This window comes from Veillonella denticariosi JCM 15641 (assembly GCF_002959855.1).
GTDB lineage: Bacteria > Bacillota > Negativicutes > Veillonellales > Veillonellaceae > Veillonella > Veillonella denticariosi.
The window spans coordinates 2501-97096 of sequence record NZ_PPDB01000004.1 but is presented as its reverse complement, the minus strand read 5'-3'; the positions used below and the strand labels follow the sequence as shown (position 1 = coordinate 97096).

Annotated in this window: 82 protein-coding genes, 2 rRNA genes and 1 riboswitch; of the genes, 4 read left to right on the top strand and 80 right to left on the bottom strand. The window is 43.9% G+C overall.

Translation table 11 applies throughout. The features are described from left to right. Positions 1-17: 17 nt before the first annotated feature. From lepB to VEHSUH05_RS05240, 50 genes are all read right to left on the bottom strand, one after another. Positions 18-602: a signal peptidase I gene (gene lepB / locus VEHSUH05_RS05485; RefSeq protein ID WP_038116981.1), complete on the bottom strand. Its 585-nt coding sequence runs from the start codon at positions 600-602 to the stop codon at positions 18-20. An 11-nt stretch (positions 603-613) separates the two neighbouring features. After that, on the bottom strand, positions 614-1483 hold the full coding sequence (locus VEHSUH05_RS05480; protein WP_038116983.1) for a YitT family protein: 870 nt from the start codon (positions 1481-1483) through the stop codon (positions 614-616). After that, entirely contained in the window at positions 1476-2000 is a 525-nt protein-coding gene (locus tag VEHSUH05_RS05475) for a RuvC family protein (protein WP_105090974.1), read from the bottom strand. Before VEHSUH05_RS05475 ends, VEHSUH05_RS05480 begins: the two co-directional genes overlap by 8 nt. Before the next feature lie 155 nt (positions 2001-2155). Next, positions 2156-3364, bottom strand: a complete 1209-nt coding sequence (locus VEHSUH05_RS05470) for a DUF3084 domain-containing protein (RefSeq protein WP_038116989.1) — start codon at positions 3362-3364, stop codon at positions 2156-2158. Positions 3365-3496: 132 nt separating this feature from the next. Beyond that, positions 3497-4588 (bottom strand): LptF/LptG family permease, encoded by a 1092-nt coding sequence (locus VEHSUH05_RS05465; RefSeq protein WP_105090973.1) that lies wholly within the window; start codon positions 4586-4588, stop codon positions 3497-3499. Between the two features lie 9 nt (positions 4589-4597). Next, on the bottom strand, positions 4598-5317 hold the full coding sequence (gene lptB / locus VEHSUH05_RS05460) for an LPS export ABC transporter ATP-binding protein (RefSeq protein WP_038116993.1): 720 nt from the start codon (positions 5315-5317) through the stop codon (positions 4598-4600). A gap of 9 nt (positions 5318-5326) precedes the next feature. Then, positions 5327-6046, bottom strand: coding sequence for an LptA/OstA family protein (locus VEHSUH05_RS05455; protein WP_170007100.1), 720 nt, complete (start codon positions 6044-6046; stop codon positions 5327-5329). 15 nt (positions 6047-6061) lie between these two features. Next, positions 6062-6598, bottom strand: a complete 537-nt coding sequence (lptC, locus tag VEHSUH05_RS05450; protein ID WP_105090971.1) for an LPS export ABC transporter periplasmic protein LptC — start codon at positions 6596-6598, stop codon at positions 6062-6064. After that, complete coding sequence (locus tag VEHSUH05_RS05445; RefSeq protein ID WP_038116999.1) at positions 6588-7517, bottom strand: lysophospholipid acyltransferase family protein; 930 nt, start codon at positions 7515-7517, stop codon at positions 6588-6590. Before VEHSUH05_RS05445 ends, lptC begins: the two co-directional genes overlap by 11 nt. A 14-nt stretch (positions 7518-7531) precedes the next feature. Next, the gene (locus VEHSUH05_RS05440; protein ID WP_054674718.1) at positions 7532-8053 is read right to left on the bottom strand and encodes a KdsC family phosphatase; all 522 of its coding nucleotides are present in this window, start codon (positions 8051-8053) and stop codon (positions 7532-7534) included. A gap of 2 nt (positions 8054-8055) precedes the next feature. Then, positions 8056-9027: a KpsF/GutQ family sugar-phosphate isomerase gene (locus VEHSUH05_RS05435; RefSeq protein WP_038117003.1), complete on the bottom strand. Its 972-nt coding sequence runs from the start codon at positions 9025-9027 to the stop codon at positions 8056-8058. 11 nt (positions 9028-9038) lie between these two features. Then, positions 9039-9857, bottom strand: coding sequence for a 3-deoxy-8-phosphooctulonate synthase (gene kdsA / locus VEHSUH05_RS05430; protein ID WP_038117004.1), 819 nt, complete (start codon positions 9855-9857; stop codon positions 9039-9041). Next, a complete protein-coding gene (kdsB, locus tag VEHSUH05_RS05425; protein WP_054674713.1) occupies positions 9858-10589 on the bottom strand; it encodes a 3-deoxy-manno-octulosonate cytidylyltransferase in 732 nt (243 codons plus the stop codon). A 44-nt stretch (positions 10590-10633) separates the two neighbouring features. After that, a complete protein-coding gene (gene lpxK / locus VEHSUH05_RS05420) occupies positions 10634-11746 on the bottom strand; it encodes a tetraacyldisaccharide 4'-kinase (RefSeq protein WP_105090970.1) in 1113 nt (370 codons plus the stop codon). Positions 11747-11764: 18 nt separating this feature from the next. Beyond that, positions 11765-13069, bottom strand: a complete 1305-nt coding sequence (locus VEHSUH05_RS05415; protein WP_105090969.1) for a 3-deoxy-D-manno-octulosonic acid transferase — start codon at positions 13067-13069, stop codon at positions 11765-11767. A 2-nt stretch (positions 13070-13071) separates the two neighbouring features. Next, entirely contained in the window at positions 13072-14802 is a 1731-nt protein-coding gene (gene msbA / locus VEHSUH05_RS05410; protein ID WP_105090968.1) for a lipid A export permease/ATP-binding protein MsbA, read from the bottom strand. After that, positions 14795-15937 carry a lipid-A-disaccharide synthase gene (gene lpxB / locus VEHSUH05_RS05405; protein ID WP_054674707.1) on the bottom strand — a complete coding sequence of 381 codons (1143 nt, stop codon included), beginning with the start codon at positions 15935-15937 and terminating at the stop codon, positions 14795-14797. Before lpxB ends, msbA begins: the two co-directional genes overlap by 8 nt. After that, a complete protein-coding gene (locus tag VEHSUH05_RS05400) occupies positions 15934-16773 on the bottom strand; it encodes an LpxI family protein (protein WP_105090967.1) in 840 nt (279 codons plus the stop codon). The genes lpxB and VEHSUH05_RS05400 overlap by 4 nt, the downstream gene beginning before the upstream one ends. Before the next feature lie 199 nt (positions 16774-16972). After that, positions 16973-17785 (bottom strand): acyl-ACP--UDP-N-acetylglucosamine O-acyltransferase, encoded by an 813-nt coding sequence (gene lpxA, locus VEHSUH05_RS05395; RefSeq protein WP_084214635.1) that lies wholly within the window; start codon positions 17783-17785, stop codon positions 16973-16975. A gap of 20 nt (positions 17786-17805) precedes the next feature. Next, the gene (gene fabZ / locus VEHSUH05_RS05390) at positions 17806-18231 is read right to left on the bottom strand and encodes a 3-hydroxyacyl-ACP dehydratase FabZ (RefSeq protein WP_038117023.1); all 426 of its coding nucleotides are present in this window, start codon (positions 18229-18231) and stop codon (positions 17806-17808) included. Further along, entirely contained in the window at positions 18228-19067 is an 840-nt protein-coding gene (gene lpxC, locus VEHSUH05_RS05385) for a UDP-3-O-acyl-N-acetylglucosamine deacetylase (protein WP_038117025.1), read from the bottom strand. Before lpxC ends, fabZ begins: the two co-directional genes overlap by 4 nt. A 90-nt stretch (positions 19068-19157) precedes the next feature. After that, complete coding sequence (locus VEHSUH05_RS05380; RefSeq protein WP_105090966.1) at positions 19158-20060, bottom strand: lysophospholipid acyltransferase family protein; 903 nt, start codon at positions 20058-20060, stop codon at positions 19158-19160. A gap of 6 nt (positions 20061-20066) precedes the next feature. Beyond that, entirely contained in the window at positions 20067-21098 is a 1032-nt protein-coding gene (gene lpxD / locus VEHSUH05_RS05375; protein WP_105090965.1) for a UDP-3-O-(3-hydroxymyristoyl)glucosamine N-acyltransferase, read from the bottom strand. 28 nt (positions 21099-21126) lie between these two features. Beyond that, positions 21127-21669, bottom strand: coding sequence for an OmpH/Skp family outer membrane protein (locus VEHSUH05_RS05370; protein WP_038117031.1), 543 nt, complete (start codon positions 21667-21669; stop codon positions 21127-21129). A 10-nt stretch (positions 21670-21679) separates the two neighbouring features. Next, the gene (locus VEHSUH05_RS05365; RefSeq protein WP_054674701.1) at positions 21680-22651 is read right to left on the bottom strand and encodes a hypothetical protein; all 972 of its coding nucleotides are present in this window, start codon (positions 22649-22651) and stop codon (positions 21680-21682) included. Positions 22652-22679: 28 nt separating this feature from the next. Further along, positions 22680-23168, bottom strand: a complete 489-nt coding sequence (locus VEHSUH05_RS05360; RefSeq protein WP_038117036.1) for an OmpH/Skp family outer membrane protein — start codon at positions 23166-23168, stop codon at positions 22680-22682. 106 nt (positions 23169-23274) lie between these two features. Beyond that, complete coding sequence (locus VEHSUH05_RS05355; protein WP_038117038.1) at positions 23275-25449, bottom strand: BamA/TamA family outer membrane protein; 2175 nt, start codon at positions 25447-25449, stop codon at positions 23275-23277. Between the two features lie 180 nt (positions 25450-25629). Beyond that, a complete protein-coding gene (locus tag VEHSUH05_RS05350; protein ID WP_105090964.1) occupies positions 25630-29922 on the bottom strand; it encodes a translocation/assembly module TamB domain-containing protein in 4293 nt (1430 codons plus the stop codon). Between the two features lie 227 nt (positions 29923-30149). Then, a complete protein-coding gene (locus VEHSUH05_RS05345; protein WP_038117042.1) occupies positions 30150-31610 on the bottom strand; it encodes a TolC family protein in 1461 nt (486 codons plus the stop codon). Positions 31611-31633: 23 nt separating this feature from the next. Next, a complete protein-coding gene (locus VEHSUH05_RS05340; RefSeq protein ID WP_105090963.1) occupies positions 31634-32893 on the bottom strand; it encodes an MlaD family protein in 1260 nt (419 codons plus the stop codon). 2 nt (positions 32894-32895) lie between these two features. Then, positions 32896-33651: an ABC transporter ATP-binding protein gene (locus VEHSUH05_RS05335; RefSeq protein WP_105090962.1), complete on the bottom strand. Its 756-nt coding sequence runs from the start codon at positions 33649-33651 to the stop codon at positions 32896-32898. A gap of 20 nt (positions 33652-33671) precedes the next feature. Beyond that, entirely contained in the window at positions 33672-34433 is a 762-nt protein-coding gene (locus VEHSUH05_RS05330; RefSeq protein WP_038117047.1) for an MlaE family ABC transporter permease, read from the bottom strand. A 33-nt stretch (positions 34434-34466) separates the two neighbouring features. Continuing rightward, entirely contained in the window at positions 34467-36503 is a 2037-nt protein-coding gene (locus tag VEHSUH05_RS05325; protein WP_105090961.1) for a SpoIVB peptidase S55 domain-containing protein, read from the bottom strand. Between the two features lie 13 nt (positions 36504-36516). Then, positions 36517-36801: a biotin/lipoyl-containing protein gene (locus VEHSUH05_RS05320; RefSeq protein WP_038117052.1), complete on the bottom strand. Its 285-nt coding sequence runs from the start codon at positions 36799-36801 to the stop codon at positions 36517-36519. Between the two features lie 87 nt (positions 36802-36888). Beyond that, positions 36889-38232 (bottom strand): phosphodiester glycosidase family protein, encoded by a 1344-nt coding sequence (locus VEHSUH05_RS05315; protein ID WP_105090960.1) that lies wholly within the window; start codon positions 38230-38232, stop codon positions 36889-36891. Between the two features lie 197 nt (positions 38233-38429). Next, on the bottom strand, positions 38430-39815 hold the full coding sequence (mreB, locus tag VEHSUH05_RS05310; RefSeq protein WP_038117145.1) for a rod shape-determining protein: 1386 nt from the start codon (positions 39813-39815) through the stop codon (positions 38430-38432). Then, positions 39796-41061, bottom strand: coding sequence for a UDP-N-acetylglucosamine 1-carboxyvinyltransferase (gene murA / locus VEHSUH05_RS05305; protein WP_105090959.1), 1266 nt, complete (start codon positions 41059-41061; stop codon positions 39796-39798). The genes mreB and murA overlap by 20 nt, the downstream gene beginning before the upstream one ends. Positions 41062-41297: 236 nt before the next feature. Beyond that, the gene (gene glpX, locus VEHSUH05_RS05300; protein ID WP_038117056.1) at positions 41298-42260 is read right to left on the bottom strand and encodes a class II fructose-bisphosphatase; all 963 of its coding nucleotides are present in this window, start codon (positions 42258-42260) and stop codon (positions 41298-41300) included. A 67-nt stretch (positions 42261-42327) separates the two neighbouring features. Next, entirely contained in the window at positions 42328-42969 is a 642-nt protein-coding gene (fsa, locus tag VEHSUH05_RS05295) for a fructose-6-phosphate aldolase (RefSeq protein WP_054674696.1), read from the bottom strand. A 12-nt stretch (positions 42970-42981) separates the two neighbouring features. Next, on the bottom strand, positions 42982-44262 hold the full coding sequence (serS, locus tag VEHSUH05_RS05290) for a serine--tRNA ligase (protein WP_105090958.1): 1281 nt from the start codon (positions 44260-44262) through the stop codon (positions 42982-42984). Between the two features lie 150 nt (positions 44263-44412). Next, positions 44413-45366 (bottom strand): cation diffusion facilitator family transporter, encoded by a 954-nt coding sequence (locus VEHSUH05_RS05285; RefSeq protein ID WP_038117062.1) that lies wholly within the window; start codon positions 45364-45366, stop codon positions 44413-44415. 150 nt (positions 45367-45516) lie between these two features. Further along, positions 45517-46806 carry a guanine deaminase gene (guaD, locus tag VEHSUH05_RS05280; RefSeq protein ID WP_105090957.1) on the bottom strand — a complete coding sequence of 430 codons (1290 nt, stop codon included), beginning with the start codon at positions 46804-46806 and terminating at the stop codon, positions 45517-45519. 129 nt (positions 46807-46935) lie between these two features. Beyond that, a complete protein-coding gene (locus tag VEHSUH05_RS05275) occupies positions 46936-48279 on the bottom strand; it encodes an NCS2 family permease (RefSeq protein ID WP_051435763.1) in 1344 nt (447 codons plus the stop codon). A 52-nt stretch (positions 48280-48331) separates the two neighbouring features. Further along, positions 48332-48430: riboswitch (purine riboswitch) on the bottom strand. A 175-nt stretch (positions 48431-48605) separates the two neighbouring features. Next, on the bottom strand, positions 48606-49925 hold the full coding sequence (gene potE / locus VEHSUH05_RS05270) for a putrescine-ornithine antiporter (protein ID WP_038117065.1): 1320 nt from the start codon (positions 49923-49925) through the stop codon (positions 48606-48608). A gap of 62 nt (positions 49926-49987) precedes the next feature. After that, a complete protein-coding gene (speF, locus tag VEHSUH05_RS05265; protein WP_038117066.1) occupies positions 49988-52162 on the bottom strand; it encodes an ornithine decarboxylase SpeF in 2175 nt (724 codons plus the stop codon). A gap of 556 nt (positions 52163-52718) precedes the next feature. Then, complete coding sequence (gene lysS, locus VEHSUH05_RS05260; protein ID WP_105090956.1) at positions 52719-54227, bottom strand: lysine--tRNA ligase; 1509 nt, start codon at positions 54225-54227, stop codon at positions 52719-52721. A 29-nt stretch (positions 54228-54256) separates the two neighbouring features. Then, positions 54257-54730 (bottom strand): transcription elongation factor GreA, encoded by a 474-nt coding sequence (gene greA, locus VEHSUH05_RS05255; protein WP_054674755.1) that lies wholly within the window; start codon positions 54728-54730, stop codon positions 54257-54259. A gap of 114 nt (positions 54731-54844) precedes the next feature. Then, positions 54845-55840 carry a tRNA dihydrouridine synthase DusB gene (gene dusB, locus VEHSUH05_RS05250; RefSeq protein WP_105090955.1) on the bottom strand — a complete coding sequence of 332 codons (996 nt, stop codon included), beginning with the start codon at positions 55838-55840 and terminating at the stop codon, positions 54845-54847. Between the two features lie 87 nt (positions 55841-55927). Next, entirely contained in the window at positions 55928-56695 is a 768-nt protein-coding gene (locus VEHSUH05_RS05245; RefSeq protein ID WP_105090954.1) for a type III pantothenate kinase, read from the bottom strand. Positions 56696-56705: 10 nt separating this feature from the next. Beyond that, positions 56706-57680 (bottom strand): biotin--[acetyl-CoA-carboxylase] ligase, encoded by a 975-nt coding sequence (locus tag VEHSUH05_RS05240; protein ID WP_038117076.1) that lies wholly within the window; start codon positions 57678-57680, stop codon positions 56706-56708. A gap of 216 nt (positions 57681-57896) precedes the next feature. Between VEHSUH05_RS05240 and VEHSUH05_RS05235 the strand changes: the two genes are divergently transcribed. Then, positions 57897-59240, top strand: coding sequence for a threonine/serine exporter family protein (locus VEHSUH05_RS05235; RefSeq protein ID WP_105090953.1), 1344 nt, complete (start codon positions 57897-57899; stop codon positions 59238-59240). Positions 59241-59403: 163 nt separating this feature from the next. Here VEHSUH05_RS05235 and ftsH read toward each other — a convergent pair whose 3' ends face one another. The 6 genes from ftsH to VEHSUH05_RS05205 form a co-directional block, all read right to left on the bottom strand. Further along, complete coding sequence (ftsH, locus tag VEHSUH05_RS05230; protein WP_038117080.1) at positions 59404-61362, bottom strand: ATP-dependent zinc metalloprotease FtsH; 1959 nt, start codon at positions 61360-61362, stop codon at positions 59404-59406. An 88-nt stretch (positions 61363-61450) separates the two neighbouring features. Further along, positions 61451-61996, bottom strand: coding sequence for a hypoxanthine phosphoribosyltransferase (gene hpt / locus VEHSUH05_RS05225; RefSeq protein WP_038117083.1), 546 nt, complete (start codon positions 61994-61996; stop codon positions 61451-61453). 22 nt (positions 61997-62018) lie between these two features. Further along, entirely contained in the window at positions 62019-63017 is a 999-nt protein-coding gene (gene tilS / locus VEHSUH05_RS05220; protein ID WP_105090952.1) for a tRNA lysidine(34) synthetase TilS, read from the bottom strand. Beyond that, the gene (locus VEHSUH05_RS05215; RefSeq protein ID WP_105090951.1) at positions 62986-63882 is read right to left on the bottom strand and encodes a Ppx/GppA phosphatase family protein; all 897 of its coding nucleotides are present in this window, start codon (positions 63880-63882) and stop codon (positions 62986-62988) included. The genes tilS and VEHSUH05_RS05215 overlap by 32 nt, the downstream gene beginning before the upstream one ends. A gap of 65 nt (positions 63883-63947) precedes the next feature. Beyond that, positions 63948-64346, bottom strand: a complete 399-nt coding sequence (locus VEHSUH05_RS05210; RefSeq protein WP_054674760.1) for a S1 RNA-binding domain-containing protein — start codon at positions 64344-64346, stop codon at positions 63948-63950. Positions 64347-64421: 75 nt separating this feature from the next. Next, the gene (locus tag VEHSUH05_RS05205; protein WP_038117092.1) at positions 64422-64754 is read right to left on the bottom strand and encodes an FtsB family cell division protein; all 333 of its coding nucleotides are present in this window, start codon (positions 64752-64754) and stop codon (positions 64422-64424) included. A gap of 318 nt (positions 64755-65072) precedes the next feature. Here VEHSUH05_RS05205 and VEHSUH05_RS05200 point away from each other — a divergent pair, with 318 nt between their 5' ends. Continuing rightward, entirely contained in the window at positions 65073-66020 is a 948-nt protein-coding gene (locus VEHSUH05_RS05200; protein ID WP_105090950.1) for an L-lactate dehydrogenase, read from the top strand. A gap of 195 nt (positions 66021-66215) precedes the next feature. On the opposite strand, the gene VEHSUH05_RS05195 is transcribed toward VEHSUH05_RS05200, so the two are convergent. The 15 genes from VEHSUH05_RS05195 to VEHSUH05_RS05125 form a co-directional block, all read right to left on the bottom strand. After that, the gene (locus VEHSUH05_RS05195) at positions 66216-66455 is read right to left on the bottom strand and encodes a GlsB/YeaQ/YmgE family stress response membrane protein (protein WP_038117095.1); all 240 of its coding nucleotides are present in this window, start codon (positions 66453-66455) and stop codon (positions 66216-66218) included. A gap of 12 nt (positions 66456-66467) precedes the next feature. Then, positions 66468-67277: a hypothetical protein gene (locus tag VEHSUH05_RS05190; RefSeq protein ID WP_038117097.1), complete on the bottom strand. Its 810-nt coding sequence runs from the start codon at positions 67275-67277 to the stop codon at positions 66468-66470. Between the two features lie 57 nt (positions 67278-67334). After that, on the bottom strand, positions 67335-67802 hold the full coding sequence (folK, locus tag VEHSUH05_RS05185; protein WP_105090949.1) for a 2-amino-4-hydroxy-6-hydroxymethyldihydropteridine diphosphokinase: 468 nt from the start codon (positions 67800-67802) through the stop codon (positions 67335-67337). Then, complete coding sequence (gene folB, locus VEHSUH05_RS05180; protein ID WP_038117103.1) at positions 67802-68164, bottom strand: dihydroneopterin aldolase; 363 nt, start codon at positions 68162-68164, stop codon at positions 67802-67804. Before folB ends, folK begins: the two co-directional genes overlap by 1 nt. Position 68165: 1 nt before the next feature. Continuing rightward, positions 68166-68999 (bottom strand): dihydropteroate synthase, encoded by an 834-nt coding sequence (gene folP, locus VEHSUH05_RS05175; RefSeq protein ID WP_105090948.1) that lies wholly within the window; start codon positions 68997-68999, stop codon positions 68166-68168. Continuing rightward, positions 68992-69561, bottom strand: coding sequence for a GTP cyclohydrolase I (gene folE, locus VEHSUH05_RS05170; RefSeq protein WP_095065464.1), 570 nt, complete (start codon positions 69559-69561; stop codon positions 68992-68994). Before folE ends, folP begins: the two co-directional genes overlap by 8 nt. A gap of 8 nt (positions 69562-69569) precedes the next feature. After that, positions 69570-71126 carry an ABC-F family ATP-binding cassette domain-containing protein gene (locus VEHSUH05_RS05165; RefSeq protein WP_105090947.1) on the bottom strand — a complete coding sequence of 519 codons (1557 nt, stop codon included), beginning with the start codon at positions 71124-71126 and terminating at the stop codon, positions 69570-69572. 93 nt (positions 71127-71219) lie between these two features. Further along, a complete protein-coding gene (locus tag VEHSUH05_RS05160; protein ID WP_105090946.1) occupies positions 71220-72365 on the bottom strand; it encodes an amidohydrolase in 1146 nt (381 codons plus the stop codon). A gap of 15 nt (positions 72366-72380) precedes the next feature. Then, positions 72381-73319 carry a S66 peptidase family protein gene (locus VEHSUH05_RS05155; protein ID WP_105090945.1) on the bottom strand — a complete coding sequence of 313 codons (939 nt, stop codon included), beginning with the start codon at positions 73317-73319 and terminating at the stop codon, positions 72381-72383. A gap of 94 nt (positions 73320-73413) precedes the next feature. Further along, positions 73414-75015: a peptide ABC transporter substrate-binding protein gene (locus tag VEHSUH05_RS05150; protein ID WP_105090944.1), complete on the bottom strand. Its 1602-nt coding sequence runs from the start codon at positions 75013-75015 to the stop codon at positions 73414-73416. Continuing rightward, positions 75012-75830 carry a serine hydrolase gene (locus VEHSUH05_RS05145; protein WP_105090943.1) on the bottom strand — a complete coding sequence of 273 codons (819 nt, stop codon included), beginning with the start codon at positions 75828-75830 and terminating at the stop codon, positions 75012-75014. Before VEHSUH05_RS05145 ends, VEHSUH05_RS05150 begins: the two co-directional genes overlap by 4 nt. 13 nt (positions 75831-75843) lie before the next feature. Beyond that, complete coding sequence (locus VEHSUH05_RS05140) at positions 75844-76791, bottom strand: ABC transporter ATP-binding protein (RefSeq protein WP_105090942.1); 948 nt, start codon at positions 76789-76791, stop codon at positions 75844-75846. After that, positions 76791-77771: an ABC transporter ATP-binding protein gene (locus VEHSUH05_RS05135; protein ID WP_105090941.1), complete on the bottom strand. Its 981-nt coding sequence runs from the start codon at positions 77769-77771 to the stop codon at positions 76791-76793. The genes VEHSUH05_RS05140 and VEHSUH05_RS05135 overlap by 1 nt, the downstream gene beginning before the upstream one ends. Further along, positions 77771-78670, bottom strand: a complete 900-nt coding sequence (locus tag VEHSUH05_RS05130) for an ABC transporter permease (protein WP_038117124.1) — start codon at positions 78668-78670, stop codon at positions 77771-77773. Before VEHSUH05_RS05130 ends, VEHSUH05_RS05135 begins: the two co-directional genes overlap by 1 nt. Then, complete coding sequence (locus tag VEHSUH05_RS05125) at positions 78663-79595, bottom strand: ABC transporter permease (RefSeq protein ID WP_105090940.1); 933 nt, start codon at positions 79593-79595, stop codon at positions 78663-78665. The genes VEHSUH05_RS05130 and VEHSUH05_RS05125 overlap by 8 nt, the downstream gene beginning before the upstream one ends. Positions 79596-79729: 134 nt before the next feature. On the opposite strand from VEHSUH05_RS05125, the gene VEHSUH05_RS05120 reads away from it, so the two are divergent. Both VEHSUH05_RS05120 and VEHSUH05_RS05115 read left to right on the top strand, forming a co-directional pair. Beyond that, positions 79730-80563, top strand: coding sequence for a pyridoxamine kinase (locus VEHSUH05_RS05120; protein WP_054674768.1), 834 nt, complete (start codon positions 79730-79732; stop codon positions 80561-80563). Positions 80564-80587: 24 nt separating this feature from the next. Then, positions 80588-81178 (top strand): DUF805 domain-containing protein, encoded by a 591-nt coding sequence (locus VEHSUH05_RS05115; RefSeq protein ID WP_105090939.1) that lies wholly within the window; start codon positions 80588-80590, stop codon positions 81176-81178. A gap of 250 nt (positions 81179-81428) precedes the next feature. On the opposite strand, the gene VEHSUH05_RS05110 is transcribed toward VEHSUH05_RS05115, so the two are convergent. From VEHSUH05_RS05110 to VEHSUH05_RS05070, 9 genes are all read right to left on the bottom strand, one after another. Beyond that, positions 81429-82598, bottom strand: coding sequence for a hypothetical protein (locus VEHSUH05_RS05110; RefSeq protein ID WP_038117130.1), 1170 nt, complete (start codon positions 82596-82598; stop codon positions 81429-81431). A gap of 89 nt (positions 82599-82687) precedes the next feature. After that, positions 82688-86332, bottom strand: a complete 3645-nt coding sequence (cydD, locus tag VEHSUH05_RS05105) for a thiol reductant ABC exporter subunit CydD (protein ID WP_105090938.1) — start codon at positions 86330-86332, stop codon at positions 82688-82690. Between the two features lie 168 nt (positions 86333-86500). Beyond that, positions 86501-87520 carry a cytochrome d ubiquinol oxidase subunit II gene (gene cydB, locus VEHSUH05_RS05100; protein ID WP_105090937.1) on the bottom strand — a complete coding sequence of 340 codons (1020 nt, stop codon included), beginning with the start codon at positions 87518-87520 and terminating at the stop codon, positions 86501-86503. Next, positions 87511-88899: a cytochrome ubiquinol oxidase subunit I gene (locus VEHSUH05_RS05095; RefSeq protein ID WP_105090936.1), complete on the bottom strand. Its 1389-nt coding sequence runs from the start codon at positions 88897-88899 to the stop codon at positions 87511-87513. The genes cydB and VEHSUH05_RS05095 overlap by 10 nt, the downstream gene beginning before the upstream one ends. Positions 88900-88965: 66 nt before the next feature. After that, positions 88966-89418 carry an RrF2 family transcriptional regulator gene (locus VEHSUH05_RS05090; protein WP_105090935.1) on the bottom strand — a complete coding sequence of 151 codons (453 nt, stop codon included), beginning with the start codon at positions 89416-89418 and terminating at the stop codon, positions 88966-88968. Positions 89419-89528: 110 nt separating this feature from the next. Then, a complete protein-coding gene (locus VEHSUH05_RS05085) occupies positions 89529-90023 on the bottom strand; it encodes a MogA/MoaB family molybdenum cofactor biosynthesis protein (RefSeq protein WP_105090934.1) in 495 nt (164 codons plus the stop codon). Between the two features lie 8 nt (positions 90024-90031). Further along, positions 90032-90892, bottom strand: a complete 861-nt coding sequence (locus VEHSUH05_RS05080) for a polysaccharide deacetylase family protein (protein WP_105090933.1) — start codon at positions 90890-90892, stop codon at positions 90032-90034. A 390-nt stretch (positions 90893-91282) separates the two neighbouring features. After that, positions 91283-91399 (bottom strand): 5S ribosomal RNA (rrf, locus tag VEHSUH05_RS05075). 215 nt (positions 91400-91614) lie between these two features. Further along, a 23S ribosomal RNA gene (locus tag VEHSUH05_RS05070) occupies positions 91615-94549 on the bottom strand. Between the last annotated feature and the right edge of the window lie 47 nt (positions 94550-94596).

Genomic DNA, 94596 nt, shown 5'->3' with positions numbered 1-94596 from the left:
ATATTGTATTATATTATTTAAATTGCATAGGATACGAATCCTAACACATGGTCTATCGGTACAGGGCCGATAAAGCGGCTGTCGCTGGAGTGATTGCGATTATCCCCCATAACAAACACATGCCCTTCCGGTACAGTCACCGGAGTGGAACGCGTATAGTTTATATTATGTTCCTTAATATAAGGTTCCTGCAATTCCTGTCCATTACGCCACACATGACCATCCTTAAATTCCAACACATCGCCGGGACGGCCGATAACACGCTTTACCCATACATCATTAGTCTGAGCAGACTTGCTGAACACGGACGCGTAATTCATCAACGGTTCTTTCACATCATCCACCCATGTGCGTTCCCGATTGACACGACTGTCGATGATAACGATTTGACCGTAATCCGGCATTTCATTCATAATATGATGCCATTTTGTAACGATCAGATATTGTCCATTATGTAATGTATCCTCCATCGATTCGCCTGATACGCGGGTAGGCTGAATCAAAAAGATATGAATGACCATGGCAATAACAAGTGCCAATGCGATGGCGTATATCCAGTCTAAAATTTCTTTTACAATTGTTGTTCCTACTTTATTACTCATAAGGGCCCCCTTTAATGACCACCTGTGTTAAATCGTCCACCAAATACATCGTGCACATCCTGAATCGTAATGAATGCGGTTGGATCAACCTCATATACGGTATCCTTAAGACGTGTAATCTCGAGTCGTGTCACCACGGAATATAATACATGCTTAGGTTGCTTTAAGTAGCCCCCTTCACCATACATAATAGTAACACCTCTATTGAGATTCTCATTCAAAGCATCCGCAATATTTTCAGAATTTGCCGCATCTGTAATAATCATAACGCCTTTAGACTCTTCAAGGCCCGTAATCGTTATATCAATCATCTTATAGGCGATAAAATAAGCTATAAGAGAATACATCGCGCTGTTCCAGCTATATACAAAGCCTGCAGCCCCCAGAATGATAAGGTTCATAGCCATGACGATTTCCCCGACGGAGAATGTGGACCGCTTATCAAAGATAATCGCCACGATTTCTGAACCGTCCAATGAACCGCCGTTTCGAATAATAAGCCCTACCCCGATACCGAGGATAATCCCCCCGAATATGGCCCCCAAAAAAGGATCCGTCGTAACAGGCTCAAAATCATGGGCAAAATTTGAAAATATAGCCATCCACACAATGGAAAACAATGTGGAGAACGTAAAGGTTTTACCGATAACCCGATACCCTATATATAAAAACGGCAAGTTGATGAGGACTACGAAAATACTGAACGAGATTCCCGACAACTCAGATGCCATCAATGAAATACCGACTACGCCACCGTCGATGATGTTATTCGGTACCAAGAATAAATCAAGGCCTACCGTATAGATAAGAGCCCCTAATATCATCATCAGGCAACGCATAATCAAATGTGTCCAGCTGCGCGCTGTCATATCGTTACTCATGCTTATCTCCTTTTCCGTACAACTGCTCCATCGCATGCAAACGTTTTTCTTGCAGCTCGCCCGAATCAATATCATCCTCTTTTGCGGCCAGAGCACTTTGAATTAATTGTTTCGTATAACGCAATGCGATTACATAAGCCGTTAAATCATCCACCGGCTCCGGAGGAAATTGCATGGTTGTAGGTAAAATCTTTCTCCACCCCTTCGGCGGATTATACTGCCAATATAATTTACGGGCCTCCTCCGTACTGCGAGACTCGTCAATGAGACTTGTAGTAATCCTGTGATTGCGTCCAATCTGCTGTAATGATGGATATAAATATTTATGATTGGTTCCGTTACCGCATACAATATGATTAACACCGTAATAGATTGTCAAAATTCGTTCTATATCATTATTGAAAGTTTTACTGGCAATGATATCGCGATATACCAAGGCCCCCGTCGGCGTTACAATAGCAACCCCGGTCTTTTCATTACCCGGATCCACTGCCAGAATATAAGTATTATCAGTCATGTTAATGTCCTCACTAACGAATACAATAGTTATATTTTAACATAAAAAGAAGGCCTTATGTGAAAAAATCATATAAGACCTTCCCGATTTTATTCCATGAAGCACGGTACGCTTCCCACGAATTATGATGTCGATATAACTCTAATGTTTATCACTTATTGCATTCTGGATTTTCTATCGATATCCGGCATTTGTGTTATTCGTAATTTAATATGTACCGGACCGGAGGAGTACGTATCTCCATCGACATAAGCCTCTACATGAACTTTGCCATGCATCATACCGATACGACGTATAGCCGCAAATAAATCATCCCCCGGTATCGTACCGATATCACCGGTCAAGGAATCCGGAATAACACCCTTTGCCTTCGCATTTTCGTTGACCTGTTTCAAGAATTGCAACATAGCCGACTGGGCATTACTACCGCCATCCATCACGGTAGAATGAATAACTTCACCATTTTTAAAGATAAATTGTTGTGGATATACCTGGATGGTAGCCACCGCAGGTTCACCGGCGATGATATTTCCCGCCGCCACAACTTGTACCACCATCGGCGTCTTGGCACCGATTAATTTCTGTGTAGCGATTTCCACATTTTGGCGATCCACATATACTACATATTGACCAGTATCGGTTATACCTAACCGGCGCATAACCAGTTGATTGGTATCGTCAATAATATTTTTGATAGCATTATGACTATCTTCTTCACTTAATCCGGGACGAACCACGGCTTGTGCCAACAGTTGATCTACTTGGAATAAAATCGTCCCTTCACGGAGATGAATGATGCCATTCTGCAATTGTTCCTGCGTATTCTGCAGTTCTGCAATATGGGCTTCCATCTTGGCACGCGTCGCTTCCAAATCGGCCAACTTCTGAGAAACCTGTGCATAGGAGGACTGCAACGTAGCCAGTTCAGCCTCTGTAGCATCCTTTGCGGCCTGAGCACTTTCCAGTTCAGCCCGAGTCGTCTCTACTTCACGTCGAATCTGTTCTATTTCATTCATGCGCTCCTGCAGTTCCTGCTTATTCTGCTCCAATAAAGCCTTCCCTCGGATGAGTTCCTGCGTCTTAGCCGCCACTTCTTCATTGAGCTGCTTCATATCCGAGCGCAATTTATCCATCCCGAAAAGAGCTGTTCGTACACTTTGAGATGTAAATGTTAGGACCCCTACGGTTGCAGCTGCAACAAGCAAGCCGGTCACAATCGTAACGATAATAGATGTATGTTTAGGTCGTAAACCAAAGAGGGACATACGACGTTTACCTATTTTCGTGCCTAACTTATCACCCATATAGGCGATAATCCCGCCCATCAAGGCGATAATAATCAAAATTTTAAGCCCTACCAGCACATCGCAGCCCTCCTTTCATTCCATTACCAAGCATTATATTAATCTATTTATAACTTATATTTATATTCATAGTATACCGTCACTAAGTAATAACTGTAAATATCCCTTTACGTCATTACCTAGATGACGTCGTCACTTGGATACGCGCCAATTCAAATACAAGCCCGCAATAATCCCCAATGTATCCGGAATTAATGCGGCGAGCACCGTCGGCAACGCACCGCCTTTTCCCAGCGCACCGGCGAACGTCATGACACCATAGTAGATGAAAATAATCAAGATACTGATCCCAAAGCCGATCGATGAACTGGATCTCTGTTTCTGTAATCCCAACGGAGCCCCTACCAAGGCAAATACGAAACTTGCCAACGGAATGGTAAAACGTTGATACATTTCCATTTCCAATTTATTGGCATTTGTATACGCCACCTTATAGGCACTGATTTGATGACGCAATTCCTTAATCGTCAACTCTTCAGGTTTACGTTGATCTTGTTGGATATCCTTCGGGGCAGACTTAATCGGTAGCGATTGCTCCTTAAAGCGCATGGTCCGCTCCACACCGTTACCGGCGGAAATATCATAAATGATACCGTTATGCATTACCCAGTACTGTCCATTCCAAACGGCGGAATCCGCATTTTCCACCTGCTGCAATTTACCGCCTTCGCCGAATTGTTGCACAGTAATCATGCTCAACTCTTTCGTCTCGCTATTGTAATGCTTTGCATACATCAACGTACCCAAGTCATCACCATTCATCGTCTTCAATACGATATGATCCTGGGTTTGAGGCGATGCATTTTTCATGATTTCTTCGCGCACAATACTCTGATACATATGATTTGTACGAGGGACAACAAACTCGTTAAACGCTACGGCTCCGATGGATATGATGAGCGCGATGATATACACGGGCATGGCCAACCGTAAAAAGCTGAGACCACCGGCCCGCATCACGACGATTTCACTGGTACTGCTCAAGCGACTGAACGTCATGAGCGATGCCAACAGTACAGACATAGGGAATGTTAAGATGACAATACTCGGCAATGCCAGTATGAATGCTTTCATAACCAGCAATAAAGGCGCCCCGTATTCGGTAATGTATTGAGCAATCCGAAATAATGTGCCCGTACCTATAAATATACTGGTAAAGGCGAAAACGCCAAATAGAAAAGGACCTACAAAGGCTTTCAAAATATATTTGTCTAATAATCGCATGGTCCCCTCCTATAGTTTAAAGTTATCCCCCAAATAATGTTCTCGCGCAATCGGATTATTCGCGATCTCATCAGGGGTTCCTTCCAAGAGGATTTTACCACTACTCAAGATATACGCCTTGTCAACGATTCCCAATGTTTCCCGCACATTATGGTCCGTAATCAAAATGCCGATACCTCGATTTTTAACATGTAATATGATTTGCTGTATGTCCGCCACCGCAATCGGGTCAACCCCGGCAAACGGTTCATCAAGCAAAATGAAGTTCGGCTCCAAGGCTAAGCAACGTGCGATTTCAACACGACGTCTCTCACCGCCGGACAACTGCATCCCCATACGGTCGCGCACATGCTCGATATGAAATTCCTCAATGAGCGATTCCACGATGGATTCAATTTCATCAGCGGATTTTGATGTAGTCTGCAGCATGGCACGAATATTGTCCTCAACGGACATAGAACGAAATATGGAAGCCTCCTGCGGCAGATATCCGATTCCCTCAGAGGCCCGCTTATACATGGGAATATTCGTAATGTCTTTTCCATCTACGGTAATGACACCAGAACTAGGTCGTTCTATCCCCACAATCATGTAAAATGATGTGGTTTTCCCTGCCCCGTTAGGACCTAAGAGGCCTACAACCTGCCCCTTATCAACGCGCAGACTCACCCCATCCACGACATTGCGACCGCTAAAGGTTTTGACTAAGTTTTTGGTTTCTATATACATATACGATCCTTACTGATTTGGAACAATGACTAATGTGCTACGGCCCCCTAATGTTTCTGCGGAATCATCAGCAAGGCGAATCTTAAGCTCCGGTGCATTCAGCACATTGCCGTTTTGTACGGCATGCGCAGAGCCGGATAACAACACAACCCCGTCATTTTGATTTGGCGTTTGTGTATACGTAGCACGGTCAGCCGAACCAGATACATTACGTTCCGGATTAGCAAAGGTTACATTACCTTTGGCAACGGCTCTGATCTCCTTCAACCAGCCTTCAACCTGATCGCCGGTCAAGGTCGTTCCTTCCGCAATCAATCGTGCATTTCCGGATACTAAACCATACTCTGTATCAGTATTATATTCAACGGAATTACCAAAGATTTGGCGATCTGCCCGTTGTAAATGCACATCACCCATAGCGGTGAATTTATTATTGTTAAAGCTATGAACGGATTGAGCCGACATAGACATATCGGTACCGATCATGGATACGCCGCCGTCAAGATTAGCCTCTTGTGTCTTTGTATTATACCAGCCGTTTGCACCGGTCATGGTTTTATCAAGTTGGGTAATCACGACATTCCCCTTCGCATCCGCACGACCTGTAGTACCATCATATGATAATGTATCCGCACTGATGGTCAACGGATCATTGGCCGCCCATGCCGTAATGGATGCGGTTATGAGTGCAGCCAATACGGCCATACCAATCTGTTTCTTCTTATTCATCATATTTCCTCACTATTACTTCTTTGTTAATTTCGCATTACCTATGGCTTTGATCTGTTGTAGCGACATATTTCCTTCCAGCTTATCGCCCACTAATGTCACGTCATTACTGGTATAGGTGAAAGCCGACTGAGATGTAAGCTGTTTTGTTTTATTATCAAAATGTAAAGCCTCTGTTTTAAAGGTTGCCCCTTCCGTATTTGTTGCAGTTACCCCCTGATCGATATCAAGAGAATTTCTGTCTCCTGTCAGGACCGCATGAGGGGCCGTAATTGTTGTGGTTACATCATTCTGATAAAATTGCCCCTTTAGATTTGTCAAAACGATAGCTTTCGTTCGCGGGTCATATTCAATTTTTTCTGCCGATAAAGCCCACACCAATTTACCGTCCTTTTCCTCCTGCAAATCTGCACCTTGGAAATTAACTAGTTGTCCGGCACCTGTCTGAGTCGTTGTGGATTCGCCGGAATCTTTCATGATATATACGATAAGCCCTACCAGGACAAATACTACAGCGACCACAATAGCAATTAACTTTTTATTATTTTTCATGTGCCCTCTCCCGAATAGCCATTTTCTTATCGTAATCGACAATTTCGTTCATCTTGGTCATCCAACGATGTTGAAACCAGAGCCATTCATCCGGATGTTGACGAATAAAGTCCTCGGTTACACGAACACATTCCTCTGTCAGGCGATACATATCCACTTCTTCATCACCGGTATCCACATAGTGCAATGCAGGTAGAATATGAACGATATGCCCACCTTCAGGTTTACGAGATGTAAAAATCGGCACCACCGGAGAACCGAATTTTTTTGCAAATGTAGTCGGTCCCATCACGGCCGAAGATTCCTGTCCTAAAAACGGAACAGGTAAACCATGTATATATCCATCTTGGTCAGCAAGGAAACCAAGCAGTTTTTTCTTCTTTAAAGCCTTTGCAGCCAATACGATTTCGTTACCGCCGCTGGCAAACACATCAAGCCCCACCATCTCGCGATATTCATTCATCAGACGTGTAAATTGAGCATTCGGCTGTTTTTTTACAATCGTCGTAGATGGGTATCCGTGTGCCGCCATAGCAGCCCCCATCCATTCCCAGTTGCCTACATGACCGGTGAGAACGATGACACCTTTATCCTCCGCGATGGCCGACTCCAGATGTTCGATACCGCGCAGTTCAATGTGTTTATTAATAAAAGACTTTGTTAAATTCGGCATATACAGGACTTCCATGACGCTGCGGCCCAAATTTTTAAACAAGCGATTAATGAGCTCTTCAGCCTGCTGGTCATTCATATTCATGCCTATCTTTATATTTTTAATGCCTCTAAGCTTTTGCTTCTTCGCTATAAGGCCATATATAGGGCCTAAACTAGCACCTATGAGCAAAATGAGTTTATATGGCAGTCGACATACAAGCCAACTAATAGCTTTAACTAAATGGTATTGCCATTCATTGTTCATTCTGCTCACCTCCTTTATTGTCCATAAGCATGTGCCTCCCGAGCATAGTCTGCTATGACAGAGTCCCATAAGCCTTGATTCTTCAAAATATATTCCACGGCTTCCCGCACGGCACCATGACCGCCCGCAGCGTGAGAAATAAATTTAGCTATATCCTTTACCTCGGGTACCGCATTTTGAGGTGCCATCGGTAAACCTACGATCTGTAGCGCTCCTAAATCATTAAGGTCATCACCCATATAAGCGATATTTTCCGCATCGATGCCATGTTCCGTACAAAGGGTACGCAATGCCTCAGTTTTATTTGCATGGCCCATGATTAATGCGTCAAAATGAAGCTCTTTGGCACGACGTTCAACCATCGGTGATCTACGAGCCGTAATGATAGCCAATTTAATACCGGCCTTATGGGCCGCCGTGAGACCTAAACCGTCCTTTACGGAAAAGCTCTTCATTTCTTCACCGCCGGATGTATAGATCAACGAGCCGTCGGATAAAACACCGTCTACATCAAGTACAATCCATCGAATATCCATTATTATACAATGCCTCTACGCAACAAATCCGTAATATGAACAATGCCGAGACATTTATTATCCGCATCTACTACCGGTAACACCGTAATAGGTCGAGGTTGATTCTTTTCCATTAAATGAAGCGCCTCGGCGGCTAATTTATCCTTTGTAATCGTGCGAGGCATCGTCGTCATCATGTCTTCCACCGGCCACTCGAGGAAATTACTGCCCGAGTCAAGGCCACGACGTACATCGCCATCTGTAACGAGACCGATGAGATATCCTTCTTCATCCACGATATTTGTAGCGCCTAAGCCCTTTTCAGTCATTACAAATAATGCATCTCGAACAGAAGCGCCTTTATGAACAATCGGATTGTCCGCACCGCCATGCATAATGTTCTCCACGGTCAACAATAGTTTACGACCTAAAGAACCGCCCGGATGGAATATGGCGAAGTTTTCCGGTGTAAAATGATGACGTTCCAATAAGCACACGGCCAGTGCATCGCCTAAAGCAAGTGCCACCGTCGTACTCGTGGTAGGTGCCAACCCTAACGGACACGCTTCACGTTCCACTTCAGCCAATAAAACTATATCGGAATTCTTAGCTAATGTGGAGTTCGGATTGCCTACTACACAGATCAGCTTGGCACCAATGCGACGTAAGGACGGTAAAATACTGATAATTTCACCTGTTTCCCCGCTATTGGAAAAGGCCAATACTACGTCATCCTCAGTAATCATGCCGAGGTCTCCATGCACGCCTTCGCCGGGATGCATAAAGAGAGCCGGAGTCCCTGTACTCGCCAAGGTGGCCGCTATTTTGCGTCCTATGTGACCGGATTTTCCCATCCCGGTACACACAACACGCCCCTTACAAGCCAAAATCATATTTACAGCATTAACAAAATTATGATCCAAACGAGAACTCAGTTGTTCAATAGCACGAGCCTCTTCGTGAAGTACCTGTGCCGCCTGTTCTAAAATAGTCACCAATACCGCCCCTAACCTTTAACGATTTTATCAATAGCTACTAAATCGCGAAGCAATGCTTCAAATTGGTCTAAATACAACATATTAGGTCCATCGGACAATGCTTCCTCAGGATTATCATGTACTTCAAAGAAAAGCCCGTCCACACCGCTAGCTACGGCAGCACGTGCCAAGTTAGGCACAAATTCACGATTACCGCTGGATTTAGTACCCGCACCGCCCGGCAACTGAACACTATGCGTTGCATCAAAGATTACAGGATAGCCAAACGAACGCATGATTGGAAACGAACGCATATCTACAACGAGATTATTATACCCAAAGCTGAATCCCCGTTCCGTCAGCATTAGATTTTCGTTTCCTGTTTCTTTCATCTTATTAAGGACATTCTCCATATCCTTAGGAGCCATAAACTGCCCTTTTTTTACATTCACGCATTTACCCGTTTTTGCCGCACCATATACGAGATCCGTCTGGCGGCACAGGAATGCAGGAATTTGCAAAATATCCAATACCTCAGCAGCCGGTTCGATCTGCTCAATAGAGTGGATATCACTGACTACAGGTACGTTGAGTTCTTTTTTTATAGAAGCCAATATCTTGAGGCCTTCCTCCAAACCGGGGCCGCGGAAGGAATTAAAACTGGAGCGGTTAGCCTTATCAAAGGAAGCCTTAAATATGTAAGGAACACCTACGCGCTCACAAATTTCTTTAGCCCGTTTACCGATGGCCAACGTGCGATCATAATCCTCAATCACACAAGGTCCGGCAAGGACAAATAACCCTTTGCCTCCCCCGACGGTAATATGATTAATTTGAACTGTTTTCATTTATCTCTCCTCTTGCGCGTAAATGGCATTTACGCGAGCCAAGTCTTCCGGTGTGTCTACACCGATAAATCGCTTATCCGTAAGGATAACGCGAATAGTATATCCATTTTCAAGAGCCCGTAATTGCTCCAGCGATTCGGTCTGTTCCGCCGCTGTCGGCTCCATATTAGCGTAATTTAACAGAAAGTCTCTGCGATATGCATAAATGCCGATATGTTTAAGCGGTGCTTTCACAAAATCCTGTCGAGGATATGGGATCAGGGATCTGGAAAAGTACATCGCATCATTTCGGTTATTAAGAACGACCTTTACCGCGGACGGCTCATCATATTCCTCCTCTAAAAGAGGCGTTGCAACGGTGGCCATCTGCAAATTCGGATCATCCTCAAAAAGTCGCGCCAAATCATCGATGAGCGTGAAATCAATCATCGGTTCATCACCTTGTACATTGATTATCACATCTAAATCAGTATATTGAGCCGCTACCTCCGCAAGACGATCTGTTCCCGTCGGATGATTCGGATTTGTCATCATTACGGTACCGCCAAAACCTTGTACGGTGTTGAATACCCGTTCATCATCGGTAGCCACAATAGTATACATTATTTTTGTCGCTTGTGACACGCGTTCATAAACCCTTTGAATCATCGGTTTACCGGCAATATCAGCCAAAGGTTTACCAGGCAATCGTGTAGACCCGTAACGGGCCGGAATTATACATCCGAATTGCACAATAAGCCCTCCTTTTTGTCATTTATACATCTTATTATTATACACTAAATCTCTAAATTTTCTATGAATTCCTGTTTTCCGGCCACAAATTCAATGCCGATAGATAGCACCAGAATCGGTATTTTCAAATCTTCAATTGCATGCAACTGACTTAACTTCACCGCATCCTTTTCCGTAATGCAGATCATGTCCGCCTGATGTGCAAATGCCTGTTTCCAAATCTCCACTACATCGTCATTGGTAAACTCATGATGATCCCCAAACGCCAACGTATGAACTACATTATAGCCCACATCGACCAAGGTTCGGGTAAAAGACCGCGGATTTCCGATGCCGCTGACAGCCATAATCCTCTTTTCTTTGTAAGTTCCCACGGGAGACTCTTTTGCACCGACGGCCCATTCATCTAAAGTATATAAGGCCTGCGGTTTGTGGGTCGTTTCATAAATCGGTGTCTGTGGCAGCATTTGAGCCAACCGTTTCCGTATGCTCGATACGATTCCCGGTGCCACCTGATCAACCTTCGTGAGGACAATGATATCGGCCCGCTGTAACCCGCTTAACGGTTCACGTAGTAAACCTCGCGGCAGTACATGCTCATAACCGAACGGATTGGATGCATCGACAAGGACAATATCGATGTCTCGATCCAGCCCCCTATGCTGAAAGCCGTCATCCATAACCAGACAATCCGCACCGAGCTTATCAATAGCAATAATCGCCGATTGAGTACGATCCCTACCGATAATGACGTTAGATTTCGACAACACCTTTGCCAATAACCAGGCTTCATCACCGCTTATGGTCGGCTCCACCAGCATGGTACCGTCTCGGGAGATAATAATATTCTTTTTATTATCCTCCGCCCGATAACCGCGGCTCAACACAGTAGGATGAAATCCTTTGTGAGTGAGTACATCACAAATAAATCGCACCATCGGCGTCTTGCCGGTACCGCCGGCCGTGATATTACCGACGCTGATGACAGGCACAGTCACCTTATTAACGCCCTTTCCTTCATCGAAACGAGCATTGCGGATTGATACGGCCTTTTCATATCCCTTGCTGAGAAATGCAAGGCCGGATCGAGCCATATCGCCCAATATGGACTTATTTTCACCACTGATAATGGATTTGAATAATTCTTCCCCACTCATAAGAGTCTCTCCTTCCTATTACGGAATGATATGATGTGCTTCAAATAACTGGCGCAACTCTTGAGTATTACGTCGTGTAGCTCCGCGATTTTCCCTGATAATTTCCAGGCAATGTTCACCCATCTCTTCGGCCAAGGCTTTGTCCTTGCAAAGACGCAAGACCATCTCGGTCAATTCTTTGCCGTTTTTTACCTGTTCGCAAGCCCCTCGCGAATTAAGAAGCGAAAAGATTTCTTTAAAGTTGAACATATGAGGACCTACCAGAATAGGCTTACCGTGAGCAGCCGGTTCCAATATATTATGCCCGCCGGTTCGCACCAGTGAACCACCTACAAATATAATATCCCCTAAACTGTAAAGACGCCCGAGTTCACCGATCGTGTCGAGAACAACCACAGGAATACCTTCATGTACGGGCTCAGTCATATCACTGCGACAAATGGCATTCAGTTCATATCGTTTCGCAAGGTTTTGTACATCATGACCACGATAAATTTCACGCGGTGCAATCAATAAACGCGCTTGAGGGTACTCCTGCAAGACCTGTGTAAAGGTTTCAAAAATGGCCTCCTCTTCACCCTTATGGGTACTACCCGCGACGATGATCGGGTGATTATTTCCAAATCCGAATTCATCGAGCAGTTGCTGCTTCTCTTCACTGGATACAGTGGCGTATGTCTGATCATACTTCATATTGCCCGTCACGGTAATATCCGCTTTATTAGCGCCAAGTCGTGCAATATACGCCGCATCAAACTTGGATTGCATGCAGAATCGTTCGATAGACCGCAACATTTCCCGTGTGAAGGCACTGATATAACGATATCTCTTCATGCTGCGATCCGAGATACGTCCGTTGACCATCATAACAGGGATGTTTTCAGATTGAGCGATTCGTAAAAAGTTCGGCCAGATTTCGGTTTCCACCAATAAAATCGTAATAGGTTTGATAATATGTAAAATCTTACGGGTCAAATATGGCAGATCAAGGGGGAAAAAGATAATCCCTTCCGCTTCCGGAATAATACGGTGTGCCATCGCATGGCCCGTAGCGGTAACTACGGAAACAACAACGACAGCCTCAGGGAACTCTTTTTTCACTTCTTTTACCAGCGGACTGGTAGCCACGATTTCACCGACAGATGCGGCGTGAATCCAAATCGCACGGCGTCCTTCTATTTTTTTTAATAATGATGCAGGCATATAGCCCGCACTCTGTTTAATGCGCTCATAAAATCCGTCTTCAAAAGCGAGCCGGTACAAAATGACCGGTATCAGGCCTATCCAATAGAATATGAGTAATACGTTGTATATCCAGTACATGGTTATCCTTTATTGGAGAATTGAACAGAGTAAAGATGATTGTACAACCCGTCTTCAATAGCTAGCAGCTCCTGGTGAGTCCCCTGCTCTACCAGGCGACCATGGTTAAGTACAACAATTTGATTCGCATTCTGAACGGTGCTCAATCGATGAGCGATGACAAATGCGGTACGCCCCTTCATGAGACGATCGAGCGCCTCCTGAACGAGTTTTTCACTTTCCGTATCCAAAGCAGACGTAGCTTCATCGAGAATCAAAATGCGTGGATCCTTTAAAATCGCACGAGCAATAGCCACCCGTTGACGTTGACCGCCTGATAGGGAACTGCCACGCTCACCCACGACGGTATCGAGTCCGTCCGGCAATTTATCGACAAATTCCAATACATTGGCGGCCTTTGCCGCTTCGTATATTTCTTCATCCGTTGCATCAAGACGACCGTAGAGAATATTTTCACGAATCGTGGCATTGAATAATACGGTTTCCTGCGGAACTAAACCGATTTGTTCGCGCAAGGACTTAAATGTTACATCCTTTACATTATATCCGTCGATAGTAATGGATCCGTCGGTGACATCATAAAAGCGGGGCAGTAAATTTGCCAATGTCGTCTTCCCCGCACCGGACGGACCAACGAGTGCCACACTTTCACCGGCCTTAACAGATAGAGTAAAATGTTCCAATGCCGGTTTTTCACCATCATAGGAAAAGGATACATTATTAAATTCCACATCGCCGGTAATAGCCGGTAATATAACTGCATCGGGTTTCTCGATAACATCAGTTTTAGTATCCAAAATTTCAAAAACGCGATCCGCTGCAGCCAAAGCCTTTTGAATATTACCGTAAACTTGACTCAAACGCTTTACCGGATTCGACAGATTGATAGCATAAATCAAAAATGCGATAAGAGCCCCTGCCGTAATCGTACCGGTTACAACGGAATAGCCGCCATACCAGAGAATAACCGCCACGGCAATGGCAGCGGAAAACTCGACCATAGGGCTCAATAAGCTGGTTAGTTTTGTGGCCTTAATAACAGCCTTGAAGTTACGGGCATTTTCCGTTTCAAAACGGTTACGCTCAAAATCTTCGCGCGCAAAGGATTTAACGACCCGCACCGCGCTGATAACCTCTTGTAAAAGCGCCGTAATATCAGCGATACGCCCCTGTACATCGTGACCGGCAAGGCGTAATTTCTTACCGAATACGTTGATAATCAATAATACAACAGGCACAGTGATAAAGGTAACCAACGTCAACTTCCAGTCAATAAGCAGCATCGATACGAGAGAACCGATAAGCGTTACGGACTCGGTTATGAAGGATATGAGATTATCCACCACCGCCGTTTGTAAGGCCGCCACGTCGTTGGTGAGATTACTCATGATAACGCCCGTCTTACGGCGATCAAAATAAGATAAACTCAAGCGTTGAAGATGATTAAAAATCGCTTCACGCACATCAATAATAACGCGTTGACCGATATAGGACATATTATAGGTCTGACCATACGTAGCGAAACCTCGAATTAAGAAGATGAGAATAATCGCCCCTACAATCAGGTTCAGCATAAACATATTTTTATCTTGTAAAACCTGATCCACCACATTCTTGATGAGCCATGGCACGACCAGATATGCGGCTGCCGCTACAATCATACAGAATACGGCAAATATCATGCGCTTATAATAAGGCTTTACAAAATATAAGAGCCTGGAATAACTATTCATTACACGTCTCCTTAGCTAGGTCATATACGAGGTGCGCTACGCGTTTTACCGCTCCCGGTTCACCTAATGCATGTCGTACTTCGCGCAACTCCGTGCGCATAGCCGCATTTGCCGACTCATCATCGATTAACGGTGCTACGGCCGCTACAATGCGTTCCGGATTTACCTCATCTTGTAAAAGTTCCGGTATCACTTCTTTGTCGGCGATAATATTCGGCAAGCCCACATGAGATACGTTAACCACCATTTTACCGATACCATACGTAATCGGTGATACACGATACAGTAAGACGGTAGGCAATTCCATCATAGCCGTTTCAAGTGTCGCGGTCCCTGAAGCGGCAAGACAGGCATCACAGATTTGCATTAAGTCGTATGTATGGTCCTCCGTGATCGTTACCGGCACATTATGAGACTCAATAAACGATTCCAGTTCACTGCGGTCAATAGTGTGCGCACGAGGCAAAAAGAACTGCATGTCATCATGGGTTTCCATCAATATCTCGGCGCTCTTCAGCATTGTATCAAGTAGTGACATGACTTCCTGTTTACGGCTGCCGGGCATAAGTAATATTTTTTTAGCCTCTTTTCGGACATCAAAATATACTAAAGCTTCAGCTCTGTTCATCGTAGGATGAACAATATCCAATAACGGATGTCCTACAAATTCAACATCACATTTATATTTTCGATATGCCTCCGCCTCAAACGGAAAAATCGAAGCTACCTTCGTCACATATTTTCGAATGGTATCGCCACGGCTACTATGCCATGCCCATATGGTCGGTGCAATATAATATACCACCGGAATACCGAGTTCATGCGCTACTGCGGCAAGTTTCATATTAAAACCCGGATAATCTACACAGACAAGAATATCCGGTTTTTCTTTCATCATGACCCGTTTTAAATACGTGCGCAATTTAAAGAATTTCGGCAACGATTTAATAATCTCTACAATGCCTATGACACCAAGATTTTTGATGTCATATACAATGCGAACACCGGCCCGTTCCATCAAGGTGCCGCCCATTCCGAACAATTCTACCGTAGGATCCAGTTCGCGCAATGCCGCAGCAACACTGGCAGCATGAGTATCACCGGATGCTTCTCCGGCAGAAAACATGATTTTCATCGTGCATCCTTTCTGGCATTCACAAAATCCTCGTTTACGGCGCATATGACAATATTATGGCGATTTGCCATATCAAGCACTTCCTGCTGCTGTACGAAAATAGTTTTTTCCGCTTCTACAGCCAATACCTTGCATCCGCTATCTATCATGGACATCAACGTTTTAATGCCTACCGCAGGTACGTCAAAACGCACATCCTGATTCGGCTTCTCCGTCTTCACGACAACAGCATCGCCTCTGCCTAATTCACCGCCGCGTAAAATGCACTTATCTGTGCCTTCAATGGCTTCAATAGCCATGGCCGCCTTATGTTTTACGACAACAGTCTGTCCAATATCAAGAGCACCCATCTGTTTCGCCAATTCAAATCCGAAACAGATATCTTCCCATTGTTCATCGGTAGGTGATGTTTGTGAAAGCACCCCTACTTTAGGCATAAAAGGCTTTAAATATACGGTCTGATCCAGAACTTTAAATCCTTCCCGCTCAACTTCATCGACAATGGCAAGCATAATCGTATCGTCTTTGCGATTTTTAAGACGCCGCAAAACCCCCAGTGTCTTTAAATCCGGGAACGATAAACCGTTAAAGAGGATTTCCTTAGTCACTTTTCCCAACATGGTCAGTTCAACGACGCCTTCCTTCTTTAAGGTCTTGAAAATTTTTCCCAATTTTGCGACACCTATGCTGTAAAAAGCATCGGCTTCACGTTCAAGGGCCGGGTCTATATCAGGTACCACACCTATAACAACCACTTCGTGCCCTAATAGGTGTGCGGCACGCATGAATTCTACAGGCAGTATACCGATGCCCGCAATCAATCCTACCTTTGCCAAAACTATACCTCCTATATGACCTATCGATCCAAGCTTATATTTACATACCGATTGTATACAATTTAACAATACGAGAATTACCGTCCGATGACGCACTCATATACAGTATATTGTACTATAAATGACCATTTTTTACCATTAAAACACGGCTTTTACCACAATAGAAAAGGACCCCGTAATACTACGAGGTCCCTTATTATTAATCGCGACGAGTACGCATAATACCACGATCGGCATTGCGCAAAAATCGTAATAAATTTTCTATTTCTACAGAAGAATCAAGCTGCATTTCCATTTCTTCAATCGCCTTGGATAAACTGAATCCGGAACGATAAATGATGCGAAATGCCTGTTTTAAATCACGTCGTACATCTTCGGAAATACCTGCACGAGATAAGCCTACCGAATTAAGTCCGATAACGCGTGCCGGTTGACCATCTGCGATAACATACGGAGGAATATCCTGTACCACTTTAGCCATACCGCCGACCATGGCATTACGACCGATTTTCACAAATTGATGAATACCGGCAAGTCCACCGATTACTACGCGGTCCTCAACAATAGCGTGACCTGCAAGACCGGCACAGTTACTCATGATCACATTATTGCCTACAATACAATTATGAGCTACATGAGTACAGGCTTGAAGCAAGCAGTTATTTCCGACGCGTGTTTCTTCACCTTCGCCGGTAGCCCGACTGATGGTAACAAACTCGCGAATAACCGTCTCATCGCCGATATTACAAAAGCTTTTTTCACCTTTAAATTTTAAATCCTGCGGTTCCAACCCAATAGATGCGTTCGGATAAATTTCACAACGCTTACCAATGGTTGTCCAACCACCAATCACAACATGTGCACCAATTTTGGTTCCATCGCCGATTACGACATGTTCCCCAATGATTGCACCAGGACCTACGATTACATCTTTGCCCAATTTAGCATTTGGATGGACTATGGCTGTACTATGGATGTTGGATTCTGCATTTTCCATGCCTACAACTATCACTATAATCACTCCTCAGTTTATTATACAAGGGCAAACATGTATTCACCGCTAGCGCACAGTTTATCCCCCACATAGGCACGGCCTTCCACCTTACCCATACGGCCTTTTATCTTAACGATATCAACTTCCATGCGCACTTGATCGCCGGGTTTCACAGGATGACGGAAACGAACCTTATCAATGCCTGTAAACATCGGTGTCAAACCGCGGTTTTCTTCAGGGTATAAAAGAGCAATGCCCCCTACTTGGGCAATTGCTTCTGTAATCAAAACACCAGGCATCACAGGATTACCGGGGAAATGCCCCTGGAAGAAAAGTTCATTAAAGGTGGCATTTTTAATGCCCACAGCACGCTTCATGGGTTCCAATTCAGTAATTCGATCGACTAAGAGCATTGGATAACGATGAGGTAAAATTTCTAAAATATCTTCGTGATTAAGAATCATGGCTGTGTCTCCCTTATTTCTTCCATTATACTGTGAGCCAAACGCGAATTAAGTTCATGACTCGATTTTAAAGCGATTACATGGCCTTCAATAGGTCCTAATAAAAACAAATCCCCAATAACATCAAGCGCCTTATGGCGGACAAGTTCATCATCAAAGCGAGGGACAGATAAGCATTTCTCATCATCATAAACCAATGCATTATCCAAATTGCCGCCCTTAGCAAGCCCCATAGCCTGTAATTGTTCTAATTCCTTCATAAATCCAATAGTTCGAGCCGGGCCTATGTGCTCCTTGAAGTACTCCGGAGTAACCTCAAAATCACATTGCTGGGTTCCAAGTAATGGATGACTGTTGATAGAAGTAAATGTCATACGATATCCATCATACGGAAGAATGACGATAAATCGATCTTCATCATATACGGCATGAGATTTCTTGACCTTATATACCCGGCGTTTTGCCGTCTGTATATCAAGGCCCGCCCGCTCTATCAAATCGACAAAGACCGCACTGCTACCGTCACCTACCGGAGGTTCCGGAGAATCCATCTCTATATAACAGTTGTCAATATTCATAGCACTGAACGCTGCTAATACATGCTCAACGGTAAATACCTTAGCTTCACCATTCTCTAACGTAGTAGCGCGCATAGTGTTCGTCACATTATCAATGTGTGCTCGCACAGAAGGATGTCCTTCAATGTCCGTACGTACAAACACAATTCCTGTATCTTCAGGTGCAGGTTTAAAAACCATAGTTACCGGTTCACCGCTATGAAGGCCAATCCCTTGATATGAAACAGCCTGTTTAATCGTCTGTTGTGGCTTACTCATAAGAATGTCCTTTCATACTCTGATTTATATTTACTATACACCAATATGTATTATACCCTATTTGCATAGGTGATACAAGAAATTGACTATTTATTGAAAGACATCGGGTGGTGTTTCAATCTGCTCACCGTAATAACGACGAGTCCATTTCCATCGATTATGCAGCCAGAACCAATCCTCCGGATACCGGCGAATATAATCTTCAATAAACTCATTCAGACGCGTTGTCGTAACAGAAATATCACGTTTTTTATCATCCGTACGCTCCACATACATCGGTGGATGTACCTCAATTTCATGTTTTCCAGAATACGGATTGTAATGTATGGTAACGAAAATAATAGGAACATCCTGCATGCGAGCCAATACGGCCGGTCCAGCGGCTGTTAAGGTTTCATATCCGAAAAACGGTACCAATACACCATCATCACCGGGATCCTGGTCCATAATCAGCCCTAGAAAAGCACCCTTTTTCAGCTCTGTTATCATTTCGCGCACACCGGTTTTATACGTAACATGCTGATGCATAATACGCCGATATTCATTAATAAACCGGTCGGAATCACCATTCTGTTTCATAGCTACGGAAATCAGGGGATAGCCTTCAGATGCGAGCACACCACCTAATAATTCCCAGTTACCGCTATGAACAGCAGCCAAAATTGCACCGCGACCATTTTCAAGAGCATCATCTAAGTATTCACGATTGATAAACTCGACCATATCTTTATAAGCACCATCCTTGATTTCAGGATAGCGCAATACATCGATAATCATACGTCCGAATCGAGTTGTACTCGCCTTTGCAATACGGCGTGCTTCCTTCGGATCATCTGTAATATGACAGAACATAATCTGACCGATAGCTAATCGCTTACGTTTAGGCGGCACCACCAGCCACGCAATTTCACCAAGCAACGTGCCAATCGCATATTGTAACCCTTTCGGCAACATACAAATAAAGGCACTAAAGATTTTCATAAACCTATACATGGATTATTAGCTCTCCTTAAGCTGTGCTTTCAAAGCTTCAATTTCCTTTTGTAATTGTTTTACCGTTTTCACCATATCCGGTAAGCGATTTTCATAAGCCGCTAATTTCAACCATTCTTTGTGAGGCCTCATAGGATACCCTGCCATAACGCAATCGGACGGTACATTACCGGTAATACCTGTTTTCCCTGCAAATTGTACATTGTCACCAATGGTAATATGTCCCGTACAACCTGTTTGTCCGGCAAAGATAACATGGTTACCGCATTTAGTACTGCCTGCAATTCCGACCTGAGCAATAAGAAAACAGTCCTCACCAATTTCAACATTATGTCCCAAGTGTACTAAATTATCAATTTTAGTACCACGTCGTACAAGAGTAGACCCCATTGTCGCATTATCGATTGTCGAACAGGACCCGATTTCCACATCATCCTCTAAAATGACATTTCCTACCTGAGGAATGTGAGTATGTACACCGTTTTCAGTTGCAAAACCGAAACCTTCACCACCGATTACGGCCTTCGCACGCAATACAACACGCTGACCGAGGATACAATTTTCATGTACGATAGCACCCGCATAAATGTCGGAGTCCGCACCGATTCGTACATTATGACCGATATATACATATGGTCGAATCGTTACATTATCACCGATTACGGCATTATCATTGATTACACAATACGCTCCAATAGCGACATTTTTACCTATGGATACATTCTTGCCTATAATCGCCGTGCTATGCACCTCACGAGGTACCACTACAGGCGGATGAAACAATTCCAGAATCTGTGCAAAGGCAGACTTCGCATTATCAACTACAATCTGTGACATTGGCGCATCAGGTATTTCAGACTCTACAATGACCGCACCGGCTTGACAGAGTCCGATATGTTCCACATAATCTCCGACAGCGAAGGTAATAGATTGTTTTGCAGCTTGCTCAAAGCTACGTGTTTCCGTGATATGTACCGTATCATCACCTACAACGCGACCTTGTACTAATTTCGCAAGTTCCTGTAAGGTTTTTTCCAAGGTAATCTCCCCCTATTTTTAAAATAGATTATTCTGAAGCTTCTGCACTACCTTCGGCAGGTTGAGCTGCTCCTTGTTGATTATCTTGCTGATTATCTTGTTGGTTGGACTGTTGTTCATCGGCTTGCGCTGCAGCTTCAGCCTCTTTGATTTGATCATCTGTAGCCTTACCCATTTTATTGATCAAATCATCGGTTACATCCGTACCGCCACCAATAACAGCACCCTTCTCAATGATTACGTCAAGCTTTTTATCTTTTACGAGTTCACTGATTTGTTGATCCTGATATTGACGGAATTCTTGAGCTTTTGCAGTACTGAAAGTAGCCAATTCCTGTTCCGCTTGTTTATATACTTGAGGTTTAGATGCTTCATCAGCAGCTGCAATTTTTGCATTCAATTCTGCCTTTTTAGCATTAATTTCTTTAGTAATAGTGATACCCTTTTCAGTGCTGTTCGCAACTTTCACACTATCCACGTAACCGATATTATTAGACCCACATCCGCCGATAACGGCCATAGACGCCACTAAAGATACACCTAATACCAAAGATTTCATACGTTTATTCATAATATACTCCTTATTGAACCCGATAAGATGCTTTTACCGCATCTGTAATATCCAGGCCTTTAATATTGCCACCATCATCAATAATAACTAAATCTAAATGCTGTTCCTGCGCAATAACTCCAACACGCATACGCACATCTTCCAATATCGCTTCATGAAGAGCACTCACTTCCGCTTCCTTATCAGACAGCTTCTTAGCCCAAGTATCATTCCAATCCTGTGCAACAGGTAAATTATTATTGGATATAATCGCTTGTGCCTGTCGTTGCATCATGTCGTCTCGCTTAGCGGCCAATTCCTGTTGTAACGACGCCGCATATTGATTGAGTTCTTCCTGCCCTTTCTTTTGTAATGGTGCAAGTTCCGCCTCAACCTTATTTTTAATAGCGTCCACATCTGAACTGGATGGTTGACGTTTGGCCAGTAACTCTTTTAAGCGTTCCTCTTTCTCAGCTTTTTCAGCCATCGCCTGTTGTCGCTGTGCATCATCGATATATACGCGATCATCATAAGCATACAAATCAAGCTGAAGATTAACGATTTCAAGGTCATATGCATTGGCACTCACCTTTAACTCCGATAAGTACTTCTGCGTCAATTCATTGCGTTTCGCATTCAGTTGCTGATTGAGTTCATTTTCTTTCGTTGCAATACGAGTCTGCAGTTCTACCGTAAAAGCATCAGACAAAGTTGAATCTAAGGCTAACGATTTCAATTGTTCCTCTTGAGCATCCGACTTGGCATTTAAAGCCGTCTGCTCCAATTGATATTGTCGATTAAGCAAACCCAATTCTTGCTTGGCTTGCTTGTAATCTTCATAAGACGGATTGAATTCCAGCACATCATCCATGCGGACGACACCGATGGATATTCCATCGGAATTATGTTGCCGATTCGTCACAAAGCCGTAAAACCAAACCATAGCCCCCAGTGCAGCAACGAGAAATATGATTAACCCGATATATCGTTTATTCCCGTTCATTGTCGTTTCCCCTACATAGAACTACCGCTTATTTTTTTGCTTCTGAAGATAATTTCTTTAATACCTGGTCGGTAATATCTACACCGCCATATAATACACTGTCTTTAGTCATAACAACACTCAAGCCTTTAGCATCCCCTACAGCTTTTGCAGCCTCCATTGCTTTGTCTTGAACGGACTTCGCAATTTCCTGGTCTTTCTTTGCTAAATTTTCGCGCATTTCTTCTGCAATTTTTTGTTTTGACGCATCATCCGGTGCCGCATCAATTTTAGCTTGTGCATCTTTTTGTAATTGACTTTGATAGCTCATAAATTCCTGAGCTGCATTGACATAAATCGGATTATCCTGAGACATCATGCGAGACGTATCGATAACCCCTACTGTACTGGATCCGCCGTTACTTGTCGGCGACGCCATCTGCGTATATGCCAACGCACCGATACCTATAATAAAAATAGCAGCAATGACGATAGAAAATATTTTTACATTCGTCTTGTTGTTCATCATTCGCATCATAATGAAATGCCCTCATTTCTGTTAATTACCGCATCAAAGGATGCCATATAGAGATATTGGTGAAAGCCTCTTATAAAAGAGACTTTCACCATATACATTTTCAATATTAGAATTGTGTACCGAAGCTGAAATGGAATTTATTTTTATGCTTACCAACACCGTAGTCAAGTTTAACAGGACCGATAGGAGTTGTAATGCGAACACCGGCACCAACACCATAGTTAAAGTTCTTCTTACTGTTATACCAAGTAACATTAGGTGCATCCCATGCATCACCGATATCGGCGAACAATACGCCACTAACCTTTTTAACTATAGGGAATCGGAATTCCAATGTAGCATTGTACATTTTCTTACCGCGGAATTGATCATCTTCATAACCGCGCAAGGAATCGGCACCGCCCAAAGTAAACAATTGGCTATATGGTGCATCGCCCTGAATAAATCCGGCACGGGCACGGAATGCCAATACATTCTTAGCGCCTAATTTTTTGTACATACGAGTTTCAGCCGTGAATTTATAGAAATCAAAGTCACCGCCTAAACCATGGCCCGCCCATTGTGCAGTATAGGAGATACGACGACCGCGAGTCGGTTCATAAATATTATCACGGGAGTCATATACCTTTTGCCATGTAGCAGAGTTAATACGACCGAAGTTATTAGCCACATAGTTATCGGATGCAAAGTTATAATTGCCGTTATTCCAAGCCCCGTTAGGACCTGCACCGGCATCACGGTCATAGCGATAGCCGGAACTTTCATCGCTATCCCATTTGTAAGTATCCTTACGGGATTCTAATGTCAAGTAATCACGTGTATATTCGCCGGTCTGACGGCCGAAGGAAATATTGAAACCACGAGATTTCTTGTTGTATTCCGCTACTTCGTTACCATCTTCATTGTAGTCAGTATACTCATCTTCACGGTTGAAGAAGGAGAAGCCAAGGGATGTACCCTTGCTGTCAATCCAAGGTTTCAAGTAGGAAATCTGGTAGTTTTTATACTTCTTCTTACCGCCGATTTCCCAATGTACCTTGAACTTATCACCGGTACCACGGAAATTATCTTCACCGAACTCAACGATACCTACAAGGCCGTCAGATTTGGAATAGCCGGCCCCTAACGTAACCGTACCTGTTTTATGTTCCAGTACATCAATTTCGATGATAACATTATTAGGATCTTGTTCACCAGGCAACATGCGAACGTTTACATCATCGAAGAAACCCAAATTATATACGCGTTCTACGGAACGGCGCACAAGGAATTTATTGAACGGTTTACCCGTTTTTTGAACGAATTCACGTGTAATAACCTTATTACGAGTCTTCTTATTGCCGGCAGGAATAATGTCTTCAACCATGCCTTCCACGATATGAATATGCAATATGCCCTGGTCATCCACACGGATGCCGTCAACGTGAGCCAACATATAACCGTCACGAGCATAAGCAGCATTGATGCCTTGTACCTTCTGACCTACGTAGACGGAGTTGAGTACTTGGCCCGGTTGAATATCCATAAACTTCGTCAACACTTCAGACGAATAAACGGTATTACCTTCAAATACAACACCATTTGTAATCGGATTTACCGTTACGGCGTAGTCAACTTTAACGCCTTCCGGCACGGAAGTGAATATAGGATTTACTTCAGAAAAATAGCCTGTATTACCAAGATTTTGAACGTCCTTAAAAACGCCGTCAACAGATACAGCATCGCCCACTTTCTGACTTAGAATAGGCAATAATTGTGTTTGCTGCTCTGCTGTAACACCGGAAATAGATAAGCCCGTAATGGTTTTACCTACATAAGGATTCACGATTTCAGCATTAGCGGACGTCACATATTGAGCCTCTACAGTTGTAACAGCTTGAGTTTGACCGTTTTCAGCGGCTTTATCAAGATCAGTACCACCTGTAGTTTTCGATACCATTTTTACTTGTTTGTCATCTGTTTTCAAAACGGCATTATTAACAGTCACAGTCCCGTCAGAACCTTGTACTACAGTTCCGTCACTGGATACGGTAGTATCCCCACGAGCCGCTAAAATAGCCGCATCAGTTTCATCTTGAGTTGTTCCAGTCGCCGCACCAGAATTAAACACCGCCTGTGTAGTCGATGTATCCTCTGTTGTAGCCGCACTAGTTGTTGTAGTGCTATTCAAATCTGGAGTATAGCCAGCTTGTACCTCTGCAGCAAAAACACTGCCAGTTCCCACGACAGCAGTCAACACGGATGCTGCAAGCATACTTTTGTAGGCTTTTGGTTTTAACATAAATTCCTCCTAGAATTCATCCCTTATAAAGAAAATTAAATCTTTATTTAAAAGAGTATTAAATCTTTATTATTATAGCATATAATGCCAGGAATGAGTACTACTATAAACATATTTTATGAAATTAATATGACTACAATATGCATATCTATAGGGTTTGCACATTGTAGTCATACCTTGTTAAAAGCTTCTTGTCCAGCGTCCACCTATATAATTATTACCTTGTGATGTACGCCATCCGGTAAATTTGATATTCCGACGAACGGAATACTCTATACCATATTTATTTTGTTTATTATTGATCCCCTGCGAATAGGTCAACATAACCTTCGGTAATACGTACTTACCGATTTCAATATTATAATTACCCGCAGTCGCCTTATTCGTCGGCTCATCAGGATCAATGGAGCCCGTCGTAATATTAATCCGGTCTAGTCCAAATGTATTCTGCAATGCATCCTGTACATAACCGAACGCAAACATCTGCAATCCTGCTGTAGCAACCGCATTTACATCATCATTGGTAAGCGTACTGCTATTACTATCCGCACCACGACCAAATGTAAGCATCGAAATAATTTGTTTTTGTGATAATCCAGGGTTAGATGTTAGGGAAAGATCCATATGATCCACAGTTCCTTTCACCCCGAGCATAATATTATAGTTACTTACATTGGTTTCAGCTTCCAATTGTAGCATCGGTAAATAAGATCCGCCGACGAAATGTGCGTTACCTTTTGTAATATTAAAGGTATGGCTTAGATATTTAAATGTTCCCGACTTCACATCGAATTGACCGCTCGCCATCGGATTCAACAAAGAGCCTCCGAAGTGAACATCACCGGTTATAAACATATCATATAGAGTCCGGTCATAAAGCCGTACACCCTTACCGGCATGAACAGTAACATCTACGCCCAAATCATCAGTACTGCTGCTGGATTCAAAGGAGAGTGGAATTTTAAATTGAACCTTTTCCAAATCCAGGTGTCCCATCAAGGTAGGTAAACCGTCCTTATCCGCAATATATAATTCCCCGTTTAAAGGTCCTTTTACATATTCACTGCGCACATCGAGACCGTCCAATTGAACCGCCGCACGATAGTTTGTAAGGCTATGACCGTTCCAGTTCACCTTGGCCGCCAAACCGGCAGAGCCTTTCCCCATGGTGATTCGAGCTTGTAAATCGCCCTGTTGTCCGGAGAAAATTAAATCGCCATTGATATCTGTAATCTCGTTGTTGACTGCGGCCAACTTCATCGAACCGTTACGTACAGATACGGCGCCATATGCTTCCGGCTGATCTACGGTACCCGTAATATGTACGGTTCCCTTCAATGCGCCGGTGGCCTCTTTCACACTCTTTGTAACGAGAGGAATAACCGCCATATCGGCTTCATTAAAATCAATCGTCACATCCATAGCCTTTTTATCATCCGCCGCTAAATGACCGGATGTATAAAGGGCAGCCAACGGAATTTTTCCGTAAGCCGCAAGTTTATAACCGCCTTTAGTCCCCTGAATACGCTGAATCTGAATAACGCCATCCTGCATGGTGGCAAGAGCAAACCCCTGGTCAATCGCTATACCGTTGTACGAACCGTCTTCAATAGCAGCTGACAATTCCACCTTCGGATTTTTTGTTTCCCCTGTCATATTTAATACGCCCGTTACATTACCGGTCGCATTGATGTCCTTACCGATCAACGGCAAAAATGGTTTGATATCGACATTTTTTAAGGCAACCTGCATATTGGCGATTCCATCCAGATCCATAGTGCCGCCCATCGCAATGAGGCCATCATTAACAGGCAATTTAAGGGTCTTAACGTCAAACTTCCGATTTGCCAGACTCGCATCAATCGACGCATCACCTACGACGGTTTTATCAATACTTACATCGTCAATCGTACCTTGTACATGAACGCTAGGGTTATCATAAGTCCCCCCCAGTTCAACGGAACCATTAAGTCTTCCGTCAAGATGCTCATTTTTCTTATCCAACAATGTCAATAAATTATTAACACCGCCATTTTCTACATTCAATGCTCCGAACAAAGACTTAGTACCGTCAAGTCGCATGCCTCCGCTCGCTACATAACGACCGCCGGTATTCTCCGCAAAAGTAAAATTTTGCAAATTCACAACCGATTTGTCCGCATAAAGTTGACCGTGAATATCCGATAACGCCTCCCCATTAAGAACCAACGCATTCGACTCCACATAGGCATTGAGTTGAGGATTATCCATTGATCCACGAACAGTTCCGCGTCCGGATACGAGTCCTTGTATATCTATATCGCTATTGATGAGCAATCGGCCCATATCGATATTGTTACCTTCAAAGCTTATATCAATAGCATCCTTCGCTACAGTACCGCCACCGGTAATTATTGCACCATATCCTTCCACATCGAACCGATATAATCGCAAACTATCGTTCGCATAGCTATACTTAACAAAGGCATTTGTCACTAGCTTACCGTAAGCCGAACCGTCCCATAAATGCGCACGACCTTCAACAATAGGGTTCGCCATAGTGCCTGTAATATGATTATCAGACTCAAACCAGCCGGTTATCGGTAAATCCGTAAATGGACGAATTGCATTTTCAATGCGTACCGCCCTTGCAACAGCCGTGATATCAATGGCATCCGTATCAAGATGATATTGACCGGATACATCAAAACCTCCGTTTCCATCACCGATATGTCCATTTTTTAGAGTTAACACATGATTATTCAACTCCAAATCACTATGAATATCATTATATCGGGAACCTTTGTAATGGACTTCCTGTCCCCATATATTGCCTGTTACATGCGGGTTATTCAAATCGCCCTGCACATTAATCGACGTGGACAATGTACCGTCCACATCCGCTGCTCCGATTATCGAGCTCAAAGACGTCAACGGCAGAGCATTACCGGAAACAGTCGCCTGCACCTGACCGTTTTCTATATATCCGTAACCGCTCAGCGTACCGTCGCCCATCTTACCTACGGCGACAACATTAGTTTTATCACCCGTTTGAGACAAGTCCGCTTTCACAGAATCCAGTACGATACCGCGCATCGAAATCTGTTGACCTTCCACATGCCCCACAAGATCCGTTAACGCATTATTTTTACCGACTAGACGTATGTCCCCGTCAGCAGATCCCCCTATCGGATGATTCATATTTTGGGTAAAAGCATCCAGCGGTAATGCATGAGCCTTTATATCGGCGGTGAAGGAACCGTCATCAATCATATACTGCCCGTTAACCTTCGCACTACCTGTACCGGCGAACAACGTTATATCGGATACTTTAACACGACCATTGTCATATACGATATCACCTTGAGCACGATCCACATGATAATCGCCATACGATAAACCGCTGCTTGCCACCGTTGCGGATACATAAGGAGACACCGTCGTACCGCCGATATGGGCACGTCCGCCTACAGTTCCCGTAATACCGGAATCTGTAAGCGTAGCTACATCAACCTTATCAGCAACGACATTAAGATTTAAATATTCCTCATTATCCCCCAATGTAATAAGTCCGTTCACCTTGGCAACCTGATCATTAACACGCCAGGAGCTTTGAGCAATGACGATCTGATTATGGTTCAGCATAATACGACCGTTACCATCGGTAATGGTGTATATCGTATTTCCTCGTTTATAAGTCCCTTCCAGCCCCTTGAATTTCACATTGCCGGACATAATATATTTGCCGTCTTCACATTTCACATTTACATGTAAATCCTGTAGCGTACCTTTTTTAACGGATATATCATTTCCTAAAGGAACAAAATTCATGAGTCCCGACACATCAACGGAATCCGATTGTGCATAAAACTCAAAATTGGTGAAATCATTCATATCGACAGATCCGTTAATCTGAACGGCCGATCCGTCAAGACTCCCTGTGAAAGCCCCTTTGGACAGTGAATTTGTATCGAGTGCTACAGATCCGTTCAAGTTATTTACAACATGCCTGGTACCATCTTGCATACGCAAAGCAACTGTACCCTCATCCACATTGATATCCCCTTCAAACGATTTTTGCTCATTAGGATCTGAAGGTTTAATAAGCTTCGTTACACTCCAGGACCCGTCTGCCAATTGCCAAATGTGTAAATCAGGCCGTTCAACAGAGACCGATGAAATGGCATCTGCCCCCGATCTGTTTCCACTGATGAGACCCGGTAGAGACGATAGCTTTACACCCACCGCTATTTCAGGTGCGGTTCCTACGAGATGCCCCTCTGTATCACGAATCACCACATCTGTAAGAATTATATCGCCATTCCAATTAATACGGAGAGAATCATAATCAACAGATCCATTGATGGCTGTATTCACTTGTTCCTTAACCATCGGCGCCACATAGGTTTGAGCGATAGGATTAATGCTGGACCCTATACCGCATGATAATCCAAGAATAGCCGCCCCTATAAGGCAACATTTTTTTCGCGTCATGATGCTGCTCCCACATCGATTATGAATAAACTGTAAATATATACTATATCTTACCATAATCATAGCAATAACTACAGATTTTTAAAATAAATTTTATAAAACTAATGAACTTTTTTTCTGCCGCTCAAAAAGCGTATCCGGAAATGTTAAAAATATGTTTCAACAATTAATACGCATAAAAAAAGGCGACGCCAGTCGCCTTTTTTGATTAAGATTATGTTCTGTAATTATTGATTACCGCTTAACTGCGCCAATTGTTCAACAGCACCACTACCGGCAATAACATCCGCACCTTGACCGACAGGCGTATCCAAAGGCACCCCGGTAAGATGTTCTAATGCAGCAATACTTACATTGTAGTTATACAATGCTTGTACATAGTTATTGCGGGCCTCAGTCAATTTAGTTTCCGCATCCAATACATCAAGGTTTGTACCCACACCTGCACTGTAACGCAATCTAGCGATACGGAAGTTTTCTGTACCTTGTGCCACCGCAGTTTGCGTACTTTGAATTGTTTGCTCTGCGGAGCGTAAATTCAAGTATGCCTCTTGTACTGCTAGGAGAACCGAGTCAACTGCGGCCAAATTAGCCTCTTTAGCTTGTTCTAACTGAGATTTAGCCTTATTTACGCTGTTCTGCGTAACACCGCCATCCCAGATATTCCATGATGCCTTAGCCCCAACAGTCCAGGATTTATTGCTCGTACCGAAGTAACCGTCCGTATCACCATATCCACGACCTGCACTCACAGAAACGGTAGGCATATACCCGGCCTTTGCCGCCCGAACCGATTCTTCCGCAGATTTTACATCCAATGCGGACTTAACAAGTGAGGAACGATGTAGCATAGCATATGCTTTTGCCTGCTCTAATGTGACATTGTACGGTTTATATTGTAAATCGTGCTCCGCCGTATCAATATGTGTCTGTACCGGATATCCGATGACATTGTTGAGTTGTGCTTCGGACAAGTTGGCTTTGTTCTGTGCTTTCACAAGACTGGTTTGAGAATCAGCCAGATTTGTATTGGCAGCTAATACGTCGGAGCTTGCTACTATGCCTACTTTATATTGTGCCTGTACATTATCAACATGACCTTGATAATCCTTTACGGATTGTTGAGCTACATCTACCAAATTACGATTCATAATCAATGTATAGTATCCACTGATGGCATCGTATTTTGCCTGTTGTAATGCTTCTTCGTAGCTTGCGCCGGATCCTTCGCGGGCATAACGGGCGGAGTCAATGTTCGCATCAAGTTCGGGGCTGAATACAGGTGCAGAAATGGAGAAGTTATGATTGCCGGTCTTACTGCTGCCTGCATCACCACCGGCCTTCTGTGCACTCCAGCCATAAGAAACCGTAGGATTTTTACCTGCCGCTACCTGGCTGACATTGGATTTAGCCGCCTTATAACCCCACATGGACTGTTTAGCCGTACGGTTATTAGCCAATGCTAAATCAACAGTGCGCGCTTCATTTAGAGCCAATGAATTTTCAAAGGTCTTACTGTCTTGAGCCGACTTCTGAGCCAATTGTTGTTGTGTCAATTGGATTGCTTCTTTTTGATATTTACTCAATTGGTCGCCGTTATTTACAGATGTTGTAACCACATCAGCAGCAAATGCTCCTGTTGTAACCAAAGAAAGTAATACGGCTAAGGAAAGAGCCTTATTATTCATAATATGTACCTCCAATGTATTAGCTAGAATACTTGTTTAATACCGAAATAGGTACCCCCGTTCGTAGAGCCGAACGGTCGGGTCATTTGAATGACACCGTATGTATCTTTATGTAAACGTATATCACTACGAATACGGTATTTTCGATGATTTAAATCATACATGGCTGCGGACAAGGATACCGGACCGCGCAAATTATAATCTACACCGAGTCCGAGTTCACTTTCAAAAATACCACCTCGTACCAACCATTTAGAATTGATGAATTTACCTGCATTCAGATCGAATTTCGTGCCGTCTCCGATATTGGATAGTCCAAACTCGGCCATGCCTTTATCATTGAAAGCGCGAATTCGACCGTTGATGCGGAATTCATTGTCATTTGTATTATATAACGCATCTATGGATGGCTCAATCTTAGTGGAATGTTTTTTTTCAACCTCAACACCTTCCGTGTCATTAACGGATGCTTCAGATTGATATGGCTTTCCGCCCATCAATTTATTGACACGAGCCGAAATCTGAGCCGTATTATGCAATGTTTCCCGAATATTCTCTTGCGCCTTCGGGTCCGTCACGGTGGATTCCATGGAACGAGCCATATGATCCACACGTTCTGTAGTCTGTTTTAAATTCGTCAAAATAGCACGCATATCATTACCTGCATTGCCATCCGAATTAAACTGCTGCGCCGCTGCATTAAGCTGAGCCGTAGCATCCGCCATATTCTGCGTGATAGCTACTGCATTATCCGCCATAACCGCTGTCGACTGCAAAGAATGTTTTAATGCACCTTGCGTCGCCGGGTCGCCGATAATATTGTTGATAGACTGCAACATCTTTTCTGTACCGTCCATCAATTTCTGAGCACTTCGCATAGCCTTATCTACAGCATCGCTACCTTCCCCGCGAACGGTATCGCCATTTTGTAAATACACCTTGGATGTGCCCGGAGAAATCTGAATATATTTATCCCCCAGGAAGCCATCCGCCCCCAAGCTGAAGGTTGAATCACTCGGAATCTGTGTGGATTCATCAATTTTCATTTTTACCACGACACCGCGCGGTGTAATTTCAATATCTGAAACGGTACCGATGGTAACGCCCGAATATTTAACCTGATTACCGTTTTTTAAACCGTTAACCTGCTCAAAATCACCGGTAATGGTCATCTGCGGCTTCGCCCATATATCGATACGCCCCACAAAAAGGATTCCTGCAATAAATAATGCAATCCCTATGATTGTGAAAGCCCCAACTTTCGCCTCCGTCGTCCACTTCATTATCAATCTCCCATCGCAGACACATGAATCGGTTCTGCTTCGCCATGAATAAACTGTTGTACTTTTTGATTTGAAGAATTCTTAAAGTCTATTGTATCAGAAATCTCCACAAATTTCCCCTTATCCAATAGTGCTATGCGATTAGCCACATAGAAAGCCGCATTCATATCATGCGTCACCACTACCGAAGTACACCCCAATCGTTCCTGCATCCCTTTAATTAACATACTGATTGTCCCTGATGTAATGGGATCCAACCCTGATGACGGTTCATCATAGAGAATCAATTTCGGATCCAAGGCGATAGCGCGAGCCAGGCTGACCCGTTTTTTCATACCGCCGGACAATTCATTCGGCATATACTTTTCATACCCCTTTAAGCCTACCCAGTCAAGACGTTCCGACACTATCCGCCGTATATCTTCCTCCGGTAAATGCGTATGCTGCCGCAGTCCGAACGCTACATTCTCACCAACCGACATAGAGTCGAAAAGTGCGGAATATTGAAATACCATGCCCATCTTTCTGCGTACCGTATTAAATTCTTCTTCGGATAACGTTGTAATATCCGTGCCGTCTACAATAATTTGACCCGATGTAGGTTTCTGTAGGCCAATCAGGAGTCTCAGCAGCGTACTTTTACCACTGCCGCTGCCACCTAGAATGACCAATGTTTCCCCATCTAAGATAGTCAAATTTATGGAATCCAAAATCACCCGTGTATCATAGGCGACTACAACATTACGTAATTCAATCATATAAGCCTCTATCGCCTCGACTAGTATAACAAGGTGGATAAAAAGTAATTCAACACAAAGATTAAAATGATACTGGTCACTACCGAACTGGTCGTAGAAAAACCTACCGCTTCGGCACCCATTTTCGTCTCCATCCCCTTATATGCGCCCACCAAAGCGATAACGGCGCCAAACACACTGGATTTTATCAGCCCCAATGTAAAGTCGGAAATAGTTGAAAACATCTGGATTGAATCCATGTAAGTTGCCGGAGCCAAACCTTTGATAACGGTAGCCACAAAATAACCTCCGGCAATGCCGATAACGATACCGTAAAAAGCCAGAATAGGTACCATAATCATACAAGCCACGACACGAGGCACCACTAAGTATCCGATAGGATCAACGGCCATTACGCGCAGCGCATCGATTTGCTCGGTGACCTTCATCGTACCGATTTCAGCCGTTATAGCGGCCCCAACACGACCGGCCAACACGACACCGACAAGGATAGGTCCTAATTCACGGCCCATAGCTACGGCCATGAGCCCCCCTACAGTACCTTGAGCACCGTATTTAACCAGGACATCTGTAATCTGCAACGTCATAACGGCACCTGCAAATAGCAGTGTGAGGCTGATGATGGGCAGCGAATCAACACCCAAATGGGACATCTGTTGGAATACATGCCATAGGTTAAGCATTTTCAATTGTTTAATAGTCTGCCATACCAAAAGTGTGGCACTGCCCATTTGAGACAGTCGATCCATAACGGACCGACCGATTGCTTCAAGCCAGGTCAAACCGATTCAGCCCCTTTCCCTGTATCACGGTTTTTATTCAGCCGGATTTGTTGTTGTTTCATGTTCCTGTTGAGCATCGCCACTACTGTCAGATTTATCCTCTTTCTGGGTATCCGGTTTTGCATCTTTTTTAGTATCGGGTTTTACATCCTCTTTACCATTGGATTTTGCATCTTTCTTCGCATTTTTGCCTTTTTTAGATGCATCCTCAAGGTCCAGCTTATGTTCCATCTTAATCTGTGCTTTTACCTCTTTTGCACGTTTTGCCAAAGCTTTATCCCGATCGGCCGGTTTCATGACCTGGATGGTGAACTGGCCGTCACCTTCTACGATATAGTCCGTATCGACAGCCGTTTTTTCTATCTTCTTATCATCATCCTTGCCATCGCCGATATCTTCTTTTGATTTCTTTTTCTTCACATCACCCGGCATAGGATTGGTTTCAACATCTTTAAGCTTCGCCTTCTTGACGGATTTAGTGCCCTCTTCATTAACAAGGCTTATACCGTCTTCCAGGAATTCCACAACAATTTGATTGTTTGTATCCGTCTTTTGCAATTCATCAAAGAGATCATTGAAATCTTTGTAAACTTTCAAACGACGTAAAATTTCATCCGTTAAATTATATTTCTGTTTTTCCAAAACATATGGCAATGGAATTTCACCGCCGCCGCGAACTTCAAGCGTATATTTACCTATCGCTTGATCTTCAGGAACTTTAAAGAAAATTTCCTTTACGACCTTTTCTCCGCGGAACGGTTCCAATGTTACATCTACCACAATGGTATCACCAGGGGACACGATTGTGGAGGACGCGGATGCATCAACAAGTTTTGCCGTTTTCTTATCTTGCGTTACCTCTGTCTCTACAGAAATATCCGTAATTTCATAGTTGATAAAACGGTTATTCATAAGTACGTCAATAACATTATAAAATTCATCAACCGTCTTCTCACTGATGGATTCGGAACTATAGAACATATTCGTTCGTGTAAACGGCTTATGTTCCTTTCCCTTCGGGGTAATCGTATAGGTAATTTTCGCAGTACCCGAACCGCTACGATCCACTGTTTTATTCAACATATTATATAAGGATGTAGCCGCTAAGGTCGGCGTCATATCCCTATCTTCGATAACCTTAACGGAGCTCGTCTTATCACGGCCCATATCGGTATCTTTCAGATGGAATCGCATCGGAATACCATGTGCAATCACACCGGATACGCCGGCAATACCGGCCCCCCGATCCTCTGTAACAGATCCGACTTCACGTCCCATGGATCCCAATTTGAAAGCGGAATCATAACTTTTTACAACCGTAAAGATGCTGGCATTATGCATGAAGTAGTTCGATGAGCCGTGTTTCAAGAACGGATGTCCGAAAGCGACAACCTTTTCGCCATCTACATACGTTACGGTTCCGATAGCACCGAGTTTAAGATCTCCGTCAACAAGTAACGCCGCTACAGAGCCGCCTGCTTCCAAAGGTTTTTCTATATCATCACCGCTAGCGCTGGCCGTATCATAGGTTTCATACTTATATTGAGGCAACTTGGATTTGAAATAGTTCATGGATGCCGCATCAAAACCATACGCCATTAACGGTGTGCCTAAAGGAATCAGCTGCTTATCATCCCATGTATTAGACAGATTTTTCTCATACGGGATATTCCAAAGTTTCACCATATCCTCGATTGGCGTAATCATGCCAACCGTACCGTCCGCAAAGCCCCAACCGTATGCAACGGCGCCGACGAGTTTCCCGTTTATATACACGGGACTACCGCTCATACCATGAGCAATACCGCCCGTCTGTTCCATGACAGGCCCCGAGAATTTTGCCAGAATAAGATGTCCTGAAGGCCCCTTATCCTTCATAACACCAAGCACCTTTACATCAAAGGTCGAAATAGTATCCCCTACAATTACAGTTTTTGCAATTCCTTCCATTCCCGTCTCTACATCATTGACAGGCATAAAATCGACAGCCTGCGCTACGCTAAGAGAGGTACAGAAGAAAAGCGCCAGTATCGCTTTTCTATACCGACGCCAAGAATGAGAAAACGTCATTCCTTTCTCTCCTTTATTTACTTTCTACAGTGACAACGATTTGATCACGAGAAACGTCTGAACCCACTGTAACATTAACCGCCGATACAGTACCATTTACAGTAGATTTAGCAGCCGCCATAGGTCCTGCTAAGGTTTCTACGGTTACCAAGGTTTGCCCTTCAGTTACAGGGGAACCAACGGAAACAACAGAAGCCACCTTACCTGTTAATACACTTTGGTATGATACAGGGGCCGCCATTACAGATGTAACACCTAATACACCTAGCGCTGCTAAGGCTAATGTGACTCTTTTCATAACGATCCCTCCTTTTACAAAATTAGTTATGTACGTATAGTATACTAAATTATAACGTTTTTTTCAAACAAAATTGTATGCAATATATCATTTAATAATAATTATATCTTCGTATGTCGAAGGTGCGGATGATGCCTTGTGTACATAGGCGTCATTCACGAGAACATCTACGCTACCCTGGTTTGATAATTCAAAACCATCTGTGGCCCCCATCTTTGAAAGCAACGCCGCCCCCTCTTTTTCAGTGACCCCGACGGAATTAATTCCCACCTTATCTACAGTCAGCACGACCAAATCATGATCTTTTGTGGTGCCTATAAAGCTGCGCGCTTCATTATTTGACGTATCAGCACCTACATAACGGCCATTTTTCATTACCAGTGTACCGCCCTGAACGGCAGCACCGCCTGCGGTACTGACCTGCGCTAAATCCTGTCGATTTTGAATTGTAACAGGTGTTCCTACCTTTAACTTGCGCAAGGCGTTTCGAGACTCGCCATGCCCCGATAATACATATTGATTTGCACCGATTGGAGAATTTCCCTTTCGATGACTCACAACCTTCCCGTTCGCCACGGTCACCTCATAACCAAAATCATTGGTCTTTGTGGAGTTGCCATACGACGGGGTATATAATGTCAACGCATTTTCCTTACGAGGCGTATTTACAGATGTAATTGTAAAACTTTGTTTTCCCGCTTTCGCCTGTAAAGAAGGTCGTTTTTCCTCTATAAAATAACCTCGGTTAGGGGTATACCGCAAAGTTCCGCGATTGCCTATCCGTTCCAGATCAACGGCACCATTAGAAGCAACGGTATAAGGTTGTTCAAAACTACGCCCCTTGACTTTTGCGCCGATAGCCGCCGTATGTTTCTGCTGTATGCCGGAAAGTGCTTTCCCTTCAGGTACATGAGACGCCACCATCGGCGATGTATTATCGACGGCCAACGCAAAGGCCTGAATTTTTCCTTCGCCTACAGTATTGCTGATTTTACTGTACTTAATGGATTTATTAATATCCTTTGTGGTCTGTTGTGAATAATTCGAGAACAAATCGACTATAATACGCGTCGGATTCTTCAATGTAAAAGCATGGTGTTGTACATCTCGGTTCGCAGTCAGTGTTACCTGTAAAGAACCGTTTACATTTTGTAAGCCCACGCCTTTAAGCACACCGGTTTTACTGGAGTTTTGCGTCACCGGAGCGGTCAAACCGTTCTTCGTACCACCTAAATTCAACGTAAGAGACCGATCTGCTTCATTATAAGAACTCGTCCAAGAAACAGGCATTTCCGACAAATCAAACACGACCCGACTTGTGCCGTCATGATTAGATACGCGTAGTGCCGTAAGGTTTCCCGCCTCAGCCGATGGAGCCAGTAATCCCATAGCCCCAAGCAACGCTGCGGTTAGATAGATATATCGTTTCATATATGTCCTCAATAAGACAATGTATAAGACTTGCCTTTATATAAATTTTGTACAATATACTTTTACTATAGTATACATGATATATTTCAAAAATACAAAAACGAAGTTATATACTTCTTGGATATGTCAACATGACTAGCGACAGAAGAATAACTTCGTTTGTATCTTACTTTATATTCATGAAATATAGATGTATATTATTGTAATTCATCCAATGTATCTCGCAGTTGCGACATTTCATCAAGGGCCTTGGCAACCCCCTTGATGACCGCATAGCGAGGTGATTCCACAAGATAAGATGCAACACCTATAGAGCGCGTGATGACCCTGTCAAGACCGTCAACGAGGGCTCCGCCACCGGTCAAGATAATTCCATGATCAGTAATTGCCGCTACCAACTCAGGCGGTGTCTTTTCAAGAATACCTTTAATAGCCTCCAGAATATTCATCACCTGCGCCTCTAAAGCCCGTTGAATTTCCAAAGAATTAACGGAAACCATCTTAGGCAGGCCCGATCCGGAATCACGGCCGCGCACTTCAATAACGCGCTCTCTGGCACGACGATCGACGGTGCCGACAGCAACCTTTATCTCTTCCGCCGTCAATTGACCGATAATAAGACGTTTTTTACGCCGTATATAACGAATGATAGAATCATTAAACGAATCTCCGCCGATACGTAAGGACTCGCTGACAACGACACCGGTATCGCATAATACGGCAATATCCGTAGTACCGCCGCCCACATCTACCACCATGGCCCCCACCTGCTGCGCATCGTTGAGGCCCGTTCCCATAGCAGCTGCAAGCGGTTCTTCGATAAGAACCGTCTTCTTTGCCCCCGTCCGTAAAAGCGCTTCCAGGATCGCCCGCTTTTCAACAGGTGTAATCCCTGACGGCACACAGACGATGATGCGCGTTTTCATGAGACGCGAAGCAGGTACGACGGAACGAATAAAATACTTCAGCATAAATTCCGTCATATCGTAATCCGCAATGACACCTGCTTTCACGGGGCGAATGACGGAAATCCCCTTTGGCGTACGGCCTACCATGGTACGTGCCGTTTCTCCCAAGGCGAGAATATCCCCGGTCTTGTCATCTCGTGCAATATAAGCCGGCTCATCCAAGACAAGGCCTTTCCCCTTCGCATAGATCAGGATATTGGCCGTACCCAGATCGATGCCTAAATCAAACGTCAGAGACCGGTTCAATCGACTCATCCAGTCCCCGACCTGTTCCGGTCTGACCAATCGCTTCAAGGTCATGGCAGGTGTTGTCTTGGCAATCGCTACAGCCTCACGATTACGGCGTTCAGCACGGCGTAATTGCGTAACCTTTACCATGGCATCTCGCATATTCGAGGTCAAATGATTCGCCTGTTTCGTTACCCCTTTTGAAAGCTTCGCGGACTTTCGCTTTGTCTTGCGTAACGGCTTACGGCCCGCATCGCTCTTCGTATTCGCCGCCCTGGCCGCACCTAAATTCTGCTGTTCGTTATATAAAGCCGGCCCTTTAGAGCGCCGGCTTCGTTTCTTTGTATTCTGTTTTGGCCCTTTATTCTTATTCGTCAACCCGAACAATATCGGCACCTAACCTTTTCAACTTACCCACAAAATCATCATAGCCTCGATCGATGTGATGAAGGCGCCCGATTTCCGTCGTTCCTTCGGCCGTCAATGCGGCGCATACAAGGGCAGCCCCCGCACGCAAGTCCGTTGCATTCACGACAGCGCCATGTAAACGCGGCATACCTTCTACGATAGCCTGCCGGTTATCGATATCGATATGAGCCCCCATCTTGCGAAGTTCGGCAACATGCATGAAGCGATTTTCAAATACCGTTTCCGTAACGGTGCTCGATCCTTCTGCAATCGTTGTTAAAGCCATAAACTGAGCCTGCATATCTGTCGGAAATCCCGGATACGGCAATGTTTTAATATCTACCGCTTTAATATCTTTACCGGTACTGATGACACGGATACCGTCAATATCTTCCTCTACGGTAACGCCGGCCTCTTTCAGTTTAGCCACCACCGGTTTTAAATGTTCCGGCAATGCATTTTCTACAAATACATCCCCGCCGGCCATAGCCGCCGCAATCAAGTATGTTCCCGCTTCAATGCGATCAGGAATGACTGTATGTGTAGCACCGTGCAACTTAGGTACCCCTTCGATACGAATCACATTGGTGCCGGCACCGCGGATATTAGCGCCCATTGCATTTAAGAATGTCGCCAAATCAACAATTTCGGGCTCCTCGGCAGCATTTTCAATAACGGTCTTTCCCTGCGCCATAGAGGCAGCCATGATGACATTTTCCGTAGCACCTACGCTTGGAAAATCCAGGTAAATCTGAGTCCCCTTCAAGCCTTCCGGTGCATATGCATGTACATACTCTTCGGTAATATCGATTTTTGCACCGAGAGCCTCAAAGGCTTTTAAATGAAGATCGATAGGCCGTGCTCCGATAGCGCAGCCGCCGGGCATAGAAATTTTAGCTTCCCCCTTCCGGGCCAACAAAGGTCCCATCACGAGGAAGGATGCGCGCATCTTGCGAACTAATTCGTACGGTGCTTCGGTTGCAGTGAGTGTAGAAGCGTCAAAGATGATTTCATTATCTTCTTTATTTCTGGTAATCTTAACCCCTAAAGACTCGATAACTTGGCATATAGTTCCAACATCCTCCAAGTTTGGAATTTCAAGTAATTTACTAGGTGTAGACGCTAGTAATGTACCGGCAATAATAGGTAATACCGCATTTTTTGCACTACTGACACGTACACGGCCTTCCAATCGATTGCCACCTTGAATAATTAGCTTTTCCAACAGAATTCCTCCTACACTTTATATCAATAATCTCGCATCACCTACAAGATTTTGTATTTATAACGTCACATACTAAATGTTATTATACTAAATGTTATTATACTATTTTTTTCTATCTCTCATCAAGAGAACGATTAAATTTACAACGAAAAAGGCTCCTCTTGATGAGGAGCCTCTTCAAACCTATATCAACCGCAATTCAATGACGAGAATATCAATGAAATAATCATATAAATTTATTTCGCTTTCAACGATTTTAATTTTTGGTCCATATGAACCGTGTCGAGGAATCGTACGGTACCCGTTTTAGAGCGCATCACGATGGTATGAGTACGCGCACCGCCCGGGAAGTATTGAATCGGATTCAACAAGTTACCGCGTGTAATGGCTGTTGCCGCAAAAATAACATCATCGGTACGAACCAAATCATCCAAAGTAAGAACCTGATTGACATCGGCAATACCCATTTCATGGCAACGACGAATTTCTTCATCCGTTTCCGGTTTCAAACGCGCCTGCATATCACCACCTACGCATTTCAATGCCGCAGCGGCCAATACACCTTCAGGCGCGCCTCCCGTACCGACAACCATGTGTACCCCGGAGCCTTCGATACAACATTCCATTGCAGGGTTTACATCTCCGTCGGTGATAAGCATAATACGTGCACCTAGATCACGAGCTTCTTTCATCAATCCTTGATGACGCTCACGATCGAGCATAACCAATGTGATTTCATCTACATTACGTTCCATCTTGGCAGCCACATTTTTAATATTTTCCGTCAAGGATTTTGTAATATCGATAGCACCTGCCCCGCGAGGACCGACGCACAATTTTTCCATATACATATCCGGTGCGTGCAACAAACCGCCCTTTTCAGCGATAGCCATAACGGCAATCGCCCCGTTCTGTCCTTTTGCAATAAGATTCGTCCCTTCGATAGGATCCACCGCGATATCGACTTCCGGTCCGCCCGCACCTACATGTTCACCGATATAAAGCATAGGTGCTTCATCAATTTCACCTTCACCGATAACTACGGTACCGGAAATGCGCACGGAATCAAATGCTTGACGCATCGCATCTACCGCAAGGCCATCGGCCTCATCCTTTTGTCCGCGTCCTAATAAACGACCGCTGCGCAAAGCCGCAGCCTCAACGACACGAGCAAATTCCAACGACAATGTACGATCCATAATGGGCCTCCTTATAAGTCCTGTATTTAATAATGTAGCTTACTTGTATGAGTTATATACCGTCTTATTAATTAGCTTGTTTCCAATCAGCCATAAACTTTTCAAGACCTGCATCCGTCAACGGATGTTTCATGGCCTGTAAAAGTACTTTAAACGGAACCGTCGCAATATGGGCGCCGGCCTTTGCGCATTGAATGATATGCAGCGGGGTTCTCACACTGGCAGCGATAATTTCCGTGGGAATGTCATGAATAGCGAAAATATCCGCAATATCCTGAATCAATGTAAGCCCTTCCATGCTGATATCGTCGATACGTCCTACGAACGGACTCACATAAGAGGCGCCGGCACGCGCCGCCAACAGCGCTTGATTAGCTGAAAAAATCAAAGTCACGTTTGTTTTAATGCCTTCTTTACTCAACACAGAAACGGCTTTAAGACCTTCCGGCGTCATCGGAATTTTAATGACTACGTTAGAGCCTAATTTCACCAGTTCATGAGCTTCAGCGACCATGCCTTCCGCATCAGAAGCGATAACCTCCGCGCTGACAGGTCCATCCACAAGATTCGCAATCTCGGAAATAACTTGTTTCAAATCGCGTTTAGCCTTCACGATAAGGGATGGATTTGTGGTTACTCCATCAATAAATCCGAAAGCATAAGCCTCTTTAATTTCATCAAATTCTGCTGTATCAATAAAAAACTTCATAGGAGCCCCCTCTTACTTCACCGCCGCAATCACTTCAACGCCGCCCATATACGGAACAAGAACCTTAGGAATTACAACGGATCCGTCTGCCTGTTGATAATTTTCCAAAATGGCAGCCACCGTACGGCCCACAGCAAGTCCGGATCCGTTCAAAGTGTGAACAAATTCAGGTTTTCCTTTAGGTCCGCGACGGAACTTGATATTCGCTCGACGCGCTTGGAAATCGGTCATATTGGAGCAGGAAGAGATTTCTCTATACTTACCTTGTGCAGGCATCCATACTTCAACATCATAGGTCTTAGCGGAACCGAATCCGATGTCACCCGTACAAAGGGTGATAACGCGGAACGGCAATTCCAATAAGCGCAACACTTCTTCAGCGTTGTCCGTCAATGTTTCCAGTTCCTTAAAAGAATCCTCAGGTTTCGCCAGTTTCACCATTTCCACCTTATTGAACTGATGCTGACGGATAAGCCCCCGCGTATCGCGACCGGCAGAACCGGCTTCGGCGCGGAAACATGCAGTAAACGCGGTATAATATTTCGGCAACTCATCTTCGTTCAAAATCTCGCCGCCATGATAATTCGTCAATGTTACCTCTGCCGTAGGAATCAAGAAATATTCCGTATCCTCTACATGGTACATATCTTCCGCAAATTTGGGCAACTGGCCTGTTCCGGTCAACGTTTCGCGCGTTACCATATACGGTGTCATCATTTCCGTATAGCCGTGCTTATCTACGTGAAGGTCGACCATAAAGTTGATAAGAGCGCGTTCTAAGCGAGCACCTAACCCTTTATACACGGTAAAACGAGCACCGCTCATCTTACCGGCGCGATTGAAATCAAGAATATCGAGGCTTTCACCTAAATCCCAATGAGCCTGTACGTCAAAATCGAATTGACGCGGTTCACCCCATTTACGCTGCTCTACATTTTCGTCCTCATCGGCACCGACAGGAACGGATTCATCACACATATTCGGCAACATCAATGCCGCATCACGCAATGTAGTTTCCACCTCGCGAATACGGTTATCGAGTTCCGCAATATCATCGCCCACCTTCTTCATTTCAGCGATTTTATCATCAGCATTTTCTTTATTGCGTTTCAATTGACTGATTTCCTCTGTTACGGAATTGCGCAGAGCCTTTAGTTCCTCTACCTTACCGATCAATTGACGACGTTCATCATAAGCGGATACAAAGGTTTCTAAATCGCCCTTCGTATGGCGATTGTCCAAATTTTGTTGCACCAAATCGAGATGTTCACGAACAAATTTTAAATCTAACATACTATAAACCTCTTTCTCCAACTATGTTATGTACAAAGTGTATTCAATACGTTTAAGTATACCATATATTACTGTATTTATCATTAACAGCCTATATTTATACATCTATTCAGCGAAGATTTATACATTGACGCGCATCCGTACAGATATCTAATCGTCATCATCTTCGTCGAGCAGATAATCTTTCGCCATCCACTTGCGTGTGCCCGTGAAAGAAATGGTCACCCATTTCTCCGTCGGATTTCCGCCGATTTCCGCATCGATTTCATTGCGAATCGCATCAAGCTCGGCAATGGTTTGGTACGGGAAGTTCTTGCGAACCAGAATATCAATTTCGATGATTCTGGAGTTACCATACGCCTGTACGCTTGTCACGTAATCCTTGAAATCATATTTTTTCATAAATCGGTCCATAATTTCCTGCACCTCATCATGCAAGGATGACGGCGCCCAGCCCAAAATTTGTTTAGTGGACGGAACGATAATATGAATGGCGGATGGAATCATCTGTACTGCAAGTACAATCAATACAATCGGGTCGATATAAGCGGCCCATTTTCCGTATTCCGTTCCTTCCAGCATCGTTGCTACGACGAAACTGATCAGAATAGCGGCTTCCAATAATGCATCTACATACCAGCTTACGTTATCAAACTTGATCAAGTTTGACTGCAAACTCTTATTGATACGTCGAACATATAGATAGTACGCAGTGTCTGCAACGGTAAAAAATATAGCATAATAAATAGCAGGGCCGAAATCTACGTGACGTCCGCCGCTTAACAGATCCGTAATACCGCTGGACAATGCATACAGCACGATAAGCAGAATAAAAAAACCTTCCACAGCAAGTACGAGAGGTTCAAATTGCCAATATCCGAACTGAAAGCGCTTACTCGTCTCACGAGCCACTAATTTGGCCGTCATGAGCATCATAATCTTAATAACTACATCGACAAAGGAGAATACACCATCTAATAAGACCGCACTCGACCCGGTCACAATCCCCATTATCGTACCGCTCACAGCCACCAAAGCCATAAGCCCCACGGATTGCATCAGTAGTTTCTGTTCAATGGAGCGCCTTGCCCCTAATATATCCATTGAGCACACTCCTTTCTCACTTATATACATCTTTATTATACACTAATCACCGAAGTGTATAAAATGTATCGCAAAAAGTCCACCGCATAGCTTATACACGGTGGACTTTCAACAATCACTAACTATGAACTTTATTCTATTATAGGATAACTACACAATAGCCATCGGCGGCGTATCTAAGGATTTACCGGCTACATATCTCCCTACAATATGGCGATCATCGCCTATATATAGCCACCGTTCCAGGCGTTCCTCTATACTTCGTTCATTCGGATCAAACAATTCATGATCATCGATAACAAGAGCATCAAATTCATAACCGGTTTCAAAGCTGCCTACATCACCAAAGAATTGTCCGCCCCCCCTGGTTGCCATATAGAAAGCTTCCGGTAATGTAAGCGGTGCATAGCTTTTATCCACCTCGGCCCATTTCATCTTTGACAAGCCCACGGCTTCGGTCAAAACCTTGGCCATGCTGATGTCATGCCCCCCTGAAATGTCTGAGCCCAATGCAATGGAAATGCCATGATTCAATAATTTTCGTATAGGCGCTATGCCGCTGGACAAATTCACGTTAGAGTACGGGCAGTGTGCCACCATCGTCTTTGTTTCATGCATCCGCTCCATTTCTTCATCGCTCAGATGAATACAATGAGCCATAACCGTCGGCACTGTACCCATCAGACGATGTTCACAATATACATCCGTATAACTGGATGAATCCGGATGAAGTGAATGAACCCAGTCAATCTCACCATGATTTTCAGATAAGTGAGATTGAATTGGCACATTATACTCCACCGCTAAATCTCCGAGTCCGCTCATCAGGCGGCTCGTACAGGACGGTACAAAGCGAGGGGTTACAATAGGTCGTACGAGCGGTCCGAACTGTTGAGCCTCTTCAAGCCATACTCTCGTATCATGTAAAGACCGCTCCGTATCCTCAATCAGATAATCAGGGCTGTTCCGATCCATATTAACCTTGCCTACAAAAGCGGATAGACCGGCTTCTGAAAGCAGCTTCATCAATAGCAATGTACTTTCTTTATGAATGGTGCCAAATAAAATACTGCGCGTTGTACCGTAACGCCATAATTCATTAACAAAAGCGCTATATACCGTCTTTGCGTACTCTAAATCCGAAAACTTCGCCTCCTCCGGAAATGTATACGTTTCAAGCCAAGGCAGCAATTCTTTATCCATACCGAGGCCTCGATTACAAAACTGAGGCGCATGGGCATGAGTATCGACAAATCCGGGAATAATTAAATTATCCCCGTAGTCCTCAACCGGATACGCCTCATACTCGGAGGGAATACTTTCACCACAATACGCGATACAACCGTTACGAACAATGACATAGCCGTTTGGAATCACTGAAAACTCCGCAGGCCGTGATGTATAAATAATATTACCTTTTACTATATAAACGGAATTCATCGAATAATCTCCTCTTTTCAATAATACCGCTTAACCGTAATATACGTACGTCAATTACGATAAAATGTAATTGCTCAATGTTACTCTCTCAACAATAAAAACACATATAACAATCCCGACTCTCACAACTTATATAGCAAAATGTATGATGAAAGCAATGGTCATTACATACATAACAGGATGGATTTCCTTACGACGACCTGTAATAAGTTTTACCAATGTATAAGAGATAAAACCGAAGGATAAACCTTGCGCAATACTGAAGGTAAGCGGCATAAGAAGAATTGTTAAAAATGCAGGCAACGCTTCCGTAAAATCACCGAAATCGATATGCGTCACTTCACTCATCATAAATACACCTACGATAACGAGTACCGGAGCTGTTGCCTGAGCGGGTACCAATAAGAATAATGGCGCAAAAAACAGAGCGATTAAATATAATATACCCGTTACGCATGCCGTAAGACCCGTACGTCCACCATCGGCAACAGCGGCCGCACTTTCAATATAGGAAGTTACCGTAGATGTACCGATGATCGCACCGGCTGCGGCGCCTATGGATGTACATAATAACGCATGATTTAGCCGTTTAAATTTACCGTCCGCATCAACAAGATTCGCTTTACGCGTAACACCGATAAGCGTACCGATGTTATCAAACATATCTACGATTGTAATAGAGAAAATAATGGACAAAAAACCATATTTAATAGCACTCATCACATCCAATTGAGCAAATGTATCCACAGGAAATGGCGGCACCAAGTTGAAAACATCCGCACTTGTCTCAGGGACCTTTGTATAACCGAATATCATAGCCGCAACAGTCGTGATAATCATACCCAACAACAAACCGCCCCTCACCTGCTTGGCTAACAGCACACTGGTAATAAGCAAACCGGCCAAGGTCAACAATACCGCAGGATCCTGCATATTTCCAAGTGTTACAAATGTGGCCTTATCCGCTACGATAATATGCGCATTTTTAAATCCGATAAAGGCAATAAAGAGACCTATACCGACACCGATAGATGTTTTAAGTACCTTAGGAATACCGTCGATGATAAGATTCAAAATACGCGTTACTGTCAAAACAATGAATACAGCACCGGAAATAAATACGGCACCTAATGCGGTTTGCCAGGTCAGTCCCATCGATCCGCATATGGTATAGGCGAAGAATGCACTAAGTCCTAATCCAGGAGCGACGATAACCGGAACATTCGCTACCAAACCGATTAAAATCGTCGTAAATGCGGTCGTCAAAATAACTGCCGCAACCGTACTTTCATGAGGCATACCGGATACGACCAGCAAATTCGGTATAACCGCTAAAATATATACGGAAGCAATGAACATAGTTATGCCCGCAAAAATCTCGGTACGCACATTCGTACCATGCTGAGACAGCTTGAAAAATTTATCAAGCCAGCCCTGTCCGTGTCTTACACTCTCATTCGACATCGAATTCATCTTACTTACCTCCTAACTTAAAGAGAAGAAAATAAATAAAACGACTACAAGAGCATCACAAAATAGCTCTTGTAGTCGTGAATATCGGTTCCCGCTAGAAAGCCTTGACCCATCATGTCAAGGGTATACAAGGTATAGTCTTACTATGAAAATATATATATATATATATATCAATTATATAAAATATGTACCGAACAAAGTATATCTCAGTTTAAGTATAAAATTATTTTTATATGCTGTCAATAATAAATAATAAATAATAAATAATAAATAATAAATAAACATCCTAACAATGAGCCTCCCTCGGGAGGCTCATCATATAAAAACTATTTCCCGAGATTGCGCTCCAAGTCAAATCGGTCCGATACAAAGCCGTACAAAGTCCATCCCGCAAAGGTTACAATGGCACCATATGTCATTGCTTCAAGACCGGATGCATATAACGCATATAAACTATAAATGGAACCAATGAAAGCAATAAAGGTTGTCCCCTTCAATTCACCGCCACTGCGGCCCGCAGCTTTCATCAACACAATGATAGCCCCCATCGACAAGAGGTATGGAATGATATTCGTTACAACCGCCAAATTAACGAGCGTTTCAAACTGTTCACTCAAAGACGGACTGATTGTCATCAAACTGAGGAAGGATTGAATGATTGTAATCGTTACCATCCCTACTACAGGTGCATCTTTAGATGTAATCTTGCTGAATAATTTAGGAAAATACCCTTCGTCCGCAGCACCCTTAAATACATTGGCAATGGTGAACTGCCATCCGAGTAAAGAGCCGAAACACGACATAACCATAAGACCCATAACGATTTTACCGGCTATACCGTTAAACATGGATGCAAATGCCAAACCAAACGGTGCATTACTGTTAACGAGTTCATTTGCAGGAACAATACCAAAAATCATATTGGTGGATACGATATAAATAACTGCAACCCCTAATGTACCGCCGAGAACTGCTTTCGGTACATTCTTTTCGGGATTATCTACGGCATCCGCATTTGCACAGGCGGATTCAAGGCCAAGAAATGCCCATAAAGTCATGGCGATGGAATTAGTTGCCGCTTCGCCGAACGGCATATTATTAACATTCCAGTTTGCTACATACATATCTGTTGAGAAATAAGCCCAACCGACTGTACTGATTACGATAACCGGTGCAATAACACCCCATACCGTAAAGCTGGATACACGTCCCGTGATGCTGGCACCACCGAAATTCAACGTCGTCGCCAACCACAATGTGACAATCGTATAAATACCTGTCAACAATGGAGTCAACGTAACATCTGCAAAGGTCGCCGCATAACCTACCGCTGAAATAGCAATAGCGATATTGGCGATTAAAAGAGACACGCCATACGTATAATTCGCCATGAAGTTCCCCGCTTTGCCAAAGGAATATTCGGCATAACCGCCCATACCGCCACCTTTACGACTGTACATACCGCACTTTGCAAAAGCATAAGCCAAACACATGGAACCTACAGCAGTAATCAACCATGATACGATTGACAACGATCCTACCTGCGCCAATTTTGTAGGCAGCATGATAATGCCTGACCCCATCATATTCACAGCGGTCAAAATTGTAAGCTGCAATACGGACATCTTATTTTTGCCTGTACTCATAGTTACCTCCTTTTATCTTGTGTATTGTACCGCCGGAAAACCTCCGACGGTACACAGAGGAATTATTTTTCAAATTCTTTTTTCAACACATAACCGAATGCTTTCTTCGTTCCATCCGGCTGTTCCGTAATGTATACACCTTGAATTTCCGGAGCAAATCCAGGCAATTTGTTGATGCCTTCTTCCAAAGCCAAGAAGTAATCACAAGCAGTCTTCGACCAACGTTCGCCCGGTTGTACGCACAATACCCCTGGAGGATAAGGAAGCGCACCTTCAAGCGCGATGCGCCCTTCCGCTTCGCTCAACGGTACAAGCTCACCTTTGCCGCGCTGGAATTCAAAATTAGCTTCCTGAGGATTCATAACATATTCCGGGAAGTAATCATATAAGAACAATCGTTGTTGCAAGATACTTACATTCCGGTCTTTATAGAAGTCATGCATTTCCTGACATAGTTGACGAATATGATATCCCTTGTATTTATCCAAGTGGCTGTAATAAATGGACGGCAATACATCTTGCATAGGTGCATCGGCTTCAATCAATTGTTCAAATCGGACAAGCTGTGCCACTAAATCGTCCATCTTCGTCTTTGTTTCCGCTGGGGTCATCAAGAACAGAATGGTATTTAAGTCACATTTTTCCGGAATAATTCCATTTTCGCGCAAATAGTTTGCAAGAATATTGGCATGGATACCGAAATCTTCATATTCACCCGTTTCCACATTGATACCCGGTGTAATCAATTGGAATTTACAAGGATCTATGAAATATTGACCTTTACCATAACCTTTAAAGGAGTGCCATTTCGCATCCGGCTCAAATGCGAAGTAGTCCACATCCTGTGCCATTTTCTTTGTATCTCCGTCTTCCCACTTTTTACCATGTACAACCGGTGGTACTAACGGACGAAGATATTTACAGTGTTTCAATACGGCCTTACGAGCTTCGATAACCGTTTCCACACATTCAATCCATAATTTTTTACCCGCTTCGCCTTCATGCATTTTTGCATTTACGTCAAGGGCTGCAAACAACGGATAAAACGGTGATGTCGAGGCATGCATCATGAATGCGTTGTTCAAACGTTTATGATTTACATAGCGGTCTTGCCCCTTAATATGCTTATCCTTCTTATGAATCTGAGATGTCTGTGAGAAACCCGCCTGCTGCTTGTGGACGGATTGAGATACCAAAATACCGGGATCATCAGGACCAAGTTCCAAAAGCAACGGACTGCAGTCTTTCATCATAGGGATAAACTGTTCATAGCCGACCCAAGCGGAATCAAAGAAGATATAATCGCAGAGATGTCCGATTTTATCGACAACCTGACGCGCATTATAAATAGTCCCGTCATACGTCCCCAATTGAATAACCGCCAACCGGATAGGCCGCTTTGCCTTTGCTTTCTTAGGATCTTTTTCAGCAATCAATTTGCGAATATATTTTTCATCAAAGCAATGTTCTAAGATACCACCGATGGACCCGAACGGATTGCGTGCCGTTTCAAGATATACAGGTGTTGCTCCGGACATGACGAGCGCCCCGTGACAAATCGATTTATGATTATTGCGATCATATAAAACAATATCCCCGGGGGTAAGTAATGCATTTAACACGACCTTATTAGAGGATGATGTTCCGTTCAATACAAAATATGTTTTATCCGCATTATAAACTTGTGCAGCATGTTGCTGAGCTTCAACTGCGGAACCTTCATGAATCAGAAGATCACCTAACTTGACATCCGCATTACAAAGATCGGCACGGAATACATTTTCGCCGAAGAAATCATAAAAAGCACGTCCCGCAGGATGCTTACAGAAGAATTGCCCCCCTTGATGCCCCGGGCAGTCAAATTGAGAGTTACCGTCCTCTACGTAATTTGCCAAAGCTTGGAAAAATGGCGGTAACATAGAAGCTTCATATTTTGCAGCGGCCGCTTCAATCTGTCGTTTATATAAATCAAAATTTGTAGTTGATCCGTCGATAACACGTTCCACCTTACCGATAAACGGGGAAATATCTACAGACTTATCAAACACAACCAAGAAAACCGGTATACCAAAGGATTGAACCAACTCATTCTCAAGTACATCTGTATCGGACTCGCTAATGACTATAGCCCCCACATCGGTAAAATCAGTTTGACTAAGCTCCACATTTGTACGCCCTTCCATAGAACCGAAATAGAATTGCGCTTTATGAGAGAAAGCAATTTTTAAATGTTTCATGATGTGTTTCCTCCTAAATTATGTTAACAACGATAATTTAAAGAATGTGACTTACACATAGGGTCGATTTATAAAATTTATTAATGAATTCACCTTTACTAAATACACCTCCTTGTTTTAAAGGTAATTCACGTATCTATATTTCTATCTTAACATCTGATTTTTTCATTTAAAAGTGTTTAATTATACACATATATCATAATTATACATTGTGCATGATTTAAATGTATAATCTATACTGTTACAGGTATGTGTAAATTTAATCACATACACCTCTATAATATCGGAAAAGCAACGATAAATCCTATATCTCAATGTTCTTTTACTTCATCACAAAGTAAATCAAAATTTTTTATGTATATCACAATGTAATCATAGAAAATCCATGCAGCATTTTTATATTGTATATCTAATCATACCTCACATATTTATTAATCAACATTATAAGAATTGATAAAAGCCCGTATCAACGTATTTGATACGGGCTTTTATCGATTTTTTTGTATGCTAAACAGCAAAAAGCTCACCGCCATATTGGCAGTGAGCTTTACAATTATTATTCTTCAGATTCAGTTTGCTGTTGAACTTCCGGTTTCATCAACGGGAACAATAATACGTCACGGATAGATGCGGAATCTGTCAAAAACATAACTAGACGGTCGATACCGATACCGAGCCCTGCAGTTGGAGGTAAACCATATTCCAACGCCGTTACATAATCATTATCCATGCGATGAGCTTCATCATCACCGGCTTCACGTTCCTTCAATTGAGCTTCGAAACGTTCTTTCTGATCAATAGGGTCATTCAACTCGGAGAAACCGTTTGCCAGTTCACGACCATAGATAAACGCTTCAAAGCGTTCAGTAGTCAACGGCTTTTCACGATTCAATTTAGCCAATGGAGAAATTTCCTTCGGATGACCGTATACGAATGTAGGTTGAATCAAATTTTCTTCTACATACTCTTCAAAACAAGCATTCATGATCTTACCGATACCGTCACCGGCACCATACTCAACGTTCAAACGATCCGCAATGGCGCGGGCTTCTTCCAATGTCTCAACGGCATCAAAATCTTCACCTGTATACTTTTTGATACCCTCTTGCATCGTAATACGATTCCAAGGTGGAGTCAAATCAATTTCGGTGCCTTGATAGGTAATCTTGGTCGTCCCCAATACTTCTTTTGCACAGTAAGATACGATATTCTCAGTCAAACGGATTACGTCTTCATAATTGCCGTATGCCTGATACGATTCCATCATTGTAAATTCCGGATTATGGCGATTATCGATACCTTCATTACGGAAGGAGCGGTTGATTTCATAAACGCGTTCCAACCCACCTACGATAAGACGTTTTAAGTACAATTCCGGAGAAATGCGCATATAGATATCGATATCAAGGGCATTATGATGCGTAATGAACGGACGAGCCGCAGCACCGCCAGGAATAGCGTGCATCATAGGTGTTTCCACTTCCATGAAGTGCTGATTGTTCAAATACTCACGAACCTTCGCTACGATTTTAGTACGCTTTACAAATGTATCGCGGACTTCGGGATTTACGATCAGATCAACATAACGTTGACGATAGCGTAATTCCGTATCCTTTAAGCCGTGCCACTTTTCAGGCAATGGACGCAACGATTTGGACAATAGGGTCAATTTATCAACCTTAACGGTAATTTCCCCCATATGAGTTCTGAATACATGACCTTCAATACCCACGATGTCACCGATATCAAGCATTTTTACATACTTGTAATTATCTTCACCCAATACATCCTTACGGAAGTACACCTGAATATCACCGGACAAATCACGGATGTTCGCAAATGCCGTTTTACCATGGGAACGCATAGTCATCAAACGGCCTGCAATCACTACAGGTTGATCATCGTAATTCAAGAAATCATCCTTAATATCTTGTGCATGATCTTTGACAATAAAACGTTGACCGAACGGATAGATGCCATCAGCCTCATACTCAGCCAATTTATCACGGCGAATTTGCATTTGATCATTTAATTCTTCTTGGGTATTTTTAATTTCTTCACTCATCTTATCGCCTCTTCGTTGTGAACCGTAAATTATTGAATTGCTAATACTTTGAAAGTCACAGGACCGTCCGGTGTGGACACCTCTACTTCATCACCTTTGCGTTTGCCCAAAATAGATTTGCCTACAGGAGATTCATTGGAAATACGATTATTAAAAGGATCCGCTTCGGAAGAGCCCACAATAACATACTCCAACTCATCGTTATACATCGTATCCAGTACGGTAACCTTGCTACCTACGGATATTACATCACCCTTGACGGATTCGTCGATGATTTTCGCAGTATTGATTTTATTTTCTAATTCCACAATATGACCTTCGATGAAAGCCTGTTCATTTTTAGCATCGTCATATTCGGAATTTTCACTGATGTCACCGTATTCAATAGCTGTTTTAATGCGTTCAGATACTTCGATACGGCGCACAGATTTATAATACGATAATTCTTCTTCTAATTTCTTTAAACCTTCGGCGGTAAGTAATGTTTCTTTTACGTCTGCCATGGATACCCCACACTTTCTACGTATAAATAATAAGAAAAAGTGTCACAATAAGATGACACCTTATCCTTTGTTTGTAAATTTTCTCAATCATTATATAAAAATACTATACATTTGTCAATGCGCCTTAACTTCAGCCAGGATGGAACGGTATGTTTCCAGCTCTTTCTGAAAGCTTGTTACCGTATGAATCGTATTCAACCAATTGCGCCAATAGGCGGATTCAGGTAAGCCTTTCAGATACCAACCCGCATGTGTTCGGATTTCTCGCACAGCCAGGTGCTCCCCCTTGTATTCACATAACAATCGGAAGTGTTTCATCAACATATCGAGGCGCTCCAATGCGGACGGTGCAGATACGACTTCACCGGTGGCTAAGTACTGATGAATGCGATCAAAGATCCACGGATTACCCTGCGCACCACGTCCTATCATCACCGCATCACATCCCGTCTCATCAAGCATACGCTTAGCATCCTCCGGCTCAACGATATCCCCATTACCTATAACTGGAATGGATACGGTCTCTTTAACCGCTTTAATATACGACCAGTCCGCATGACCGCTGTACATCTGTTCCTTCGTACGCCCATGAACAGCGATGGCGGCTACGCCGGTAGATTCAATACGCTTAGCAAAATCCACGACATTAATATGATCATAATCCCAACCTATACGCATTTTCACCGTCACCGGTACATCAACAGCTTTGACAGCCGCCTCCGCCACACGCGCGGCCAAATCCGGATGTTTCATGAGAGCCGAACCGTCACCGGATGTAACGACCTTTTTTACAGGGCAGCCCATGTTGATGTCCACAATATCCGCACCTGCATCGGCTACGACCTTTGCACCTAAAGCAATAGCTGCAGGGTCGGATCCGAAGATCTGCATCGACACAGGTCTCTCCGCCTCTTCAATGCGCAATAATTCATGTGTTCGTTCATTTTTATATTTAATTCCCATAGCGCTCACCATTTCGGTACACACTAAAGCCGCCCCGTTCTCTTTCGCCAAAAGCCGGTATGCGATATCGCTTACCCCCGCCATGGGAGCCAATATGGCCTGTCCGTCAATCAAAACGGAACCTATATGCCATCGCTTTGTATTCATATATATCACCTAATAAAAAGAGTACAGCATAGGCTGTACCCGAATGTACACTACTTTGTTATAATTTATAACTCTATTATAGTAGCATTATTTATTTCGTTCGTAAATAAGGCGTAACCCTTCCAACGTCAACATAGGCTCTACATGGTCAATACAATCGGTAGCGCTGCTGATAAGCTGTGCCAAACCGCCGGTGGCAACTACGGTCACGGGTCCTCCCATTTCCGCTTTCATACGAGTCACAAGCCCCTCTACTTGACCTACATAACCGTAAAACATACCGGATTGCATCGATGATACGGTATTTCGGCATATAACCTGTCCCGGATCCTTAACCTCGATACGCGGTAACTTAGCCGCCCGTTGGAAAAGAGCTTCCGCAGAAATGGTCACGCCGGGACTGATAACACCACCGATATAATCACCATTGCCTCGAACGGCACAATAAGTAGTCGCCGTTCCGAAATCAATAATAATCAAATCGCCTTTGTATTTATCATAAGCAGCCACCGCATTCACGATACGGTCCGCCCCGACTTCGCGAGGGTTATCATATTTTATGGCAATGCCCGTTTTCGTACCGGGTCCTACGATAATCGGATTCACATTAAAATAACGAAGACATACACGTTCCAGTGTAGGCATTAACGGCGGTACAACGGAAGAAATAATGATATCCTTTATATCTTTCACATTGACCTTGCGATCATGAAAAAACAGGTTCATCATCAACATGCCATATTCATCGGTGGTACGCACCCGATCCGTAGAAATACGCCAATGACCGACAAGGTCTTTCCTGTCATATACACCGAGTACAATATTGGTGTTTCCCACATCAATAACTAATAACATGAATCCTCCTCTATTGGCGTGAACGTATAGACACGTCTCCGGCCACAATGCGTTTAATGGCCCCGTCCGGGGTTCTAACTAATAAATTACCGTCTTCATCAATATCCGTCGCCACACCTTCATAGGTATTTCCCGGCGCCCGTACTTCTATATCCGCCCCCAATGTGACAGAGAGCTGACGCCATTCATTAAGGGTATCCTCAAAACCGTTATCGAGGATTTCATAGTACTGATGTTCCAATGATTCCAGTATAATCTTGAACGCCTCCGTCCTTTCAATGTCAACACCTTCCATCAATAAGGACGTGGCGATATGTTTTAATTCTTCAGGCAGTTCTTCCTGTTTCGTCTTTACATTGACACCGATACCCATGATAATATGAGAAACTTCTTCCATGGATCCGGACATTTCCGTCAATATACCTACCAGTTTACGACCGTTCACGAGAATATCATTCGGCCATTTTATGCCCGCATCGACAAGGCCCATCTTGTGAAATGCCTTTGTAAGGGCTACCGCCGCCATCAAAGTACATTTAGGTGCATCCGCAGGTGCAAAATCAGGACGCAGAATAATACTGAACCATAAGCCTTTACCAAAAGGAGAATACCACCCGCGGGACAAACGTCCTCGCCCGGCCACCTGTTCTTCCGTAACGACAACAGTCCCTTCTTCCGCCCCCTGCTGAGCTAAACGACGGGCCTCCAAATTTGTGGATTCCGTAGTATCCATATAAACATACCGCTTGCCAAACACATCGGTATCTAAAATCTGTTTCATTGCCAATGGACTCAACAAATCAGGTTCCTCCAATAATCGATACCCCCTCTTGGTATAAGATTCTATTTTATAGCCTTTTTGACGCAATGCTTTGATATGTTTCCAAATTGCAGTACGAGATACGTGACATGCATCCGACATATCCTGTCCCGATACGAAGCCACCTTGGTTTTGTCTCAAGAATTCTAGCACTTCATCACGCATGGTTAGAGCCCCTTTCTTTGTTAACCTGGGTTTACAATTCGATTTTACAAGCGCGCCTCTGAAAATGCAAGGATTATTTTGAATCAAGACACTCTATATTCTGAAAGTGGTATAATACTTATATCAAAAATTTACGGGATATGAATGTTAACCATTTGATTATATGATGTACGTTCAATAACAATATATCTACATATCTACGGGAGAGAAACTATTATGCAACAGTTTACATTAGAAGAAAAGAACACGGTACTGGAGAACCCTTTTGTCCATATACATCGCAAATTAGATGTGCTGCTCCATATAGGGAAACTGCTTATGGAATGTGGTGCAAATACAAACCGGATTATCGAAGAAATGTTAAAAGCCGCCACATTCATGGGGATTCCTCATGATTACTTGAATATACACATTTCCTATACAACGATAATGGTAAATTTGCTCCATAAGGAACGGTCCATTACGGTTTTTCGTAAAACGCCCGTTCATATACCGAACATGGCTATGATCAACGCCGTTTCAAAATTGACCTGGCGAGCCTTCGAACGCCATTACTCACTCACCACGTACGAGCATCTCATATCAAAACTGGAATACACCATACCAACGTATCCGAACTGGATAAAAGGCCTCGCTTGCGGTTTAGGATCGGCGGGTCTCGCCTTCTTATACAGCGGCGACTGGATTGCCTTTATCGTCACTATCATCTGCTCGTTTATCGGATATGTTACACGCACCTTATCTACGCGTATCGGCTGTAACGAATATGTCGGCATTTCCGTTGGCGCTTTTACCGCCATGATATCGGCATACGCTTTTTATACGCACATCGAACTGGGCTCATTGCTATATGTCCTCGTATGCTGCACGCTCTTCATGATTCCCGGTGTTCCACTTATCAACTTTGTCATCGACATAATCAACAACCATATATTATCCGGTGTAACAAGGGCAATTAGAACTCTTCTCATCGTGGGCAGCATGACGCTCGGTATGGCCATGGCGCTCTATTTCAGTCCCGTTCCGGCCTTTAATTTCGTCGACATCAAGCCGCATGTCATCTCCCTTACACAGATTATCGGTGCTTTCACGGCGGCCTCTGCATTTGCGGTTCTCTTTAATGCACCGACACGCTTGCTCGGATACATCGGTATCGGCGGTATTCTTTGTGTTTCCGTCCGCAATCTGCTGCTGGTTGATTTCGGATTCTCCACGCCCGGTGCAACCTTTATAGGCGCCGCTGTTATGAGTATTATTTTTGTAAAAGTATCTACATGGATAAAAACATCGAGTACGGTTATCATCGTTCCGTCAGCCATCGCTCTGATGCCCGGAATCCTATTATATCGCTTCGTATTCGATATTCTACACATAAACAGCCTCAATGAAGCAGGCCTCGTTCACATGATGCAAAACGGCATTACCGGAGTTCTCACAATTATCGGGATTGCGGTAGGCGTGGCCATACCGAATGTATTGGCTCAGAAATATTTAAAGAATATCAAAGAGCGCCGAATTGCGGAACTCATGGCGACAAGACATGTGCACGACGGTCAATAAATACCATATAGCACAAAGAGATTTAAAAATCATAATTAGCATTATCCCTATATAGATTTATATAGATTTATATAGTACAAGTATCTACATAGTAGAAAGAGCAGGCCTCTCATGGAGACCTGCTCTTTTTATATTCATACCAATAGTTATGAACTACCGTATATTATTTAGTTTCATCTTCATCGGTAGAAACCGCATGATTAATTTCTTCTGAAGGATCAGAAGTTTCAGTACCAACAGCATTATCGACAGGATTATCAATCGTTTCCGGTACGATAATTCCCGCTGCTTCCAGTGCACTTTTAGGCTCAGCCGCATCAGGAGTTTTCGTTGTACCGTATTTATAAAGATTTTCCACCGCTTTCGCATCAATGGTTTCCTCCTCCAATAAAGCTTTTGCCATATTGTGAAGGAAATCCAAATTGTCGCTGAGAAGCTTTGTAACATCTTTATATGCTTCCTCTACAATACGATGAATTTCTTCATCGATTTTAGCGGCAATCTCTTCACTATAATTACGTTCATGTCCGAGATTTTTACCTAGGAACACCTGTTCCTGCTGTTCGCCGAATACAATTGGTCCCAACGCATCGCTCATACCCCAACGTGTTACCATGGCACGAGCCGTGTTCGTAACGCTTTGGAGATCACCGGATGCGCCTGTACTGATTTCGTCGAGAACCAACGCCTCCGCGATACGACCGCCGAGAGCCACGCGAATATCCGCCAACAATTGAGATTTGGTTTTATAATTCTGTTCCTCTGTAGGTAACATCATCGTATAACCACCGGCAGCACCGCGCGGAATAATCGTTACCTTATGAACCGGGTCCGCATGAGGCAGCAAATGTGCCACAATAGCATGACCGGATTCATGATACGCCGTCAACTTGCGATCTTTTTCACTCACGATATGACTGCGGCGTTCAGGACCCATGCTGACCTTTTCGCTGGCTTCTTCTACTTCCGCCATGGAAATGATTTTTTTATTGAGACGAGCCGCCAAAAGAGCTGCTTCGTTTAACAAATTACTCAAGTCCGCACCGGTAAAGCCCGGAGTTTTCTTCGCAATCGTTTTTAAATCCACATCATCAGCCAACGGCTTATTGCGGGCATGAACTTTTAAGATCGCTTCACGGCCGCGCAAGTCCGGACGGCCTACGACAACCTGACGATCGAAACGACCGGGACGTAATAATGCGGGATCGAGAATATCCGGACGGTTTGTCGCCGCAATGGTAATAATGCCTTCGTTGGCACTAAATCCATCCATTTCAACGAGCAACTGGTTCAAGGTCTGTTCGCGTTCATCATGACCGCCACCAAGGCCCGCCCCACGCTGACGACCTACCGCATCAATTTCATCGATAAAGATGATACATGGTGCATTTTTCTTCGCCTGTGTAAACAAATCGCGTACACGGGATGCACCGACACCGACAAACATCTCTACGAAGTCGGAACCGGAAATAGTGAAGAACGGTACCCCCGCCTCTCCGGCTACGGCTTTAGCGAGCAAGGTTTTACCGGTACCCGGAGGTCCTGCAAGTAAAACCCCTTTTGGAATCTTCGCACCGATAGCGGTAAACTTACCGGGATCCTTGAGGAACTCCACCACTTCTTCCAATTCCTGTTTAGCTTCCTCTGCGCCGGCTACATCTTTAAAATTAACCTTTACATTACCTTCACCCATTAATTTTGCACGGCTTTTACCGAAGTTCATCACTCGGCCGCCACCACCTTGGGTTTGTTGCATAATGAAGAAGAAAAGTACCACCAAAATAATAATAGGAATAGCGGACCCTAACAAGCTCATCCACCAAGCCGGTTGTTCCGGCGGAGCAGCTGTAATTTCCACTCCATTATCTTGTAATGTTTTGATTAGCGTTTCATCACTAGGCGCATAAGAATTAAATTCTGTTCCATTCTTTAATTTGCCTTTAATACCATGATCATTCGTAATCGTTACGGACTCAACCTTTTTCTGCTGTACCTGTTGAATAAATCCCGTATAACTGAGTTCAGATTTATTCGCACTTTGACCAGAAAAAGCATCAATAGCGATAACAAAAGCGGCAATGATCAGTAAATAAAGGACGATATTTTTTGTAAATCGACCCAAGAGATTACCCCTTTCAACAACAATTTAGTTTATAAACGAATTGAGTACACCTCATGACGAGATGCACTCATATATTATACCATACTTCTTAATCTTGATACATTTCTTCCTTCAAAATACCTATATATGGTAAATGGCGATATCGTTCGGCAAAATCCAGCCCATATCCGACGACGAAATAGTCGGGAATCACAAAGCCCACGTAATCGACATGCACATCCATCTTTCGACGGTCCGGTTTATTCAGTAACGCCGCCAAGCGCACGCTTTTAGCCCCGCGGGCACGCAGATTATCCAGCAGGTAATGCAACGTCGTACCGGTATCCACAATATCCTCGACGACGAGCACATGCTTGCCTTCCACGGAACGGTCCAAATCCTTCAGAATTCTTACGACGCCGGTACTTGTAGTACTATTGCCATAACTGGAGCAAGAAATAAAATCAAAACTCACATTCACCGTATCATCTATAGCACGGGCCAAATCCGTAAAAAATACGATAGCCCCCTTTAAAACTCCGACGAGCACCACAGATTCGCCCTTGTAATCGCGACTGATATCGCGCCCCAGTTCGGTAACGCGCGCAGCCAGTTGCTTCGGGGTATACAAAATCTCTTTTACATCCTGATGCATATATGACCTCCACGATCTATATCTAATGTTTGCTATACACTTTTATTGTATCACATCGGGCCTCAATAATAATACGTGCAATCGTGAAAGTTTTCACTTCTCCCGTCTGTACTATATCAGACAACTGTGCCTGATGAGCAAAGCTCAATATTAAACGATTATCGACTACCCGTACCATCATCTGCCACAGTCTTCGCTGTAATGCCATCGGCTGTTGACGCAATCGACGGCGGGAAACGGTGCAGCTTCGATCATCTACTGAGATCAACGTGTCAAAAACCTCTTGCGCCATCTGTTGCAAAAACTCCATATCCTCCGTAACAGAGCGGGACATCCGCTCAAGAGAATCTATAACGGCAGGATTTATTTTTTCCAATTCCGGAATGATACAATGACGAATTCGATTGCGTTGATATTCTATATCATCGTTAGTACAATCAACACAATAAGAAATATGACGTTCCTCTAAATACGCCAGCAGCGCCTCTTTCTTCACCTCAAGTAACGGTCTTACAACAGGTATTGCATAGCTATGGCTGAGCACGGACATCCCCTGTAAACCGTTCATACCCGAGCCCCGAATAAGATGAGCCAAAATCGATTCAGCCTGGTCATTTTTATGATGAGCCACCGCAATATAATCATACCTCTTAGCTCGAGCTAAATCCGTAAGCCATCCATAACGGATATCCCGGCCTGCGGTTTCCACTGAAATCTTCCGCTCCATACTAAAAGCCGGTACATCAATAGCCACGTTGTAAAAGTCCAGATTCAGGGCTTTCACCCGATCCTGCAGCCACAGCACCTCATCCTTGCTTTCACGTCGAATCTGATGATCCATAATGGCCACCCCGATATGCCAATGAATATGTCGATGCGCCGCAACATCCAATAACAGATGAAACAATGCCATCGAATCGGGCCCGCCCGAACAGGCGACCAGTATACGGCTATGTTCAGGAAATAAATCATTCTGTTTTAATGTGAAATTAACGGTTCGAATGAGCTGCTTCACATTCACGAGCCATCGCCTCCATACCATCCTGATCACTCACAATTACATGCGGCACTTCATACGAATCCATAAAGGATGTTAAAATTTCGGCACCGGCCACGATAATATCGGCGCGTCCCGCAGGCAATCCGATCACCTGTAAACGCTCGTCACGACTCATATAGCGAAGTCTCATAATAAGCCCCTCTACAGTTTCACGACTCAATTTATGACCTTGCACACGTCTGCCATCATATACATCTAACCCCAGGTCAATTGCCGCCAATGTCGTCAACGTGCCCCCAATGCCGACAAACTCTCCAAACTGGCCTTCAACCATCATCGGTTCCCACAAAAAGCGAGTTTCCTCCCATACCCGTTGAGGTCCTTCATCAGATACGGTCTGTAAACGCACCGCCCCTACCGAATAGGAACGGCTCCAATAGACACCGTCTATATTTCCTACAGCAATTTCGGTACTGCCTCCACCGATATCGATAGTGGCGTAGTGACGACCATCCTGCAGTTGCTCACCCAAAGCCCCTTTAAAACCATATACAGCCTCTTCATCGCCACTTAAGATACGCCACTCCATCGGGCAATAATCAGAAACGGCATTCATAAAATCCATTCCATTAGGTGCTTCGCGCACGGCACTGGTGGCAAATCCACAGCAACACTGTGCTCCATATGCTTGAAGCAGGCTATGTATCTCCTTAAAAGCCCTATACGAAGCCTCTATCGATTCCGTGCGCAAGGTTCCGTCCGTATTACGCTGTCCTAGCCGCGTCGTCCATAACTGCTTCGGTTCGAAATGCCATGTAGTTCCGTCAAATTTCGCCAATAACAAACGTATCGAATTAGAACCGATATCTACAATTGCCGATTTCATATGCCCTCCTGCACCAATATTTACGGATACATAAATAAAGAGATGGCTCGAAGCCATCCCTTAACTCAATCTCGACGACCGCCACAGCCTCCGCGTTTACCTTCTGTATTTCGCTTCAAATCATGCAAGCGTTCATTACTGTCGCGCAAAAACATTTTCATTTTAGCCTCAAAAGCCTCTGTGCTTTGTTTAGTCTGAATGCGACGCGGACGCTCTTCACGAGCCTCTTCCCTCGGCTGCGTTTGACGAATAGAAAGGCCGATCTTATTTCCTTCAACGGATAAAACCTTAACTTTCACAGGATCCTCAACCTTCAATACTGTGTTGATGTCCTCTACATAACCATGCGCCACCTCAGAAATATGTACTAAACCCGTTTGTTTTTCTCCTAAATCAACAAACACTCCGAATTTCGTAATACCCGATACTGTACCATCAATAATGTTGCCAACTTCGATTGCCATGCAACCTCCTAAAATAATGCGGAAACTTCAAACTACAAACCGTTGCGAATATAACTTTATCTGTAAAAGTACAAATCATTTCACATATGGTACTTCACCAGGTTTAACCAGTCCTAACTCCTCTCGAGCCACCCCTTCTATGGTCTTCGGATCTTGTAACTTAGCCTTTTCCTGTTCTAATTCATCATTTCGCTGCTTTAGTTCTTCTAACTGTTGTTCTATATGTTGTTTTTCTTGATATACAGCCACCAAGCGATAGGCTTGCCCTAACAATAGCAAAACCATAAGCCCTATCCCGATTCGCTTGATCCACATAAGGGCAATACGCTGATCCTGTTCTCTGCGATTAGGGCGAACCCGTTTGCGCGGTTCCTTCGGTCTTTGTATTTCCGTTGTATGCTGATTCATAAATGTCCCCCCAAATATTCATCAACTGTATACTGACATTCTTAAATTATACCATAGAACTGATGAAATATGTCATACAATCTAACCCGATTTTATAGAATTTTCGTTTCGTAATTTTGATGGGACCAAAAAAGAAGAGCTTATACTTGCTTGTTCCACACTGCGCAAAATCGCTGCACAAGTACAGGCCCTCTTCTATCACTTTAACTATAATATGACCAATTAAAATAAAATTTCTCTTATATTTTTAGAGAGGTATATAATAACAGTATACTTATCAACCTTAATAGACATTTCGATAAATGATAGGAGGTCATCATGAAATTACGAAAAGTTGGTATTATCGGCACCGGTCACGTAGGATCGCATGTAGCATTTTCCCTCACATTACAGGGTGAGGCAGATATATTATACATGATGGATATCGATGAAAAGAAAGCACAGGCGCAAGCTATGGATATTAACGATGCCGTCAGTTATATTCCGCATCACGTATCAGCTACGGCAGGTCCTATCGAAAATTGCGGGGACTGCGATATTCTTATCTTCAGCGCAGGTCCTTTACCAAACATATCACAAGATAGATTGGAAACGTTAGGGGAAACGGTGGAAGTCCTAAAAGATGTCATCCCCCGCATTAAAGCATCAGGCTTTAAAGGATTCATCATTTCCATTTCAAATCCGGCCGATGTGGTCGCAACCTATTTACAAAAACATTTAAACTGGGATTATAATCGCATCATTTCATCCGGTACGGCACTTGATTCAGCGCGCTTACAAAAAGAATTAAGTCAACACTTTCATATAAGCCATCGTTCCATTACGGCCTATTGCCTCGGTGAACATGGCACCAGCGCCATGATACCTTGGTCCCACATATGTATCCAGGGCAAGCCGTTAACGCAGTTACAAAAAGAATTACCTCACCGATTCCCTCAGCTTGACCACACGCAGGTGTTAAACGATGTGAAAATCGGCGGTTATCATGTGCTGGCCGGTAAAGGTTCTACAGAGTTCGGCATTGCCAGTGCTACAACGGAACTCATCCGATCCATTTTTCACGATGAAAAAAAGGTCTTACCTTGCTCCTGTTATCTCAATGGACAGTACGGCGAATCCGGTATTTTCGCCTCTACACCGGCCATCATCGGGAAGGATGGCATCGAAGATATCTTAGAGCTGCAGTTAACGCCCGATGAATTAGAGAAATTCAGGTACTCCTGTTCCGTTATTCGAGAACATGCATTAAAAGCGGAGACCATGTAAAAACTTTCATCATAATTCCATAACCAAAATAATACTCACTGTAATCACAATTATTAAATAATATACAACAAAAGGTCCCCCCATTCCGATGAATAACGACTCTACAATGAGAGCGAACGGAATAGGCGGACCTTTTTATTCAATTAGTATGCTACCTATAATATTCTAAAAAGCTTAATACCAAGCTAAAAGAAATTAGCTATTGCGACCTGTAAAGAAGCTCACAACGGCAACAACGATAACAGCACCCGCAATAGACGGGATCAATGCCATGCCGGCAAGGCTAGGGCCCCAAGTGCCAAGCAAGGTTTGACCTACAGAAGCACCGACTAAACCTGCAACAACACGATAAATAATACCCATTTTTGCAGATTTATCTGTAATACAACCTGCCACAAAGCCGATAAATCCGCCTACAATAATAGACCAAAGCATAATATATACCTCCTATAATGTCATATCCTCAAGATTTAAAGGAAATAAATCTTTCTCCTCTACAACTTGAGGGGATTTTTCTAAATACTGCTTGCGCATCGTCCAAAGAATATCCAAATTTTCAGGAGCTAATTTAGATAATGCATAAATCATAGTGAAATTCGGTCCATAATGACCGCGTAAGCTATCCGGTATCCCCTTCGCACCCTCACCACTAATGCGATTATTGAAAAATCCTTGAATCTGTCGCGTATCCAAATCAATGATGATAAATCCCGATGCATCATACACATATAATGTATGATTAACCCGTTTTAATGCTCGTACCGTATTTGTAATAAAATACTGATCCCGCAGATCTATAAGAGATGCTTCATAACCGGAATGATAGAAGTCTCCATAATAATAGGTTCCACGATCAGAGGATTTTAACAATCCTTCCAACTCGGACCGATCCTTATCATCAAAATCGGAAAACGCTTTTACCTTAATAACATTCTTTAACCCTCTTTGATATGCCGTTGTTTCCGGAACATCCACATGAGGACCTCTGAAAGCAATCGGCATAAGGCTAAGAGTATTATTATCTAGATTATACACTCCATAACCGTCATAGCCAAGAAAATAAACTCGTGAGTCTACAGTTTTCATAGCTAAAATGCGTTTGGAGATAACTGCATCACTGGAATTTACCAATGCATGCGACTCCGGATCTATGCGAATCGTCTTGGTACCATGATTGGTTCCACCCACGGCAAGCCAATATGATAACCCCATTATAATTATGGCCAAAACGCATAGACCTATACGTTTTATATACATTTATCCTCCCCAGGAACCCCTTATCATAAAACGTAACTATATAATATGCCTCGTATATTATATATCTAATACAGATAATCTATCCTTGATAGATATTCCATCATAAATGAAATCAGGCAATAATTCCATCAACGACTTCAGTACAAAATCCCGTTCCCAGAAATACGGATGCGGAACCGTGAGACTCTCATCTTCAACAGAAAGTAACCTATCATCCTTATAAATTAAAATGATATCTAAATCCAATGTTCTCGGTCCCCAATGAATATGCCGTTCTCTACCGGCAGTGCGCTCCAGATTCTGCAATACTTCGAGCATATCATGTGGCGACAAACTGCTTTCACAGGACCACATACCATTTATAAATGTATCTTGATCTTTATATCCCCACGGTTCAGTTTCAATCAACGTGGAGGTGTGCGCATTATATATATCATGACGAGTCTGAAAGGATTGAAATGCTTCATCAATATATCGATATCTGTCCCCCAGATTCGACCCGACACCGATGAAATAAGTATACATCAAATTTGGCCCCGCGTAGTAACCACCTCGACATAATCAAGCATACCCGCAATCGGCACCGATGGTTTGCGCACCGTCACGGACAACCCTACTATACCTTGATAATGCTGATATAAGGAGTCCGAAATGAGCGCCCCCAACCGCTCTAACAGATTGCATTTCTCACCGATCATAACGGAACGCACCAACTCATAGACTTCTACATAGTTAATGGAATCCTCTAAATTATCGCTTTGTCCCGCCTTTGTAAGATCCGTGGTGATTTCCACGTCCACAAAGAACCGTTGTCCCTGTTCCTGTTCCGACTCCAGATTTCCATGATATCCGTAAAAGCCCATATTCTTTAATACGATTTTATCCATATTATTCACCTCGCAGCAAGCTATCCGCCACGGCTAAAGCTCGCTTATGCATCCGTACATTATGAACACGTACCATATCAACGCCTTGGAATACACCGGTAATGCACGCTGCTACGGTACCTTCGTCACGTTCTTCCGGTGGCAGGCCGCCCAAGATAGAACCGATAAAACGTTTTCGACTAGGCGCTAATAAAACCGGATATTCATATGCCGTCAATTCACCCAACCGCTGTATAACCTCAATGTTCTGCTCTTCCGTCTTGCCGAAACCGATTCCCGGATCAATCCAGATCTGTTGAGGTAATACACCTTCTTTCATCGCCTTGTCTATAGCAGCAAAGAAAAAGGCTTTCATATCTTCAATAATATCACCATAGTTCGTATCATTGCTGTTGTGCATGATAATAATAGGCACCTTGTATTGTGCCGCAACAGCCGCCATATCCGGGTCGTAATGCAGTCCCCACACGTCATTTATGATATGCGCTCCTTTTGAAAATGCATAATCCGCGGTCTTCGCATGATATGTATCAATCGAAACGGGAACCGTCGATGCATTCAGTACCGGTTCCAGCAACTCAGATAAACGACTGATCTCTTCATCCGCCGTCAACGGTGTTGCTCCAGGTCTCGTTGATTCGACACCGAGGTCAATGATATCCGCGCCATCCCGAATCATCTGTTTCACATGATCCACTGCCGTCTGGGGCGTGTTAAATTGACCTCCATCCGAAAAGGAATCAGGCGTTCCATTTAAAATCCCCATAATGAGGGTTCGATCGGATAAAGCCAAGCTCTTCCCATCTTTCCATGTATAATTTCTACGTTTAAACATCTGCCTGTCCTCCGCCTAACATCGCTAACGCTTCATCTCGAAGCGTCCCTGTCTCATCTAATACACCGCGACTCTCCAAGGTGATTACCTTTGAATCTTGCTGCATAGTCCCCTTAATCAACATGCATAACTGAGTTGATGTAATGCGCACAAATACACCATGAGCCGATAAATCATTCATAATCGCATCCGCCAGTTCCGACGTCAACCGCTCCTGTAATTGCGGTCTTCGACTGAGGATGTTCACCACATCCTGAAACTTACTGAGACCCGCCACACAACCGTCCTTCGGCTGATATACAATATCTACAGTACCGAAAAACGGCAACAAATGATGTTCACACATGGAATAAAACGGTATTCCACTCAAAGCTACCAGGCCCTTATAGTCCGCCGTAAAGGTGTCACCCCACGCGGATTTCGTATCCATCCCGACACCGCTAAATAATTCGCCGTATAATTCCGTTACACGACTTGGTGTTTTTTCTAATTCCGGCGCCTCTGTATCAACAGATAAAGCCTGTAAAAACTGCTTTATCCCGTCCTTCGCACGTTGATTCATCGGTCCTCCTAAACAATTTTTGTCGTCCAATCCTCAATATTCCAAATATCCGTAACCCACCCGTTATAAAATTCGGGTTCATGACTTACGAGCACAATTGTGCCTTTAAACGCGCGTAACGCACGGCTCAATTCTTCTTTCGCATACACATCAAGATGATTTGTCGGTTCATCCAGAACCAAAACATTGTACTTATTCTGCATCAATTTACAAAGGCGTACCTTCGCATTCTCTCCGCCTGAAAGCACGCGCATTTGAGATATAATATGTTCATTGGTAAGACCGCATCTCGCCAATGCCGCCCGTACCTCCGCATTAGTCATCGCCGGATACTCATTCCAGATATAGTCAAGGGCCGTCTCCGAGTTAGACGGTGCATCCTCCTGTGCAAAATAGCCGACTTGTAAAAACTCCCCTTTAACAAGCTCTCCGCTGACCGGCTTCAAAAGTCCCAATATCGTTTTCAGCAATGTTGTTTTTCCTAATCCGTTAACACCGCGGATTGCAATTTTTTTGTTTCGTTCAATCTGAAAGTCAACCGGCCTCGTAAGAGGTTCATCATAGCCGATTTCAAGTCCAAAGGCCTCCACAATAAATCGACTCGGCGTACGTCCTTCCTTAAAACCGAAACTAGGCTTGATATATTCCTTCGGTTTTTCCAGGATTTCCATCTTCTCCAACCGCTTTGCTCGCGAATTTGCCATGCCCCGCGTCGCAACACGCGCCTTGTTGCGCTGGATAAAATCCTCCATGCGTTCGATTTCCTGCTGCTGACGTTCATACGCCTTTTGGGCTTGCGCCTTCTTTACCTCATAAGCCGCCTGGAACTGATGATAGTCACCGGTATAGCGCGTAAGCACGGCTTGCTCGATATGATAAATCACATTGACTACTGAATTTAAGAACTCCATATCATGAGAAATCAGAATAAATGCATTTTCATAATTCTGCAAGTAATTTTGTAACCAATGAATATGCTCTATATCCAAATAGTTTGTCGGTTCATCCAACAGTAGAATCGTCGGTTTTTCCAGTAACAATTTTGTTAATAGCACCTTGGTACGCTGTCCACCGCTGAGTTCGGTCACATCCCGATCGAGCCCGATATCCATGAGCCCTAAACCGGATGCGGTGCGTTCAATAACCGCATCAATTTCGTAAAAGCCCCGCTGTTCAAGAATCTCCTGCCATTCCCCGACCTGTTCGAGCAGTTTATTCATTTCATCTTCCGAGACATCACCCATGCGATTATAGGCATCGTTGATATTCTGTTCCATCACGAAAAGATCATCAAAGGCCTTTTGCAAAACATCTCGAATTGTCATGCCCTTTTCAAGTACTGCATGTTGATCCAAATAACCCACAGTCACCTGATTGGACCATTCTATCTTACCCTCATCAGGCGGTAATTTACCGGTAATGATGTTGAGGAATGTAGATTTCCCTTCCCCATTAGCCCCTATGAGACCTACATGCTCGCCTTTCAGCAATCGGAACGATGCATCATCTAAAATTTGTCGCGCCCCAAAACCATGAGTCACATGGGAAACGGTTAACACACTCATATCTATCTCCATCGGAATAAAAGCCGCCTTGCATAAGACGGCTTGTTTCGTACTAATTATCGTATCTATTGTACCTTGATTGTATACATTATGTCAAAATTTGGACATCGCATATCGCAATGCGACAACTGCCATGATTTTTGCGCCTTTAATCGCTTGGTTGAGGCCATACTCAGCCCCCGATGCACAGGTGAACTCCGGTGTATGCGCCTCCAGCCCCAAACCTATTTGCAATGTCGGCTGTGCCGTCGGTACCTCATAGGACACATTGCCTACATCAGTACTGCCGTCAGCTTCGTCATCGGGCAGTCTCTTCGGCCGTTCACCGAACTCAGTCATCACCTCATCAAACAGCTCCAGTAATATCTTATCCTGACGCATATCCTTGAAGAGAGGCTCATAATGATGCATATCCACACGAGCACCATAGAGCGCTGCTATCTTCTTTGCCTCAGCTTTAATAGCCGGTAAAATAATATGTTCCAGATCATCCACAGTCCTACCGCGCACCGTCATGCGCAGCGTTGCCGTATCAGTCACCACATTAGGGGCCGCCCCGGCCTCCGTAAAAATGGTACCTATGATAGCACCCTTAGGAAATTGCTCCGCTTTCATACGTTTTATCGATTGATATAAATCAACGGCACAGTCAAGCGCATTGACACCGGAATCTGTAAGGGATGCAATATGACAGGCACGGCCGTAAAAAGTCACCTCCAGAGGATGCGTCGCCAACGATGTACCGCCAACCTCATTTTCACCCCCCGGATGAATGATAAGTGCCCCCTCATATCCATCAAAAAGATGCTCCTCCGCCATATATACCTTACCGCCGATAGTTTCTTCGGCAGGACAGCCGAAAAAGGTGGTACCCCAACGTTCATCACAAGTTTGGCTAAAGGCTATAGCCGCGCCCATACTCATGATTGCGATTAAATTATGTCCGCACCCATGACCTAACTCGGGCAATGCATCATATTCGCCGAGAAAAGCCATTTTATGATTCCCTTCTATATTCTTATCGCTGCGCATTGCGGTGCGCAGTTCAGGCCGTCCAGTTAATCCGACTTGTGTGATGAATCCTTTATCCGTCATGTACTGACTGATTTTCTCCAGCGCTTTAAATTCCGCCTGTCCCAACTCGGGATTATCATGCAGGAATAGAGAAATTTCCTTTAACTCATCCTGCAAATTGTCAATAATAGCACAAGCCTGTGCTTCACGTTCCTGTAATGTCATAATTCCTCTTTCTTATTAGGATGTATACGGCGATAACACGATTGTGTTTGAAATATATCTGAAATGAACATGTGCTCCTAACGGCAATGTCTGATGTGGCGTACCGTGTCCGGTCGGAACATAACATACGAAAGGCTCCGGCAAAGACGAGTTACGATTTTCCTCCATATATCGCAATGCTTCATACCCTATATCATACCCCTGTTCGTCCTCATCGCCCTCACAATCCGTGAAAGTTCCGATCATAAGACCTTTGATGCGATTCAACAATCCCGATAGACGCCATTGTTGCAACATACGATCTAATTTATACGGCGCTTCCCCTATATCTTCAATAAAGAGAATCATATCCTCAATACTGTCATCCTCAAAAAAATACGGAGTACCGCAAAGCATGGATAGCATTGTCATGTTACCGCCACGCAAGATACCGTCTCCTAATTCGGTTCCGATGGCACCGCGGGGCGGCTCCGATAACGGTTCAATCACCTGCAGATTACCTTCCACCGCATTAAATAGAGCATCAATGTCATCATATCTTTCCGGTTTAAAATCAACCCCCATCGGACCGTGATAGGTTACGAGCCGACTGTATCGATTAATCGCCATATGAAGAGCTGTACAGTCACTATAACCGATAAAGGGCTTCTTATACGCTCGAATAGTATCGTAGTCAATTTTATCAAGATATCGCATCGTGCCGTAGCCGCCACGCAATGCCAAGACCGCATCACAAGGGCCATCTGTCATCATCCATTTAAATTCTTCGGCTTGTTTTTCTGCCGCTCCGCCATATAGTCCCTTGCTGCGACAGGATTCACCGAATATAACATCATACCCTTTCGCCCTGCATATCTGCTGTATCATTTCTAATGACTCAGAGCTGCTGCTGGCAGGTGCTATACATCCGATTGTCATACCCGGCACCAACCGCTTTGGATATTTCCACTCCATAATACCTCACAACTTTATCTAAACTTTCCTAACTTTCATTCTGAAAAGGAAACATACAAAAAGACGTACACATTGTGTACGTCTTAAGTGTATCTTATTTGTATGCTTTTTTAAAGTCAACAAGACCCAATGTGATCCAGAAATAATCTTGAATTGTTCCGTTCGTTACATATGGCTGGGTTGTAAAATACAACGGCATAACAAGGGATTCATCAAAAATCATCTTTTCCGCATCATGCATGAGCGCATCACGTTCCGCCCCATTAGGGGTTACGCGGATACGCGCAATGAGGTCATTGTATTCTTCGCTATGATATTGACCGTCATTATCCTCTGCGGAGAACACCTCCAGGAAGTTTTGAGGGTCGCTGTAGTCCGCTACCCAGGAAGCACGAGCCACCTGGTATTTACCGGCCTCTCTATCAGCGAGGAATACCTTTGTTTCCTGATTCTGCAAACGCACATCTGCACCAAAAGCTTCGGTCCAGGCCGCTTGAATAGCTTCTGCAATAGATTTGTGCAACTCGCTGGTGTTGTACAAAATCGTAATCGGCGGCAACGGACGATTTTTCCCATAGCCTGCATTTCTCAGAATTTCCTTCGCCTGTTCTACATCTTCGTACACGAGATAGCTGCCGGCTTCGCGGAAATCATCGCGGCCGTTGCTTTCAAGCATACCGTACGGCACGAACGCATATGCGGCCTCTTTACCACCCTTGACGATATTTTTAACAATCTCAGCCCGATTGATAACCATGGAGAATGCTTTACGCACTTCAGGATCTGTGAACGGTTCGGCGGTCACGTTAAACACATAGTAATAGTTACCCAACATAGGCCCGATATGTAACAGACCGGCCTCTTCCAGCCGCTGTTGATCCGCCACCGGCGGTTCCACGGTCATATCGGCTTCGCCGCCTTCCACAAGGGTCAACCGCGTACTTTGAGATTCACTGATAGGCCAGTTCATGTTTTCGGTCTTAACGGAATCGGCATCCCAATAGTTCGGATTCTTTACAAAATCCATTTCTCCGTTGTGGTGCCAACGAAGCAGACGGTACGGGCCGTTGGATACCAGCGTTTCCGCCTCGGATGCCCAGTTTTCATGAGCCTCTACCGCTTTTTTATTCACCGGATAATAACCGTGAGATGCAAGCAGTTTCAAGAAATACGCCGTCGGATTTTCCAGTGTAACTACAAGCGTATCATCATCAACGGCCTTAACACCTACATCATCAGCCTCGGCATCACCGTTATTATAGGCTTCGCCGTTTTTCAGTACATATAACATATACGCATTATCCGCATGAACATCAGGATTTAGGGCACGCTTCCATGCGTATTCAAAGTCGCGGGCGGTCAACGGCTCACCGTTCGACCACTTCAAGTCAGGTCGTAAATGGAATGTATATTCCAAACCATCTTCGGAAATTTCCCAGCTTTTCGCAAGCGCCGGTTCCGGCTCACTTTCATCATTGAGGCGCACAAGGCCATCAAATAATTGTAATTGTACCGTAGCCTCCGGAGACGTGTTCGACTTCGCCGGATCTAGCGTAGACGGTTCCTGCTCTAAAACATAACGGATTGTATGTTCATCTATATGTTGAGCCCCTCTTGGGTATCCGAACACAAATAGAATCACACTCACACCGAGAGCGAGAACCATGAGTTTTAACAAATTGCGTTTATCCATCATGGCAATGCTTCCTCTACAAATTCTTTCATACTGCGCCCCACTCGAGCACCTAATTCTTTGGCACGGTCATTTTCAATGCCGCTCATGAGCAGCACAAAACAAAAATGACCTCTAAATGTTTCCAGTACGCCTCCATCATGCTCTACGCAATCAAGAGATCCCGTTTTATGGTGAAAGCATACATCTTCGCCCCAATAAAAGGGCAGAATATCTCTAAATTGTTGACGTCCCAAAATATTCCACATTTCATGACCGTATGCATCACGGTCTCTATGTTCAAAAATGTGATGATACAAGCGCGCTAAGGACATGGCGGTTAGCCGATTCTCCCGGCCCTCTGAAGATGCCTCAAAGTCCATCATCATACGATTAAGTTCCAAGTCATCAAGCCCCAGCTGTTCCGCACGGGCATTGATATTCTCCATACCGAGCGTCACGATAAGAAGGTTTGTAGCCCAATTATCACTGAGCACCATCATCAGCCGACATAATTCCAGATATGTAAAACTATGTTTACCTGTCAGCTCCTGTAATGCTCCGCCCCCTTCAACTCGAGGTGTACGCGAAAGAGGAACCGCATCATTCAGATTCAGTTGCTCGGTGCGAGCCAAATGAAAAACGTATTCCATAATGAGTACCTTAATCATACTCGCACCGGTATGTACCGTATGTTCTCCCTTAGCAGCGATGAGAATCGGTTCCTCGCCATCATCAAATTGCATAACTACATAGGATATGTTCCCGGTAGGTGCAAATTCTCTGATGTACGCATCAAGCCTATTCTCCAAAGACTTGCCAACAATTAGTTTTCCCATTTATAATCTCCCGTTACAAATGCCAACACGCAATACGACGATCAGCCCACTCCCTAAGCGGTGGTCGCTCTGTATAACACCTTTGTTCCGCCTCCGGACAACGTCCGCTGAATAAGCATCCTGTGGGCGGATTTAATGGATTTGGCGGCTCCCCTCTGAGCGGTGTCCCTATCGGCGCATGAGGGATAACCGGTCCGTTCAGTGCCGTTAACGCACGAGTATATGGATGTTGTGGGAATTCATACAAATCGAGAGCCGGTCCCTCTTCCATAACAGACCCCATGTACATAACCACCATCCGATGGCTGATGTAACGCACCATACTCAAATCATGAGAAATGAAAAGGTACGATATCCCGTTTAATGCCTGCAAACGTTCCAATAACGTCATAATCTGTACCTGAATCGATACATCTAATGCCGAAAGCGGCTCATCGCAGATAATACATTTCGGCTCCATAATCAAAGCACGCGCAATACCGATACGTTGCCGTTGACCGCCGGATAATTCATGAGCATATCGTTCCCCGAAAGCCATCGTAAGGCCTACCTGCTCCAACACTTCTTTTACACGAATGACACGATCTCGAGCGGTGTATTTCGTATCCAACTCCAAAGGCTCTTCTAAAATAGTGTTAACGGTAAGCCTTGGATTGAGCGATGCGTAAGGATTTTGAAAAACCATCTGCATCACAGGATGAACCGCCTCTCGATTTCTATAAGGATCAATTTCCTGACCGTTCATATAAATGGAACCGGACGTAGCCTCATGTAAACCCATCAAGGTGTATCCGAAAGTGGATTTACCGCAACCGGATTCCCCAACAATACCGAGTGTTTCCCCTTCCGATTGATACAGGCTAACCCCTTGTAAAGCATGTACCGTTTGTTTCGGCTTAAATAAGCCGCTTGACAGAGTAAACTCTTTAACGAGATTTTCTGTCTCCCATACATATCCCATTAGAGTCCCTCCAACTTAGATAACCAACATGCAAATTGATGATTTTCAGCGACATCCACATCCATCGGGATACGCTTGCCGCAAATGCGCATAGCCCATTTACAACGAGGATTAAAAGAACAGCCTCGAGGCAGATTAAATAAATCCGGCGGCTGACCTTCTACGGCTTTCAGTTCACCATGCCATTTCCCTTGGGGCAATGCCAACAGCAGACCTATTGTATAAGGATGTCTCGGGTCATTAAATATTCCGTCAACGGTCGCAGACTCTACACATTTACCGGCATATAGAACCATAACGCGATCACAAAGCTGAGCAATAACCCGCAAATTATGAGAGATAAAAATAATCCCAATGCCTGCCTCAACGGCTAAGGTCTGCATGAGGCGTAAAATCTGAGCCTCTGTAGTCACATCAAGTGCCGTCGTCGGCTCATCGCAGATGAGAATCTTTGGTCGCCCCGCCACAGCCATGGCGATACATACCCGCTGACGCATACCGCCACTCAACTCATGAGGATATTGCGATAAACGCTTTTCCGGTGTAGACAAGCCCATCTTCGTTAACAAATCAATAGCTATCACCTTTTCATCGTAATCATCACCATAAGCATTACTGCGTTCGATGACTTCATACAACTGTTCACCAATCGTCAAAATCGGGTTTAAGGAGGTCATAGGATCCTGGAACACCATAGCTACCGTGGTGCCTCGCAATTCATTCCAGTCATCCTCATCATATGATAAGCAATCATGACCATCGATTACAAATGAATCGGCCTTAATCCTCGTTTTCCCGCTCGGTAATAGACCCATTAACGAATTAACGAGCACAGATTTACCGCATCCGGACTCACCCACGATACCTAAGATTTCTCCGGCTTTCAAGGTGAGATCTTGATTTCGAATCACACGCAACGGACCTTGGAAGGTATCAATCGTAATAGACACATTGCGAACATCAATAATTTTGTTGTTCATCATCTATCTCCTTCCTTAGGATCCAATACATTGCGCAAGCCGTCGCCGAGAAATACAAAACCGAGCATAGTTATACTGATTGCGACAGCAGGAAAAATCAACTGAAACGGGTAAGAACGCATACTGCTGATACCTTCGGATGCCAACACACCCCAACTTGCCATCGGTGCATTTACACCGAGTCCGATAAAGCTGAGAAATGCTTCCGTAAAAATAGCTTCCGGAATAGCCAACATCAAGGTAATGATAATAGGCCCCACACAGTTCGGCAAAATATGACGCATTAAAATACGTCTCTTCGGAATCCCCATCGCCTCAGCGGCAACGATATATTCCTCACGTTTCACTTTCAAAATCTGACTGCGTACGATACGAGCCATATTTAGCCAATAAGCAATACCCAAGGCCAGAAAAATAGACATAAGACCCGGTCCCAGTACGACCATCAGCAAAATAACATATAGCAGGAGAGGAATACCGTAAAGGATATCTACGATAGCCATCATGATACGGTCCACCTTGCCGCCCATATAACCGGCAATACCGCCATACATTACACCGATAACAAGATTGATGAAAGCCGCTACAAACCCGATAGTCAAGGAAATACGGGCGCCGTACATAACGCGCGTATAAATATCACGGCCTAATGTGTCGGTACCGAACCAATGTTCAAAGCTCGGCTCCTGATTCGCATTCAATAAAGATTGATCCGCATAGGTATACGGTGAGATAATAGGTCCTAAAATCGCCAGTACAATCATCACCAGAATAATGGACGCACCTACAACGGCTAATCGATTTACCTTGAATCGTTCCCACTTACCCGGACGTTTTACAAACGTCGAACTGTCATCCTGCGGGGAGCGTTCAATAGGAAAAAATTCTTCTCTATTCATTTCTGTCCTCCCCTGTCGTCACGCGTGGATCGATCAATGGGTACACCATATCCACAAGAATATTAAGTGCTACTACGAGGGCACTATAAAAAATCGTTATACCTAAAATAACCGTATAATCTCGATTATAAATAGACGTTACAAAATATTGACCTAAACCAGGAATCGCAAAAATCGTTTCCACGATGAAGCTGCCGGTCAAAAGTCCCGCCGCTAAAGGTCCTAAATATGTAATTACAGGCAGTATGGCATTACCTAAAGCGTGCCGCGTCAAAATTGTCCAACGGCTCAGGCCCTTAGCACGTGCCGTACGGATATATTCCTGTTGATACACATCGAGCAAACCGCTTCTGGTGAGCCGTGCAATAAACGCCATCGGCTGTGCCGCCAAAGTAAGTACGGGCAACACCATATAGGACGGCCCACGCCATAATGCGACAGGTAGCCAGCCCAATTCAAAGCCTACCACATATACCAACACGGCCCCAATAATAAAGGTAGGCACAGAAATGCCCAAGGTGGATACAAATGTCATCACGTAATCTACAATACCATTTGGTCGCATCGCACTGATAGCTCCGGCCGTAATTCCACCTGCAACGGCTACGGCTAACGCCAACAACCCGAGTTGTGCGGAAACCGGAAATGCATCATTGATGATATCGTTAACACTACGCCCTTCATATTTAAATGACGGTCCCAAATCCCCCTGAACCACACTGCCCAGATAATCGCCATATTGCTTCCACAACGGATCATCCAAATGATACTTCGCTTCAATACTTTCTTTTACCTGGGGCGGTAATTTTTTTTCCGTTGTAAAAGGTCCACCCGGTATTGCATGCATTAATGCAAAGGTTACGGTAATAATAACCCACAAGATTATAATTGCGCCACCTAGACGTCGAAACACATACCTTGTCATTTAACTATCCTCCATAGAAAATTTTATCTTTTTATTATACTATATTGTGAAAAATTTTTCACGAATTTAATGATTACATTTACAGGACGCCTGCTATACCGTACAATAGAAGATATAATCTATTGGAGGTGTTTATGAATACAGTACCGCGAATATTAACCATTCAGGATATGAGCTCCATCGGTCGCTGCGCCCTTACGGTTATGATTCCTATCATCAGTGCCATGCGATGTCAGGCGGTTCCGCTGGCTACAGCTGTATTAAGCAATCACTTAGAATATCCGCACTATGAATTCGTAGACCTCTCCGACCACATGCGCGATTTTATGGATTGCTGGGAAAAGAATAACATCGATTTTCACGCTATCGTCAGCGGCTTTTTGGCATCTCCCGAGCAGATTCAGCTCGTAGAGGAGGCCATTAATCGTTTTGGCAATGATAACCAAATGATTATCGTCGATCCGGCTATGGCCGATGACGGCCGTCTTTATTCCATCTATACATCGGACATGGTCGTTGCCATGCGCCACCTCGTATCTAAAGCGCATATCGTCAAACCGAACTATACGGAGGCTTGTTTTTTATTGGATATACCGTATTCAACACAACCTATCAGCGAAGATGAGTTGCGACACCGCTGCAAGCAATTACATCAGATGGGACCGGACATGGTCATCATGACCAGTGTACCATCCGAAACGCACGCCACCATCGCCGTATACAACGGCATTACAGACAACTTACAAACCTATTCTATCCCGCTGGTACCTGTAAAAGCAACCGGAACCGGAGATATTTTCACCGCCGTGTTATCCGGTGCCGTCATGAAAGGATACTCGCCGTACGATGCGGCAGAGCTGGCTATGAATTTTACGACAAAAGCGATTCAGGCAACCGTAGATAATGTAAAATCAATGAAACATGGTGTGGCATTCGAACTCGTCTTACCGGAATTAATAAATTTGTAATAAAAATTTTAAAGAGGGGAATTTATGGATTTAATCTATGCATTACTGCGTACACTTCTGATTTGCGCCATCGGTTTACTCATCGCATTTCTGGGGCGCCGTAAAGGCTTATCGATATTTAACTTATCCGGCCGGATAAACCGTTTACAATTTATCATACTATTTATCGTGCTGATGATATTATTCTATATCGTCCATATTCTTGACACTAAACTGATAGAATTCGTCGTATCTTTACCGGCATACTGGATTTCCCGTGCTTTCATATGGATATTATTAGCCACCCTATTCCCGTTATCATGTGCTCTCTTCGGACGACGCATTCACGATATCGGATTTAATGCATGGGCCGGTATTCTCTGGTCAGCCATTATCATTTTCATCAATACCTATACAGCCGTCTCCCCGGTTAATTATTTATTATACCTTTTTATATGGCTCGTGGGTTTTCTGTTCTGGGTTTTGCCCGGCCAACCGGAACCCAATGAATATGGTTATCCACCGTTTATGAGCGTACCACAAAAAGCTTTCAAACCGGCGAGAGAGCCAAAAAGCGAACAGGCTCAGAAAAAACGAAAAGCCGCACGAAAACGTCGCAAAAAGAAAAATCTCTAAGCTATCCGCTTGCAGTAATTGATATACAAACACTAGTTTAATATACAAATACAATTACTACAAAACGATTAACCTACCTCAACCAATGATACCGTATCTCGTAAATGAAATGTCCGCCTACGATTAGATTAAAATAAATCTAACAGCAAGCGGACACGATAAATCCGAGATACGGTATTTTTATATCATATTATATTTATATATTTAAAACGTAATTGCTATCAAAACATTTATTACCGTCTATACATACTCAATTCATCAATAACATCAGTTCTATTAATGTACAGCCGATATAGGCAATGATAAATTTAACCTTCTGTTTCCGCGCTCGGTCATCATCAGCAATCTTTAAACGATTCGCTAAAAAACGCTTATCCCGAATTTGAAGCAATAAGTGCTTGATACGCTCCTGGCTTTCATTTGCGGTACATTCATCACAATCCGACGTAAGTGTCGCCTGCTGCATGAAGATACGACGATGTAATTTGCGCATCTGAATCTTGATATTGTTATGTACAAAGGCGCTCTGCCACTGCTTACGCGAATCAAAGTACATATACAGATAGCGCGGAATATTCATCACCAGGAAGGAGATAATAAAAATTCCCAGAGAAATCAAGAAGTATGTGGAAAAGGAAAATTCCAAGGTTTCCGTCGGTAAATAGTGATGCAGGATGATGAAGGTAATCCATACACCGATTGGCAACAGTAAAACCGCCGCTATATCGATAGAGCGCAGCCAACTGGTACGAGTCGGCACATCCGGTACCGTAAAAGTATCCACCGGATCATGAAACGCATAGTAATCCAACTGTAATACGGACTGACTGGTTCTCGGATTTCCCAACAGAATAGGGCCAGTGCTGCCGATATGGCGTTCCGGTAATGGTATAAACTTCTTGACCCTCGTATTCGGCAAGAGATCGAATTGAATGATACCTTTCTTTTCAAAACGCATGGTGGAACCCTTTTCACCCAGTTCAATGGGATTAAAGAATATTCCAAACAGGCTGAGGCACCAATTCCCAAGTAGATGGAGAACGGAATTTAGAATAAAACCGCCTGTATCTATATTATTTGTATCTAACCGTATGGCAAATGATGATGAATAATCATCGAACCATAAATCTTCTAAGGTAAACTCCACATTGATTACATTCCCCCACTTCGTAATAATGGACAGGAATATCTGATTATTCGGTTCAAACTCAAAGGTTACGGAATAAAATAACCAATGATTGCGAAGAGCGGCACGCAACATGCGATTAACCATATCCTCTTCTATATATAATAGACGATGATCGAAGAGCTCGGGCTCCATCGATACAGTATTACTAACAGTAGTAGACTCAATCGTCGTGTCCCGTTCAGACAATGCTTCATCCACCAAAGCACGTAATTTGGTGAAAATTCTAGTCATAACCCCTCCAAGGGTAACATGAAATAGCTTTTAACACTCAAATTATACCATATATTGCGTAATTTATCGATATAAGGCTACTAAATCTGCTACCCGATTCGTGCCATAGACAAATAACAGTATTCATAAAATCTTCCGCCCGATGCAATAAGTTCATCGTAAGTGCCATCTTCAACAATTTGCCCCTGATCCATAAATAAAATACGATCCATTTTTTCCAGACCTTCTAATTGATGAGTGATATAAAGACATGTTTTTTCCTCTATGTATTTCATCAAGTCTGTATGTAAAGACCTTCTGGTCACCTGATCAAGACCTTCTAAGGGTTCATCCAGCAGCACGAGTTGCGGGTCGCGCAAAAACAATCTTGCCAAGGCAACGCGTTGTCGTTCACCACCGCTCAAGCCATGCCCGCCGGATCCGATAATGGTATCAAGCCCCATCGGTAGCCGATTTACAACCGACTGCAAAGAAGCTCTTTTAATGGTCCTATTTATATCGTCATCGGATGCACTCGGTCTGGCGAGCCGAATATTATCCCTCAAAGAAGCATGGAAAATATATGTATCTTGTGTAATGGTCCCCAGTAACTCTCTCCACGCATCGATAGCGATATGTTTTAACTCATGCTTCCCTATATCAATCGAGCCACCGTAATCATAAAGTCGCTCCAGCATATTAAACAATGTTGTTTTACCGGAGCCGCTGGCTCCGACAATTGCTACAGATTGCCCTTTAGGGATGAATACATCAAGATTTTCATAAATAGTATTATGTTCATCATACGCAAAGGATACGTCTTTAAAATGTATATGTTCTATCGTATCAATCAGCTCCGGCTGTCCATTTTCGATTACAGAAGGTCGCTCTTGCGCTAAAGCTAATAAACGATTCGTCGCAATCCGGCTTTCAACACCGTGATGAACAGCGGCTATCATCGGCTGCAATGATTCAAACCATGCCTGAATACCAATAGCCGCTACGGCTACCATAACGCTCGCATAAAGCCCCGACAACGCATGTGCAGCCATACAGGACACTATGATAACTGTTAACTGTATACACGCGATAAAAAACGTATTCCCACGATTCATATTCTTATCTATGGATGACTTACAATCATCAATCGCGGTCATCATAGATTGAATTCGTTCATACACAAGATTTTCATTGCCGTAACTGATGATATCCTCCAAACTGTCCATTGTATCGCTAAGTAAAGCTTTGTATTCGCCCTGCTGTGGTGCAATTACGCGAAGATTTTTTTGATTATAACCATATACAACTATTGGTAATATAATCCCCGTCACGACTGCAGCTATCAAAACGGGCCATAACAGGCCAGGGCTGATTGTAAAAGCACCGTACGCTACTAATGCGGTCAAACCGATAGCAGCTATCGGCGGAATTAAGGTACGCAAATAGAAAAATTGTAATACTTCAATGTCCCCCATAATACGGCTTAACATATCGCCTGCTCCAATACGTTTCAAAATCGCCGGTGCAAGCGGCTCCAACCTTTTATAAAACCAGAGGCGCAATCCGTATAAACCCTGAAACGCCATGCGATGCGATGTATATCGTTCAAAATATCGACACACGGCACGACTGATTCCGAAGAAGCGTACCCCGACAATAGCAAGGCTCAAATATGTTATATCCGGATGTAACGCGGCGGAGGCCAATAACCAAGCGGATACACTGAGAAGACCTACATTCATAAAAACCGTAAGGAATGTAAAAATCAAAGCAAGTACGAGGGACCATTTAGCAGGGCCAAGAACAGAAAATAACAGCTTCCAGCCTTGTAAATCAATAATGGATCCAGCGCCGCTTCTCTCCAAGCTTTTTTTATGTGGCGTGTCGTCCCCGTACATCGCTTCAGCACGAAGCGAAGGATGTACCGATTGACCAACCGGCACATTCTCCGGTGCTTCATAGCCAGATTCATACAATGTGAAAGCTCCCGAAACGGTATCATCTGATTTACCAACATCAGCAGATAGTCCGTTCGAAGCTATATCAAGCTTTCCGGTTCCTGCCGATACTAACTCCTTAAAATATCCATCAGTATTGATGAGTTCATCATAGGTACCTTGTTGAATAATATGTCCGTCTTTCAACACATAAAGAGACGATGCCCAATGCATCGTCTGCAATCGATGTCCGATGAGAATGACGATTTTCCCCTTCATCAGGCGTTGAACGGCACGACTGATTATAGATTCTGTTTTTACATCCAAGTGAGCTGTCACTTCATCCAGGACAAGAATTTGTCCCCGTCGTAAAAATGCACGCGCTAGTGCTACCCGCTGTCGCTCACCACCGCTAAGACCTGCACCGCCTTCACCGATAACCGTATCGAGGCCTTCCGGTTTACGTTTGATTACGTCGATTAACGCCACCTCATTACACGCATTTAAAATGTCCTCATCACTGACATCCAGGCCAAAGGATAGAATCTCACGCAGAGTTCCTTTCATAAGATGAGGCCGTTGAGATACATAAATAACTTGTCGACGCCACCAGTCTATATCTAACTCCGTTATATCATAACCGTCAACAAAAACCGTACCTGTCGGAGCCTTTAAAAATCCGCCTACAATATGAGCAATCGTTGATTTCCCCGCTCCACTTTCACCGACAAGCATGACGGGTTTATCACGATGCGCCTGTAAAGATATATGGTGTATACCGTTTTTACCCTCTCCATAGGTAAAGGTTAATCCATCAATTGAAATCTCTTGTAGCGGCTCACCGATACATTGAGATCCACCTTCGGGTAAAAGTGATTGAGATGCCATAAATTCTTCGTATTTAAGTATAGACGTCTTTCCGGCCATCCCTGTATGGAAGGCCGCCCCCAACTGTCTGAACGGTGTATAAAACTCCGGTGCCAGCAGTAAAATAAAAAATGCCGGTAAAAAAGCGATATCTCCATCCAGCAAGGTTAAACCTAAATAGACAGCGATCAAAGCGGTACTGATAGTACTCACTAATTCAAGCACTAATGCGGACAAAAAAGCGACACGCAACACACGCAACGTGGAATCTTTAAACTCTCGAGATAAACGGGCTATAACATGAATTTGCTCTTTTGCACGACCAAACAGCTTCAATGTCGTAATACCTTGTAGCACGTCAAGAAAGTGGCCTGATAAAAAGCTCATACGTTCCCACTGTTCCTTGTTGAAGCGATCTGCCTGCTTTCCGATCAGGATCATAAAAAACGGAATCAATGGAACGGTTATGATAAGAAGAATACCGATAATCGGCATCGTATTTACAATGGCAATTCCCATCACAAGGGGAATCATGACGGCATAGAGAATTTGCGGAATATAACGAACCACATAGGCATCCACCTGGTCTAAGCCATCCGTGATCATATGAATCATATCGCCATGTCGCTCTTTCTGCTGCACGCCGAGCTGAAACATATGTCGTAATGCGTGAGCACGAAAAGATGCTTTCACGAAGCTCCCCAGCCTCGATGCTATCGTCTCCTGTAAATAATGAGAACCCAGGCGAAATATAATGGCAATCCCTAAATAAATCAAAATATCAAGTTCATCCTGAACTGAATGCTCCAAGAATATGAAATTATTAAGTAAAACAGCAAAAAACCATGCCTGTGCAACTATGGCGAGGCTTTCAATAAAACATGTCATCCCGAGTAAAAAGAACGGTCCCTTATGCTCGAGTAACGCCTTTAATGCGGTACGTTGTATCATATAATATCCCTTTTAAAAGTACTAATTCTAAATTGAATCTAATTTTATCAATATTACACTCATCTTACCACAAAAAAGAGACGTGCCGCTACAGCACGCCTCACACAATGAATACTAATTTTCATGATTCAGATAATATGAACTTTGAATACTATAAATTCCATCCGATTAGTAATGTAAATCTTTTTCTGTTACACGATGACGGAATGTCCAATATACCCAGGATTGGTACACCAAAATAATCGGTACAAACACGAATGCTACGCAAGTCATTAATGCCAATGTGTATGTAGAATTTGCCGCATTAGAAATTGTTAAGCTCCACTCAGGATTCAAGGACGAAACCATAATACGAGGGAATAAGCCGGCAAAATATGCGACGGTTCCTAAAATAACGGCTAAAGAGCTGAATACAAAACCCCATTTTGTATTACGAGTACGTGTAGCTCCCCAGGAAATAAGAAACGACAAAATCGCTAACGTGAAACAGATAAGAGCACCTACGGAGTTAAATAAATCGGTATATACATAGGTAAGTACCGCCAATGCTATGATGCTGATAGCAGCTGGAACGCCGGCTACTAATGATGCAGCTCGAGCACGTTCAGATATAGGCCCGGCAGTCTTAATAGATGTAAATAAACCGCCATGGTATATAAATAACAAAACAAATGCTATGCCGCAGGGAATAGTATATGCGGTAAATAAATCTGAGATTGTGCCCACATAGGTCATACTTCCATCGATCGGTGTACCTTGAATCAAATCGCCTACCATAATGCCCCATAATAAAGCAGGGATTAACGAGCCGAAAAAGATACAGTAATCAAAGGTCTTACGCCATAATAGATTAGGGCTTTTGGAGCGGAATTCAAAGGATACGCCGCGAATGATAAGCATAGAAAGCATCAAAAATAGTACCAGATAGAAACCGCTGAATAATGTAGCATATACATGCGGGAAGGATGCAAACAAAGCACCGCCAGCAGTAATCATCCACACTTCATTGCCATCCCATATAGGACCTAGCGCATTAATCATTTGGCGACGTTCCACATCAGTTTTACCGATGATCGGCAGCAAAATTCCTGTTCCATAATCAAAGCCTTCTAACAAGAAGAAGCCCGCAAACAGTATGGTAATTAAGATGAACCATACCACCTCAAGGTTGTTCCAAATCAGTTCCATAGTCGCGCCTCCTCTTTTTCAACCACATCATGAGACGGATTACCTTCCGGACCTTTTTTAATATGCTCTACAGCAAGGTAAATTGCCGCAATAGCCGCTAATAGATACATGAGAGTAAAACCGATAATCGTCGTCAAAATTTCACCTGCCGTTACAGCTTTAGATGCACCGTCCGCAGTGAGTTGTAAACCATATACAAGCCATGGTTGACGCCCCGCTTCCGCTACAAACCAACCTGTGGAATGCGCGATAAACGGCAACGGTAACATCCAGAACATAATTTTTAAGAAAATGCGATTTCCTACAAGCTTATTCTTCGCATTGAGGATAAGTCCTACAAAAGCGACAAGCAACATGAGAGAACCGGCAGCGACCATGATACGGAATGTCCAGAAAATAGCTCGTACATCGGGGATGTAGTTACCAGGTCCATATTGAGCCTCGGACTTAGCCTGTAATTCTTTAATTCCTTCCACCTTGCCGGAAGTGAATGAATTTTGAGTCAAGAAAGACAAGCCACCGGGAATTTCAATGGCACCTGTATTTTTCTGTTCCTTTACATCGATATTGGCAACCAGCGAGAATGGAGCCGGATCCTGTGTTTCCCATAACGCTTCCATCGCTGCCATTTTCATCGGCTGTACCTTTGTAACATATTGCCCCTGATGGTGACCGGCCAAGGCCCCCAATGTACCGAATACAAGGGTAAAAACCATGCCCCATTTAGCAGACTTGCGATAAAAATCAGTGGCATTATTACGCAATAAATGCCAAGCACTGATAGACATGATGATTATACCGGCAGTTAATAAACCATTAAATACGATATGGAAGAATTGTCCCGGCACGTAACCGTTTTGAATGATAGTAAAAAAGTTCTCCATCTCTACACGGCCATTACGTAATACATACCCTACAGGATGCTGCATAAAAGAATTCGCTACGAGAATCCAAAAGGCAGATAGACTTGTCCCCAACGCTACCAACGTAGCTACAAAAGCATGAACCCCTTTATTCAAACGGTCCCAGCCGAAGATCCACGCACCCATAAATGTAGATTCCAAGAAAAATGCCATTAATGCTTCAAGGGCTAACGGAGCTCCGAAAATATCCCCCATAAAACGAGAGTATTCCGCCCAGTTCATACCGAAGTGGAATTCCTGAACAATACCCGTCACAACCCCCATAGCAAAGTTAATAAGGAATAATTTCCCCCAGAACTTTGCCATTTTTTTATATACTTCTTTACCGGTAGCCACATAGGTCCACTCTAAAATAGCTACGATCACTGTCATGCCTATCGTAAAAGGCACGAATAACCAGTGATAAATAGATGTTAGCGCAAATTGTAATCGAGCTAAATCTACAGCCTCAAACATCTGTTTTCCTCCTTAGAATTAAATTCCTACCATCACTTGATGAGCTCATCGATTTCAAGACTTGCATCATTGCACTTGTGAAAGTGGTCGTAATTCTTGCAATATAGCCGCCTCTCGCTCAGCCAACTGGTAAAAATTAACCCCTTCTAACTGATCTATTAGTTGATGTTGAATGATTCCCATCGCTTCATTAATAGCACAACGTCCCTTACAAGACTTTGAACATGAACCCATATCATATAAACATTGTTGTAAATACGCATCCCCTTCTACCGCTCTAATCACATCGAGCAATGAAATATTTTTAGGTTCACGATTAAGTGCAAACCCGCCATCCACACCGCGGAAGGACCTCATAATCCCTGCTGCAATAAGACTACGCATAATTTTGAGCAAAAACCGTTCAGGAATTAACTCCCTCTCGGCCAACACAGCACCTGTTACCCTTTCTCCAGGAGATAACAAAGACATATGTAAAACCATACGAAATGCATAATCCGTGGCCTGATTTAACTTCATATAATCTCCTTTCTTATACACACGGACTTACGTATTACTAAGACTAGTATAAATGAAAGAAAACAATACTGCAATGGTATTGTTTTCTTTTTTCATGATTAACTCATCGTTTATTTAGTTATTTCTCTCACCAAATGAGCCATTTCAGGAATAATCAGTTTTCCCATAGCCAATGTAACCGCCCCTACGGATCCGGGTACAGAAAATATAAGAGTATGATTATTGACTCCCGCCTCTGCCCGAGACGCCATAGCCTTTGTACCGATATCTTCCGTATAGGATAGGAACCTGAAAATCTCACCAAATCCGGGAATATGCTTTTCATATAAACTGTTAGCGGCCTCAATCGTAACATCCCGTTTAGCAATACCTGTACCGCCTGTAGATATGATGACATCGATACTTTTATCATCACACCAGGAAATCATGGCATTGCGAATTTCATTATAGTCATCGATAACAATCCGTCGCGCCGCAACAATATGATTGGCATTTTCTAAAAATTCCTGTACCTTATTACCGCCCTTGTCGGTCTCCAATGTGCGTGTATCTGAAACAGTCAATACCGCAACACGTAACGGTCTTACTACAACTTCCTGAGACATAACTCCTCCTAGAATAATGGAACTAAAGAGGCCAGCTGAATCCACCCCTTGTCACGCAATGTATCGCGTAACCCCCATGTATATTGAATAAACGGCGCACAATGTAGGCGCAATAAAAATGATAAATAAGTCGTATCACCTTCAAATACCGCGAGTCTTGGCAACGCATATAAATTATCCCCCGGTTTTACCGTCCCCGGTTGAACCGTGAAAGCCATCTTATATCCCGATGTCTTTGTAACATGTTGAACAATACCGTTATTAAATCCGCCCGGATACGCTAAATATCTTACCGGCTCGCCTAGTATGGCCTCTAACGTCGTTTTGCCTCCACCAATTTCATCTGGTAATTGAGTAAAATCCACATGTGTTAACACCTTGTGATGATTTGTGTGCCCTTGTACATCAAAACCGCCTGCCTCCATTTTATGTAGTTCATCGATGCTTAAAAATCGGTCTGTATTCACTGCATCACTGATCATAAATAGAGTCGCCTTCATATTATATTCTTTCAAAATGGGCAATACATTATTGTAATTATCGATATACCCATCATCAAAGGTAAGCACAATCGGCTTATCCGGTAATGCCGTGCCCTTCTCTACATAATCATAAAGCTCATCCAAAGTTATCGTGTGATATCCATGATCATGGAGATACGCCATTTGACGATGAAATTCATCTACTTTCACAGTCAGCGACGACTGTTTCTCATCATTCACCTGATGATAATTAAGAACCGGCACGCCATAAATTTTATAATCGGTTGATATGCCCCACATGATACCGATTGCCGCGGCTAATAAAGCAATAACAATGAAACAGGCGAATACTATATTCTTAATACATCCTATGCCATACTTATACATAGTTTTTATCACTCCCATCATTTAGATACGTATCGAGAATACCATACTTTAACCTGTTTTTTCAATAAGAATCCTTATGAATTAAGAGGTACACACAAAAAAAGACACACTACTTTTCGCTTGCCCTACTTGCTTCCTCACTGTGGATTTCCCTTTACTGCTTCGCAGTTCGGTAAATCTTACGTTCGGAAGAAGGTGATGTGTGGGCCCCATACGTCGTTTCACTCCTCTGTGGCCTCACACCCTACCCTTCCCACGCCGTCTTATTGATTTATACAGATAGATACTACTTGTACAACTTTGGCTGGAGACGGCTTTAGCAGAAATAACTAGTCGAAGACTAACAAAAAGAAAAAGGCCTACCACTCGGTAGACCTTTTTCTTTTTGTTAATCAGCGACTTCCTATCCTCCCGGGCCGTCTCCAGCCAAGTACTTTCGGCGTTTATGAGCTTAACTACTGTGTTCGAGATGGGAACAGGTGGATCCTCATAGCTATCGCCACTGAATCTGTCAGAGTTTGTACTCTGAAAACCACATAGAAGTATATATATTTGTTGCACATTTCTGCTTAATGTTATATGTTGCGTCCCATACTCAAAGTACACGTCCGAAGGATTGCGTCGAAGCCTGTGGATTTCACATCGTGAAATCTTACGTTTCGACGTAAGCGACTCCACGCAACTTGTGCGTCGCGTTGCTCCTTCAAGTTGGTTACGCTGCTTAAGTAAAGCCCTCGATCGATTAGTACCAGTCAGCTCCAAACCTCACGGCTCTTCCACACCTGGCCTATCTACCATGTCGTCTACATGGGATCTTACTAGCTTATGCTATGAGAAACCTCATCTCAAGGCTGGTTTCACGCTTAGATGCTTTCAGCGTTTATCCGTCCCGAACGTAGCTACCCAACTGTACCCTTGGCAGGATAATTGGTACACCAGCGGTTCGTCCACTCCGGTCCTCTCGTACTAGGAGCAGCCCCCTTCAAGTTTCTTCCGCCCGCGATGGATAGGGACCGAACTGTCTCACGACGTTCTGAACCCAGCTCACGTACCACTTTAATCGGCGAACAGCCGAACCCTTGGGACCTACTTCAGCCCCAGGATGTGATGAGCCGACATCGAGGTGCCAAACCTCCCCGTCGATATGGACTCTTGGGAGAGATTAGCCTGTTATCCCCAGGGTAGCTTTTATCCGTTGAGCGATGGCCCTTCCACTCGGCACCACCGGATCACTAAGCCCGACTTTCGTCCCTGCTCGACCTGTCCGTCTCGCAGTCAAGCTCCCTTCTGCCTTTACACTCTTCGAGCGATTTCCGTCCGCTCTGAGGGAACCTTTGGGCGCCTCCGTTACTCTTTTGGAGGCGACCGCCCCAGTCAAACTGCCCGCCTAAGACTGTCCGGCCGGTCGTTACTCGGCCCGTTAGAAATCAATTAATCAAAGGGTGGTATCCCAACACCGACTCCTCTAAGACTGGCGCCCTAGATTCTCCGTCTCCCCCCTATCCTGTACATTCATTAACTAAGTTCAATCTTAGGTTGCAGTAAAGCTCCATGGGGTCTTTCTGTCCAGTCGCGGGTAACCTGCATCTTCACAGGTACTTCAATTTCACCGGGTCCCTCGTTGAGACAGTGCGCAAGTCGTTACACCTTTCGTGCGGGTCGGAACTTACCCGACAAGGAATTTCGCTACCTTAGGACCGTTATAGTTACGGCCGCCGTTTACTGGGGCTTCAATTCAGAGCTTCGACCAAAGTCTAACCCCTCCTCTTAACCTTCCAGCACCGGGCAGGTGTCAGCACCTATACGTCAGCTTTCGCTTTAGCAGGCACCTGTGTTTGTGGTAAACAGTCGCTTGCGCCTCTCTTGTGCCACTCATTCATGCTCCGAGCGCTTCTGCCCTTCACACTACATGAGTCCTCCTTTTCCCGAAGTTACGGAGGCATTTTGCCGAGTTCCTTAACGAGGGTTTTCCCGCGCACCTTAGGATTCTCTCCCCGCCTACCTGTGTCGGTTTTGGTACGGGCAGTGTGTCTCTACCTAGAAGCTTTTCTCGACAGTCTAGGATCAATCACTTCGCGACTATTGCTAGTCACTCGTCATCACATCTCAGCTTTCAGAGTGACGGATTTGCCTATCACTCAACCTACCTGCTTAAACACGCTCTTCCAATCGCGTGCTGACCTACCTTACTGTGTCACTCCATCGATCAAACAATTCACACCGGTACAGGAATATCAACCTGTTGTCCATCGCCTATGCTTTTCCGCCTCGGCTTAGGTCCCGACTTACCCTGAGTCGACGATCGTTGCTCAGGAACCCTTAGGCTTTCGGTGGAATGGATTCTCACCATTCTTTTCGCTACTCATACCGACATTCTCACTTCTCACCAGTCCACAGCTCCTTCCGGTACTGCTTCTATCCGATGAGAACGCTCCCCTACCCATATACATTGCTGCATATGACACGACTTCGGTTTTACACTTTAGCCCCGGACATTTTCGGCGCAGAGTCTCTCGACCAGTGAGCTATTACGCACTCTTTAAATGGTGGCTGCTTCTAAGCCAACATCCTGGTTGTTTTGGAAACTCCACATCCTTCGCCACTTAGTGTAACATTGGGGACCTTAGTCGGTGTTCTGGGCTGTTTCCCTCTTGACAATGGACCTTATCATTCACTGTCTGACTCCCGAGTATAAGTATAGCCATTCGTAGTTTGACTAGGTTCGGTAACCGGTATGGCCCCTAGCCCGATCAGTGCTCTACCGCCTATACTCTCTACCTCGAGGCTAGCCCTAAAGCTATTTCGGGGAGAACCAGCTATCTCCGTGTTCGATTGGCATTTCACCCCTATCCACAACTCATCCCAAAGCTTTTCAACGCTCACGAGTTCGGTCCTCCACACAATTTTACCTGTGCTTCAACCTGGCCATGGATAGATCACTACGGTTTCGGGTCTACTATTACTAACTGAACGCCCTGTTCAGACTCGCTTTCGCTGCGGCTCCATGTTTTCCACTTAACCTCGCTAGCAACAGTAACTCGTCGGTTCATTCTTCAATAGGCACGCCGTCGTCCTGATATATATACAGACTTCGACTGTTTGTAGACATACGGTTTCAGGTTCTCTTTCACTCCCCGCCAGGGGTTCTTTTCACCTTTCCCTCACGGTACTATGCGCTATCGGTCGATATCAGTATTTTGGCTTGGAGGGTGGTCCCCCCTGCTTCCCACAAGGTTTCACGTGTCTCGTGGTACTCCGGATACAGTCCCGTGCATGCAAGGTTTCGATTACAGGGCTTTCACCTTCTACGGCTGAGCGTTCCAGCTCCATTCTTCTACCTCATGTACACTTGATGACTGTCCTCAACCCCGGTGCGGTTGCCCGCTCCGGTTTGGCCTCTTTCCCGTTCGCTCGCCGCTACTAAGAAAATCTCGTTTGATTACTCTTCCTCCGGGTAATTAGATGTTTCAGTTCCCCGGGTGCCCTCCTCATAGTCTAAGCTATGGGTGACAGTGCATAACCACTGCCGGGTTCCCCCATTCGGATACCTACGGGTCAAAGGTTGCTTGCACCTCTCCGTAGCTTTTCGCAGCTTACCGCGTCCTTCTTCGGCTGATATCGCCAAGGCATCCACCGTACGCCCTTATTATCTTTACTTATTTTGCGTTAGCATGTGCGCCTATCGTCGTCGCCCCACGCTCGAT

Coding starts and splice junctions, on each gene's coding strand:
- VEHSUH05_RS05455 (WP_170007100.1), bottom strand. CDS start 6,046: ATGAATAAGAAGAAACAGATTGGTATGGCCGTATTGGCTGCACTCATA.
- VEHSUH05_RS05320 (WP_038117052.1), bottom strand. CDS start 36,801: ATGAAAAGAGTCACATTAGCCTTAGCAGCGCTAGGTGTATTAGGTGTT.
- hpt (WP_038117083.1), bottom strand. CDS start 61,996: ATGCATCAGGATGTAAAAGAGATTTTGTATACCCCGAAGCAACTGGCT.
- VEHSUH05_RS05085 (WP_105090934.1), bottom strand. CDS start 90,023: ATGTCTCAGGAAGTTGTAGTAAGACCGTTACGTGTTGCGGTATTGACT.
- VEHSUH05_RS05480 (WP_038116983.1), bottom strand. CDS start 1,483: ATGAGTAACGATATGACAGCGCGCAGCTGGACACATTTGATTATGCGT.
- VEHSUH05_RS05365 (WP_054674701.1), bottom strand. CDS start 22,651: ATGAACGGGAATAAACGATATATCGGGTTAATCATATTTCTCGTTGCT.
- VEHSUH05_RS05245 (WP_105090954.1), bottom strand. CDS start 56,695: ATGTTATTAGTTATTGATGTGGGAAACACCAATATTGTACTCGGTGTA.
- VEHSUH05_RS05475 (WP_105090974.1), bottom strand. CDS start 2,000: ATGACTGATAATACTTATATTCTGGCAGTGGATCCGGGTAATGAAAAG.
- VEHSUH05_RS05215 (WP_105090951.1), bottom strand. CDS start 63,882: ATGAAATCGGCAATTGTAGATATCGGTTCTAATTCGATACGTTTGTTA.
- VEHSUH05_RS05370 (WP_038117031.1), bottom strand. CDS start 21,669: ATGAATAAACGTATGAAATCTTTGGTATTAGGTGTATCTTTAGTGGCG.
- msbA (WP_105090968.1), bottom strand. CDS start 14,802: ATGAATAGTTATTCCAGGCTCTTATATTTTGTAAAGCCTTATTATAAG.
- VEHSUH05_RS05155 (WP_105090945.1), bottom strand. CDS start 73,319: ATGGAGTGGAAATATCCAAAGCGGTTGGTGCCGGGTATGACAATCGGA.
- VEHSUH05_RS05110 (WP_038117130.1), bottom strand. CDS start 82,598: ATGACTAGAATTTTCACCAAATTACGTGCTTTGGTGGATGAAGCATTG.
- VEHSUH05_RS05445 (WP_038116999.1), bottom strand. CDS start 7,517: ATGAACAATGAATGGCAATACCATTTAGTTAAAGCTATTAGTTGGCTT.
- cydD (WP_105090938.1), bottom strand. CDS start 86,332: ATGATACAACGTACCGCATTAAAGGCGTTACTCGAGCATAAGGGACCG.
- lptC (WP_105090971.1), bottom strand. CDS start 6,598: ATGAAAAATAATAAAAAGTTAATTGCTATTGTGGTCGCTGTAGTATTT.
- lpxC (WP_038117025.1), bottom strand. CDS start 19,067: ATGAGTAAGCCACAACAGACGATTAAACAGGCTGTTTCATATCAAGGG.
- greA (WP_054674755.1), bottom strand. CDS start 54,730: ATGGCAGACGTAAAAGAAACATTACTTACCGCCGAAGGTTTAAAGAAA.
- VEHSUH05_RS05090 (WP_105090935.1), bottom strand. CDS start 89,418: ATGAAGTTAAATCAGGCCACGGATTATGCATTTCGTATGGTTTTACAT.
- fsa (WP_054674696.1), bottom strand. CDS start 42,969: ATGAAGTTTTTTATTGATACAGCAGAATTTGATGAAATTAAAGAGGCT.
- VEHSUH05_RS05340 (WP_105090963.1), bottom strand. CDS start 32,893: ATGAAGTGGACGACGGAGGCGAAAGTTGGGGCTTTCACAATCATAGGG.
- glpX (WP_038117056.1), bottom strand. CDS start 42,260: ATGGATCGTACATTGTCGTTGGAATTTGCTCGTGTCGTTGAGGCTGCG.
- VEHSUH05_RS05355 (WP_038117038.1), bottom strand. CDS start 25,449: ATGTTAAAACCAAAAGCCTACAAAAGTATGCTTGCAGCATCCGTGTTG.
- folP (WP_105090948.1), bottom strand. CDS start 68,999: ATGTTTAAACGTAGAAATTATACATGGAAAGATGGGAAGAGCTTGGCT.
- VEHSUH05_RS05190 (WP_038117097.1), bottom strand. CDS start 67,277: ATGTATATAAAACGTATAGGTCTATGCGTTTTGGCCATAATTATAATG.
- VEHSUH05_RS05240 (WP_038117076.1), bottom strand. CDS start 57,680: ATGCGTGATGAAGTGCTAGAATTCTTGAGACAAAACCAAGGTGGCTTC.
- fabZ (WP_038117023.1), bottom strand. CDS start 18,231: ATGATTCTTAATCACGAAGATATTTTAGAAATTTTACCTCATCGTTAT.
- cydB (WP_105090937.1), bottom strand. CDS start 87,520: ATGGAACTGATTTGGAACAACCTTGAGGTGGTATGGTTCATCTTAATT.
- serS (WP_105090958.1), bottom strand. CDS start 44,262: ATGTTAGATTTAAAATTTGTTCGTGAACATCTCGATTTGGTGCAACAA.
- VEHSUH05_RS05345 (WP_038117042.1), bottom strand. CDS start 31,610: ATGAATAATAAGGCTCTTTCCTTAGCCGTATTACTTTCTTTGGTTACA.
- VEHSUH05_RS05120 (WP_054674768.1), top strand. CDS start 79,730: ATGAATACAGTACCGCGAATATTAACCATTCAGGATATGAGCTCCATC.
- VEHSUH05_RS05200 (WP_105090950.1), top strand. CDS start 65,073: ATGAAATTACGAAAAGTTGGTATTATCGGCACCGGTCACGTAGGATCG.
- VEHSUH05_RS05415 (WP_105090969.1), bottom strand. CDS start 13,069: ATGTACTGGATATACAACGTATTACTCATATTCTATTGGATAGGCCTG.
- VEHSUH05_RS05125 (WP_105090940.1), bottom strand. CDS start 79,595: ATGACAAGGTATGTGTTTCGACGTCTAGGTGGCGCAATTATAATCTTG.
- VEHSUH05_RS05465 (WP_105090973.1), bottom strand. CDS start 4,588: ATGCGATTATTAGACAAATATATTTTGAAAGCCTTTGTAGGTCCTTTT.
- VEHSUH05_RS05315 (WP_105090960.1), bottom strand. CDS start 38,232: ATGAAACGATATATCTATCTAACCGCAGCGTTGCTTGGGGCTATGGGA.
- VEHSUH05_RS05080 (WP_105090933.1), bottom strand. CDS start 90,892: ATGTATAAGTATGGCATAGGATGTATTAAGAATATAGTATTCGCCTGT.
- VEHSUH05_RS05210 (WP_054674760.1), bottom strand. CDS start 64,346: ATGGCAATCGAAGTTGGCAACATTATTGATGGTACAGTATCGGGTATT.
- potE (WP_038117065.1), bottom strand. CDS start 49,925: ATGAGTACAGGCAAAAATAAGATGTCCGTATTGCAGCTTACAATTTTG.
- VEHSUH05_RS05275 (WP_051435763.1), bottom strand. CDS start 48,279: ATGAATTCGATGTCGAATGAGAGTGTAAGACACGGACAGGGCTGGCTT.
- VEHSUH05_RS05135 (WP_105090941.1), bottom strand. CDS start 77,771: ATGAACAACAAAATTATTGATGTTCGCAATGTGTCTATTACGATTGAT.
- lptB (WP_038116993.1), bottom strand. CDS start 5,317: ATGTATATAGAAACCAAAAACTTAGTCAAAACCTTTAGCGGTCGCAAT.
- VEHSUH05_RS05115 (WP_105090939.1), top strand. CDS start 80,588: ATGGATTTAATCTATGCATTACTGCGTACACTTCTGATTTGCGCCATC.
- VEHSUH05_RS05205 (WP_038117092.1), bottom strand. CDS start 64,754: ATGAATCAGCATACAACGGAAATACAAAGACCGAAGGAACCGCGCAAA.
- VEHSUH05_RS05095 (WP_105090936.1), bottom strand. CDS start 88,899: ATGTTTGAGGCTGTAGATTTAGCTCGATTACAATTTGCGCTAACATCT.
- VEHSUH05_RS05335 (WP_105090962.1), bottom strand. CDS start 33,651: ATGATTGAATTACGTAATGTTGTAGTCGCCTATGATACACGGGTGATT.
- lepB (WP_038116981.1), bottom strand. CDS start 602: ATGAGTAATAAAGTAGGAACAACAATTGTAAAAGAAATTTTAGACTGG.
- lpxK (WP_105090970.1), bottom strand. CDS start 11,746: ATGAGTGGGGAAGAATTATTCAAATCCATTATCAGTGGTGAAAATAAG.
- VEHSUH05_RS05130 (WP_038117124.1), bottom strand. CDS start 78,670: ATGAATAGAGAAGAATTTTTTCCTATTGAACGCTCCCCGCAGGATGAC.
- VEHSUH05_RS05325 (WP_105090961.1), bottom strand. CDS start 36,503: ATGACGTTTTCTCATTCTTGGCGTCGGTATAGAAAAGCGATACTGGCG.
- folB (WP_038117103.1), bottom strand. CDS start 68,164: ATGGATAAAATCGTATTAAAGAATATGGGCTTTTACGGATATCATGGA.
- VEHSUH05_RS05195 (WP_038117095.1), bottom strand. CDS start 66,455: ATGCTTTGGTCTATTATTGTAGGCGGATTTATCGGCTTTGTGGCAGGT.
- lpxB (WP_054674707.1), bottom strand. CDS start 15,937: ATGAAAATCATGTTTTCTGCCGGAGAAGCATCCGGTGATACTCATGCT.
- VEHSUH05_RS05140 (WP_105090942.1), bottom strand. CDS start 76,791: ATGGGATATGTATGGGAGACAGAAAATCTCGTTAAAGAGTTTACTCTG.
- lysS (WP_105090956.1), bottom strand. CDS start 54,227: ATGAGTGAAGAAATTAAAAATACCCAAGAAGAATTAAATGATCAAATG.
- VEHSUH05_RS05150 (WP_105090944.1), bottom strand. CDS start 75,015: ATGATGGATAAACGCAATTTGTTAAAACTCATGGTTCTCGCTCTCGGT.
- dusB (WP_105090955.1), bottom strand. CDS start 55,840: ATGAATACAAAGCGATGGCATATAGGTTCCGTTTTGATTGACGGACAG.
- folK (WP_105090949.1), bottom strand. CDS start 67,802: ATGTATACTTATTTCATCGGTGTCGGGTCGAATCTGGGGGACAGATAT.
- VEHSUH05_RS05440 (WP_054674718.1), bottom strand. CDS start 8,053: ATGGATATTCGATGGATTGTACTTGATGTAGACGGTGTTTTATCCGAC.
- kdsA (WP_038117004.1), bottom strand. CDS start 9,857: ATGAAAACAGTTCAAATTAATCATATTACCGTCGGGGGAGGCAAAGGG.
- VEHSUH05_RS05160 (WP_105090946.1), bottom strand. CDS start 72,365: ATGACATTACAGGAACGTGAAGCACAGGCTTGTGCTATTATTGACAAT.
- VEHSUH05_RS05145 (WP_105090943.1), bottom strand. CDS start 75,830: ATGGGAAAACTAATTGTTGGCAAGTCTTTGGAGAATAGGCTTGATGCG.
- VEHSUH05_RS05360 (WP_038117036.1), bottom strand. CDS start 23,168: ATGATGCGAATGATGAACAACAAGACGAATGTAAAAATATTTTCTATC.
- speF (WP_038117066.1), bottom strand. CDS start 52,162: ATGAAACATTTAAAAATTGCTTTCTCTCATAAAGCGCAATTCTATTTC.
- VEHSUH05_RS05165 (WP_105090947.1), bottom strand. CDS start 71,126: ATGAGTGTGTTAACCGTTTCCCATGTGACTCATGGTTTTGGGGCGCGA.
- VEHSUH05_RS05350 (WP_105090964.1), bottom strand. CDS start 29,922: ATGACGCGAAAAAAATGTTGCCTTATAGGGGCGGCTATTCTTGGATTA.
- VEHSUH05_RS05285 (WP_038117062.1), bottom strand. CDS start 45,366: ATGGATATATTAGGGGCAAGGCGCTCCATTGAACAGAAACTACTGATG.
- guaD (WP_105090957.1), bottom strand. CDS start 46,806: ATGAATTCCGTTTATATAGTAAAAGGTAATATTATTTATACATCACGG.
- VEHSUH05_RS05235 (WP_105090953.1), top strand. CDS start 57,897: ATGCAACAGTTTACATTAGAAGAAAAGAACACGGTACTGGAGAACCCT.
- VEHSUH05_RS05380 (WP_105090966.1), bottom strand. CDS start 20,060: ATGTATAGGTTTATGAAAATCTTTAGTGCCTTTATTTGTATGTTGCCG.
- folE (WP_095065464.1), bottom strand. CDS start 69,561: ATGAATCAACGTGCGAAGGACGGGATAAAGCAGTTTTTACAGGCTTTA.